Genomic DNA, 107,500 nt, shown 5'->3' with positions numbered 1-107,500 from the left:
CCCAGGTCATAAGGGGCATGATGATTTGACGTCATCCCCACCTTCCTCCGCATTGTCTGCGGCAGTCTCGCTAGAGTGCCCAACTGAATGATGGCAACTAACAATAAGGGTTGCGCTCGTTGCGGGACTTAACCCAACATCTCACGACACGAGCTGACGACAACCATGCACCACCTGTCACTTTGTCCCCGAAGGGAAAATCCTATCTCTAGGATGGTCAAAGGATGTCAAGACCTGGTAAGGTTCTTCGCGTTGCTTCGAATTAAACCACATGCTCCACCGCTTGTGCGGGTCCCCGTCAATTCCTTTGAGTTTCAACCTTGCGGTCGTACTCCCCAGGCGGAGTGCTTAATGCGTTTGCTGTAGCACTGAAGGGCGGAAACCCTCCAACACTTAGCACTCATCGTTTACGGCGTGGACTACCAGGGTATCTAATCCTGTTTGCTCCCCACGCTTTCGAGCCTCAGCGTCAGTTACAGACCAGAAAGCCGCCTTCGCCACTGGTGTTCCTCCATATATCTACGCATTTCACCGCTACACATGGAATTCCGCTTTCCTCTTCTGCACTCAAGTCTCCCAGTTTCCAATGACCCTCCCCAGTTAAGCCGGGGGCTTTCACATCAGACTTAAAAGACCGCCTGCGCTCGCTTTACGCCCAATAAATCCGGACAACGCTTGCCACCTACGTATTACCGCGGCTGCTGGCACGTAGTTAGCCGTGGCTTTCTGGTTAGATACCGTCAAGGGATGAACTTTCCACTCTCATCCTTGTTCTTCTCTAACAACAGAGTTTTACGATCCGAAAACCTTCTTCACTCACGCGGCGTTGCTCGGTCAGACTTGCGTCCATTGCCGAAGATTCCCTACTGCTGCCTCCCGTAGGAGTCTGGGCCGTGTCTCAGTCCCAGTGTGGCCGATCACCCTCTCAGGTCGGCTATGCATCGCAGCCTTGGTAGGCCGTTACCCCACCAACTAGCTAATGCACCGCGGGTCCATCCATCAGTGACGTAAAAGCGCCTTTCATCCATCTACCATGCGGTAAATGGAATTATGCGGTATTAGCACCTGTTTCCAAGTGTTATCCCCCGCTGATGGGCAGGTTACCCACGTGTTACTCACCCGTTCGCCACTCATTTTCTTTCGGTGTAGCAAGCTACGGTGAAAGAAAATGCGTTCGACTTGCATGTATTAGGCACGCCGCCAGCGTTCGTCCTGAGCCAGGATCAAACTCTCATAAAAAGTATTGATAAGTCATAAATGACTTTAAGCTCAAAATTGATTTTGCTAGCTATTGCTTGCATGTATTTTTCTTTAGTTCACAATAAACTAAAGACCCTACACATTGGTTGTTTGCATTTATTTGTTCAGTTTTCAAAGGTCTACTTTGTCGTTTAGCAACAACTCTTATATTATACTCAAGTCTCAACAGTTTGTCAAGAACTTTTTTGAAATATTTTTAAGTTGTCACTCGTTAAATCAGCGGCTTTCATATCATAACAAACGTTCAATTCATTGTCAAGCTTAATTTTCAAAAACTTTAAAACGTATTTTAAAACGTATTGAAAGTTTATTTTATTTAGCCATTTGATTTCAGCGACTTTGTTAGAATATCACGAATTAAATGAAGCGTCAAGCAATTTTTGCGAAAAAACTTTCAAAAAATTTTCAACAAAAAGATTGTATATTTTCATATCTATTAAAAAACCTTCCCACTAGTATAGTAGGAAGGCTCAGATTTATCATCTATTCATTTACTTATTTTTCTTCATAAACATTTAAGATGATTTGTTTCAATTCAGAAACTAATGGTTCTTTAGGGTTAGCAGTTGTACATTGGTCTTCGTAAGCTAATTCAGCCATACGGTCAATTGTTGAATCTAAAACTTCTTGCGTAACTCCTTGTGCTTTCAAGTTCATCTTGATACCTACACGACAGCCTAAATCATATACAGCAGTCGCTAAAGCTTCTACTAATTCTTCCGTTGTTTCACCAGGTAAACCTAAGAATTTTGCAATGTCTGCATAGTCTGTATCAGCGCGGAAGTAATCATATTTAGGGAACATCGCATGTTTTTGTGGATCTTTGGCATTGTAACGGATAATTTCTGGCAATAGAATCGCATTTGTACGTCCATGTGGAATACCATATTCTCCACCAATTTTATGAGCGATTGAGTGAGAAATACCTAGGAATGCATTTGCAAAGGCCATACCAGCCATTGTAGAAGCATTATGCATTTTTTCACGTGACTCTAAATCAGGGTTTTTCACTGATTTTTCTAAGTAATCAAAGACAATCTTAATTGCTTGTAAGCTTAATCCACGAGTATAATCAGATGCCATTACTGAAACATACGATTCGATCGCGTGAGTTAATACGTCCATACCAGTATCTGCTGTAACTGATGCAGGAACAGTCATGACAAATTGTGGGTCAACAATTGCAATATGTGGTGTTAATGCATAGTCAGCCAATGGATATTTAACGTGTGTATCACTGTCAGTAATAACGGCAAATGGTGTCACTTCAGAACCAGTACCTGATGTTGTTGGGATACATACAAATTTCACTTTTTCAGCCACCGGAATCTTGTAAGTACGTTTACGGATATCTAAGAATTTTTGTTTAGCGCCAAAGAATGAAGTATCTGGATGTTCAAAGAATAACCACATTGCTTTAGCCGCATCCATTGCAGAACCACCACCAAGCGCGATAATTGTATCAGGTTGGAAGTCTACAATCATTTCTAATCCTTTGTAAACAGTGTTTGTTGAAGGGTTTGGTTCAACATCTGAGAACACTTCTACTTTTACATCATTGCGACGACGGTTTAACACACCACGAACGATATCCGCATAGCCGAATTGAACCATACCAGGGTCACAGATTAACATTACGCGTTCAACATTAGGCATTTTTTCTAGATATAATAGAGCATTCTTTTCAAAGTAGATTTTTGGTGGTAATTTGAACCATTGCATGTTATTTCTCCGTTTCGCTATAGTTTTTACGTTAATCAAGTTAACGGCTGATACGTTTCTAGATACAGAGTTCTTACCGTATGAACCACAACCTAGAGTAAGTGAAGGAATCATTTCATTATAGATATCCCCAATACCACCGACTGCAGATGGGTTATTGACTAAGATACGGCAAGCTTTCATGCGTAAACCAAATTTCACTTGTAAATCTTCGTCTTCTGTATGGATCACAGCTGTATGTCCTAAACCACCTAGGTTCAACATTCCTTCACATAGTTCAAAACCATGTTCAGTGCTGTTGGCTTTAACCATTGCTAAAACTGGTGATAATTTTTCACGTGATAGTGGATAATCAGGACCTACACCGTCTAATTCAACAATTAACATTTTTGTATCGCTTGGCACTTCAATACCGGCCCATGCAGCAATTTCACGAGCATGATGACCAACAATTTTTGGATTAACCGCAGTTTTTGCTTCGTTCATCACCACAGCTTCTAATTTTGCCACTTCATTTGGTTTCACAAAGTAAACATTGTGAGCGGCAAATTCAGCTTTCACTTCATCGTAAACTTCTTTATCAACAATAACTGCTTGTTCAGAAGCACAAATCATACCATTATCAAATGTTTTAGATAAAATTAAGTCATTAACAGCACGTTTGATTTTAGCTGTTTTTTCAATGTATGAAGGTACATTACCAGGACCTACACCTAAAGCAGGTTTACCAGTTGAGTAGGCTGATTTAACCATGCCGGCACCACCTGTTGCTAATACAGTGGCAACTCCTGGATGATTCATTAATGTTTGTGTTGCTTCAATTGATGGGTGTTCAATCCATTGAATGCAATCTTCAGGTGCCCCAGCTTTAATGGCTGCATCACGAACAATACGTGCTGCTTCAGCTGAACATTTTTGAGCACTTGGGTGGAATGCAAAGATAATTGGGTTTCTAGTCTTCAAAGCAATTAATGATTTGAAGATTGTTGTTGAAGTTGGGTTAGTTGTTGGTGTTACCCCACAAATAACGCCGACTGGTTCAGCAACTTCAATTAAACCTTTTTGTTTATCTTCGTTAATGACACCAACTGTTTTATCATGTTTAATATTGTTCCAGATATATTCAGAAGCATACATATTTTTGATTGCTTTATCTTCATATACCCCGCGTCCTGTTTCTTCAATTGCCATTTTTGCTAATAGCATGTGTTTATCTAATGCAGCAATGGCACCTTGGTGTACAATGTAATCTACTTTTTCTTGATCAAAATCACTCATTTTTTCTAGCGCTACATTTGCCTTAGCTGCTAGTTCATCAATGACTGCTTGTACATCATTTGTTTTTACTTCTTCTACTACTGTTTCATTTTTCTTAGCCATATGGTTCCTCCTGCGCCTTCGCATAATTTTTTTGTTAACCATTTCACACGTTTAATATACAACAGCAGATAAGATTTGTAAATAGATTTCTGTGATTTTATTCACGGTTTTTATAAATATATCAAACTACAGATATATCTATCAACAAAAACACCTATATATAAACCCTTTTAGACAAAATAAAATATCATAATATTTAATTGATAATTGTTATCACTTTTATTTTACTTTTTACATCTGTATTTAAACAACTTCCGAACAATTGAAAATCTTTTCACATTTTCAGGTAATTTTCAATTTGTTTGGCAATCTCATCCACCATTTAGCCTCGTATCCAGTTTCTGTTCGTAGGCTTGTCGACTTTGCTACACCGCTTTTTCCCCCTAGGCATTACTGCTGTCGGCTGGCACTTCGCTACACTTGGCGGTAAATACCCGTGTCTGGACTTACACCAGAAAGAAATTGCACCATACTTGGTACACCAAAAAAAGGCTGACAAATTCGTTCTTGAATCTTTCAGCCTTTTCTACAGCTCTATTAAGCAAATTATTCTTTTTCTTCTGTTTCTTCTACCGTTTCAGTAGTTGTTTCTTCATTTTGAACAGTAGTTGGTGCCGTCACTGTACGAATCGCATTACGATCAAATTCTAAGATGACCCCTTCGCAATCGATGTCCACAGTATTTGCTGATTCATTAATCGCAGCAATCACTCCATGAAGACCTCCGATAGTTACTACTTTGCTACCTGGTTTCATATTATTTAGTAATTCTTCTCTTTGTTGTTGTTGTTTCTTTTGTGAACGAGACATGAAAAACATCATCCCACCAAAAAGAATCAACATAGGTAAAATTGATATTAAATTCAAATTCTAACATTTCCTTTCTTTTCACTGATACAAACTTATTCTATCATATCTAGAAATTTTTTGCATTAGCTTTATTAAATCCATATTCTTCAAAGAAATACTCTCTGAATTCCAATAAGTTATCATTCATAATCGCTTCTCGAACTTGTTTCATTAAGTTCAATAAAAAGTATAGATTATGATAAGAAGTTAAGCGTAACCCAAACGTTTCATCACATTTAATCAAGTGACGGACATAAGCACGGGTATAGTTGCGACAAGTATAGCAATCGCATTTTTCATCGATTGGGCGGAAATCTTCAGCATATTGCGCATTTTTTACCACCAATCGTCCCTTAGAAGTCATGCAAGTTCCATTACGGGCAATTCTAGTTGGTAAAACACAATCAAACATATCTACCCCACGAATCACGCCATCAATTAATGAATCTGGTGCACCAACTCCCATGAGATAGCGTGGTTTATTTTCAGGTACTAATGGTGTGGTAAATTCTAAGACGCGATTCATTTCTTCTTTACTTTCACCAACAGACAATCCACCAATAGAATAACCTGGGAAATCAAGACTAACCAAATCACGGGCGCTTTGACGGCGTAAATCTTCAAATCCGGCACCTTGAATAATTCCAAATAAACCTTGACGATCTGGATTCTTATGCGCTTTTAAGCCACGTTCTGCCCATCTTGAAGTACGTTCGATGGATTTTTTCACATAATCATAGCTTTCATTAAAAGGCGGACACTCATCAAAACTCATCATGATATCTGAGCCTAATTTATTTTGAATATTGATCGCTTTTTCCGGGGATAAGAAAAGCGGTGAACCATTTAAATGATTTTTAAAATGGACGCCCTCTTCTTCAATATTACGCATATCAGCTAATGAGAATACTTGGAAACCGCCTGAATCCGTTAAAATTGGTTGGTCCCAATTCATGAACTTATGCAATCCACCGGCTTTTTCGACTAAATCTTCTCCGGGACGTAACCAAAGATGATACGTATTACTCAAAATGACACCGGCACCCATTTCTTTCAATTCTTCTGGTGACATGGTTTTCACTGTAGCTAAAGTTCCCACTGGCATAAACATTGGGGTCGGGAAAATACCATGAGGCGTAATCAATTCACCTAAACGAGCCCCTGTATGTTTTTCTTTTTTAATCAAACGATATTTAATCGCTGGTTCTGACATCAAACATTTTCCTTTCTTTCTACTAATCATTCTGTATTACCCTATTCCAAATCGTCTTAATAGGTAAAAAAACTTGCACAACACCTTTAGGACCGATTGCAAAGTTAATGATATCGGTTCTCACAATGTTTTGCAAGTAATATTAAGTAACTTTAACCTTCCCAGCCAAAACACTCTAACTGAATTAACGCTGGAAACGGTGAGTCATCTTCGTGCTTGATCAAATCTTTTAACACCACTTTTTGTGTCACATGTTCCGTTAAATCAAACGCTTGAACCTCAGATGATTTCACCAACGACAAACTTTCGGAGCCATCATCAAAAACCAAAGTCGCTTGTGTCCAATAAGAATCATGTGGAAAATCAGCACGTAACACCAAATGGCAACGGTTAATTTTCACCTTACGTCCAAAGTCAATCGTTAATTGCGCATCCGATTGTTGGTTAATCCCCCATGATTGGAATGGATATTTGCCATGGCCCAGACTCGCATAACCACCATCAATTGTATTTTTTGCAAAAAAGACAGATTCACCACGCGTTTCAACATTTGCACTAGCATGTGGATAAGCACCAGACGCTTGTTCCTGGTCATGTGGATTATAGGTCAAATTCTTATATTGTTCTATTTCAAAATCATAAGCCTTACGCACATAAACGCTATGATTGTTAGCTAAAAATAGATTTTCCGGCGAGGCCAAACGCTTTTCTTCGGCAAACAAAATTGGAAAACTCCAAGTATCATTAGGAATATACATCAGCGTTGGTGGTAAACATTCATCCATCTTAACGATAAAGTACTTTCCTTCATCAACTAATTCGACTTCAAAATAATCACCTTCGTTATAGGCATATTCTTTCCAACCTAAGGAAGCCATTCCTTCTCCTACAGCAGTTAACGTAATCAAACGCTCTTGCTTATAATAATACTCCACAATTTCATTTTGTTTATTTTTTAAATGTATTTTAATCAAAACAATTCCTCCATTTTCTACATTTCATCCTACCATATTTTTCATGACAGAAAAAATGTATCCCAGCTTTGCACTAAGATACACTTTAGCTTAATTTTTAATATGCCGAACTTGATAATGAAACTGATCGGCTCTAGCAACACTTAGCGTATATTCGATAACTTCATTATCAATATTATAAGTTGTTCGTACCAAATTCAAAACAGCAGATCCTTCTTTGATTTCAAGATAAGCCATATCTTTATTGCGCACGATACTTGCATAAAATTCTTCATCGGCGATATGAACCACCTGCTGATAATCCTGCGAAAACAAGTCATATAAAGGCTTAGTTTCCAGTAAAGCTTGCGTTAGATTCCAAAATTTTTTGACAGGTAGATAAGTCCGTTCCAACATCATCGGCTCATCATCAGCTAGGCGCAATCGTTTCATCTTATATAAAGGCTCGCCTAATGAAACTTGCAATTTATTGGCAAAATATTTATTGGCTTCTATCGTTTCAAATTCTAAAATGACCGTTTTAGGCGTCTTACCTAATGCTTTGGTCTGTTCTGTGAAACTATAAGCACTCGTAATATTTTTAGCAGACTTAGATAAATCAGATACATAGGTTCCTTTACCATGCCGTCTGTAGATATAGCCCATTTTCTCTAATTCCTGCAATGCTAAACGTACTGTGGTGCGACTTAATCCATATCGATTGGATAATTCACGTTCAGATTCTAATTTTGTATTTGGTTCTAATTCCGTTTCAATCTTTTCTTTTAATAAATCAACCAATTGATCATACAACGGCTGCTTACTATTAAACATCGCCACCATCTCATTTGCTCCTTTCTCCTTTATTCAACAGTAGTATAACAGATTGCACGAAAAAAGTATAAGACTATATATAGCAAAAAAGCTAATTTTCCTTTACAAACTCGAAAATAAGAATGTAAACGAGAACTAGCTTTCAATCCTAATAAATTACAATTTCACCGGTGTCGCAGTTACCTTTAATACTTCATTTAATTCTTCAATATTTTTGCGTCCTTGTGTTTGTAACCAGTCTCTTACTTGTGCCTCGTCTCCTGTAACAAAAGGTTTCACACCATCTGCCCAAGTCGCACGTCCGCATAACACACCATTAAAGGTTGAACCTGCATCATGAGCAAAACGTAAAGTATCTTGGAATAAGCTAGCTGACACACCGGCACTTAAGAAGATAAATGGTAAATTGGTTGCTTCACTTTGTTCTTTAAAGTACTTCGCAGCTTCTTCTTTGGTATAAACGACTTCACCTTTTGCAAAGCCCTCGACATATTTCATATTGACTGGAACTTCCACTTTCAATACATCCACTTGATAACGTGGTTTTGAAAATTCTTTCATCATTTCAATTACCTTATGTGGTTTCACTTTAGCAAATTCTTTAGAGCCATTATCCGCATTGTTCGCATCATAAGAAAGCAATTCTAAATAAAATGGCATTTCTTCTGCGGCACATTCACTACCAATTCTTTCCACGAAGGCATGTTTTTGTTCATTAATTTCTTTATCTTCATCTACATCATAGTAAAGCAAGAATTTAACGGCATCGGCTCCTTGTTCTTTGATACGTTTCGCTGACCAAACAGATAATAAATCTGGTAAACGTCCAGGAACTGTTGCATCATACCCGGTTTTTTCATAAGCAATAAGTAATCCGCTATTTTCAGCACGTACTTTACTTGCTGGTAAACCATATTCTGGATCGAGCAAAATAGAGGAGGCATAAGGCGTCAATTCTTCACTGACTAACTCTTTAAAGCGTTCAATATCTCCTGCTTTAGGTTCAAAATCTAGGGCTTTCATCATTTTCTTCAAAGCCCCTCTTTGGTCAATAGCTAAAGCAGCGATAATTCCATCTTCGCTCATTAAATTTTTCATTGCTTTTGTTTTTCCTGCTGTTAAAGTCATTTTCTTTTCATTCCTCTTTTCAAAACTAATGTCTTATGCTTGATATTCATGAATGGTTACACCTTTTACCACCCGATTAACGGTACCTGTTGGCGAAGGTGTGTCTGGTAAGTTGCCAATCTTGACAGAAGTAAGTAAGGCAATAGTTTGTGCAAAAACAATATATGGTAACACTAAATAACCACTTGGTAAGACTACTTTTGAATCAAAGACAAACGATTGACCTTCATAATTCAAATCATTTTCTTGGGTCAACGCAGTCACTTGTTTAGCAATACCATCGCGATAAATTTCATTTAAGATATCCACATCGTATTGGCGCGTATAAGGTTGATTGTTTACAAACCCGAATACCAACGCTTTTTCATTGATAAACGATTTTGGCCCATGACGAAATCCCATGGAAGAATCAAAGACGGTCGCAATTTTTCCAGCAGTTAATTCAAGCACTTTTAATTGCGCTTCTCTTGTTAAGCCAGCTAAACAACCAGAGCCCAAGTAGATAATTCTTTCAAATGGTTGATCGACAATAGCTTGTAAAGTCGCTTCATTATCATAAACTTGATTAGCCATCACTTCTGCTTGACGAACATAGTCTTGCTTTTCTTCTAAAGCGGCTTGGTCAAATAATAGTAAAGTCGCTAAATACATACAACTGAAGCTTCCCGTCATCGCAAAACCAGCATCATTAGAACGTTCTGGCATCAAGAAAACATAGCTGTGTTCATCCTTTTGGCATAATTGCGCTAATTGTCCTTCTTTCGCACAAGTAATCGCCAAATGATAGCAATCTTTGACCAATTGATTCGCAAGTTTAACCGCTGCAATACTTTCAGGACTATTACCACTTCTAGCAAAAGAAACTAAAAGGGTAGGTTCATCAGGAAATAGATAATCCAACGGGCTAGCCACAATATCAGTTGTCGCATAACTATGGAAAATAAATCGATTCGTATCCGCTTTTTGATTTAAATAAGGCACCAAAGTATCTCCTACATATTGTGAAGTGCCCGCACCAGTGAAAATCACGCGCACACGACCATTGATTTGACTAATAAATTCTTTGATTGCTTTTTCTTGAGCTGTAAAACTTGCTAATAATTCTTCCCATAATTCAGGCTCTTGATGAATTTCGCGAGTCGTAATTTCAGCTCCTAATTTTTCTAATTCTTCTTTTGATAATTGGAACATAATAATCCTCCCACTCTTTAAAAATAAGAGTCGCAGTTTAGAAAAAGGATGACTTGAATGCACAACTTTCTAAACTGCGACCTTTTAAAATCCTTTATTCATCCTCATCGTCTGAATCTTGTAAGATGATTTCATTAATATGATGAATATTATCTTTACCATATCCAACTAAATCTACTTCTTGATCAAGTAGCACACCGTTTAAAAAGCCAATCACCATCGGCATATTCATTCCGGCATAACATTGGATATCTTGTCCTTCTAAAATCATTTTTGATATGACATTTGCTGGTGTTCCCCCGAGTAAATCAGCTAAAACAACATAGTCATCAAGATCTTTCACTGCATTTTCGAATTTTTCGCGAAACTCAGCTTGTCCTTCTTCTGGTAAGAAACAAACCGTATGGATACAATCTTGTGACCCCATAATCATTTCTGTTGATTTTTTCAATTCCTCAGCAAATTTGCCATGACTAATTAATACTAATTGCTTCATTATTTCATACCAAATAAGAAGTAACCGGCAGCAGAGCACCCTAATGCAAGCAAGATAATAATTAAAATTGCTTTAGTTGAAGTCATGCCTTTACGTCCTAAAATCCAGAAGATAAATCCTGTGAAGACTGCTGGCACTAAGCGAGGGAAAATCATATTAATTAAATCTTGAATATCAATGACTTTATCACCGATAGCAGGTTTCCATGAAATATCAAAGTTAATCATTGTTGCGATTAATGCTCCAACCATGAATACCCCCATCACTGAAGCGGCATCCACTAAAGCAGATAATTTATCACGCATGGTGGTTACTAATTTAACCCCTTCTTTATACGCGAATTCTAATTGTTTCCAACGGAAGACGTCAATTGCAACAGTCACAGCTACCCATAATAAGACACCCCATGGTTGACCTTGGATGGCTAAAGTCGCAGCGATTGAACCCATAATAGCTGGGACTAATGATCCAAAAATAGAGTCCCCGATTGGTGCGAATGGTCCCATCAAACCTGTCTTAATACCGTTGACAGCGTCTTTTGATTCCACGCCATCTGTTTCTTCTAACGCTAAATCAATACCAGTAATGATTGTATGGAAGAAGTTAGAAGTATTAAAGAATTGAGTATGCAATTTCATCATTTCTTTTAATTCTGGTGTACCATCGCCATACATTTTTCTTAATTGTGGCAAAATGATATATAGATAACTTGAACCTTGCATACGTTCATAGTTCCAACCTAATTGGAAAGTGAATAAACTACGCTTGTTAATTTGCGTAAAATCTTCTTTGGTTAATTTATAGTTAGATTTCGTCATCTTCAATTTCCCCACTTTCTGATGTATTTGAAGCAGTTGGTGCAGCTGGCGCATTATTCTTACGTTGTGTTTCATTGTAACGTAATACAGCTAAGAATAAACCAATGACAGCTATACCAATCATAGGTAATGTCTTGAATGCACCACCGTTGAAGTCTTTCACCACACCTGCTACAGCGCCACCTAAAGTTTGGATATTACTAAAGATGACTGTTAGCATGGCTGTTAAACCAAAACCTAAAGCTAAGTAGTGTAAGTTACGTTTAATTGGTAAGTAGTGAAGTAAGATAGCAAACCCTAGACCAGGTAACATTCTAGCAGCTAAAGTTAAACCATCTGCTAACCATTTCACATCATTGACAAAGTTAACCAATGTTTCTACTAAACCACTACCGAAAGCTAATGCAAGGAAGACTGGTAAGGCACGAGATAATGCCCAAGGAACCGCACCTAGCAAGTAATTCCGTTCAATTCCTTTATAGTCAAATCTTTCAACCGCAGCATCGATTCTATGTGCAAAGAATGTAGTTGAGAAACGTCCTAAGATATCTGTATAAACAAGTAAAGCAGCAACTGGTACGGCAATGGTTGAGATTGCGATTTCAGGATCAATTCCTTGTGCTACTGAAAAGGCTGTAGCTAAAACTGCCCCAGAAGTCGCATCGATTCTTGACGCACCCCCAAATGTACCAACACCTAAAACTACGAGTTGCAAGCCCCCACCGATGATTAAACCAGTTTTCATATCGCCCATAATTAAACCAGAAATAAGTCCTGCGAATACTGGAGAACCTGCTGATGACACAATCGTCAACTCATCACAGATTTGATAAGCTGAGTACAACGTTAATAATAGAATTTGCCACCAATGAATCATAAGAAAACTCCTCCTTTATCATTTTCACTATTTCACTTTGGCTAACAATGGCATGAAGTCTTTTGCTGTATCTCCAGGAACCATTTGTGCATATAAATGAACTCCTTTAGCATCAAGCGCTTCAAATGCCTCAATATCTTTGTCCACGACATTAATACTACGAGTAACTTGTCTGGTTTCTGGCGTTTGTGACATATTGCCGACATTTAATTCTTTCAATGGCACGCCATATTCCACAAGTCTTAAGAAGCGGTCTGGATATCGTGCAACAATCAATAATCGTTGAGAATCATATTTGCCCGCAAGAATATTATTTGCTGCCTTTTCCACTGGCAAGATACTTAATTTAACTCCAGCTGGACATGCAAGTTTCAAACCACTTTTTTCAATGTCATTTTGAGCAACTTCATCATCAATTACCATAATTCGACTAATATTTAATTTTGTTGTCCATAAATTTGCTACTTGACCATGAATCAATCGTCCATCAATTCGTGTACCAATAATTGCCATTACTATCGCCTCTCTTAATTAATAATCAATAATTGCTGTATTAGAAAAAACCAATTGCTCTTTGTATTTCCCTTCTGTCTCAAATAAGACAATTTCGTTTGCTCCCTCCTTTAGCCATTTTTGCGTCACATACAAAGATCGAAGTGGTCCTTTTTCCCAAAATCTACCAAGGTTATGCCCGTTGACAAAAGCAACTCCCTTACCAAAGCCACGCAAATCCAAGAATGTATCTTGCAGACGATCAACGTGGAAAGTATAGCGGTAAAAGCTAGGTAGCCCTTCTTTAAAAGCACCTTGGAAATCTACTTTAGAAACATCTTCTAAAGGTAGCGGATACATTTGCCAACGACCGACAAAATGTAAATCCACCATTACGCCTCGACCAATCCCTTTGCTTTGGGTCGGTGCAGTGAGTTTATATCCGTAATTCACGCGTCCCATATTTTCAACCAATAAACCAAGCGTGACTTTTTCACTTGGATAGGTGACCATAATCTCTTCGCCAATTTCTTCTTGATATTGCGTTGCCACTAATTCTTGGTTCATAAATAATTGCATACGGTCACGCGCATCTATCACGCGAATTTTTTCTTCATCCTGTTTATCGCGTAAAAGTTCGGTTTGATAATAGATATATCCTGTATTTTGTCCCAAGCTTTCCATATTACATGGATAAAAACTTTGGTGCACTTGACTCAGCGTGTCTAATGTCGCCGTCAAATTCACACATTCATTTAACTGAGCTGCTGGATAAGTACCCATTTGTTTGACTAGCGGCTGCGCATAAAAGTTATCTGGAAATTCAGCTTGCATCGCCTTTTGAAGCAAGTGATATTTTGCTGTTGGATTACCTGCCTCATCTAAAATTGCATCATAATCATAAGACGTCACTTGCGGCAAATCTCTTTGACCACGCGCTGAACAACCATTCATAAAACCATAATTGGTGCCGCCATGAAACATATATAAGTTGATACTACCTTGTTTGATAACTTCCATCACCGAATCAACCAATTCTTGTGGATCACGCTTGATAATGGAATCTCCCCAACGATTGAACCAACCATCCCAAAATTCCATACACATCAACGGCCACTTCTTATGATGTAAGTCAAAGAATGCTTGCATCATCTGAAAATTTTCTGTTCCTTTTGAGCCGAAATTTCCAGTAACCAATATATCCTCTTCTATCAAACTACCTGCTCTTAAGGTTGCTTGCCAGGGACCATCGGAGGTAAAATAAGGACTCGTAATCCCAAATTCATCCATCATCATCTTCAATACTTTCAAATAGGCCTTATCTTCCCCATAAGAACCATATTCATTTTCGATTTGAAACATTAAGATATTTCCGCCATGATTCAGTTGATGTCGGGCTAATTTAGGAATTAATTCTTTATAGTAATTACGAACCAGTCTTAAATAACCAACATCTGAACTTCTCACACGCACGTTTGCTTGTAGTAACCACGCAGGCAAGCCCCCAAACTCCCACTCTGCGCAAATGAACGGTGAAGGACGAACAATGGCATATAGGCCCAATTCTTGTGCTAAATCTAAGAAGCGTTCAATATCTAACTGGCCTTCCCAACAAAATTTGCCTGGCTGTGCTTCATGCAAATTCCATGGAATATAAGTTTCCACCGTATTAAATCCTAAAGCTTTCAAATTATATAAGGAGTGGTACCAATCATCGGGATGTACCCGGAAATAATGAATGGCGCCAGATAGAATCTTAAACGGTTGACCATCTAAATAAAATTGATCGGCTATCTTAAATTCTCTCACTTTAAATCCCCCTAACTGGTAGTAACCACAATACAAATATAAGCGTTTTCTAGTGTTTTTTCAAGGGTTTATCGGTGTTTTTTTTAAATACTGGTATTATTTTTCATTGTGGAACCCATCCCAATATTATTTAATACATTCTCAATTTTTGTTTATCGTTAATTTGGAGCGCATGATACATTGTGATGATTAAACAAAAGTATGAAAAAAATTATTCTAAAAAAATCAAAAAAATAGAGCAATTTTTGCTTGATTCACACAAAAATTGCTCTAAATAGTTAATATGTGGATTCTTTCCAATGAATTTCGCAATCTAGTATCCGTTGATTGGTGGTATTATCCGTCCCTTCTATTTGATCAATCAACATGTTCATCGCTTCTTGACCTTCACGATAAGCTGGCTGCACAATGGTTGTCACAGTAGGTGAAGAAAAACCACTCCATTCAATATTGTCAAAACCGATTAAACCAACTTGCGGCATCTTAAGTTGTAATTCTTTCATCGCGGAAAAAACAATCGGTAAGGCCCAACAATTCGGTATAAATACTAAGACTTTCGTTAAATCATTGGTATGCTTTAATAAAAATGCTTTTATTTTCTCAATATCTGGATCATTATCCTCAATAATTAACTGCTCATAAGGCACTTTTAAATCCTCTACCGAATTAACAAAACCTTGTGAACGTTCAATACGCGTACTCAAGCGGTTAGGATCAGCCGTAATCATCAAAAATTTTTGATATCCCTTTTCATGATAGCAGGCTTGCATCGTATCATACACGGCATCATAATTATTAGTCTTGACCCAACTATTGCGATATTCATACAACTGACTATCAAAAAAGACTAATTTCTTACCATTTTCTTCCATGATATTCGTATATTTTCTAAAATGACTAGTCGGCTGAATGATAAAGCCATCTACATCTAGCCGCATCATACTATCAATATACTTGGACTCATCATCTTGTGAATAATTGCTATTGCCCATAATCATTTGATAGCCACGTTTTTTAGCCACACTCTCGGCACCTTTCACCAATAAATTAGAGAATGTATTGGTAATATCTCCAATTAATACACCGATTAATTTTGTCTGTTTATCATTTAAACTGCGCGCCAAAATGCTAGGGACATAGTTGGTTTCACGAATTACTTTCTCAATTCTGCGACGCGTATCCAAACTCATCCGATCATATTTTTGATTCAGGTAAAAGGAGACAATGGTTTTTGAAGTATTGGCAAGTTTGGCAATATCATTTATCGTTACTTTTTTCATCAAATCATCCCCTCCCTAACAATCTTTCTAAATATATTTTACAAAGAAACCGTTATCATTTCAACCGGTTTACTAGATTTTTATGATGTTTTCTTTGCCTAATGTTCGGATATAGCTAATTGTTCAGAAAGCTTGATTTCTATATGTTCTAAGTGCTTTATACTACCACCAAACAAACCGATTAGGCAGTGTTTTCCTGCTGCAATCTTGTTTTTTAATCCGCACATTACCGTTCTTGGATACAACACATTCGTATTCGGTGCGTTGGCAATCAAAAACGCCTCCTGATACCCTTGGATATTCTCACAGCAAATATGACCCATTTGACTGTGATAAGAGACTTTATTTTCCTCATTCTTTTCCGTAAAATGAGGTTCTTGCTGTACAGAAAAGCCCCCGTCATATAAATATAAAGGATAATCGCTTTGAATCTGATGAATACGCAGATGATAGCTACCCAGAGGAATAATCGTTGACTGAATCCAAACACCGATAAACGGCTGCCAAACTTGAATGGTACGATCTTCTAGTAGATGAAACTCGGTCACTTCTTCTTTCGTGACAAAATGACGATTATCCAGACTCACCGCTAACGTACTATCAAAGCCACCCTCTGCATAACCGATTGCTGATTTTGTCACAGAGAAGCCAAACTGCGTCGAATATACAAATTTGGCATACTTACTGATTCCCTGACTCTGGGATAGACTCCATTGAGCAACAGGATAACCTAAAAGCTGCTGACCATTATCCGTTTGTTGCAACATCATTCTAGCTGGTTTAATGACAATTGGTTGAGTGGGGTTATTTGTATGGAAATTTTCTGGCATAGACGCTTGCCAAAAAGGATGATTTTTAGGAATAGCTAAGATTAAGAAACTCTTCAATGACCAATATGGCGAACCAGGACCGTTATAACTTTCAGCCATGACCAAATTATCATACCCATAGCCAATACTTAAATAATGATGGTCTGTAAATATTTTTTCTTGCCACCAAAACGTAAAATGAGTGCTAATGATTTGTTTAATTTTTTGCCAGGGTAAAGCTTGGACATCGGCATAGACCAACGCTGAAAAAAAGGCTACTTGCGCAAAACGATAAGTCAAGCTGCGGCCAAAGGGTAATCCTCGCCCTTTTTCATCAAAATAATACTGAAAAGTCTGAGCAAATTGACACGCACGCTGCTTGATTTTTGCACAACGCTGTGTATCTACCGCCTGCATTTCTTTATAATAGAGCAAACTATAATAATGAAAAGCAAAGGCAATATAGTAATCACGTTTTTCTTTACGACCATCAAAATACCAACCTTGTGCGTCATAAAATGATTCAATAGCTAAAAAGTCGGCATCAATTTGGGTTTGTGAAAAGGCTTGATGACATTTACGCATCGCAATATGAATCAATATCCTGAAAAAATGCCAATTATTATGTGGTATATCACACGTATCCGCTAAAAGTAACCAATCGTGAAGTTGCTTTTGTTCCTGTGGTGATAAGACGTCCCAAAATTTTTCTTTAGCAAGTAAGATAGAGGTCGCAATCGCCGCCATTTCTACAATTAATTGCCGATCTTCTTGTGGATGCCCCCAATACTCTGGCGCAAGTGGATTGACCCCTTTGATTAAACCACGTAAATAACCGTGATAGATTTCTTCTAGCTCTTCATCTTCTTGTTGAGATAAAAGTGGCGCTAATCCCCATAACGGTCGCAAAAAAGCCTCTACCTCACTTGTTTTTTGTGTATAAGTTGTCCCTGTATTGCCTAAATGAATACGACCATTTTGCTGACTCTGATATTTTGCTTTTAAAGGGATTAAGATCTCTTTTAATGCTAGGATATAATCTTGACGCGTTTGAAAGTCTTGCATCATCCATTTACCTCTTTTCTTGATTGCTTTCTTGTATTATTTGACTGGAGCTAAACGACTCGCTTCATGCTTGTATACAAACGGCATCTAAATACGCTTTAGATAGCTTCTATACAAACAGAGAACTACTTAAATAGTAGTTCTCTGGATTTGCCCATTATGCTCTCTTTTTCAACGTAAACAATTGTGTTTTGTGAGATTTTTAATTCCACTAATGTTCCCTTAATGGAGACAATTTTACCATGAATGCCGTCTAAGAGAATGACTTCATCGCCTTTTTTCAAATTAGCTAAATATTCTTCTCTTTTTTCCATTTGTTCTTGCATTTCTTTTTGGTTGCGTCTTGCCCCCATCGCTTGTAAAAGACTAGGGATGACAGAAGTGACTGCAATGACAATTAATACAATAATTGTTAGTGTTTGTGTATTCATTATGCTAGGATTCCTAACCAGCTACCGATAATACCGATAACAATTGTTAAGAGCACAATTTTGTAAGTTGTCCATTTTTTCTTCTTAATTAACCAGTATACAAAGATTGTGAATAATGCTGGTAATAACGCTGGAGCAATTTTATCTAACATTCCTTGAATAGATACGATTTTTTGATCAGCACCTTCTTGTACTTTACCAGCAGCATACGTAATCGGTACAGTAATTTTGACGAAGGTTACGGCTAAACCAGAGATAACGGTAACCCCAATGATGTTTGCTACATGAGAAATAGTAGCCATTTGGTCACTTAATTTATCAATAACTTTGGTACCGAATTTATAACCATACATCCCCGTACCTAACTTGATAGAAGTTAAAATCAAGTTCATTGCAACAAAGAATAAGATTGGTCCTAAAGCTAAACCTTGTTGTGCTAAAGAAGCAGCGATTGTAGAAAGTAATGGTGCTAAGACGAATTGAGATAATGAATCACCAATACCTGCCAAAGGTCCCATTAACGCCATTTTAATACTACGAATTTCTTCTTCTGGACGATCATTTTCAAGCATTACTAAATGTAAACTTGTAATAAATGGTAAGAAGTGTGGGTTCGTATTATAGAATTCACAGTTATCTTCTAACGCTTTACATAAGGCTTTTTGGTCATTACCATAATGTTTTTTCAAGGCTGGATAAATGACATTCGCATACCCAATCCCTTGATAGTTGCTATAGTTAAAGCCATTTTGCAAGAAGAATGCACGTAAAGAAGTTACTAAATAGTCTTTTTTCGTTAATTTATTAGATCCAGTCATCTTGTTCGCCTCCTTGGTTATCTGTTGCAGCTACTGTTTTAGGTTGACGATAGTATTCCATTAACGCAAAGATTGTACCGATAATTGCGATTCCGATAATTGGAATTTGTAAGTATGCAGCACAAATATAGCCAAGTAATACGAATGGAATCAATTCTTTCTTCGCCATTACTGATAAAATCATCGCAAAACCAATTGCAGGAAGCATTTTACCAGCTAAACTTAAACCACTTAATAATACCGGTGGAATTAAATCAACTAATTTTAATAAAGTTTCCATTGAGTATGCACCCAAGAAACCAATCGCAAATCCCATCACAGCAAATACCCAAATAGTACCATTTGCATTCATTTTGAATTTGCCTATATTACCACTTTGTAATCCTTTAATTGCAGATTCAGGAGCTCCTGCACGAACAGTATAAGCAAAAGTTTGTAAGAATTGTACACCTACAGCGATTGGAGTAGATAACGCCAAAGCTGCTTCTGGTGTCACTTTACCGGCACTTGTAATAGCCATTAAAGTACCGAAAATACCAGGTCCAATTGGGTTAGGTGGTACAGTTCCCCCAGCACCAACACCAAATCCCATGTAAGCTAATTCACTGATTGCCCCCATCGCTAAGGCAGTAGGAAGATCTCCTAAGATAATCCCTACACCAAATGAAAGGATAATACAACGGTTTGTGTAAATTCCCAATAGTAAACCACTAAAACAGAATGCGGTCCACAAACCAATTAATAATGCTTGAATGATATTAATTTCCATATTCTTTTTCTCCTATTCTTTAGATATAGTCTAAAAGATTTACTTCATGTGCTCCGTCGTTTCCAGAAGGAGTCGTTTTGGTATTAAATGTTACATGATAACTTTCACTAAGTTCTCGAATAATTTCTTTGTCTTTATCGTCTAAATAAATGGAACGAGTCACTTGTTCTTTACCAGGAGCATTATGAATATTGCCGATGTTCAATTCTTTAATTGGTACGCCTCCTTTCACTAATGTTAAGGCATCGGCTAAATCTTTAATTACAATAAAAATCGTTTGCGCCGGACTTGCTTTATGAATAATGTCAATCACTTTTTGCAATGGGAAAAAGCGCATTGCAACAGAACCTGGAATCACAGTTTTCATCAAAGTTTGTTGCATTTTATCGTTACTTACTGCATCATTTGCTACAATGACTGTATTACAACCTAATGATTTAACCCATAATTGTCCTTGTCCATGGATTAAACGTTCATCCACACGTGTCATCACAATATTTGGTGTTGCCATTTTCTATTCCTCCTAATTTTTACCAGTATAATTCCCAATCTTTGTAAAATCTAATTAATGCTTCTAGATAATAATAGTCGCCCCAGATATTTCCTTCATCCACACCTTTTCCTGAGTGCCATGAGTAAACACCATGTAAAAGAAGCGGTCTACCTGGTTTGATTTCGCGATTTGCATAGTTGTCAATTAATGAACGTAACATTGCATGCATCGCGTATTTATAAGTTAATTTATCACTATCAACTTCCGGTAAGTGTTTCAACATTTCATGCATCCCACATACCGCTGTTGCAGTTGCTGACGAATCTCGAGAGTGACCCGAACCATCACCAAAAATTAAATCCCAATAGGAAACATGATCTTTTGGTAAACGATTTAAGAAATAATTGGTCATCCCTTTGAATAATCCAAAACAATCTTCATCTTTAACAAAGCGATAAGTCAATGGAATACCATAAATCCCCCAAGCTTGACCACGGGCCCAAGCTGAATCATCGCTATAACCTTGACGTGTCACACCTTTTAGCGGTTCACCTGTTTTTGGATCAAAGTAAAAAGTATGGAAAGCTGAGGCATCATCACGAATGACATTGTTTGCCGAAGTATAAAAGTGCTGAGTTGCCATCTGAGCATATTTAGGATCTCCCGTTTGCTCACTTGCCCAGAATAATAATTGAATATTTAACAAGCAATCAATAATCAAACGATAATGCTCTGGTTTGCCTAACTCGCCCCAAGCTTGAATAAATCCACCGACTTCTTGATAACGTTCGATGAGTTTATCAGCTGCTAAAATAGAGGCTTCTTTCGCTTCTGGTGTGTGTAATAATTTATACTCTGCCATGCATGAAGGCGTATACAAAAATCCTAAATCATGATGATCCAATTCAATACGTTTTTTCACACGATCTAAAAATGAACGGTCATTTGCTTGCGCGAGTTTCTTCATCGCTTCTTCATTTGTATACTCATAGCCTAACCATAATTCACCAGTCCAAAAGCCATTTGTCCATTCAGTGTTGTCCATTTTTGGATAAATATTATCAAACGTAGCTGGTGTTGGAAATTCTTCCTTAAAGTATTCCATATTCACACGAAGTTGTTCCATCGCTAAATCAATCGCAGCTTTTACTTCTGCTTTAGTAAGTAGAGGTTGGTCTAAAAAGCGCTCAGGATTTTTGATTCCTTCGATTGCAACCGTTTTAATTTTATTCTTCACTTAAATTCCTCCCTCGAACGCATCATCTTCTTGATCTTCTACAGCAAATAAAGCCTGTGCATTCACAACACCCTCTTTGGCAGTATTTACTAATTTATCCACTAAATCATCAAAAGACAACATTTCTCGTGCAAAAACTGCTTCAATCAACATTGCTAAGTTCAGACCTGAAAGCACATTCATTTTTCCATTAAATGCAGTCATCAATTCTGTACTAACTTTAAAAGGCGTGCCACCTAATAAATCGCTCAATACTAATACCTCTGATTGATCTACTAGTTCAACCGCAATCTTTTCTTTGACTGTTTGCGCTGACATTCCTTCAGAAAAATCAATCACTGCCACATTCTCTTGTTTTCCTACAATCAATTCCAAAGCACTGGCCGCTCCAGTAGCAAAATGTCCATGAGCAACAACTACTAATTTAATCACTTTATCGCATCCTCTCTATTTATGTTTACCGGTTTATCTATTGACTAAACTATACCATTTACCATACCAATTGTAAAGGCTTTTTTAAAATAATTTTGATTTTTTATGAAAATAAATAATTGCTTAATTTTAAGTTATACCAACAAATTTTTGAAAACATAATATAAATTAACAGTTATTTTAAAATAGGTGAAGTGCCTGTATACAAAGGATTTTCATGCTTAAAAATACAAGCACTGATACCTATATGAAAAGCGGTTTACTTTTTGGGTAGATAAGACTATGGTTGTTTACCAATATAAGCTAAAATGCCACCATCAACATAAAGAATATGACCGTTGACAAAATCAGATGCTTCAGACGCTAAGAATACTGCAGGACCAGCTAAATCATCCGGCGTACCCCAACGTGCAGCAGGTGTACGACCTACAATAAATTGATCAAATGGATGACGTTCTCCATTTTCTTGTAATTCACGTAATGGGGCTGTTTGAGGTGTAGCAATATAGCCAGGGCCAATTCCATTACATTGGATATTGTATTGGCCGTATTCAGAAGCAATGTTTTTCGTTAACATCTTCAAGCCACCTTTAGCCGCAGCATAAGCACTGACTGTTTCACGACCTAATTCACTCATCATAGAGCAAATGTTGATGATTTTACCTGCACCTTTTTCAATCATATCTGGAAGGACTGCTTTAGACATTATAAATGGCGCGTTCAAGTCTACATCGATGACTTGACGGAAATCTTTAGCTTCCATTTCAATCATTGGAATACGTTTGATGATGCCAGCGTTGTTGACTAAGATATCAATGACACCAACTTCTTCTTTGATTTGTGCCACCATTTTTTTCACAGCTTCTTCATCAGTGACATCACATACATAACCATGGGCTTTAATCCCTTCTTTTTCATAGTTTGCTAATCCTTGATTCACTGATTCTTGATTCAAATTATTGAAAACAATAGTTGCTCCAGCTTTTGCTAATGATTTGGCGATTTCAAAACCAATACCATATACCGCACCTGTGACTAACGCTACTTTTCCATCTAAACGGAATTTATCCATTTCAAAACTCATTTCATCTCTTCCTTTCTGATTCATTCAATTATCTCAAATCGTCCATTGCGACCATATCCATATCTGTATAGGTAATGTTTTCGCCACACATTGCCCAAATGAATGAATAATTACTTGTTCCTACACCTGAATGAATAGACCAACTTGGTGAGATGGTCGCTTGTTCATTCCCCATTACTAAATGTTTGGTTTCATCCGGTTTACCCATCATATGGAACACTTTAGTATCCGCTTCCATATCAAAGTATACATAAGCTTCCATTCGACGTTCATGTGTATGACATGGCATCGTATTCCAAGAGCTACCTGGTTCTAAAATGGTATACCCCATTTGTAATTGACAGCTTTGACAAACATTTGGATGAACATATTGATAAATTTTTCGTTCATTTAAGGTTAATTTTTCACCGGTTTCTAGTGGTTTAATTTGATCAATGCTAATCTTCACATTTGGGTAGGTGTGATGCGCAGGCACTGAACTTACATAAAATTTTGCAGGATTACTTGCATCTTGAGACTCAAATTTGACTTCTTTAGTTCCCATACCGATATAGTAACCATCTTGTTTCTTCATTTCTTCTTTTTGACCATTAATCGTGATGAAACCAGGGCCACCAATATTAATAACACCCAATTCACGACGTTCAAGGAAGAAATCTACGCCCAACTCAGTTGATAATACAATTTCAAGTGGCTCTGTAGTAGGGGTCACTCCTCCAAAAATCATACGGTCATTATGCGTATAAGTTAAACGAATATCCCCAGGTACAAAGACTTCTTCTACTAAAAACTCCTTACGTAACTGTTCTGTTGAATAATGACGGATATCTTCTGGTGCGTGTGCGTAACGCGTTTCCATCTTTTGCATTTCTCTTTTCCTCCTTGTTTTTATTTCCTATAAAGAAAATATATTTTACATTTAAGAAATTTACAAATTCATTATACATAAGTAAACCGGTTTTGAAAAGGCTTTTTTATAAATATTATCGGTTCATTTTACTAGAATCATTTTTAAGGTAGGCTTGCACTTCTTCTAAAGTAAATTGATTACAGTCGCCATAGACCATATGTTTTAATGCCGAAGCCGCAGTTGCAAAATCTACTATCGCTTGAGGTTCACACTCACTAAGCAAACCATGGAGAATGCCTGCTGAGTAAGCATCCCCACCACCTACACGATCAACAATCTCAGGAATATCTATCACTTTAGATTCGTAATAAGCATTTTGATAATAAAGTGTTCCCTGTAACTGATTGTGTTTGGCAGAAAGTATGGTGCGATTAGTCGAATAAATCACTTGAATATTTGGATAAAGTCTTTGCATTTCTTGGTAACATTGATCTAGTGGTAGAAGTTCTGCATGCTTAATACCAAGTAAATATTTAGCATCTAGACGACCAGCAGATAAATAATCAACATAAGGCAAGATTTGTTTTAATGCTTCTGCTGCTTGGGCTTGACTCCAAAGCTTACCACGAAAATTAATATCAAAACTAATTTTTACACCTCTTGATTTTGCTTCTTGCATCAATTTAATTAACAATTCTAGCCAAGCAGGACTTAAAGCTGGCGTAATGCCTGATAAATGAAATAAATCAATTCCTGCAAACAAATCCATTCTTTCCCATTCATTTGCTGCCATCTGAGAAAAACTTGAAAATGCACGATCATAGATGACATTGGCTGCTTTGATGCCCACTCCTTGCTCTAAAAAGTAAATTCCTAAGCGCTGACCACCAAAAAGCAGAAAATCAGTATGCACACCAAAACGATTCAAATGACGCTTAACCGCTAACCCTAATGCATTATCGGGAACTTTACTGGCAAAGTAAGCTTGGTGCCCAAAATTTGCTAAACTGATCGCTACATTGGCTTCTCCACCACCGTAATGTGCGAGTAGCTCATCTGTACAGGCTAACCGGTTTTCTTTTGTCGAAAGCCTTAACATAATTTCTCCTAAAGTAAGTACTTCTGCCATAATCATCCCTCGCGTATTTCTTGTAATTTAGCCATATATTGCTCTGCTACTTTGGTAATTGCAGGATAGTCTTCATTTTTTAAAGGTGCCAATAGATTCCCACCAACTCCAACAGCAATAACGCCTGCTTTGAACCAATCAGCCATATTTTCCAAGCTCACACCACCAGTTGGCATAATGTTTAACTGTGGCAACGGTGCTTTGAATGCGCCAACAATTTTCGGGCCAAAAGCAGAACCTGGGAATAATTTAACGATATCTGAACCAGCTTTTAAGGCTTCCTTCATTTCATTAATAGTCATACAGCCCGGTAAGTAAGGAATTTGATACAGGTTGCAAATCTTCGCCGTCTCTATGTCAAAACAAGGACTCACAATAAATGCTGCACCTGCCATTATCGCTAAACGAGCAGTCGTAGCATCCAGAACCGTTCCAGCGCCGATCACTACTTCTTCGTCATCAGCATACTTTTCAGCTAAAGTACGGATGGCTTCTTGCGCATTTGGTACTGTAAAGGTTAATTCAATTCCCTTCATTCCCCCAGCAACAATTGCTTCACTTGCTTTGATTGCTTGCTGTGCTGAATCACCGCGAACCACTGCAATGACACCACAATTAGCCAGTTTTTTTAGAATATCCACACGTTTCATCTTTATCACTCTTTCTTATTTAGAAATTATAATTTATCTTTTAGAAATACAAGTAGAGTATAACGCAAAATCAAAATATTTGAAAGGGGTTTTATTAAATAATTTTCTGCATAAAAAAAGAAGACTTAGCACCAAAACTAAATCTTCAATATCTAATTATGTATATTATTTTAATTCTTTTTCAATATCGGCCTTTGCTTCTAAAATTGCTTGGATAACCTTCTCTTGATAGCTATTTGTTACACGGAATTTAGGTAAACTAATACTCATCGCACCAACGATCTGTCCCTTATTCATCAATGCAGTACCTACACAAAAAATATCCTTTTCCATTTCCTCGTTATCAAAAGCAATCCCACTCGCTCTAATTTCTGATAATTCTTGCTTTAATTTTAGTGGATTTGTAATTGTATTTACCGTAAATGGTTTTAATTCGTTTGTTTCTAAATAACTATCCACTTCAGATTTGCTCATCATCGCCAGAACTGCTTTACCCATTGCTGAGCTATATAGTGGGCGACTAACCCCCACTTTTGAAGACATACGGATCGACTGAAACTTTGGCTCTAATTTATTGACGTAATAAATTTCAGAATTACTTAATACCCCCAAATGAATTGTCTCATCAATTTTTTCTTGTAGTTTTTCCAAGTGAGGCAAACTTTGCTCAATCAAATCAATTTGTTCAATATTCTGATTGGCATAACGTACTAGTTTTGCCCCTAATTGATAGGTTTTTTCTTCGCTTTTTTTGACATAGCCTATTAAATTTAATGTATCTAAAATTTTTAAAGTTGTAGGCATGGTCATTTGGCATTGATGAGCTATTTCTTGTAAGCCGATATGGGGATTTTCAGCAATACAATCAATAATTTTTGCTGCCTTAATCAAAACAGTGCCATAAGGTTTCGCTTGTTCCATTCTCTCACCTTTTCTATTTAAGAAATCTTTTTTTCTTTATCATAAAACAAACTATTAAACGAATCAAGCGTAAAAAAGGACCCGGATAAACCGAGTCCTAATTAGAAGGCCAAGCTGAGATGATTGGTAGCAAAGTCCTTGCTTTTTACAAATCGTTGTTTCATTTACAATCTCTACACTAAAATTATTCGGGCACTAATAAACTTTCTCACTACGTACCTCTTACACTACATTGCAAGTTGACTTTGCATACACTTTAGGTGAATCTTGTAGATTTAACAAATTTTGTTGCTCTTGCTACTACTTTCTCTTTTACTTTTTTTGTTTCATGCGTGCTATATAGTCGACGCCTTTTCCATTATTAGTAGTAAGTCTTGGGTGTTTTATTGATTATTTACTTTTATCTCTCAGCTTCTTTCCTCCCTTACAATGATAGTATAGCACTATTTGTAACCGTTTGCAACTAAAAAGTATTAATAACTTTCAGTATTTTTTGAAAACTTTTTTTGCTATAATGTCCTTAAAGGAGTGATTTCATGTCTCGTGCTGAACTAAAACTACAAGCGAAATATTTACTCAAAGGGCGCTATACGCAAGCGATTTTAATCTGTCTCATTCCAACATTATTATCCATTGGTATTACCTATACTGGTTTTTTAGCTAGTACTGTTTACGCTATGATTCATTCTAGCTTATTGCAAAATCGTTCTTTTGATTCTGTATTATCTTATTCTTTGGATTTTTCTGATTTATCTTCAAGTTGCTTTGTTGATTTAATCAGTTTTTATCTTTTAACTGCTATTTTTTGGACTTTTATCAATCTGAGTCGTGGAAAGAAAACGCAAATCAGTCTTATCAACGATGGTTTTCAGACAATTTCTAGAGAGCATCTCATTCCTTTATTTTGCCTGTATATTTTAAGAGGAATTTTTCTTTTGGGATGGAGTTTGTTACTAATCATACCGGGCATTATCAAAGGTTATGCCTACTCTCAGGCTGAATTTGTCTATTAGGATCTTTATGAAAAAACCGGAGAACGTCCTAACTTACTTGAATGCTTGAAATGTAGCGAACAAATGATGAAAGGCCATAAGTTTGAATTTTTCGTCTTAGATTTAAGTTTCATCGGCTGGCAAATTTTGTGTTTTCTAACTTTAGGGCTTGGTTATTTATGGCTTAATCCTTACATGTATATGACTAAAGCAGTCTTTTATAATGAGTTGGCAAAGAAAGAACTTCTTATTGAGCCAGCTGATTTCCATTAAAAAAGCGGAGAGGCAAATAATATGGCTTCCCCGTTTTATATTGTCTTAAAATATAAACATTGCATCTTAAAAATGTATTGATATATCAATAAAAATCAGATTTAAAATTAAAACATCCCGACTTTATCACGACAAGTTTTATCGGACAGAATGCTAAAAAAGCCCTAGCTAAAAACTAGGGCTTAATTCGTTAAATGCCTACTTTTTTGGCGATTTTGTCAACCTTGTCAGCCAACTCTTGTAAATTAACAACAGGTTGTTGTAATCTAATCCACCATGGTGCTTTGTTATCCCAGGTATATTCTGGAATTTCTTTTCCATTATTTTTACGATAAACTTCCTTCAAAATATTAATTACATCAGGATGACTAATGTATTCATAAGTTACTCCATTGAAATAATATGCATCCTTTCCATTGCCTTTTTTATTTGGAATCCAATAAATTGCGTACATAGTTACTGTACCTCCTTGATTTGTATTTTGATTATTAATATTTTGAGCAACCCCTTGCTCGACATCCTTTTTAAATTGCTCCTTGCTAATACCCCACTTAGCTAAGTATGGATATGGGTCCGTATGATCAGACCCATTATTTGGCTGATTAGCAGTGCAGTATGCGTGTGTTTTAATGCCTTCAAGCGCGCCGCTGTCTAACGTGGTAGGAATACCACCTTCCGTCGCTAATCGACGCAGTAAATCAACATAGATAGGATAGTCAATCATAAATTCTTCTTTCGTCTTGTGCGACTCTATAAGTTCAACGGCGGCATACGTTTCTGCATTCCATCCGCCACCGACGTCCCAAGCGCCCCGGTTAGTTGGTGCTGTTTGGATAATGCGTCCATTACCGACAACGTGGGTGTAGTACCCACTGTTTAAATCCTTACGTTGCATGTAGTCAGCCTCGTTCTGCGCGGTACTATTAGGATTCGCCGTACTATGTGCGTGCACTTGTCGATAAGGTGGATACCCAACTCGTGGTGTATCTGTTCTCATTTTCCGTCATCTCCCTTGTCTGCTGCATTTTTTAATTTTTCCAAATGGTCAACTACAAATTTAGGCAACGGTAATCCTAATTGTCCTAAATTTTCTGTTACTGAGATTCCGTATACTGCGATGTAGAAGATTACAAACGCATTCGCCATCATGGTCAAATCCATAATACGTAAATATGGATAAGCAACCACTACCAATAACACGACTAGTAAGTGTTTGACGATACCGAGTAAGCCTTTAGTCGAGTTGCCTTGTTTTCCAAGTAACCCCTTAGAAATACCTGTAAATACATCAAACAATACTAGCCAAATAAATACCTGGATAAACACGTTGTCTGCTAAATGTCTAAATTCTGCCAATAATTTCAAATTGTCTATTATCATCATTTTTAACCACCATTCTTTCTAAATTAAAAGGATGTGGAAATATCCACACCCATAGCTATTATTCTTCGTTTTCCGATTCCACGTTATCCGCTTTTAGCTTTTCAATTTCCGCTTTCAGATTCTCAATCTCTCTATCCTTATCATCAATCGTAGCTACTAGCTGTAATCGTTCTAATTCGAGCTGTCCTAATCGTTCTTGTACTAGCTGATTCAACATTAGTTAATCCCTCCAGTTAATTCTTTGACAAACTCTTCTTTTGCTTTATCAAACCATTGGTTAGGCGTTAGCTCGTTTAAATTATAGCCACTTTCGTTATTCAAAGGCACGTTCGCCGCTAAACTGATAAAGCCGATATTCGCATTCATAAATACTGTAGCATTCGTGATTTGTCCTTCTTCCACTTGTAAATTGACATTCGTTACATTTGTTGTAATCATAATAAATTACTTCCTTTCGTGTTATATATTATATTTTCCAAAAGATTTACTTTATTTGATAATTTTTGCACTGCACCAATTAGGACTGGGATTAAGCCACTATCTTTAATCTGATAGTAACCTCCTACCTTGAATACCGCGTTGGGCAATATTTCTTCGACTTCTTGAGCAACTAAACCAAAATCCTCGTGTACATTATCTGATTTCCAGTCAAACTGACGTACTTTCAATTGATTAATTGTGGCTAATGCGTCTTGGGTAGGTGATTGGATGTTTGATTTTAGGCGTTGATCGGACAACCACATTGATATGCCCCATGCTTTTCCTGCTCTACTTCTGACTTCGATGTATGAACCAGAAGCATTTGGATTAGCTATAGTCATCTGTTTTATAGCCGAATCATTATTCATTGTGGTTTGTGGAATATAATTAGCATTGACTACTAGCTGCTCTTGATTCTTCGTATAAATTTCCAACCTACCTTGTGTACTTTCAACAACCGACTTTCCGTCTTCGTTGGCTATTATTCTTAGGTAGTAAGGAGTTTTATCAGTACGGCTAACGGTGTTAGCAACCAAATCAAGATACGCTTTCTTTCCGACAAGATGTATTCCAGAATTTAAATTCGTACCTACGTTTGTAGATTCTGGCTCTATCTTAAAACCTTCTGCATGAAATTCGATTTTTCGTTTGGCAAATACACCATCACTATTTTTCATCTCGTTCAAAAATCCACTATATGTTAGTTTGGTGGAACCGGCATATCCATTAGTATCAAATATTGTCATGTTAACAGATTGTGCTCCATAATACCCGATAGAATTGTTTTGCGTCGAAATGAACCAACCATCCATTAATTGAGTTGTGCCATTAGATCCAGTAGACTTGACAATTGTTCCGTCAATCGTTCCACCTTTGATATAATTTCCGCTGATCTCAGTCGACTTAATCTTGTTGGTAATAATGCTGTTAGCCACCAAATTATTAATAAACGCGTCGTCCATTTTAGTGGAGCCATTTAATCTGATTAATTTTGCGTTAATCTCGGCTGTAGATGTGTTTGCGTTTAGGTTAAGCGACGCTAATATATCGCCAGCGCTATTTAAAGCTGTTATGGCATATTTGTTAGCCAGTTGATTGACCTTAGTTGTGAGCCCTGTACTGCTATCGTACACGGTTGATGAAATGCGGTCAGCAAGCTGCTTGACTTCTGTGTATTGCGTTAGGGTTGCCATGTCTTCTGGCGCCGGGTACCAGTCTGTCATCATATTTCCAATCTCTAACTTTTCGTGTCTAGATTGAATATTTGTTTCCAGTTCTGTGATGTTTGTGTTCGTAGAATTTATTAAAAAATCAATTCTTTGATAACCTACTAATGTCGAATCAATACGCACGGTCAACTTTATTTTTTTTTCTTCACCGATATTACAAATTTCTCCATAATAATTTAGCCTGTCTGCATCGCTGTTAAAAAACTGGACTCTAATTCTTCCACCTTTGATAGCGTTTGACGGTACTTTTAAATCGCAAGATGCAGTAATATAATCTCCAACTTTTAAATTCAAATCAGATAAATTCCTAGAAAATAAAATAGCCACCCACTGACCCAAATCGAATTTTTTATAGTCTTTGTGCGTTCCTGTTAGATAATTCCTACCGCCGACTTGTAAATTATCCAACTTACTCTTTGTACTCTTCACATAACTAGCAATTCCTTGACCATCTATCGTCAATTTGCTATCAATTGTTGACTTGTCATAGTAATTGCCCAACTTAGTATTAATATCTTGCGTATACTGTGCTGTTATCCCACTGACTGCTGTGGATAATTTGCTGTCAACCGTCGTTTTTTGGTAGTAGTTGTTAGATAGGTTGTTGTTAATACCGTCGATTTGTGACTGTTGGTCTTCTGGCGCTGGGGACCAGGGTGTAGCTGTGTTTCCTTCTTCTAACATAAAACCGTATACGCAAATTTCTACTCCTGCCGTTACAAACCAAATATATGGTATAAAAAATGCATCTAGCGTTGTATCAAATTCGATTGTGACTTTTGTCCATTTGTTTGCTATTAGTCTACTCACACTATATTTAAGATTAGTTTCTGTATGGATGTTTGTACCATTGGCAACTTGATGATGACCAATACTATCAAAAGCAAATCTGTGATCTACGTTCGTTTTTATCCAATAGCTAAATATATAATGTTTACCTTTTGATAGATTATAGTATCCGTAATTATTTGTAATTCTAATCCCATGAGAATTACCGCTTACTCCATCATTTATTTTAATTTTGTAATATTTTAATGAGCCTTCCGTTATCACTTCGGCGGTCGATTCGCCATATTCAAAATATTTCATATTACTTTCGCTGACTTCTGAGTGTAGTAGTAAGTTTCGTCCACCGACTTGCAAATTATCCAACTTATTCCCAACTTCAGTAATCCCACTAGCCACCTGTTCAATACGGTTGCTTGTTTGGTCTATCCTAGTCGACTGAGTGGTTACCGTCTTAGTCAAGCTAGCTACATCAGCGATTGCCTTATCAGCGTTAGATTTCGCTGTGTTAGCTGTGCTGACTGCACTATTTGCACTCGCTACAGCATTAGTCGCATTTTGGCTAGCACTGTTTGCTACGTTTGTTGCATTTGAGGCTTTATCTAGTGCACTGTTTGCTGTGCTACTTGCGTTCGTAGCGCTAGTCACTGCACTGTTAGCTTTGCTGTAAGCGTCGTTGGCTAACTTCTGCGCTTCGGTCGTATTTGTTTGTATCGTTTCAATACTGGACACTTGCTGACTTATTTTCTTTGCGGTTTCTTCCTTAAATGAGTTGTATTCGCCTTGTAATGTCGTCAAGTCAGATTTAACTGCGTATTTTTCCGACATTTCCTGTTTCACGCTTGCCACTGAGTCGGATATTGTCTTATTTAACGTTAACTGTGTCTCAGACAAATTCGTCTTGGTGGCATAATTTTGAGTGAGCGTAGTCTTGACGGTCTCAATTTTACTAGCTAAATCAGTTTCAGCGCTTGCTAAATCAGACCTTACGTTATCCACATTCGTATTTAACTTACTGATTTCTGTGTTTGTCAATCCGATTAATCTATTTGCTTCGGCCGCATCTGCATTAGCTTTATCGGCTAACTCCTTAGCTGCATTTGCTAGTCCGTTAACTAAGGCGGTCTGTTTGCTTGCTTCGTCAGCTGTATCTTTAGCACTATTCGCTGTATCTATAGCGCTATCTGCTTTACTATCGGCCGCGTCTGCTTTATCCTTTGCTTCATCTGCCACTTTAGCAGCGTCGTCTGGGTTGCGTTCCCATTTGTATACTTTAGGGTTTGTGCTAGCGACCGTCGAATAATCGACGTAATAGCCACGGTATTTAGGTATCCAGTCGGTAGGTAACTCGGTTGTAAATTTAACCGTTCCGTCAGCTGAGTCTGCCCATGCTAGATGCACGACTGGCGTTTTACCTGGTGTTCCGTCTTTGACATTAAAAACTGTTAACTCGTTTCGTCCACGTTCACGTCCGTCTTTTCCAGCGATTATCAAATAGGTTGCTAAATCGTCAATGCTACCGGCACGAACGATAATACTTGCGTCGTGGGAATACTCGGTACTATTTTTAAACCAGGTTAAGCTAAATTCATTCGTGACGTCTTTGGCGCCATCCATGACGCGTGCAGTTAAGGTTGTGCTGCCTTTGCCGTTCTTAAATGAATAACCATTAGAGGTCATGATTTGAACATCATAGACCTTGTTTTCTTCGATTAAGGCATTCATTTTAGCTAATAGTTCATTAGCAATTTCAGACTCTTTGCGTTCGTAATTGGTAAACACTGTCTTATTTTTGGATTTATCCAACAACGATATAGTCTGCTCGCTGATTCGCGCTTCCACATAAAGAGGTGGATCATAATGCACACTATCAATCAGTAGCATTCTATCGCCAATTTGACCATCAACGTAACCTTCTGTCTCATAGTCGATTTTAGGCTCTGAATGTTTTTTGAGTTCACCCAACATGTATGCATACAGCGCTTCCTTGCTACTATGTTCCGTGTCTTCGCTTTCCAAACAGATAAACGAGTCGCTCGCCTTGTGTGCAATAGCTGGAAATCTATCCCTTGCTTGCGGTGCGTAAAGCGTATCTCCTTGAGTGTAATAGAGTAACTTTTTATCGCTATCGTACACTTTTTTATCAAGACCAGCGATTGTGAGACCATCTTTCCCATGCACCCTAATAGCTGTATACAATTCATCAATATTGGCAGTATAGTTGATAACTTTAAGCGACTTTCCTACTCTTATCGGCATTCCTGTTTTATCCTTGCCGATATTACCGATTTTATAAACATTTAGGACATGTCGTTTAAGCGAGTAGTCATCATTCAATTCAGTCACAAATTCCAACTCCGCGCCAAAGCTATTGGCTATGCTAAAAAGTCGAGCCAGAATCGTATCTGTGCCCGACCATTCTAATTGCATAGACTGTGATGATACTTCGTTAAGACCTAACGTTAAACTGTGCTCTGGGTCCACATAATCAAGATACTGCTTAAATGTCCACTTCGGCGCTTTAAAGGCTTTTCGTTTTTCTTTGTTCGTTTCAAGCGATAAAGAATAAGCGGTCAGACTGCATTCGTATCCATTTTTCTTAAAACTATTGATTGTAAGCCAGTAGTCATTACCGCCATACTTAAACGCTAATCGGCAACCTGGATAGATGGTGTCAATATCTTTCCCATAAAATTTTAGGGTTAAGAAATTACAAGTTCCTTTTAGAAATCTCTGTAAGGTTGTCTCGTGAAATTTGATGCCTGCTTTATTGTCTAAAAAGCAAATATTCATGCTATCGGTTGAGTCGCGTATTGCTATACGAATATGATCCATTAAATATAAGCCTCCTTAATTTCTGCTGTGGCCATTTCAATCTCACTAAATGACGAAACATACAATTGGATAGTTGTTTCTCCTGGTGGTGCGTAAAAATAATTCGTGCCGATTACTTCATCATCATGGCTGATTAGATTGTTAACATATAGGTTGCCCTTCTCACCGTCAACATACATATCAGCACCACTCGGAAATCTGTTTGGTACATCAACCCAATAAGGAACATTTAATTTAGTAAAGGACAGGTCACTCAAATAATGATGTGTCACTAACTGATTCGTGGTATTTCTTCCAGCCATCTGGCCAACGAAAAATTGTAATTTTGTTGCTTTTTTATTGGTTAATCTGCTATCAGCAAAAGTAAAATGACTACCATACCAATAATAAGTAACCTTATCTCCTGCTTTTTTCAAGTCAAACATGTTCCTATTTTGCTCACGTCCTTCCCCACCATAAGGATTTTGGCTAACCCAAACGCTTGGTGTGAAATTAATCGTCTTTTTGACTAATGAACCACCATTATCGCCAATTAAAAAGCTACACAAAGCCGTATTCCCAACTCTATCGTATTTTTCCAACACCATGCCAGCTATTAGATGATTATTTTCGTCAATCACCGTTAAAGCCCAAGCACCTGTTTGGCCCATTAAACCAGTTTCAAACCACGCACGCGCCCAAATGTACCAATCAGTTGCTTGTTCCGGTAAGGTTATTTCTTTAATATCGCCAAAATAACTAGCATTTGCTGTATTTGAATATCCACTAGGTAATTTGCCTAGCCAACCACCAAACGAACTCCAAACGCTCATGTCGGTTACTGTTTTCTTCGATTGGTTTTCGTAAAATACCGTGCCTTTGGTCCAGTTAGCAAAATCGCCGCCTTTATTGTTTAATAATTTGACACTCTTTTTCGCCTCAGTCATATCCTGCTCATTAGGATTGCCAAACTGAATAATGCCATGTTCGCTAACAATTCCAAGATAACCTGATTCTTTCTTAAGTTTTACACGGTAATTGATAGGTACTGACTCACTTCCATCATTGACAATAGTAGTTTCATAACAGCCCTTAGCAGAATTAAAATTAAACTGAAAAGCTTTGATATCTTTTGCATGAGCCAAGCCATCAGGTATCAACCATGTAATTGTACCTTTGCCGTTCATCTTATATTCTTCAAAATCTAGTGTTCCAGACGGTATAGCATAAAATACACGATTTGGTATATGGCTAAACTCCAATGGTTTTGGCTCGCTAACGTTTAATAGAGTCTGTAAATGATCATACTCAGCAGCACTCTCATATTTCACATAAAAAGGCATCTCAATTTTTTTACTACCTTTTCGTGTATAATTAAATTCTTCACCATTAAGCGTTTGATATTCCAATGTTGATACCTTGAAATCTGCACCATCAAAAGCGGTAAATCCTTTGAGTACCACTATATATTTAGTTAAATCAACACCGTTAAAAGTCACTCTCAGCACGCTACCACCCCAATCCATATACAGCATTTAATATTGCTTGTCGTTTATTTTGTTCATCGGTCACTGGTTCAGCAACCATCTGACCAATCTTTTTACCATCCATTTTATTTTCGATAATTACTGGACGATTAGCCATTTTAACCAATAAATCCATTAAATACGATTCTTTATTGACTTGTTGACTATTATCGTATAAGCCTTTTGACGATACAGCTAACTGTACATCGCCAACTGCACTCAATTCTGCATTCAAATCAGGATTAAATATATTAGCCAGTGTATCAGCCATGCCTAAAACATTTGATTGCACATTTTTAAATTGTGTGCTTAACCCTTCATTCAGACCTTTCATAATTGCGTTACCTGCAGGAATTAAGATTTTACGGTCATAACTAATAGGGCCCTTATGTTCCTTAATCCAACTTGCTATTCCACCGACAAATCCTTTTACTTTATTAAAACCTGCTTGCAATCCGCCTAAAAATCCATTCATGATTGCGCTACCTGCACCAACTAAGCTAATATTTTTTAAACTATTAAAAGTATTTTTTACACCGTTTATAACGCCTCTAATCGTACCTGATATAGCTGATACAACACTTCCAAAACTTCTAAAAGCATTACCAGCAGCAGACATCGCGCTACTAATGACTGACGATACTGTTCTGATAACATCGCCAATCGCCATCCAAACAATCGATATGATATTTTTGACTACCTGAGCAGCATTTCCAGCACCTGAGAATGCTAACTTAATATATTCGATAATAGTACTGATTACACTTGCTGCAGTCGAGATTGCTGTTTGAATATTGGTCCAAGCTGATTTGATAAAAGCGCTTAATCCTTGACTAGCAACGCCTAAATTACCAAATAATCCAATTACCGTACCTACCCATTGAGCAATCGTGTTCAAAATTGGCGATAATGCACTAAATGCATTTACGACAATTGTAATAATTGGTGTTAAAAATTCGATTGCAATTTTTACCGCATCAAAAGCCATCGATATACCCGTTAATGCGCCTTTAATCACTCCGCCTAAAAACGAACCTAAAATTTGAAAGGCAGGCATCAATGCTCCACTAATTACAGAAATAAGTGGTTGTGCTGCATTCCACATTGATACAAATGAATTGACCACACTATCAATTGCTGGACCGACAATAGACATCATTGTACTAAATCCAGTTTGAATAGCCGGAATAATTGAAGAAATCAATATCTGAATACCACTGAAATCTAATCGACTAAAGCCGTTGACTAGTGTATTAATGACCGGTGTAACAGAACTTACTACTGAATTAAATAGGCTTGGCAGCTGCCCAAAAGCTGTTTTAAGCCCATTAATTATTGGCTGAATAGCAGTTATAATTCCTGAAAATTTAGAAGTTAACCCCGAAAAATCAATATCTACACCTATATCAGAAAATACCGATTGTAATCCTGCGGTCATTTGAGGGATTGCTGCAGAAATGAACGTGGTGATTGCAGTTGGTAATCCTTTCAAAATGTTACCAATCATCGGAATGAAGTTGCCAAATAGGAAAGTAGCAGTCGTATCAGCCAAGGCGTTTAAAGACGGAACAATATCTTGACCTAACGATAATTTACCCAAAACATCGCTAAACGCTGCCTTCATTGATGCTAGCGAACCACTTAAAGTAGTTGCTGCTTCTTTGGCTGTCGTCCCGGTAATACCCAAGCTTTCTTGCACTGCATGGATGGCTTTGACCGTATCTGCAAAATCCCCAACCGTGTAATGTTCACCAGTCAGTTTTTCAGCATCAGCCATCAAACGTTCCATTTCAGATTTCGTTCCACCATAACCTAGCTTCAAATTATCAAGCATAGCGTAATTTCCACGCGCTAATGATTGGTATGTCTGCGTAATGGATTCCATATCGGTACCCATCTTATTCGCATTGTCGGACATATCGACCATAGCAGTATTAGCTAACTCAGCCGCTTTAGCTGTATCGCCACCAAGCGAAGAAATTAATGAAGCCGAAAAAGAAGTGACATTTTCCATGTACTTATTAGCCGATACTCCAGCAGTGCGATAAGCTTGATTGGCGTAGTTTTTAACTGTATCAGCGCTACTCTTAAATAGCGTCTCAATACCACCTAAGGATTGTTCCAGAGCAGCACCTTCAGAAATTGATTTAGCAAACATTGAACCAATACCAGCAGCCGCAATAGCAGCTGTAACTGCGGTAATCATTGATTTACCTAAACTAATTCCTGCACTAGCACCAGCCGATTTTGATTCAGGCTCTATTTGCTTCTGAATCATGCCACTAATACCTTTAGCTGATGGCATAATTTGGACATACGCTTGACCTAATTCAGTCGCCATTCACCACACCCCCTCTTAAAATTCTTGCTTTTTCTGTTTCAAAATCCTTGCCAGACTCAAATGATACTTCTTCGTGTTCGATTTGCGACTTAGTTAGTTGATCAACAATAGATACAGGTTGATTTTTTCCGCGTTGTCCATCTTTCGTATTTTGCCAAAGCATGATACTCAATCTGTCAGCTACTCCGGCCAATAACAACGTGTCTAAAGGTAATTTAGAATCACTAATTTTCATCATGATTCTTGAATCCGACCTTAAACCACAAACAAAAACAGCCACCTTTGATACAGGTAGCTGTCTATAATCGTAGATATTGTATGTTTCAGCTAAATCACAAATAATCGCATCTTCGTCTACTTTGAGCATTTTGGCAAGGAGTATTATTTTTTTAACTGAGCCTGACTTTGAAAAATTTCCGTAACTTCTGCAGTCATTTTTTCTGCATTGACACGACCATTTTCATCACGAACATGATTTTTTAACGCTGTAGTCTGTTCATCGCCTAAAATTCGTTTGACGACTTTAGGGAAGAGTAAAGGATTTTCTTCTACGTCGCCTAATAGTTCGATTGTTTCATAGTCATTTAATACTGCCTCATCAATTTCAAATTTGAATCCTGACTTTGTTTTTCCTTTAATCATCTAATTTAACCTCCAACCCTAGCACCTACTCAGGTTTCTTAATGTATTCATAGTGCGTATTGCCATCAGTATCAGGTAATGCTTGGATAGTAATCTCATATCCTACTGGGTCACCGTCTGTATAGCTGATTTCGCCAATTTCGGATACTTTAGCTACTGGTAATACTGTACGTTTCAACACACCACCTTTAAGGATTACCTCAACCACTAAACAATGTTCTGGTAATTCCTTAGAGTTAGCCTTGATAGTAATTCCAGTTTCAAGAGTACCGCTAACGTTATCAGCTCCGTATACTTCTTTTAAAACTTCAACATTTAACGACTCAATTAAAGTGTATCCGAACGTATCTTCTTTTTCTGTTTGGGTAGTTAATACCGTATCCCCACCCCAAGCTTTCACATTTTCAGAAGATGGACTATTTTTGTTCGTCAAACCATCTTCTGAAATATATCCTAAAGCTTTAAATGCTACGTTTAATGCTGTTGTTGCGTCTGTAGGTAGTGTAGTTCCAAGTGGAGCTGAATATACCGCCCCACCGACTTTAGGTTTAGCTGCAGTTACATTTTTAACATCTGCCATTTATATGTCCTCCTAATAATAATTAATGTCGAATACCGCTTGATATCGGTATTCTTTTGTTTCTGTATCTGTAAAGTTATAATCACTATTCAATTCAATACCACTAATTTCAGGTAGTTCAATCATCCGTTCAACAACTTCTTTTACTTTTTCGTTTAGCATTGCTGCATCGTACATTGACTTTGCATAACTTTGAAATGCAATAGTCGCTGATTTTAAATGATTGCTTTTGCCACTACTTGTTTTCTCAAACAACACAAATTTTGCCGGCATTGTACTTTTTCGCTCTAAAAAAGACGGTACATCTAAATGACTGTCTAAATACTGCTTAATAATCAGTTCAATCACTTAACGCACCGCCTTTAATAGCGTATTATTCTTTTTATTATCTCTTTTAGCTTTAGCTGTTGCAGCACTGACCATCGCGTTAGCTCGATTGCTACCAACATATATATCTTGTTCGTAACCATTACCACATCGATTTCTGATATTAGATGCGTAGTTAGTTAAAACAGATTGCATCTCAGTCGACTTCATCAGTTCGCGCACACCGCTTCGATTTAGTTTGAATTTAAAGCTACTCATAGCGTTCCACCATCACTTTCTTGTTCCAATCAAGCGGAATTAGATGCTCAATCCCTTGTGTCACAAAGCCAAAAGTTCGCCATGTTTGACCAAAAAATCTGACTTCCTTGTCTTCCCAGTCATGATCATCGCCCTTTGGAATAGCTAAGGTATAAACAGCTTTCTTACCTGTCAAATTGAGTTGATTGACCATATCATCAGATGTTGATGGACTAACTAACACATTATCTATTGGTATTTCGAAATCACGATAGATAGGTGTACCAAATGGATCTAAACCGTCACTAATCTTATCAACCAAAATGACCGTAATACCTTTAATCATAGTCATATAGTTCCATCACCCCATACCTTTGACGACGTAATCCCAGTCTAGCCAACTCACTATTTTTGATAAATAAGCCTCCACCAGGAACAAGAAAAGAACCTTGAACTGAGTATCCCAAAGCACTTTCCGTAACTTGAGTCATTGGTTCCTGGTCCGTAGAAGTCATTAATGTACGTGCTACTACATCGACGGTTACCGACTTAACTACATTAGCATAAGAAACACTGTCAGCAGTTAACGAATCTAAATCTTTGCCAACTTTTCGCGCTTCAATTCTTAGCGAATCAGACACGACTGTTAGCAATGATTCTGCCCGTCCTATTTCCCCTGGTTTCAATGGTCTCCATAACTTTGCTAAGTCATCAACGGTTGCAAAATCTTCCATCTTACCACCACCTAAAATTGAGATAAGATATCAATCAAATCTTGTTTTTTAGATTTTGTAGGATAAGTTACACCCATTTCATCTAGTCGCGCTTTTAATTCTGCTACAGTCAATTCATCAAGGTTTTCATCTGCATCAACTACTTCTTCTGCTACATCAGGTTCTTTTTCAATTTCTGATGGTTCTGTTTTAGTATTATCAACTACTCCATCATCTACTACCCAATCGCCACTCAAGACGCTATCAGTTACGATGATAGCGCCCGTTTTGATATCTTTATATCTCATAGTAAATCACCTCTAGTCAGTTGCTTTGACACGAGCAAATGCTTCGGTATCTAAAATGCCCCATCCGATAAATGCTTCAGCACGTAAACAGATTTCGTTATATGCTTTCAAGTCACGACCAGCATCGTCTGGATCACCGTATTCGATAATTTCCAACGGAATATTTTCGGCATAACCCCACTTAAACATATTTTGAAAATCACCAACAATTGCATGATCAGTCTCGGCAGTTCCACCAGTTACAGTTAAGTTCTTATTAATGTCAGAAGCCATTCCGTAGAAAGAATTTGGATTTTGTCCAAAACGAAACTCTGGATACAACGGATTTTTATTTGTATCTTTAATTTTAGCCAAAGCTTGACCACCAACAGGAGATAGCGCGATACCTGTAACCTCTCCACCTTTAGCAGTTACTTGTTGCACTGCTGCTTCAATATTATCGTCAAAAGTAGCTTCAGCATAAGTTACTACGTTAGCTGTAATTTGTCCGTCAAATGAGTTTGTTGCTCTAAAGCTTGCATCCGACATGGATTTAGGCTCTAAACCATGCAAAGCAGCAATATCAAACGCTTCAGCAATTTTCTTAGCAAAACCATCACTAAATGATTTTAAATATTGGATTTGCTTTTCTTCAGAAGCATACTTAAATTCATCAGTGATACGTGCTTGATAGACAAATTTAATAGGTTTAATCACTTTAGAAGTCAAAGTAGCTTTGCCTGCACCTTTTTGTGCGCCTTCACCGACAATTTGAGCATTGCCTTCTAAATTAAAAATAAACTGTTCTGTTCCGTTAAAAGGAATTGGTGTTTGCGCTGATAATTTCGCTAACACTGATTTCCCTTGCACTTTAGAAATTAATTCTTTTACTAATTCTGGTTTAAATAATGTTCCTGCTTTTAATGAGTTGTCTGCCATAATATTTTCTCTCCTTTAATCTTTGCTTAAATTTTGTAACATCGAACGATAAGCAGCATTTTCACCGACAATACCTGGTTCTTCTACACTTTTTAATGGTGCAGTCGGTTCTTTTGGTGTTAAAAATCCTGCTAAACGTTCTGCATCTGCCTTCAATTCATCTTCATTAGTTCCAGTCAAACGGTTCGCTAATTCAAATGGCAATCCTTGTTGTAAGGCAATTTTCGTTCTTAATTGAGCTTGTTCATAGCTCGTTACCTTTGATTGCAGATCTGCGATTGATTGCTCACTTGTACTTGCTTTCTGTGTAGCTTCTTCTAATGCTGACTTAAATCCAGCAGCTTCTTTTTGTAAATCCTCATATTGAGTCTTAAGTTGGTCATATCCTTGCAATTGTTCTTCATATTGCTGTTTTTGACGCGCCAAACGTCCTTCGATGATATTATCCAACTCTTCTTGTGTTTCGATTGCTTTAAATGACATTCCAAACATCCTTTCTCCTGCTTACCCGGCAGTTCGGTAATTTTTTGTATTAAAAAAGCACCTCAATTGAGATGCCTAATACCTGATTTTTTGTTTTTTCTTCGGCTTGGTTGTATAACAAGCCCAATATGCCAATAATGCACTATCCATTAAACTAATATCCATATCGTCAAACTGCGACCTGTAGCCGAATCCACCATTCGAGCCAATATTTCGTTTCTCACAGTTGGTAGCCACTTTAGTCAACGACGGCTGATTATTATGACACAATTCTTTTTGGTAAATCGCTTGACTCCATAATGAGTTGGCCACGATGATTTCTTTAACTGTTGGCATAATCGGTTTTTTAAGACCAAAATCCTTGAATTCATCAGCTAAAATCTTTTGACCGTTTGCTCCATCTACAACCACCTTAGCCACATCGGCATTTTTGATAAAATTAATCATCCATTGATTACCATTTCTAATCGATTGACAATCTAATGTCTCGATAAAAATGCGATTATCATCCGTTCGTACGGCTACACTCATCGCTACGTTGGTATTGTCATTTCCGTATTTGATACCAACAAATAACGGCCCATTAAATGTTGGTAATTCATTAACTTTTAAAGTATCCCATTCGCCTTTAGTGATAGCCGACTTCTGATTATACTTTGGCCAGTATCCCAAACGTTGAATATTGTGGTCCAGTTTATCATCGCCCAATTCGGCTTCAATCTTTCTCTCGGACAAATGGTAACCAAGTGAAGGATTGGAATTATACCAGGCATCCACATCATGAATATCCTTTTGACTGTCCACCGACCACTCAGCCCAACCAGAATATTTCGCTCCACCGGATAGCACTGTATCACGATAACTTGTAAATACCGTACCACTTGATACAGGAGTTGGTGGCGTTCCACACATAATAGTTTGTGGATTATCTGAGTCGGTAACTGTGTATTTAAGAGCTGATTCTTGTTCAGTGGTATATTCTTGTGCTTCGTCAATAATCAACAGGTCAAAGCCTTCACCAAGACCGCCACTAGAAGTACGTGTTCTGAACTGGATAACTCCACCAGATTCGTAAAGTTCAATACGTTCCTGCCCTTTAGCTTTGATGGAGTTAAAATGTGTACCGTCTACATAACCTGACTTTTCCAGGTATTTCTTGACTTTCTCAAACGATGAATGAGAAGTACTAATTCTGTGAGCGGTATGTAAGACATTTAATCCTTTTTCTAAAGCCCATATTTCCTTGATATAGATTACCTCTGTCTTACCGTTTCGACGCGGTATAGCGTAGCCAAATTTTTGATGTACCCACAAGCCATCTTCATCAATAGCCATAATTGCATCCAGCATATTTTTCTGCCAATCATAGCATTTTAAACCGGTACGCTCATAGTACTTAACAGCTTCGTCTTTTAAAGTTTTCTGATATGGTATTATTACCGATTGAGTAGGAGTTTGATTGCCAATACGTTTATTGGTCATTTCATCGCCCCTTTCAATCTAGTTTAGATGAGTCCTAAATCTTCCAATTCTTCCAACTCATCCCATTCATTTTCATCCATCTCGACCACCACCTTTATTTAACCCATATTTAACGCATTGCAAGAGAATAATGATTGATATCCCTATGACAAATGCTGTTATTGGTAGCATGATTAAAATAAATAAAAAAATCCATAACCACACATTCTAGTCCTCCTTATTTTAAGTATAAAAATAGCACTCAACCAACTTAACTTTGATTGAATGCTACTTTTTTTGCTGTTCTTCTGTAAGCAATTGTCTTTTATACTTTTCTATCTTCTTCCTTCGTTCTTTTTGAATTCTTATTTCTTCTTTAGTGTAAGGTCCATGCCACGATTCAGAATCTATTCGTTCTTGATATATTTTTTCGGTTTCTTCCATGGTTAACATATTATTCACCTCAATACATAAATATATAAATCATCTGTTTTCTTAAGTAATTCAAGTTTAGCTTTTGTATTTATCATATATTCTCTTTGTTTTTTAAAATCTTTATGAGCCACCATTTCAACATAGCCACCATTAGACCCCTTAGGAACAATAATTGCTACATTTGCTTTTTTTCCCAATGTGGCATTAGCAACTACTGAAGTACTTATAAATTTTTTTGACTCTCCCTCTAAATATTCTGGGGACTTATCATTTCTATATACGATTATATCATTATCTAGTTTGAATTTCATCAATCCACTTTCAATATTCGCTATATTTCTAATAAGTATTTCCTCTTCCACTGAATTTTTTGGTGTATACCTACCTTCTAAATATTCATTTATCTTAAAATATAATTTTTTCCCATCATCATCAGTCCCATTGTATGTGTATTTCTTAATAGAGCTCTCTTGTTCTTCGCTCACTTCAATTTCCCATTTTTTTGAAATATCACGCATTTTATTTACAACTTTATTTGTGGCAACTGGATTATACCCTAGTCTTTCAGCTTCTTCCCTAGCTAACATTTCAAGAAGTTTATTTCTATTGTTACTCTTTTTCTTCGCCTCGTTAGAAATACGCTTTAAATCTTCAGAACGTGCTTTTATTATTCTTTTTGAATGAATATTTTGCTTGTTCTTACTTTTTTCTCCATCAGGAAAAAACTCAACAGTACATCTACAATTATCATGTCTACTAAATACACTTTTGTCTTCCAAATTACGATACTCGTAGATTTTATCTAAATCTTTACACCATTTGCAAGCATTCTTTTCAGCTTTTCTTTTTAATTTTGGAGACATACCAGATTCTATATGAAAATCAGCATTTATTTCAATTGTATCATCTACAATACTCTGACTAAAGTTAACGATAGGCTCCTTTAAAACAAATTTAACTAGTTCAAAATCGTCCTTGCTAACCAATTTGTTAACCAAACTATCAATTCTATCTTGATTAATTGGCGGCTTTTTTACAGTTATGCCAATTTTTTTATTTTTATTCAATTGAGACAGTACTTCCATGGAATAATCAGTAATTAGCTTGTGATTATGCTGAAGTGTAGTATTTAAGACACGATCAGCGATATTAAAATACATCTTGCCATCAGGTAGTATTTCTGCAGTAATATTCTTGTTTAACACTTTCGCTAATAACTCTCCTGTCTCTACTGCATAAGCATTCACATTCCGATAATTTGCCTGACCTTCTTCTAAAATTTGCAATAATTGCTGAACTAACTCACTGTTTTCTTTTTCCTTATCGAAATCATTTTGAATGTTTCTTAGCAATTCGGGTACAATATCTTTATCCATTATCTTTACCACCTAATCCTGTGTAATCTCGAATCACTGCTTCGTCAATAAGACCAGGAATTGCTTGGTTTAGTTTAATTGCTGCATCGCCAATCAAACCTAAAGCAGATGCATCAGCTTCGAACAAAGGCTCCCATTTAGGAACGGCATCCATGAATCTTGTCCGAGTGTATGTGAACTCATCACGCAAACAAACTGCAACATAAGCTACGTTGAGCAGCCCTGAGCCTAAACTTCTTTGAGCTTTCTTACCAGCTAAACGCAACCCCTCATGGCTAGCTTTAATTGCTTCTACTGATGACGGATTGTCTGACACAAACCCCAAATCATCCAAGGTTAATCCCATTTCCCCAGCAAAACCAGCCGCAGCAGTTCTTAGCTGCTCAGTAAAAGGTGACATATTCGATGTACTAAATTGTCCTAAAGTTGGATTACCACCTTCATCATCTTTCGTGAATTGCAACATTGACGATACAGTAGCTTTCCATGTATCCATCGGTTCTGCGTCCTGGCTCAATCCAACTACATATTTTTGTGGAAATGAATAGAATTCCGCAGTAATATCTGCACGCTCCATTGTTCGTTTAGCGTATCTTTGATAATACATCGCAGACCTTGTGATTCGAGACCGACCAAACGGACGAACTGCATCGGGACGATGTATGATTGGCACTAGTAAAGGTATACCTGCTTTATTTTCGATGCTATAAGTCTTACCGTCTTTTGGATAAAACCAGGTACGTTCTTTTAGAAAATACGCTTCTAAAATTGGCATATCGTTATCGTCTCTTTGAAGGACAGCATATCCCTCTGTTAGTAATCCAGTAATTGGATCAATAACCCCAGTAGCGTTACTTGCCTCAATGATTTGTAACCTAGGCATACCGTCATCGCCAGCAGAAATATAAACAAAACAGCACGATGCAATCAAAGCCGATAACACCGCGCTGTCAAAAAAGATATCTGGATTGTTAGCATGGAAAATCTCATTCACTTCAAAATCGTCATTCGCAAATTCTCGGAACACCAAACGGTCAGCCAAAGCATCTACTCCTTTCGCACACCATCCCATAACTGCCTTGTATCTCTGTCTAATTTCAGGCGGAATAGTGATACCTACTTCATAATCACTATGCTTCATCGCATATTGTTTATAACGCAACTGAACCCTAGAACGCTTTGAAATCAGCTTTCTTTTTAAATAATCTATACCTTTATATGGCATTTTCCTTACTCCTTTCATCTCGCGCGAGAAAAAATGTGCAGTGACGGCGTGAAGCACTCGGAACCAGTAGGGGGGGAGGTATGGGGGGCGTGTCATAGAAAAAGCATTGAATTCAATAAAGATTCAACACTTTTTTTGAAAATTATTAAATTTTATCTCCCTTTAAAGTGTTACATTTCATGCAAGCTAACTTAACGTTATCCCATGAATGCATTCCGCCTTTCGATAAAGGAACTACATGTTCAATAGTTGGATACTTTTCTCCGACTATTGTATGTCCTTCATGCGTCACCACCTTATCATTCCAGTCGCATTGTTGTCCGCACAGATAGCACATACCATCATATTTCTTGTAAAGTTTAGTAAGATTAATATCCTTATCAATCAAATTTTTCTTGTTTATTCTACCTTTGTATATCATCCTTGATACCCTTCTGTTCCTCTTGCGACTACACTCGGCGGAGCATGTTAAAACATTAGGGGATGGATTATAAAACAGATTACCACACTCTACGCAATTCCTTGTTAACTTTTTTATTCTTTCTTCTTCTTTGATTTTAATAATAGTTTGTATCGAATTTTTAAACCTTTTGACTGTTCTTTCTTTTTCTAATCTCTTTTGCCTTATTTCCTTTTGTTTTCTTCTTTCTTCGTTGCGTTCCTCTATTGATTTATAACCATAAACAGTCCTGCTCCACCAAGTATCTCTACATTTATCACTGCAAAACTTTGCAATGTGTGCATTTCTTGTGGGAACGCTGAAATCTTTACCACACCACTCACAAATCTTATTTGCATCCTTGTTCCAATCAGGGTGGTCTTTTCTCCATCTATCTCTATTTCTTATTCTCCTAGCTTCATCAGAACAAGCTTGCGAACAATACTTTTTCTTTCTTCCAGAAAACAACTTGCCACATATTTTGCATTCATATACATCCATATTATCATCACCTTTACCATACTTATATTGTACTATATTGTATTTGATAATGCAATAGTAATATGGTATAGTAATGTACATAAAAGGCGGTGATTAAATGGCTAAAAAAAGAATTACATTTACGTTCGATGAAGAAACAATAGCGCTATTAAAAAAAATATCTGACGAAACAATGATTCCGCAGGCTAGGATAGTTGAACGAGCAATACTTGAATATATCGCTAAAATGAAGACGGATAAATAAGTCCGTCTTTTATTTTTGCCTGTATGACATCCAATCTATGCTTTGAGGCAAATTTCGATTGCCTATTATGTTAGTGCTCTTGATTTCTTTTTTTACTTCTTTAACGTTGAACAGTTTGTCAGACTTGGCTCGATTACACTGCCAATGTGCAAGCTGTAAGTTGTTAATGTCTGACGGATGCCCACCTTTATTAATTGGAATGATGTGATCAATAACCGGACTCAATGGATGTGGTGGCTTTATTTTTTTATCCACGGGTTGTCCACATATCCCACAAGTATTCTCTGTCATTAATATTCGTTTACGATTCTTTTCGAATGCTGTTCTATGTTTTCCTACTCTATCCGCTCTCGTGCTTACCACCCCGGTATATTATTACAGTTGTAGTAGGATTCGAACCTACCACCGTTCGCTTAGAAGGCGAATGCTCTATCCAACTGAGCTATACAACTAAATGGGCCACGGTATATACTGTGGCCACAATAAGGAAAAGTTTAAATGACACTACTACCCGTGCATAGTAGGCAATATATACACGATACACGGTCGCTTGCCAACCCTGTTTCCGCAGAGCTGGACTTTAGCGTATTTCAAAAACTAGACTAGATAAGGAACCTTCCTTCAATCTGTTTTCGAATGTTTGTCTAAATCAGAAGCTGCTCACGTGAAAGATTAACGAAGGAAGATTTCCTCCCTTCAAGTTTTATTTGTGTGAATAGCAAGCCTGCCTCTCATTTTTGACAATACCAATTTAACACGTTTTGATTTGTGTTAACTTTGGCATTTTATATTAAAACATTAGCAAAATGCCTGATTTTATTAGCAAATCACCAATATTTCAACCGGTACTAAATACAATTAATTCAAGAGCATATGCAAAATATGCGATAGCTTCATTACTTTCAGTACTCACAAGATATTCGCTGATATGATTTCTTTCAGCGACCATAAAAATCGAATATCCATAAACAAAACGATCCATAAATATCTTTTTCCTACGCATTGCAATGTCAGGCTTAAAAGGGTGTTGTATGGCTGAGTAGCCTTTAATAAACAATTTATGAAGATGTAAAAATTCTTCCATTGCTTCTTCTTTGCCTATTAATATGTTCTCTGCTTCAAAACTATTATTAGCTGTAGATGGAGGAACAAGCGAATAAGAAGCTGTCAATTTTGGCTCTCTTGGTTGACCAACACGCTCTCTAGCTGACAGATATGCTGTTAGAAAAACTCCGACATTTGCTTTTGTTTTTACTAAGTCAACATCATTAAGATCAGGTGTACTATATTTTTTAACGTCAAATAACATTGGCTAAATTCCTCCACTATGCTAAAATTGTATTGGTAATTATTTAACTAGTCGGAGGAATCCGGCTTTTGTTTTATAATTCGTAATCCTGCACTATTTTATCTCCACTAGATATGCTCTGATATAGATATAACCGTGTTCTGTTTCTAAACTGCCAATCGCTGAATCTAATGTATAATATTTTTTTAACATCTTAATTTCTTCTTTAATTATTTCATCTTCGTCCTCGCTTGCAAAAAGCATTATTTTCACTTTAGATTTATCAAAATTTAATTCATGCTTCTCCGTGCGTTCTATCGTAAACATCACGATATTTGCAATCAGTAACACAGCAGTCAATACGATTAAAATGATTGTTAGTGTGTTCATGGTCAAAACTCCTTTACCATTTCGTATGTTTTTTCAAAAATATCAGGCTTACACGGATAGCATTCGCCTGCCACGCCACAAATGATATAATCATCCATGCTAACAGTCATACAACCTTCTAACGTATCAATCATAAATTCTGTTTTTCCATTATTACCCGTGCACTCTACTGAATATCTAGCTCCGTTATTTTCTAAAAATTGCACACATTCGCCTAGCGTATAAGGTGTATATTGAACAACTTCCACTTCTACTGGTATTTTTCGATAAGTTTTTACACTCATAATCAAATCTCTGTGGAATGATTTCAATCGCCTGTTTGGCCGGTGGTGTTTCCTTACTAACTGCGAAAATATACGGCGTGAACTCCTTGCCAAACTTCATTTCAAGCAACCTTTTATAAACAGCCATCTGCAACACATAGCCGTATTCTTCGACAAAAGATACATAGCAACGGTACTTATTTGACCAAAAGCGACTGTTGATTGCCTTAGTCGTTTTTAGATCCACAAAATACCCCTTTTCAATGTTCAAACAATCAATTCGGCCTTTAAATTCTGCACCGAACAAATTACCAGTAACCACATGCTCTTTCTCGCCTTGATAGACGAAGTTGAAAAAGTCGTCATTTTCAAGCGTGGCAATCATTTCTTCAGCTATTTTAAATGCACTTAAAAGTCCGTATGGTTTACGGCTAGAAAATAAATATTCGTTATTTTCTTCTTTAAATTTTCCGTGCGCTTCTGGGCTTTCAAAATAACTATGAACGTAATTTCCGACTAATAAAGCTGTGTTATCTCCGCTAGGAACATATTCACCTTTTAACTTGGCTAAGGCAGCCGCTTCACATCTATCAAAATCTTTAAATTGGCTAACTGACAAATACTGCCAGTCAGCCTCGTTGCTATAATAGTTCTGTTTGTTCAACTTCATGCGCTTCATCTTCCTTCAACGCTTCATTCACAACATCATCTATAGTTGGCTCTGTAGATTTAGACTCTTTCTTGGCAGCAAACTCTTTTTCAAGCTCATTTTTATCTTCTTTTTCTGCTTTTTCGTGATTTGGTCGTTCAAACCAATCTTCTACCTTGCTCATGCCATCTTTTAATGAGCGATAGATGCCACCTAAATCAATTAGATTGCGTTCGGTAAATGCACTTGTCTTATAACCAAATCTTGCTTCAATCATGTCTTGAGTCACATCATAATTTTCCTTGAACAGCTTAAATGCTTCTTTTAATCTATCCGCCAAAGGTCTATCGTTTTGATTAGTAAGCGTCTTTTCGCATTCCAAAACAGCGTTGTCTATGATGTCGCCTGGTATGATGGCCAAGATACATGATCTAAGCCGTCTTGCACCATTGTTAGCGACTAATTCATAAATGTCTCTGGAATCAGTCAGATAGTTAACACCTTTCTTCGTGTGGCGCTCATGCTTAACAGTGAAGATTTTTTCTTGCCTTACGTTCGTCTCTAAATCCCACGCATAAGCCATTACTTCGGACTCACCGTTTTCTTGTTTTAATTCTTTGATACCGAAGCTAATATTTCCCCAGTTCTGTGCCACAACTTCAGCTAATCTAATGGATGGGCCGCTTACCATCTGTTTACCTCTTGGATATCTATAGATAGCTGACTCTGCCAGTGATTTGCGTTTACATGCATCCAAAATGCGCGCTTCAGCTTGCATTGTGTTTCTCGGAAATTGCTTAGCCATAAAGATTTGACCTTTCACTTCCTCCATTTCTCGGCTAGCTTGTGCCATCATACCTCCGCTAAAATTACCTGCCTGCATTTGATTGTTTTGAAATTGTGTTGTTAAATCGTTCATTTCCATGCTCTCCCTTCTTCAAATTGAAGTATTTCCATTATTTCTTTATCTCGACCTTGCTTTTTGAAAATATTGATATAGTCCATGATTTTAGCTTTTAAATAAATCTTTATGCCATCCCCTGAAAATGCCTCTAACACATCAATCAGTTCATCCTTTTTGTATTCGTCTAATTGAAAGTCAATCAATTCATCTAACTCACTAGGAAACGCCATATAGCCGTAATCTGTGACAATTACTTTATTACCGTTGTATATTGGCGCTTCAGAAATAACTGAAACGTCTACTGGTTCATTTTTAGGCTCGGTAGCTGTTGATGTAGGTTCTTTTGTATACCAGGCATCAAACACTTGTCCTTCTTCGTAACTAAACATTCCAAAATTGCCCCTTTCGTGCTATACTTAACTTGTTTAATATTTATTTTTGTCACTGATTGCCGTCAGTGGCTTTTTCTTTTTCAATGCAGCGTTTGATACATTCAATGTACTGACTAGCTTTGATTGCATCCCAGTTTGCCAATAGCCATTCATTCGCTGCTTCTATATCAAACTGTCTCATCATTCTCAATCCTCCTGATCCAACCATCTTTTTCAGACATCTCAAAGTTTTCTCTGATGTACCACTCAGCATATTTATCCATTAATCCCTTTGAAACACATACGACATTCAAATCGTCGTAGCGTATCATTACCTCGTTTATTTTTTCGTTAATCACCATAGCTTGACTACAATATGCGATTAGTTCCATATCATTTACCCTCTTTTCTAATTAGTTTGAAATAAATAGGTCTACTCTTTAGATAGCGGTCAAAATATGCGTCATACGCTAATAAAACAACCACTGAAACAACAGTAAATCCTATAGCAATTTTCCCATTAAAATTTCCACTTGCTAGTAAACCCAGTCCAAACATCATCCAACCGAATAGGATGATTCTAAACATACCAATATTTTTTTGTATTTTTTTCATTTTATTGTTCATTTATTTCTCCTCTTTTTCTTTAGTAAAGTTCACTCTGTCCGGGAGTCTCACTTCGTTAGTTTGTTATTGTGTAGATACTCAAATACTTCTTTTTTATTCCAGGCTTCCTGGCTGCCTTTCATATGATATGGAAAGCCCGGTCTGTAACGATAATTCTCGTCAAATACATTGACATCACAGCCAATCGCTTCAGATATTTCTTTTCGATTCAGTAAAAACTTCTCTTCATCATTAATTTCTTCAATAATTTCTTTTACCGCTTTTTTCAGGAGTTTCTTGATTGTTTCCATCAATGCATCTATAAAATCTTTTCCAAAGATATTCATGTGAATCAACTCCTAAGCTGTTTCTCTTTCAATTACTGGTAAATAGCCTCTTCTCTTTAACAATTCATACAATCCTAAGCGCCCTTTTTGAGTCCATTTAGTATTCAGAACAGCTTTTTCATTACCATCTTTATCGGTAATCATAACCGTTTCCGAATGAGTCCAACCGTTCTTTTGATATCGTGCATATAGTAACCACGTTGTACCTTGCTTATACTGAACACCTAGCTCATGCAGCAATGCGTTCATAGCTTTACCGCTCATTCCATAATCTTTAGCAATCACAGTAATTGTCACTAGCGCCTTGTTAGAAAGAACCTTATCGTAATAACTAGCTTTTGGTGTTAGTTCGTTCACTCGTTGTTCAGCAATCAAGCGACCTTCACGTTCCTGTTTTAATTGTGTAGCTAGATTAATCAGTGTATCTGGGTTCAAAAGTGCTTCTTCAAGTTTTTGTTCTGTTAAATATCCACCGTGTTTTCTAATTGCTGGAAGGACTTCTGTCGCTAACCAATCTTGAAACTGTTCAGCTAATGCGTTGTTTGCTTTAAACGCCAACTTATATACCATTGGTTCACTGATATAATCGCCTTTCCCCACTTGTGGGGAATATTTTTTCAAATAACCATTTACTCTTTCCCACCGAACAAATTCTTTGCCATCTTTTGTTTGAACAAATCCTAAACTTCTTGCTACTGTTTCAACATCAAATAGTGCTTCGCCATTTTCTGTTTTAACTGTTAAATCAAATAAGTTGTTGCTAAATGTCTGAATTTCCATCTTCATCATCCTTTCTAAAGACATCCATAGACACATTCAATGCATCTGCTATTTTTTCCATGAGTTCAAAACTGGGTTTTTTATTTCTTCCGTTTTTTAAATCAGTTAATACGCTAGGACTAACTCCTATCATTTTTGAAAGCTTGTATTGTGTTAAGCCTTGCTTTTTTATTTCCTGTTCAATTTTCTTCCACATGCCCACACCCCCAATATATAGTGTTTAATCCATTGACTTTTACTATATATAGTATTAGAATTGTTTCATAGATAAGACCCAACTACCAACTGAGCTTATCTAAATAATAAAGAAAGGACTTGATTATATGAGTAAGTTATATAAACCAGGTCAAGATAATAGGCCTTCTGGAACATATAAGGAAGTCGGTCCACGAGGTGGAAGTGTAAACAAACCTCGACATGTCCACATTGATAAAGGTGACCGATTACCGCCTACCCAAAAACCTGGTAACAAATGGGAAAAACAATAATAACCTTTGCTAGTTGTCTTCACAGATGACTAGCTTTCTTTTTGAAAAGCACCAGTTCCACTTTAGAAAATTAATCTGCAACCACGATTCAACAATTAATCGGTCGTTTTCACGATATTTTGTAATGTAGTGTTTCATCTGCTCATCTCCTATCTGATTTTGTAATCTGAAATAATTCGAATAATCAGTTGGTTTGCTTTGGGTGTTTTCAAATTACCATTAAGATAATTATGCATGTCTTGTTTTTTGATACCGTAAGCAACAGCCAAATCATTAATTGATAAATCATGTTGTTTGATAAACTCTAAAACTTTTAATCTTCCAGCATCAATACTAGGCATATTAGAATCAACTCCGTTTCTATATTTTTCTATAAGATAAAAAGTCAGATTTTTTATAACTAACTATTGACAATCTCTATAGAAAACTATAGAATGAAAGCGTAGTTAAATAAGCAATCTAAAGCCTTGAACATTCAAACTCTCCGCCAACAGTTTAATATTTTAGGTTCTTTTAATATTGCATTTATCTGACTATTTATCTTACGAGAATTATATTATAGCAAACTATAGAAATTGTCAACACTTTTCTATAGAAAACTATAATTTTTCTCAAACGAAAGGAAAATGTCGTTATGAACGTATTCGACAGAATAAAGTCTTTAGCTGACAAGCAAGGAATTAGCGTATCTAAAGTAGCTTTAGATTTAGGATTTAGCGAAAACTTGTTTTATCAATGGAAAAAATCTTCTCCTAAGTCTGACCGATTAGAAAAGGTAGCTGATTATTTCAATGTTAGTGTTGACTATTTACTAGGCAGATCTGAAAATATGAATAATACAGATATGGACACTAAACTTGAAAGAATGATGGATAATGCGATGTCATACGATGGTAAGCCTATATCTGATGAAGATAGACCAATTATCAAAGGAATTTTAAAAGCATACTTTGATAATAAGAAGTAAGTAGGTGCTTTTTGTTGAATAGTCACATTAGATATTTAATAGAAAAACTGGAAGTAACAATAATTTATGGTGATGGCTTTAATTCTGCTGGAATGTATTTTGAAGAAGAGAATATTATTTTAATCAATAGTAATCAAAATGAGTTTTATCAGACCAAAGCCATTCTTCATGAGCTTGGCCATGCAGCAAAGCACAAAGGCGAAATGGAATTGTATAATTTAGCATTTAGTTTGCATTCAAAAATGGAAAACGAAGCTGAAGAATTTATGATCGAGAATTTAATTAAACATTATGCTGAATACACTGATCAAGATAATGCTAACTGGTTAAAATTTATGGAAGATTACGAAATCGAACCAAAATATGAGTTTGTAGTCAAGGAAATGATGGCTAGTGAGTATCTTGGTAGTGAGCAGTTTAATAGTTTTATTGAATAAAAAATTTTTATTAGGAGTTGTTTTAATGAAAAAGTTTAAATTATCCATTATATTAATTATTTCTATTTCATTGTTTACAGCTTGTTCAAAACCAAATCCTTCTGCAAAAGCAACAAAAGTAGATATGGGCGGCGTTTATTCTTATATTTTTGGTACTTATGAAAACGCTGATAGCATAATAGCAACAACAGAAGACGGAGACCAAAGTAAGGCAGAATTAGTAAATGGAGAATTTATGGTATCTGTTAGACCAGTTGAAAATGCACAGTCTGTTGAATTAGAGGTAACAAAAGATGGCAGCAAAACAACTACAAGTGTTGATTTGCCAGGTCTTCAACCGTTAAAAGAGTATAACTCTTTTAAAAATGGATTTAATATGCGAGTCAGCGAATACAACGAAGATGCCAAAACAACGTTTCCGCAAGAACCAGAGGGCGGCATTAGCATTGTATCGCAAGAAAACGGTGTGGAGTCTTCTGTTAATATTGCTGGCGAAAATTTAATAGGTCTTCAATTCAGAAGTAAAGGAGATGCCAACAAAGAACTAGCCACATGTATTGTTGCTACTGCCTATACTTTAGATGCATTTGATGACAAAATCTCGGATGCCTTTAACAATATGCTTTCATCAAAGAAAAGTACTAAGTTAACGGTAAATGGAATTACCTATAAATTTGACTATAATGATGAAACTTACTATGCAGAAATTTACAAAGAATAACTTAAACAAAGGGGATAATAAGCATTTATGATGGATAAAGACAGTAGAAAAATTGCAACATATTTTAGAAGGTTGAATATGTAGAATTTGATGAAAATGAAGTACCTGATCGTTCTGATTTTTGTTTAACGGTCAACGGCGACTCTATGTTACCTCTATTTGAAGATAAGCAATATATATTTATCAAAGGAACTACTGACGTTAGAAATGGACAAGTTATTGTGTGTACGTTAAATGGGGAAGCCTTTGTCAAGAAGATAACTGGAAACAGGTTAGTGTCACTAAATCCAAAGTATGATGATATTACGATTAGCGAAAATGATAACTTTAAAATTTGCGGCGTCGTTCTTATTTAAATTAAAAAATACACATTGCCTATTAAAAGCAACGTGCATAGGAGTTGTTTAAATGAAATTAGAAATTAGATGTCCGAAATGTGGACAACCTTATAAAATTAATGTGGATGAAGATTTTTTTAAAGGTAAACCAACTACCTGCCCTAACAATCACGAATACTATTTTTATACAGAAACGCCTAAATATGCAATTCTGTTTAACTTATCTATTGAAGCGTTTAAAAATGAATATTACTTCGAAGCGTTTCAAACATTGTATACTGGTTTTGAGGTGTTTAAACAAGATTTTGTGGCGAATTACTACTACAATAAATGCAATGACTGGAAAAAAGTAGAAAACTTAATTGCTAAATTGAAACGCTCAGATCAAATAGATGGTGCATATTCTTTAGCTTACTCTGAAGAATTCGGAGAGTTGCCTGCATCTATTTCGAATAGATTAGTTACGAAAAGGAATAGTATCATACACAATGGCGAAATACCGAGCAAATCAGAAATAATAAAACTTGGAAATACTGTATTTAAATTTGTTTGCGAAACGCTAATAAACACTTCTTTTTCTAACGATTATTATAATCAGTTGATAAAAAGAACGATTAACAACGTAACAGAAAAATCATTTACCCTTTCATCTTTTGTTGGATTGCCGATAATCGATGTATACAGTCAATTTAAAGATAATAACGATACTGATAATTTGTTCGAATATTATGTGTACAACACATAGACGTCTTCGGTTTCGTCTTTTTCTATTTCAGGTTCTTTTTCCCTAGATAAGAAATATTGATTTGAAAATTCGATTTTTTTATCTTGTTCTAGATTTTCTAACATCTCAATGAATTCTTTTACAGTCATAGCATAGCCCCCTTTTTGCTTTTAGTATAGCATGAATAATACAAAAAACACACCCTCTCCCCGACCAAAGTTTGAAGGTGTGCTGTCCAAAATATCACCACAATTGTGGGCTATTTGCTATACATTTTATCATATTTAAGGAGTTGATGCCACATTATTCTCTATGCATTCTGTCCGGGAGCGAAAGGAGAATAAACCATGAGTAAATATGAAAAGACTAAATATCCAAATATCTTTTGTTATGAGACAAAAAAAGGCAAAAGATTTCGTATTAGACGAGCATTTTACAAAGATGGCAAAAAGACAGAATTAGATGAATCTGGCTTTCGAACACTAGCTGAAGCAAAAGTGCGTTTGGCTGAAATCGAACGTGTACTTGCTATGAATGAATCAGATTACCTAACTCAAAAACAATTAACTTGTGATGAATATTATCAAAAATATTCGTTGAGGAAATTACAAGTGAAACAATGGAGCAAAGCTACCAAAATAAAACATGATGCAGATTGGAAAAATCACATATCTCCTGCATTTGGTAATCTCCCCCTATCAAAATTAAAGTTAGAAACCTACACTTTATGGATTGCGGAAAAACTGAAAACACATCGCAAATCAAGTGTTATTTCCTATCATCAAACTTTTATGAGTATGTTAAATGATGCAGTTGACATGGGAATTATCGAAAGAAACAGACTAAGAAGAGTGATTATAGGTGATTCAGATTTAGAGCCGAAAAGCAAGAGATTCTCTTTTGAGGATTATCAAATATGGATGGCGACTGCCGAGAAACATCTTTCTCCTTACGATTTTACTTTTGTTTATCTTTGTTCATTTGGTTTAAGAAGAGGCGAAATATTAGGATTAAAACCATCATCTATTTTGTATAAAGAAGGCTTTAATGCAAAATTGGACATCAGTGATAGTAGAACAAGTTCAGAACCCAATGGAAAAGGTACTACTAAGACTGGTGTTTCTAGATGGATTGCTTTAAATCAAAAAGGAACCGAACTTCTACAGATTGCCTTAAATGAAGCTAAAGAAATAAAAAAAGATTTTGGAGAAATTTTGCATCAAGATGATTACTTATATATTAATCCTATTACTGGAAAACCATACGATGTTGGACAAATTAATCGACTTTTTTCCAGAATAAATGAAATCACAGAGTTACATGCTTTTCCTCATTTGTTAAGACACTACTTTACAACGCAAGCCATTATTGCTGGCGCGCCAAAAGAGCATGTTGCAAATTATTTAGGCCATTCGACTGTTTACATGACAGAAAAATATGAACATATCCAAGACGAGGTAGCTGATAATGTCATTAATATTGTCGATAAGCGATTAAAATTTGGCCAATCTTAACCAAAAAAATGTGTCGGGATATTTTTCGTATTTCAGAAATTTATCCCGACATTATTCCGACTAAACATAATTTTATATCATTTTTTATCAATATTCATTTTTAAAAGTTTCTTTAAATGCTTTATTTTCTAATGTTTTTGATGTTTATGTGTTTATGGAATAACTAAGATAGACTTAAAATATAAACATTGCATCGCCGAATGAAAAGAATCGATACTTTTCTTCAATGGCGTGTTGATAAGCTGCAAGCACTTGTTCACGACCCGCAAAAGCACTTACTAACATCACTAAGGTTGACTTAGGTAAATGGAAATTAGTAGAAAAAGCATCCACTACTTTGAATTCATAACCTGGTGTAATAAAGATATTAGTCCAACCACTATCCGCTTGAATTTTTCCATCAAATTTGCTACCAATCGTTTCTAAAGTACGAATAGAAGTCGTCCCTACCGCAACAATTCGACCACCATTTGCTTTAACATCATTTAGCGTCTGTGCAGCTTCAGGGCTTAGCGAATAAAACTCACTATGCATTTCATGTTCTGCAATATTATCCACACTCACTGGTCTAAAGGTCCCTAAACCAACATGAAGTGTCAAATAAACCAATTTCACACCTTTAGCTTCGATTTTGGCTAATAAATCTTTAGTAAAGTGTAGCCCCGCAGTTGGTGCCGCTGCTGAGCCATTTTCCTTGGCATAAACTGTTTGATAACGATCAGGATCTTCTAAGCGTTCTTTGATATATGGAGGTAAAGGCATTTCTCCTAATGACTCCAATATTTCAAGAAAAATCCCATCATATTTGAAATCAATAATTCTACCGCCATGATCTAATTCTTCTTTAACCACAGCCTTCAATCGACCATCACCAAAAGAAATTTCTGTTCCGACTTTGGCACGTTTTGCTGGTTTAATTAAGACTTCCCACTCATCATTGACTGTATTGTTCAAAAGCAAAATTTCTAAATGTGCGCCAGTTTCGACCTTTTCGCCATGTAAGCGAGCTGGTAACACTCGACTGTTATTCATTACCAAAGCATCACCTGGATTCAGATAATCAATAATATCGTAAAAATGTTTATCGGTTAATTCTCCTGTTTGACGATTCATCACTAATAATCTAGAACTTGTTCGCTCCTTTAACGGGGTTTGCGCAATCAGTTCTTCAGGTAGATCAAAATCAAAATCTTCTGTTGTTAACATATTTTTCCTACTTTCTCATTCATTTAATCGCCCCATTATTGTACCACAAAATATCACGAATACCAAAAAACGACGAAATACACTTTTATAATGCATTTCGTCGTTACTTAAAAACATAGATGCTTGGAGCTGACCGACCCGCCTCACATCCTTAGTGAAAGAAGTGGCTGTTTTTGGTGCGGTGGTTGAATTTTTTCACCATGGCGTCGTTTGTTGGGAAGAAGATGGTGCCAAAAATGACAAATAATAATCCAGCGCAAATCAAGAAGATGATATCTACCCACATATTTCTTGCATAAATGCCACCTGTTGCTTCTCTAAGTAGGTTGACCGCATACGTAAATGGCAACCATGGATTAATCCATCTAAAGAATGCACCGGAAACTTGAATTGGATAGTTTCCGCCTCCACCTGAAATCGAAAGCACCAGCAAGATAATTCCCAGACCTTTACCGACATTGCCAAAAAGACTAACAAGCACATAAATAATCGACATAAAGGTAAGCCCAATAAAGACAGTAAAAGCAATATACCAACCTGGATTTGTGACACTGACATTCAATAAATACAGATTACCCAGTACAACAATTAAGCTTTGGCCGAGTCCTATCGTTAAGAACGAGAGCATACGAGCAAAGAATTGTTCACGTAAAGTATATTTGCCTTTTTGACGTTCGTTCAGATACACACTCGTACTTGCTAAACTTGAAAGTAATAATGAGCCCACCCATAGACAAAGTGCCGTATAAAACGGTGCACTAGCCGAACCGTTATTCTTAATTGGATAAAAGGCCGTAGTTTTTAATTTCACAGGTTCTTTAAAGAAATCGGCTTCTTTTTGAGCATTCACTTTCAACAATTCGATTAGTTCATCCAATGGCAATTTGGTTTCGCCTACTTGCAAGGCTTGCGCTGATTTTTGGATGGCTGTACGTACCACTGGCCAATCTTGATTGATAAACGTATTCACCTGCTGAATGGTTTGATCTAATTCAGGCATTTTCGCATCAATTTGTTTGAGTGCTTGTCGATAATCTCTTTCAATCACTGGCAAATCTTGTTGTGCAAATTGACTTGCTTGGGCCAATTTTTGTTTGGTTTGTGGCCAATCATTTTGATAGAATTGCACTGCTTGATTCACACCATTCGTAAATTCGCCCATATGACTTTTCGCAAGTTGGTTAGCTGCTTGAAGTTTTTGTTGATAACTAGGTAAATCCGTAGAAACTGTTTCTAAAATTTGAATACCTTGATTTAACACGCGATTTGTCTTATCTAATAGATCTTTTAAGTCAATTTTGCTAACCTCACCTAATACTTTTTGGCTGTCTTTAAGGATTGGCAATAATTGATTGCTTAAAGTATCATTGATTTTGCTACTTAATCCAGTTAAATCTATTCCTTGCAAGAAACGGTTAAAATCATTGTTTATCCCTTGAAGTTGACTCACTAACTTCTGTGCAGTTGTTAATTGATTTGGTAAATTAGCAAGCACGCCATTGATTTGTCTAGCCTTTTCTTGCATTTGGGTGATTTTAGCTAACAATTGATTTAATTGACTGATAGACTTGCTAAAATCTTTACCCGTAATTTTCCCTAGTACTTCTAAATATTGAATTTGTTTTTCAATCGTTTGTTTCGTTTGATTCACTCGTTCATCTATTTTTGTGACTAGCATTTGTAGTTGTTGGCGTTGCTCAGGGGTAAGTTGCGCTTGATCAACTACTTGCAAATCTTGACTAAGTTGGTCTAAAAAGACGCTCATGGTTTGTGAAAAGAGTAAAAGTGTTTGTAATTGCAAATTCAAACTATTTTCAATACTTGGCAAAGCTTCCTGGAATTTTTGTGCACCATCGATGGAATCTGTCAGTAATTGATTCGATTTGTCATTAAAATCTTGAATCGTTGGTACTAACCCTTGCACTTGGCTTACTAAACTAATCGCACCCTTTGCTTCTTCTATACTCTTAGTTAAAATTGGCTGCACTTTCGAGAAGTCTTGATTTAATTGATCTAAACGGTTAGGTACCTGTTGAATCGTCGGCAGTTGTTTTTGCACCTTTAAAAGCGTCTTTCCTACCTGATCTAGCTGATTGGTATGTTGGTTGACCGCAATTAATTTATCTGCCAGACGATTGATTTCTGGATAATAATCCGGAACTTTTTGCGCTAAAGCATATTTTTCCTTAATTTCAGGTAATTTTTGTTGTAAATCTTTTAACTGATTCACATACGCATCCATTTGCGCTAAATTGTCGTTAGTCTTCATCAATAATTGGCTTAAATGTTCAATTTCGCCATAGTTGGTCTCTAAGGAAACACCGGCTTTGTTCATCGTTTCAGCTAAAATTTGACTAGAAGTTGCGATAAAATTATCCGTAATCTCACTTTGTAATGTTGAGGCGCCTTTATCAGTTATTTTAGGGGCGATGGCATTGATTTTAGCATTGTAAAAATACTTTATTTCAGGCTTTTCAATCGTTCCTCCTATAAAACTGACTAAATCTTTTGAAAAATTCTTTGGTAAATAAATGCCAGCATAATATTTTCCTGAACGAACCCCATCTTCTAATACGTCTTTGGATTTCACAAAAGTCCAGCCTAATTGATGATTTTGATGGAGCTGTTCGCTGACCATTTGTCCAATATCAATTTTCTTTCCTTCTAAATTCACTCCAGCATCGGCATTATACACCGCAATTGGCAAATCTCCGGTATTACCATAAGGGTCCCACAAAGCTTTGATATTAAACCAAGCATACAGTGAAGGTAAAATCAACATCGCTATCACCAAGAATACTGCTGTAGGAACGGCAAAAATTCGACGCCAATCCATAAGGTAAAGTTCTTTAATCGCTCTGATTGTTTTCATCGTCATCACATCCTCACTTATTCTTTATCTATTCATTATAATTACTATCTAAAAAAAGCACATCTTACTTTTTTCTATCAGATTTTTCTATTAATTCTGACAACCTTAGCTGCTTGGAGCTGACCGATCCGCCTCACATCCTTAGTTTTATTTTACCAAATTTTGTATGGTTTGGCTTGTTTTAACTTAATTTATAATAATTATAATTGAAAAAGATTATCAATTGCATATATCAACGATTATCGTTCTCAATTAGTTTCTTTCATTATCAATTAAGTCATTTGAGTGCTATACTCAAGATGAAAGAGGGGAGCAAAAATGTCTGATCAAAAAAAATTATATATAACTATTCTAATTGGCGTGACTGCACTTATTTTGCAATTTGTTTTTCATCAAGAGTTAGCAGCACAAGTCATCGTAACGGTAATCAGTAGTATTATTGCATTTTCGATGTTAATTGAAATGATTCAAACCTTAAGTCAAGGAAATTTCGGTGTTGATATCTTGGCCATCACCGCTATTGTCTCAACACTAATCGTTGGCGAATACTGGGCAAGCTTAGTCGTTCTTATTATGCTTACTGGTGGCGAATCATTGGAAAATTATGCTGGAAAAAAAGCAAACCAAGAATTACAAAGCTTACTCGACCAAACCCCCGAAATTGCTCACGTGATTGAAGAGGAAGAATTAGTCGATTATCCACTAGAAAAAATCAAAATAGGGCAAACAATTGTCGTCAAACCAAATGAAATGATTCCAATCGATGGTGAATTATTAGATGAAGTAGCGACCATTAATGAAGCTTCCCTAACCGGTGAATCCATTCCTGTTGAAAAGAAACAGGGAGAAAACTTGATGTCAGGGGCAATCAATGGTGATGTCAGTTTACATTTAAAAGTAACGCATTTAGCCGTAGATAGTCATTACCAACGCTTGGTGCAACTGGTACAACAATCCAGCGAAACACCAGCAAGCTTTGTCCGGATGGCGGATAGATATGCCATTCCATTTACCTTACTTGCTTATCTACTAGGTGGCATTGCGTGGTATTTAAGTAAAGACCCCATTCGTTTTGCCCAAGTCATGGTCGTTGCTTCTCCATGTCCATTAATTTTAGCAGCTCCAATTGCTTTCGTTGCTGGGATGAGTCGTGAAAGTCGCTATGGCATCGTCGTGAAAAATGGTACCGCCATTGAAAAACTTGCCTCTTTAAAAAATATTGCCTTTGATAAAACAGGGACCATCACTTCAGGAATATTGAAAGTTGAAAATATTGCACATACCGATGCTATTTCAACGATTGATTTCTTACAAATTGTAGCAAGTCTAGAACAAAACTCTACTCATATTCTGGCTAGAAGTATCGTCCAAGAAGCCAAAAATCAACAAATCGAATTTTTACCAATTGATGCCATTAGTGAAATCAAAGGGCAAGGAATTAAAGGTAGCGTTAAGAACCATACTTACATGATAGGTAAGAGCAGTCTGATTCAAAGGGGGCTTCCTCGAGATTTGACCAATAAAACCAGTGTCTTTGTCGCACAAAATGGCCAATATCTCGGTCACTTTACCTTTACTGATACTTTACGTCCAGAAGCTAAACAGACGATTCAACAACTGCGCAATCTAGGCATAAAACACTTAATTATGGTAACAGGCGATAAAAAATTAGCTGCCCAAAAAGTGGCTAAAGCAGTCGGCATTGATACTGAAGATGTCTTTGCTGAATGTCTACCCGAAGAAAAAATTAGCCATATCCAAGAAACCATTGCAAATCATGGACTAACGGCGATGGTTGGCGATGGAATTAATGATGCTCCTGCGCTTGCCACTGCGAGTGTCGGAATTGCGATGGGCGCTCACGGGGCAACGGCTGCCAGTGAAACTGCAGATGTCGTCATTTTAAAAGATGATTTTAGCAAAGTCGCGCAAAGTATTACGATTGCTAAAGATACCGTAAAAATAGCCCAACAATCAGTACTCATCGGGATTGCTGTCTGTGTGGTCTTGATGTTTATCGCTTCATTTGGATTGATTCCAACCTTTATCGGTGCTGTGTTCCAAGAAGTGGTAGATGTCGTTGCTATTGTCAGTGCTTTACGTGCCCATAATGACTAAAAAGAACCATCACTCTCCCAAAAAGGGGAGGATGGTTCTTTTGTTTCAATTAAGATAGTATTTGTTCAATTTGCTGAATCAAATAATCGATGCATCCTTCTTGATAGCAAACCTGATTTTGCTGAATCAATGGAATCAGTTGCTTTAATCCTTCATTTTCAATTTGATTCATCTTTTTTAGACGATTCATCTCGTATATCTTTCTCTCTTTTCCCTGTTCAAAGGCTTCCTTATCCATCGCCAAAAAAGAGATTCGTTTTAAAAATGCTTTCGATAACTTATCTGCCATTAACAAACCTTCTGGATCCATATCTCCTGCATAATACAGCTGAACCTTTTGCTGTTGCGTCAATTTTCGCAATGCAACCCAAACGGCAAATTTCATCTGTCCACTGGTACATAAAAGCGGTAAATCAGGGAAACGCTCAAGTAATAGAGAATACACGCCTGAATTCTCAACTAGAATCACAAAAGGATAATTTACTGGTCTTAATTCATCAACTTTCAACAATTCTCTAACTGATGCATTCCAAGACATATCTGAGTTCGCAATTGACCGCCAAACAGGCACTTCTTGATGATTAACATATCCTGAAATCCGATGTAGCGCAACAAAGTTTAAAATATCATCTTTCAACAAATACACTTGTTGGTAAAGTAATTGTTCAATCTCTGCTTGGGCTAAAAAATCAGAATCTTGACGGATATTTTCTAAATATTTAGTGCTTAAAATTTGTAAGAATAACTCTCCCACTGGTTGTGATTTATCAAAAGCATGTGGATTGCCAGTAATTTGATAAGCAAAAAAAGGCAGTCTCGTAAAATCTTGTGGTAATTGACTAAAAGCAATATCCACTTGTTGAAATGCTGATAAATTTTCTTTTTCAAACCATTCTTGTAACTGCTTTTTACTTAAAAGATGTTCAAAATCCAACGAAAATGGTTTTAGTTTTTGTAAGAATTCCTGAAAGCTTGCTTCATAATTTTGTTTTTCAGTTTCCTTATCTATTAATTCAGTGTCATCAAAAAGATACACATATTCAGATAAGGAAAGCTCAAATTTACTTTGTTGTAATGCAGCTTCAAATTGCTTAATAGAAAGCTGCTGATAACTACGACTTTGAACACTGCCTAGTCCTAAAAAACGATATAGCGGTAATAAATCCACATCATTCGGTAGTTTAACTCGCGAACCAAATGCCTTTTTATGATAATAATTTTTTCGTAATCGTTGAGCAAGCCACACAAAGATAGGTTCTTGAAAATATTTTTTAGCTTGCAATTTACTCAATTGGACTCACCTGCTTTTGATGCCCATTCCATAAATATTTAATGGTTGATACGACAGGCGCATTTTGCGGACGAATTAATTCATAAGTCGCTAAAGCACTAACACTTGCATATTCTCCATATAAAGCTTGAGAGTTAAAGATATAATTGAAGCCTAACTCCTCGCAAGTAGCAAATAAATCTTCAATATTTAGCTCATCCACACCAGCAAATGCTTCATCCAACGTAATAATATACGGAGCGTAATCACTAGCCTCTTCGTACCGAGCATATACGGCCGCAAACAGTGGTAAATACATGGAAATAGCCTTCTCTCCACCACTAAAAATATTAAATTGGTTATCGGATAATGGACGCCAAGGATAATTTTCATTTGCACGTCTAAATTGCAATTCAAAAGTAAACCATTTTCGATAATCCAATACTTCAGCGATAGCACTCGATAAATTACCCTCTGTGCTCTCATCTGCAATCAATTCTTTAGCATCTTGAATTTTTGATTGAAAGTGTTCAACTAAAAGTCTACTATCTGATTCATTTAATGTAATTGGATCTTTTCTTAATAAAGCAATTAAATCTTTAGTACCCAATTCGTGTTCGTTTTGAGCACCTATATTTTTCAAACGTAAAGAAAGCTTTAGTCCTTGAGAATTTTTACGGCTCTTTAGCAATTGATCAATCTCTTCAACCCAAATAAATGCCCGCTCAATTAATGCGCGGAGGACTTTACCAACAGAGTCAAATATAATTTGTTTAAATAGTTTTTCATCATCAGCCTTTAAAGTATTTTTGACAATAGCTATCTGATTTTCCAAAAACGATAAAAGCTCGTTTGGTCCTAGACTTTGTTGGTCCAATCTGAAAGTGGCGATTAATCTCTGAGAATAGTTTTTAAAAGTTTGTATCGAATCATCTTCTTGTGTTAAATCAGTAGAAACATCCACTTCACGACTCATTTTTGGCTGATATTCGCGCACATTATCAGCTAAGTATCTAAATTCATCTTCTAACTTTCTTTCATTTTTAAAAAGTAAATCAAAATCTTTTGGACGAGCTATTTTTTGCGCCTCACGTTGCAATCTTTCTGTATCTTCAATTTGTAAATGTGTTTGAATTAACTTTTTCCATAGAATATTTACTGGTGCATTTTTTTCATAATTTTCTTGCTGTAATAAATACTGAGATTTTTCTAAAGCCAATTGCATATTTAATTGTTCTTTTTGATTTCGTGTTTCTTCAATTTTATCTTTTACTTCAGTTAATTCCTCTTCTTTTTCATTAATTCGTTGTTTTATTTCTGAAATGTTTTGTAATTCTTGTTGGGCTGTATTTTCAGTTATCTGTTGCTGTAAGGTATTTTCTTCCTGTAGATACTGTTGATTACTTTGCTCGATAATAGCGATATCTTGATGAATATCCGCTAATTGCTGAGATAGTTCCTTTTCATGCTTCTTTTGGACATATAGTTGATCATATTGTCTAAAGCTTGCTTGCATATCTGCCTGATAGTTTTTCAAAAATACCAAGGCTTCTTCGTAACTTTCTAGCTTTGGCGTGATTCTTTCTTTTTGCGTCTGTAGCATGATTTCTCGATTGACATCAGCTATTTTCTGTTTTAATGCAAGATAAATCTGATTTTTCCGTTGAATTTCTTCTATACGTACGTTGATTTTTTCGCTAACTGATCGATATTGTTTCATTGCTTCTCTAATTTGTTCTGTATCGGGAATCAGGGATAAATATTCTCTTTGACGTGATTGCTCAAGACGATATGTCTCTAATTGCTGTTGAAGAAGCGATATTTCTTTTGCTAATTGATTAACCTCTTCTGTTAATTCTGCAATTTTTTGTTGTCGATATCTTTCGCGACTCAATTTTCCAATAAAACTCGCTTGATAATTAGGAACCATCTTCCCATAAATACCTGCTAACTCAAAATGACCATCTAAATATATCGACGGACATCCCTCTTTACCCTCGTCAACTAAAATGGTTTGTAAAAATTCTGCTACAAGTTCAACTAATTCTCCAGGTGTATCTGCGGCAACTTCACAATAATCCGCTAATGTCGAACACAGTAACTGCGGATTTGCCACAATCTGAATATCATCTGCTAAATCTAATTTTTCTTTTGCAACCAGTGCATCTAACAGCCCTGAACTATACAACGTGCCCTCTAAGATATTTTTTTGCTCATCAGTAATGTCTGATTTAAAGTCGATTAATTCAAAGAAGGCATATTGCTTTTGACTTTCATTTAGATGATTTCTATTCTCTTGGCGGATCAATGAACGAGCAGGAATTGGATCACGTTCATTTTTCCAAGTTTCGATTTCTACTTGTAGTCCTCGTAACTTACTCTCCTTTTGCTCGATTATTACATTGGTTGATTGAATATGATGCAATATTTGTTCATTAGCTTGTTCAAATACAGTTTTTAGAGGCAAGAGAAATACTTCAGAAACGAATTCATCCGTTACTTGAATTTGATCTAATTGATAATACACTTGTTGGATAACTTCATCTGCAATCATAACTGGACTTTTAGCACGCCACGCATTTATTTGTTCTTTCCACTTCTGTACTTCATCAACAAATCCTTGCTGCCATTGACTTTGATCACGTTTTAATTCATCCAATATTTTTTGTAGTTCAGCTAATTCGTTACTTTTTTCCTTTTCTTCAATCGCTAACTTACTTAAATTTCTCATTTGTTGAATGATTTTTTGAATGAATTGTTCTTTTTTAGTAACTTCTTTCATTAAGTATTGTTCATCTTCTCGAGTTAATTTTTCAAAGAGTTTAGCACAAATATTTTGATGGATATACTCTAATGATAGATCTTCAATATATTGACTGGCGCTTTCTAGATAATCATTTAACTCTTTTTCTGTTTGATACATAGTTGTCTGCAATTCATCAATTTTTTTGCTAGTTTCTTGCTTCTTTTCAAGCTTTTGATGTAATTGATTTTCTATTTCTTCTAATCTTTTACGAACCTTATTAAAGCTATCTTGTAAATCTTTAGCGCGTTGAATCAATTGGAAACCTTCATGATTTTTTAGCTCACTTACTGTATTTTCGAGAACCGGTTGTCTTATTTTTAATTCTTTAAGCTGATTTTCTTTTTGGCTGAGTTCTTGATTGAGACTATCTATACTTTGCTTTAATTGTGTTAATTTAGCAGATATGTCTTGAACAATAGCATCTTTTTCTAACCAATTTTCAGCAATTTGAGCAGTTAATTCTTCTTGATACTGCTGATAATAACGTAAAAAACGCGATAATTGTTTTGTTTCATCTAGCAAAGTATCTAATTGATCGTGATTATCATCGATGTTTTGAATCGTTTGGGTCAACGGTAATAAGGTATCACTATCTAAAACCGGTAATGATGACTGTAAAATCTCATAAATAACAGACGGTTTAAAATCTCGAGAAAGTTTGGGTGCTCTTAGTCGAATAAGTAATTGTATCAAATCATTATACTGTTCCATCGATTGAAAGCCAAAGATACGGTCATTGATATAACGTTGATAACTTTTTGCATCATCAAACAATTTACCGTGTTTACCATCCACGATTAAATTCTTTAGTTGCAGTCGTGATAAGTAGATCCGTCCATCAACTGAAGATTGATATAAATTGAAATCCATACCTATGCGGCTATGATCATCTATGGCGAAGAACCATTTTCGCAATTGCCCTCCACGTTTAAAATTGAGGCCCATGCCACTAGTAAAATATTCTTCGCTATTTGTTTTTTTGTATTCAATAAACAAATATCCAGTAGCTTCGTCTTTTCCTGAAACTTCTTCTTCCCCTAATAGATAGTCTTCAATTTTTCTAGAGGTACTGCCAAATGAATCTAAGCGGTTTGCTCTGGTTATTCCGTCTAATAATGGTGGCAACAAACTTTGAGTAGTCACTGATTTTCCAGAACCATTTGAACCTCTCAATAAAAGCTTTCCTTGAGCGAACTCAAAAACTTGATCTTGGTAATACCAAAAATTTTGTAATCCTACACGATTAATCTGCCATTTATTTTTCATCTCTTTTATCCTCCATTTTTGCTACCATTCTAGTTAAAACTGGCTGTAAATAAATGACCTCATCTATTACTTTGACCATTTGAAACTCTTGCGCTCTTTCTAACAAGCGATTAGCTAATTCCGAAATCTTTAATTCCTTATATTCCTTAGACCAAAATGATTGGAAATCCTGTTTTAACTTTTCCACAGCAAGTTGCCATTGACTCATTGTAAATAAACCTACCCCATAAGTATCCACTTGCTGTTCTTGATCAAATAATACAGTTTGTAGCTGGACTAAAATTTCATCTAGCACTTTACGGCTTGGAAAAATATCTCGACTGCTATCTCTTTTATCCAAAGTAAACATCGCTACATCTTTCGTTAATTCGAATTGATAATCCGTTTTTTCTTCTACAAAACGCGCAAACACCGACTGATAATTGCGCAATCTGATAAAATCTTGCTCATTTTCTGCATTACGATACAAAACAGGTTCGCACATTAGCTGAGTAAATAGTGCCTGATTTGAATCTTCTAACTGATTATTTTGAATCTCTTGCCAAAAATCATCAAAGCCCTCATACTTAACAAATGCATTTGGTGTTTTTCCAAGTAAATAGCGACTCTGAGTAGTAATTGTATACAAAATGTTACGGTCTTCGTTTTGTTCAAATAATTCTATTTCGCCTTGAATCACTTCTAATATCGCCAAATCAATTAATTTTTTTAGCACGCGAACCAAACTTTTTCGATGAAGATAATTAGTCCATTCTAAATGATAATCTTCTGGCAAATCTCTTTCTATGGATTCAATCAACTCATTAAGTAAAAAATAGGTATTCGTTTCTTGCTCTTCAATATAAGCCATCGCATGCATCAGCAAAACATAATCCATTACATCTTTAAAATCTTCTATGCCCATCCATTCTTGTAGATGAAAAGGACGTCTAAACAATTGAATAAACTGAGGCCTCACTAGCAAGCTCAACCCAAATCTTTTTCTTAATTCAATATCTAACTCTTTACGATAACGTTTAATGAGACGATATTCCTCAGGTTGAGTAGTCTTTATAATCCAAAAATTTTCAAAGAGTAAATTTAAGCAAGTACTAAAAGTTTCCTGATTCATTTCTTTCCATCCTTTCAATGACAATATGAGGCATCTGTAAATCACCATCTTCGCCTTTTAATACAATTGAATCCTCTTTTTGAATATGCAAACGAACCATAAAACCATACTCTGTTTGTAATAAATGATTTGAACTGTAATAACCACGACTAATCCATTTTAAAATAATTCCTCGGGTCTTTTTATCCATAACTTTTACCGCTTTTAAATCTAGTTTATTTCCATCAAAATATTGTAGAACTTGTTGTTTTTGCGCTTCTTGTTTTTCAAGGTATTCTTTTTGCTGTTGTTTTTGTAGCTCTAAATCAAATTTTACTGGTTTAGATTTTCTTTCTGAGCGAGCACCGCGTCCTCTTGTCCCTAAAGATAAAACTGCAGGTGCTAAATCGCGCAAATCATCGCGGTTACTCGTTGACTGTAAACTTTCAGGAACGTAAAAATGGCGGGTATGTTGCAATCCAAAAATTCCAGCAAACATTTTATGCGCTTGATTTAAATCACTTTCTTGCATGAACCATTGAGCGATTTTTAAATAATCTTTTTTACGTGAACGATATTGCTTTAACTCCGAACCATAATATCGTGCAAAATCAGTAATCTTACCAATCATAATCTGGGTTTGTTCCATCATATTTTGATAAGTACTCGCTTTTTCCTCCGTATCTTTAAACCAGTAAAGCAATGCCTGATATTGTCCTTTAATTCGTTGTAGCATTTCTTCTTCTGTTTCTTCATTTTGACCAAAGGAACGTAGCTGATTCTTTTCATAGGACGCTTTGGCAACTGATACAAATTTTTCTTGAGATATCCTTTCAATTTCATGAAGCAATTTATAATATAGGTTTTGAACAATAATGATAAAATCTTGTAAATATCTTACAAATTGATCTTTGTAGATGATAAAACTTTCTAGCCGCAAATGAGTATTTATCGCATTATTATTGATATAAGAAATGTAATTTGTTGTATTGCTACTTATTTTTTCAAAAGATTCAATGACTTTTTGCCATGATGGAAGTAGTTGACTTTCATCACTCAGCGCATTGAATTCTTGAATCTTATGATATAATTCCATGAAATCATTTTGATTCAATTCACCTCGAACTTCATTTTGGATATTGATAAGTTTTTCAGCTAATTCCTCAAATAACTGTCCCTCTGGAGAAATGTGATATTGGAAATTGCTATTTAGATATTCTTCAATACTTTTCGGTTGAACCATAATTTGTTGTTTCGTTAAATTCCCCCAAGATACTAATTGCTCAATATCTTGTTCTAATTCCTTCATCGAATAATCTGGCTGATAGTATTGTTGCATCAGCTCTAAGACGTCTGGACGAAAAAGAATCCCACGTAACTCTTTTTGGCGCACATAAAAAATTCGCATCATCGCTCGGTAGCGTTCGACGTTCTCTGCTGTTAAATAGCTTGCTTGTAATATTTTATTTTCCAATATCAACACCTCCATTTTTGTTATCATTATACCATATAGCAAAGACTATTAGTCCGTATTTTTATAAATAAAAAACTAAATATCTATTATATTTTTCGTTATCTTAAAATTCAAGCTTTTATCCACTTTTTACTATACGTAATTTTGGTCTTTTGCGTCAAAAAAAAGACGAAATTCTAAAATGAACATTCGTCTTCTTTCTTTTCCTTCAATCTCTCAAAGCTACTTGATTAACACTATAAGCTAGCAACAAATAAATGAAATGTAGCCCTATAACAAAGGCACTAATTGAAATTACGCTATTTAATTGTAAAGTGAAGTACATGGATTTCAAAAAATCATTCAAAAAGAGTAAGGCAATTCCAGTTTCTAATATTGCACCAATTAATGGCAAATAGAAATATAGTGCTAACTGGTGGAACAAAGAACGCCGAATCATCGCCTCATTAGCCCCTAATCTTCGTAACAAGCGAAAATTCTGTTGATAGGACTCAAAATCCAATAAACTCTTTAATGCCAAAACACTAATCGCTGCAATGAATAAAAAGATACTTAAATTTAACCCAATTACCATAATGCCAATCGCTTCAGCATCTGCCCTTGAAATAACTTGATTTTTTGAAACATTAATCAGATTGAACGCCTTCTTATATTTCTTTACCAGCATCTTATAATTTTTATCTAATAATTTTGCTTGATTTTCCCCTTTTTGATTGTATGTAAAATTACACACTTGCATATACGGACGAAAAGCAATCTCATCAAAAACTTTATCATTTAACACAATATATGAATAAAAACTAAAGAGACCTTCAGCTTGTAATAACATTCCATCTATCACTCTTGGTGGGTTTGCATGAAAGGTTCTAGCAAATAAATGAATATCAGGTATTTTTTTTGCTAAAATAGCTTCAGTTTCAGAATATAATGCATAATTTTTGTCCATAGAGAGGAACGTATATTCTTGGGGAGATAGCTTTATTTTCGGCAGATCAAAATCTCCCGCAATTTGATTATATTGAGAATTTTTTATAAAAACTGGGCGAGAAATATACTGCAGAGGTAGTCCAAAATGTTGAGCTTTTTGAGAATAATCACTAATATCATCCAATGCATATAGTTCGAAATGCTTTTCCTGCTTGGTAAAAGGTGCAAAATAATTGTCTAACTCCTCGCTAATTTGTTGTACCTTTTCATTATCAAACTGGGGAATTTTTTGACCAATCGTCTCATATGGTAAAATTTGGATTTGTTGATCATAGGCTAGATATCGTGTACTATTATACTCAATACTAGTTTTAATGTTGTAACTTCCTAGCAAAATAACTAGCCCCATAAATTGTAATAAACAAATCGTCGCTATCGAAAAAATACTGCTACTAATTTGTTGCGTAAACTGGCGCATTCCAAAACTATGAATCCCACGATAATAATAATTTTTAAACTGAGGCAAAAGAATAGGGATAATCGAAGCAATGCCTAAATAGAGACTGTATGTGCCAACAATAATAGCCAAACAAGCAATAGAAAAATCATCCAAACGATTGAAATCATCTAGACTTCGGCCAATCTGTATCAGTCGCCAAAAACCAAAATACAGACATCCTATACCTACGAAATCAAGCATTCCGCCAATCCAGGGGTTTTGCCACCAATTTTTTTCATTTTTTGACTTTGCTTGAAACAAATCAATTAATTTTGTTTTGCGTAAACTAAACATTCCCAAAATAAATGCCAGTACATATAGAAATACAAAAGTCTGTAAAGTCTTTACCATAGCTGAAACTGAAAATTGAGCAACCATCCATTTAGCAGATTCTACATAGAACTTACCAATCAAAATATTGATCAATTGCGAACAACCTAACCCGAGAATCAAGCCAAAGCCAAGCGAAAGAATACCTATCAAAAAAGTTTCAATCAATAATATGTTCAATACTTTTTTCTTACCCATCCCTAGTAACATATATAAGCCAAATTCTTGTCTTCGTTGTTTAAAAAGATAGGCATTGGCATAAATAATCAAGATTGCAAAAACAAAAGCGATAAAATAATTCAGACGATTTAAAGAATCAAATAACGAATCAAAACTATGCGCAAACTGTCTGGTGAAATGTAGGAATAATGGTTGGTCTTGCAAAGCATTAAAAGCATAGAACATAGAAATACCAATAGACAAAGAAATAAAATAAATAATGAAACTGCGCATACTTTTCACAACATTTCTCAAAGCAATAGATAGCGTATTCATTTTCCCACCTTACTTTCTCTCTTTCTATAATCCTATTCTAACATCTTCCATGATTGAAATCTTTCGCCCAATCTAACCAAACCTTACAATTTTGTAACCTAAAAAGCACGTAACGCCTATAAAAACCGCTACGTGCCAAACTTTAAGCAATGGCTATAAATTCTTCCATCAACTGCACAAAGGCTTGATTAATCTGTTCTTCATCATTTTCGCGTTTTAGATTCAAAATCGGAGTAACTTCATAATCAATTAAGCTATGCGCCACTGGTCGACCATCAATTTCTTCAATCATAATCCGTGGATGATAATTCTTTTCCCCACATGGACCAATGATAATTTTACTCAACTCATACTGATTAAAAGACTTACTCACCAAGCGATAGGTAATCCCTTGATGCACTTTTTCGCCTAAACGCCATTTACTCAATAAGGTTTGCCACAATTCCATCATACAACCACCCTTTCATTATCTTTATTATAGCGTAATTTAAATCGTTTTCAATCTATATCCATAAGTTTTACTACCGTTGCAATTTCTTTTTGTTGCGCTATAATTTAACGTAATTCAGTCAGAAGTCGCCCATCCTCTATAGGTGGGTGATGAATGCCATTCGGTAAGAGGGTTACTGTTGGTAACTCGAAGACCGACAATACAGTACATTGTCTTCTTATTTCGTTCTATGTTATAATCAGTCTATATTAGAAGTGTTCCTTCTTTATTACCATCTTATTTTAGTAACTAAATATCGCAGACAAGTGATAGATGATGACATATCTGATTATGCTAAAGCTACTTTTGAAAGAATTTCAGAATCGTATCACATTACTTTAGTGGAGTGGAATCACGATAAAGACCATATTCATGTCATGTTCAAAGCTCATCCTAAAACAGAATTGACAAAATTCATCAATACCTATAAAAGCGCTAGTTCAAGATTGATAAAACGTGATTTTCCAAGAGTCAAACAGTTTCTTTGGAAAGAAATGTTTTGGTCTAAAAGTTTTTGTCTGTTGACGACTGGTGGAGCACCAATTGATGTGATAAAGAAATACATCCAAAATCAAGGAAACAATCATAAATAGAAAGCAGGTGAACTTTATGGAACGACTAAAAGCGTACAAATTCAGAATCTATCCAACAGAGGAACAAAAAATCTTCTTTGCCAAAACTTTCGGCTGCGTTCGTAAGGTCTACAATCTAATGCTTAATGACCGAAAAAAAGCGTATGAAGAAATTAAAAATGATCCTTCTAAAAAAATGACTTTTCCAACACCGGCTAAATATAAGGAAGAATTTCCATTTCTGAAAGAAGTCGATAGCCTTGCTTTGGCCAATGCCCAACTTCATTTAGATAAAGCATACAAGAATTTTTTTCGGAATAAATCCGTTGGATTTCCACGTTTCAAAAGTAAGAAAAATTCTGTTCAGAGTTATACAACGAATAATCAAAATGGTACAGTTGCTTTGATTGATAATAAATTCATAAAAGTTCCTAAATTGAAATCATTAATAAGAATTAAGCTTCATAGACAACCAAAAGGGATGATTAAATCTGCAATAGTATCACGTCATGCTAGCGGTAAATACTATATTTCTTTGCTATGTAAAGAAGAAATTAACGAGTTACCTAAAACCAATTCTGCAATTGGCATTGACTTAGGTATTACAGACTTTGCAATTCTTTCAGATGGGCAAAAAATTGATAATAATAGATTAACGTCCAAAATGGAAAAGAAATTAAAACGTGAACAACGTAAGTTATCTAAGCGTGCCTTATTAGCTAAGAACAAAGGTATCCCTTTATCTGAAGCTAAAAATTACCAAAAACAAAAACGCAAAGTAGCTAGATTGCATGAAAAAGTAATGAATCAACGTACTGATTTTCTGAATAAGTTAAGTACAGAAATTATCAAAAATCACGATATTATCTGTATTGAAGACTTAAACGTAAAAGGTATGTTGCGTAATCATAAATTAGCAAGAAGTATTTCTGATGTATCTTGGTCTAGCTTTGTGGCTAAGTTGCAATACAAAGCGGACTGGTATGGATGTGAAATCATCAAAGTGGATACGTGGTTTCCGTCTAGTCAGATTTGTTCAGAGTGCGGACATAAAGATGGCAAGAAATCACTCGATATTCGAGAATGGACTTGCCCTATTTGTCATACTCATCATGACCGAGATACCAACGCTAGTATCAATATACTGACCGAAGGTCTAAGAATACAAACATTAGCTTAGGTACAATCAAAAACCGTAGGAACTACGGGGATAGCTTGGTAAATAAGAGAAACCGCTGTTAGTGAAGAAATAAGCTATCAAGTATGCTCTATTCCCAAGAAGCTCTCTCTTTAAGCGTTAAGAACCGTTAGGTTTAGCTAAGTGGTGAGTAGTTCACGAATACAAAAGGAAGAAAAATAGAAAGGTGTGTGGTCACATGATTTTATCTTTTGAAGATGTTTCTTTAATCCGAAATCAACTGACTTTACTCCAAGATATCAATTGGCAAATCAAAAAAGGAGAACATTGGGGGATTTTAGGGCTAAATGGTGCCGGAAAATCACTACTCTTACAATTAATTACTGGAAATCTTTGGCCGACAACTGGTAAATTAACCGTGCTTGGTCAAACATTCGGTCATACCTCTATTCCTGAATTAAACAAGAGAATTGGGTGGATTGCCAATCACATGCAAACACGCATCCCTCAATATGAAAGTGCTGAAATAATTGTCTTGTCTGGAAAGTTTGCAAGCTTTGGCATTTATCAAGAATATAAGAAAAGTGAATTGGAACAGGCAAAAGAAATTTTAGTTCAATTGCATGCCCAACATTTAATCGGCAAACCATTTCAAGTACTTTCTCAAGGTGAAAAGCAAATTGTTTTAATCGCCCGTGCCTTAATCAGTAAACCTGAACTTTTGATTTTAGACGAACCGTGCAATGGCTTGGATTTATTTGCGAAAGAACAATTTTTAGGTTTTATCAATCAATTAATGGAAACACCAGAGGCACCTACTTTGCTTTTTGTTACCCATCATATTGATGAATTACCTGCTAGTTTAAATCAATTATTGATGCTCAAACAAGGTCGAATTTTTGCCCAAGGTCCACTTGATTTATTGATGCAACCTGATAACTTACAAAACTTTTATGAGCAAGCAATTCAAATTATTCCCATTCAGGAAAATCGTGTAGCTATTTATCCAAAATTTGATTAATCAAAAAAGCATCCGTATCGCGCTATCCACAACGTGATACAGATGCTTTTTACATATTCTTTATTATGGATGTGGATTGACCCGCCTCACATCCTTTTTTCTATACGGCGTAAATCGACTAGCCACTTTGCGTATAAGCCAGCTCGTCTAGGAAAGTCTTTTCTTTTCGGACTTTCCCGACGTTCTGGACAAACTTATCTGCTAGTGGCTGATCGAGCCGATTTACGACCTTTATTCTTATCCACGGCGTTCAGCAGCTAGACATTGTGAAATTCGCCCTCCCGCTTGTGAAAATCTCCTTTCATCCGATTTTCCCAGCGGGAGGTAAGCACACGAATTTCTTCATGTCTGAGCAAGCTGCTTCACGACCTTAATCTGTGTTCGGCGGGTAGCTCCTGTGCATCTAAGCCGGCCTGTCTTGGAAAATCTTAAAACATAATGGATTTTCCTGACATTCCGGACAATCTTAGCTGCTTGGAGCTGTTCGACCCGCCTCACATCCTTTATTCTACTAGCCTGTTATTGTGTTTCTTTGGTTTTGCATGTGTGGCAAGGGATGAGTCCTAAGCTGATTTTTAGGGCGTGATCGACTTGCTGCATTTGTTCGACATCTAAGGAACCAATTTTTTCTTTCAGGCGACATTTATCTATGGTGCGAATTTGCTCTGTTAAGACAACTGAATCACGGTCTAGGTTATCCGCATGAGAAGTGATTTCTACATGTGTCGGTAATTTGCATTTCGAAGTTTTCGCGGTAATAGCTGCCACAATTACCGTTGGACTATGAAAATTACCCGTATCATTTTGCAAAATCACGACTGGGCGCACCCCACCTTGTTCAGAGCCCGTAACAGGGGATAAATCCGCAAAAAATAAGTCTCCTCTGCAAATCATGGTCTACCTCTTTTCTTCTATATAGACTCTTGGAATACGCGGCGATAAAAGACACGCCACTTCATAATGAATCGTATCCACGTAATCTGCCATATCTTGTAAGGTTCGTTCTTGTTGGCCATCGCGTCCGACAATCGTTACTTTACTGCCAAGCGCGACTTGTTCTGGTAAACGAATCATCATCTGATCCATACATACTCTTCCAACAATTTCGCATAATTGGCCATTTACTAGTACCTGATAACCCTGGTATTTTCGAATAAAGCCATCTGCATAACCAATTGGCACTGTTCCAATCCATTCGTCTTGCTGAGCCACATAAGTTTTCCCGTAGCCAATTCCTGTTCCTTTTTCAACAAACTTGACTTGGGTTAACGCTGAAGTCAAAGATAAAGCTGGACATAAAGTGATTGGTGATTCAAGCGCTTTACCTGATGGATTTAACCCATACATCGAAATCCCTAAGCGTACGATATTTCCTAAAGTCTCGTGCCAAAGTGTCGTGGCGCTATTTTCCACATGGACATATTTAGGCTGTTGAGATAATGAACCGAGTAAGGCTTTAAACATTGAAATCTGCTGTTTAAAATAACTATCATCCTCTTGGTCAGCTGTTGAAAAATGAGTGAAAATTCCTTCAAAAAGTAAATCTGAATGAGCGGATATTTTTGCTTCTGCTTGATGTAATTCTTCTTTGGTACGAATACCGATCCGACTCATCCCACTATCAATTGCCAAGTGTAATAATAATGGTTTCGATAATGATAAAGTTTGTACCTTAGCAATTAATCCATCTAAATAATCCAAATCCACTACTGGAATACTGATTTCATATTCACTTGCTAATTTCAGTCCTTCATAATCAATCGGTCCTAAAACAATAATCGGTTCTAAAAATCCATTTGTACGTAATTCTAGGGCTTCATCTAAGGTAGCCACACAAAAGCCTACAGCACCAGCCTCGATTGCCGCCTTTGCAACTGGCAGCACGCCATGTCCATAGGCATCAGCTTTCACCACGGCAAAAATCGACTGACCCAAAGCTAGTTTTTGCTTATGTAATTCAATATTTTCTTTAATCGCAGACAAATCGACGGTAATTCTCGTCGGGCGATAATAAGAAGCCTGCATTGTTATTCCTTCTTTCTTGATTGTAAGAGAATTTGCGCAAAGGCTGTATCACGGGTATGGGTAATACTCACTAATACTTCTCCATCAAAAGGCGATTTTGTCACAATAGGCGCACCTTTATCATCGCGTAAAATTTCGATATCTTGGAAACCAACTGCCCCAATACCAGTGTGCCAAGCTTTAGAGAAGGCTTCTTTACATGCAAAACGACCACCTAAAAATTCCACCTGGCGTTTCAATGATAAACCTTCAAAAATCGCTAATTCATTGGGAGTCAATACCCGTTGGATGAAGCTTGATTTCTTTTCAATTATTTCTTGGATACGATCTAACTCCACCGCATCGATGCCAATCCCTTGAATCATATTTCTCTCACTTTCTTCAAAACTACACCCATTCTACCAAAATTTTCTTAAAAAAACAAAAAACATTCTGAAAATTTAAGAGTAATTTATGAACTAAATCCCTATAACTCCCACTACTTCTCAATAAAACATCAAAATATTACCTAAAAATGAGAAAAACCAACCCAGCTAACCTTTTTATACCAGGTAAACTGAATTGGTTAAATGTCTTATTGATTAATGATTACTACGGATAACAAAGCCACGTTTCTTTTCACTTTTATTGTTTTTGCGATTTTCACGGCGTTTGTCTTTACCATAGTCTTTTTTATTGCGACCATATTTACCATCGCGGTTATAGTCACGACGATTACGTGAATTGCCACCACGACGATTATTTTTATTAAAGCCTTTTTTGCTAGGTGGTAATGGACGTTCTGGAGTAATCTTAACTGGAACCATATCAGCTGGGTCTTTCGCAATCGTTTTGACTAATAAAGCTGCTAGATCTTGAGCAGAATATTCTTCTAACAATTCTTCAGCCGCTTGCATGTAACGTTCCAAGCCATTTTCATCCATTTTCGCTTCAATTTCTTCCATTGCTTGGCCTAATTGACCTTTGAACGCTTCTTTTTCGGTTGGTGGACGTAATGGTGTCATGCGTTTTTTGGTTAAGTTTTCGATGACGTGTAAGTAACTCATTTCGTTTGGTGTGACAAAAGTGACGGACACACCCATCTTACCGGCACGACCTGTACGACCAATACGGTGGACATAGCTTTCAGGATCTTGTGGAATATCATAGTTATAAACGTGGGTTACACCAGAAATATCCAATCCACGAGCAGCCACATCTGTTGCGACTAGGATATCTAAATCACCATTTTTAAAGCTACGTAAGACACTCATTCGTTTTTGTTGGGATAAGTCCCCGTGAATGCCCTCTGCTTTATAGCCGCGTGCTTCTAAACCTTTCGCTAATTCATCCACACGGCGTTTCGTACGACCAAATACAATCGTTAATTCAGGGATTTGCACATCTAATAAACGGGTCATGATATCAAATTTTTCATATTCTTTTGCACGTACAAAGAATTGCTCGATTAAATCAGCAGTCATTTCTTTGGTTTTAATCCGTACATGTTCTGGATTTTGCATGAATTGCACACCGATATTTTTGATTTCTGGTGGCATCGTTGCTGAGAATAATAGCGTTTGACGTTGTTCAGGTACTTTAGAGATAATTGCTTCGATATCTTCTAAAAATCCCATGTTTAACATTTCATCTGCTTCATCCAATACCAGAGTTTGCACAGTTGAAAGTTTTAATGTGTGACGGTTGATATGATCAAGCATTCGACCAGGTGTCCCAACAACGATATGGGGACGATTCTTTAACTGACGGATTTGGCGGTTAATATCCGCACCACCATAGACAGCTTGCACACGAATCTTCTTATCACGACCTAAGCGATATAATTCCTCTTGGGTTTGAATAGCCAATTCACGAGTGGGAGCAATCACTAATCCTTGTAGTTGCGCATTGTTTGGATCAATCTTTTCCAACATCGGCAAACCAAAGGCAGCTGTTTTCCCGGTACCTGTTTGGGCCTGACCAATGACATCGCGGCCTTCTAAAGCTAAAGGAATAGTCGCTTCTTGAATTGGGGTTGCCTCTTCAAATCCGCTACGTTCGATTGAAGATAATAATTCTTCTGATAAATTAAGTTCTGTAAATTTCAAATAAATCCTCCTAAATTGAGTAAACACTCGCTTAAATAGACGTTCATTTAGCATCTCGCTAGTCTATTTAAATTTTAGGCGATAAAACGATTGACAAATACTGCCAAATCATGGGTCTATACGTAAAGAAAAGGGCTAGGATAAAGATCTTAGCCCAATTATCTATCTATTAGAAAGCTTTACTTCCTATAATAAATTCTTTGCCAATTGTTTCATTGCACTTTTCCACCAAGTAGCATACCACACTTCGAAACTTTCAGCAAGTTTTCAAGATTTTTCATCTAATTTCTTAGTAGATTCTCATTTCAATTCTGATTAATCCTTCACCGTAGCCAAAACTTCGCGTAATTGTGCGACTGATTTAGCAAATTGAATTTTTTCTTTTGGATCTAGGCGAAGTTCGATAATTTCACGTACACCTTCTTGATTCACCACTGCTGGCACCCCAGTAAAGATGTCTTCTTCGCCAAATTCACCATTTAAATAAGCAGAAACCGGTAAAATCGCATTTTCATTATTCAAAATGGCCTTTACAATCCGCGCAGTACTCATACCGATACCATAATAAGTCGCTTTTTTACGGTCAATGATTTCATAAGCGGCATTTTTTACTTTATCCGCAATGCCTTCTAAATCATCGACATTCAAATATTCATTATTGACAATATATTCTAAAATTGGTTTGGCACCCACTGTGGTATGCGACCAAACAGCCACTTCACTATCACCGTGTTCACCAATGATATAGCCATGCACACTTCTTGGATCAAGATGTAAACGCAAAGCCAATTCTTTTCTAAAACGAGTAGTATCTAGTGTCGTACCAGTACCGATGACACGATTTTTAGGAAGTCCTGAAGTTTGCCAAGCGATATAAGTCAATACATCTACTGGATTAGAGGCAATGACTAGTGAACCGTCAAAACCGCTCGCCATAATTTCCGTAACGATGGATTTCATGATTTTGGCGTTAATATCGACTAATTCTAAACGTGTTTGCCCTGGTTTTTGATTCGCACCGGCCGTAATTACAACAATATCTGCCTCCTTACAATCACTATAATCCCCAGACCAAACATTGACATTTTGGCTCCCCCATGCAACGCCATCTAAAAGGTCAAGTGCTTCTCCTTGAGCTTTTTCCTTATTTACATCAATCAGTACTAATTCATTGGTAATGCCTTGATTAATCATAGAATAAGCAATACTTGTACCGACAAAACCTGTACCTACTACGACGACACGACGACTTGTTTTTTTCATGATTCATTCCTTCTTTTCTATATATTATTTCTCTCAATTTTTCTTACAGGTCTATTTTATCACAAAGTTTCATTTATATAATTATATTTGCTTATAACAGCTATTCGAAAAAATAATGAAAGCTTATTCATGAAATGTCCAATCAAATTCTTCATGATAAACACAAAATGGTAACCCAGCTACCTCTTTTCGATTATTTTGCACATTGAAACCATGAAAATACGCCGTAACCATTATAGCTAGAGTGTTTCTTGATTATTCAGTTAAAAGAGCGACTAATTCAGATAACTGCATCCCATTACTTCCTTTCAGAATGACACTATCTGTTGATTGAATCTCTTTTTGCACTTGTTCTAAAAAGGCTTGTCGTTGCGCTGGAATAAAGTAAGCATGCGGTACGTTTAACTCAGTTAGACGATTGGCTAGTGCTTGCATTTGTTCCCCATAAAGATAGACAAAATCGTAAAGTCCAACAATTGCTTCAGCCATACTTGCATGCATCGCTGAACTATCTGGTCCTAATTCCAACATATCTGCTAAAACAGCTATTCGACGTCCCGGCAAAGTGAGTCGACCAAAACTTTCAAGTACAAGACGCATGGCAGTTGGATTCGCATTATAAACATCACTTAATAATTTAGCCCCATTTTTGGCCTGTAACCATTGTGTACGATTTTTGGTCAATTCTACTTGAGCTAAACCATTTTTGATTTGTTCCATAGAAAGCCCGAAATAGCAACCAATCCCATACGCAATCAAAGCATTTTTGACGTTATATCCTCCTAATACAGGAATAATGAAACTTGCGTCATTTATCTCAAACTCTGTGCTTTCACTCGTTTCATTTACAATTTCAGCTTGCAAATCCCCTTGTCCTAATCCAAATGTTTGCACTTCTTGACTGATTGGTGCAATCAAGTCTGTCAGTAAAGGCTCATCTGCTGGCACAAAAAGGGCGCCATCTTGCGCTAGACCGTCCACAATTTCCATTTTCGCTTTAGCAATGTTTTTCCGTGAACCTAAATTTTCTAAATGTGCTTCTCCAATTAAAGTGATAGCCGCCACATCTGGTTGCCCTAATTGACTTAGAAAATGAATTTCACCTGCATGATCCATTCCCATCTCCAAGATTAACACTTCTGTATCATCTGGCATATGAAGCATCGTATAGGGTACACCTAAATCATTATTGTAGTTGCCTTGGGTTTTATAGGTACGATATTTTTGCGCTAATACACTAGCCGTCATATCTTTGGTGGTCGTTTTACCATTGGAACCAGTAATCGCCACCGTTTTAGGCGCAATTTTTTGTTTATAGTACTGAGCAATTATTTGAAATGCTTGGGTTACATCTTCTACAGGTAACACCACCAAATCACTTGGTACATTGGCTTTCTCTTTTTGCCATAATGTAGCAATCGCACCATTTTCTTTTGCAGCACTGACAAAATCATGACCGTCACGTGTTCCAGGAAGCGGCACAAACAGACCATTCTTTGCAATTTTACGGCTATCAAACTCCACGCTAGAAATTTCTCGCTCATCTACTATGCCAGAAATCCCCAAGACTTGTGCTATTTCTTTAATTGTTAATTTCATTTTTCTTTGTCTCCAATCTGTTAAGGTTACTAAATAGTCACCTGCTAACTTTCAATGAAAAACACCTCTGCAAGATGGCTGCAAAGGTGTTTGGGATATTGATTTTACAATTTATCGCCATCGGGAGCTTCTGTAATTAAGGTTTGACGTTGGTTAAAGCGGTTCAAGCCTAATTGAATCAACTCTTCAATTAAATCACCATAAGGTAAGCCCATTTTTTCCCAAAGGCTAGGATACATACTAAATTGGGTAAATCCAGGCATTGTGTTTAATTCATTTAAGAATAATTCGTTCTTATTGGTTAAGAAGAAATCACAACGACTTAATCCTGAGCCACCAAGCATGGTATAAGCTTTTTTGGCATATTCTTGTGCTTTTTGTTGCACTTCATCAGGTACTTGTGCCGGGATTTGCATCACAATTTTGTTGTCGATATATTTTGAATTATAATCGTAAAAAGCGACATCTTTAACAATTTCACCCGCCATAGTCGTACGAACATCTTCATTTCCTAAAACAGCAACTTCAATTTCACGGGCTTCAATTCCTTGCTCGATAATCACGCGTGTATCATATAAGAATGCTTCATTTAAAGCTGCTTCTAATTCATCACGGTTTTCAGCCTTAGAAATTCCCACGCTTGAACCCATATTCGCCGGTTTGACAAACATTGGGTATAATAAGGAACCTTCGCAATGTTCAAAGATTAATTGTGGATTTTGTTTCCAATGCATGGCTAATACCGGAACATAAGGCACTTGTGGGATGCCACCTGCTTGTAAGACATATTTGGTCATAATTTTATCCATGCCACACGCACTTGCTAAAACCCCTGTACCGACATAAGGCATCTTCAAAGTTTCTAAAAATCCTTGAATCGTCCCATCTTCACCATTTGGTCCATGTAAAAGTGGAAAAACAATTGTCCCTTCCTCTTTAATTGCACCTGGATTAATCACTTGGCCAGTTTTATCTTCACCTTCCCAAATTAAGTGCAGTACTTCTTGGCTTTCAGGTTTTTGGGTTAATAATGGACCTTTTACCCACTGACCATTTTTAGTAATATACACTAATTGAACTTGATAATAATCATAGTATATTGCGTTTAAGACGGAAAACGCTGATAAAATAGAAACCTCATGTTCAGCACTTTGTCCACCATATAATAATGTGATTTTCACAAATATTTCCTCCTATGAATCTGGTGTATTGCTAGAAACCTTTTGCTACTTTGGTATTTTATCACAAAACCTTGTAAAAATATAGAAAAGTCGTAAAATTTATCTCAAATTAAACTTGTCATTAAAAATTCACGAAAAATCACTTGAAATTTAGCTCGATCAGCGCGCGTAAATGGTTTTGGCCCTTTCGTTTTTTGCTTGGCCTTGCGCATTTTGGCTGAGAAATAGCGTTGTTCTAGTAATAATTGGATAGTTTCTGGCAAATAACGCTTGCCTGAATGATGAAAGACTGCCTGCGCACGACCTAAAGCTAACGAGGCAAGTCCATAATCTTGCGTAATCACTACATCTGAGTTGGCTAATTGATTCATAATTGCATAGTCTGCACTATCTGCTCCCTTATCCACATAGACGAATTGTACAAAATCGGGATAATCTTTATTCGAAAAGTGATCAACACTTGTCACAATCATTACCGGCAAATGAAATTCATCGCCTAGTTCAATCACTTCTTCTTTTACTGGACAGCCATCCCCATCAATGACGATACGCATGCTTTCACACCTTTCCTCCGATTTTCTAAGCGTTAGGTAAGCACATGAATTTCTTCGAGGCTTTCCGAGCTGCTTTACGAACATTATATAAAAAGGCCTACCCGATTAACTCAGGTAGACCGTCCAGTACTATTCAATTCATAGCAGAGATTCCCTTTTCCACAATGTAATCTCCAACACCTGCAATCCGGCAGTATATGTGTTGCTGGCTGCGTTTGCGAAATCATTTATCGCATTCGGCTCATCGCATGGCTCTACTTTACCACATGTTGCTCCCAATAGCTAGAAAAAAAGACAAATTGGAGTCGTTTTCTTTAAGTTTCATCTGTTTTTTCTTGTTTTTAACTAGCTTTTTATAGAAATTTTCATTATAATTAAAAACAGTGTAAAAAGCGTGAAAGAGGTAAATAAAATGTCAAAGAAAAAGCCGATAATTATTGGAGTAAGTGGTGGTTCAGGTAGCGGAAAAACAAGTGTTAGTCGCGCAATTTTCAATAACTTTCCCAATCACTCAATCATGATGTTGGAACACGATTCTTATTATAAAGATCAAAGTCATTTATCTTTTGAAGAGCGATTGAAAACTAACTATGACCATCCTTTTGCATTTGATACGGACCTTTTAATCGAACATTTGGAAAAACTTTTAAATTACGAAACGATTGAAAAACCAGTATACGACTATGTTGCCCATACAAGAAGTACTGAGACAGTTATTCAAGAACCTAAAGAAGTCATCATTCTTGAAGGAATTTTGATTTTAGAAGATAAACGTCTGCGTGATTTAATGGACATTAAAATTTATGTCGACACTGATGATGATATCCGCATTATTCGCCGGATTAAACGTGATATGGTGGAACGCGGTCGAACATTAGATTCCATTATCGACCAATACCTAAGCGTTGTTAAACCAATGTATCATCAATTTATCGAACCAACAAAACGCTATGCTGATGTGATTGTGCCAGAAGGTGGCGAAAATCATGTAGCGATTGATTTAATTAATACTAAGGTTGCAACCTACTTTAAAAAAGCTTGATTTATTCAAGCTTTTTTATTTTATCTGCTAACTAGACTGAAACATCGAGCAGCTAAAATTGCTATATCACTGTCAACTAAGAAATAGTAAAACTAACTCCATCCTATGCTTAACATGAAATTTATTCTTATTTGCCTTACAAAATCTGATAAAGGTCATCTAAATTTTGAATAGTATAAGTCGGCTTGATTGTAGGCGTTTCTTGTTGGTTGGCATTTAACCAAATCGTATCAATTCCAGCATTTTGTCCACCTTTAATATCTGAAGAAAGCGAATCGCCAATAATCACTGTTTTTTCTAAATCCACTGGTGCAATTTTGTTAAAAACATGCTGAAAAAACTCAATTCGTGGCTTTTGATAGCCGATTGTTTCAGAGACAAAAATATCTTTAAAATAGGGTAATAATTTTGCTGCTTCCAAGCGCTGATATTGCGTTTTGGCCACCCCATTCGTAACTACATATAAATCTGCTTTATCCGCTAAGTCTGCAACAATGTCTAAACTATTTCCCAATCGTTGTGAGCCTTGATTTAAATACTGTCGATACTCTTTTTCAACTGCCACACTATCCACTTTTTTACCTAACTGTTCAAAAAAAAGGCCAAAGCGTGTATTCAATACCTCTTCACGAGTACATTCGTTCTCTTCAAAAGCTTTCCAAAGGCCTTGGTTGACTATTTGATAACGTTTTAATAGTGAATCGTTTAAATGATAGCCATAATGCTCAAACAATTTAGATAATCCTTGCAATTCTGCAGCCTTAAAATCTAAAATTGTGTCATCTACATCAAACAATAGTGTTGTATATTTCATCTATCTAAAATACTCCTTTAAACTAATTATTTCTTCTCTCGTTAATTTACGATAATCCCCTATTGGTAAATCTGAAGGCAATTGTAAGGGACCAAAGGAAATTCGTTTTAACTTTTCAACTTTCTTGCCCACCGCTAAAAACATTTTCTTTACTTGATGAAATTTACCTTCGTGAATCTCGACTAAAACATGGTGTGGACTATCCGATAAAATAGTTAATTTTGCTGGTAAACATACCGTATCATCTAAGAAGCGAATGCCTTGTTTAAAGCTTTCGATATCCTTCATTTCAGCAGGTTCTTTTAAATAAGCCTCATATACTTTACTAACCTTTTTGCTAGGTTGCAATAAATCATAAGCTAATTGACCGTTAGATGTCAACAATATCAGCCCCTGTGTATAACGATCGAGTCTCCCTACAAAGCATAAATCTTCACGGCGATCTTTTGGTTTTAAACAATCAAAAACAGTTTGATAGGTCGCATCTTTATTAGCAGTCACGACACCACTTGGTTTATGAAGCAAATAATAGACTTCTGTAGTATGCAACGTCTGTCCTGCTACTTCAATATGGTGTATTTGACTATCCACATTGCGTGCTTCATCATATTCTACTTGGCCATCCACTTTGACAACCCCTCTTAAAAAAGTGCGTTTCATCATCTTTCGTGAGAGTTGTAATTGTTCCATAATCAAGGTTCCTAATCTCATCACTACTTGCTACTCAAAACAAGGTCAAATCCATCCACAATTCGAACTTCTATATGCTTTTCTTGGCATTTATTGATTCATTTTATTCTAAACTCAAAAAAACTTTGACTGACAATTGCTTTAGATAGATGTTGAGTTTACATCATTCCACTAACATTTAAATTTTCAATCGCTCTATAGCTTGGTTTTTGCTTGAAGATTGAAGTTTTGACTTGGTTAATATAATCAGTTCTTATGTTTGGTATCTTAAATGAATTTTTGGGATTTTTAACACTTGTTTTTGGATATTTTGACGAGTAGCTTCTCCTTTCGAATTTTGATTTCTTAATTTCAAGCTTTCATATTCTCTTGTATACGCCATTATTTGTCTTTATTTTAACTAACTATTCATTTACTCTTATTTTTTCAGTATAACAAATGTAAACTAAAAAGCAACGACCACACTACTAAATATTTGCCAGTATAAAACGATAGATAGTCACGCATATCAAAGAATTACAATAGGTTAATCGATAGGAATATATTAGCCTCCATCATTAAAAAATTGTAGGCAAAAAAATAGATGACCCCTGGAGTTAATCCAAGGAATCATCTATTCATTTTAAATCAAAAAGTATTTTCCAAGACATCAATAGCTAAAAATTGTCATCTCTTTAATTTACTAATTTGGCTTTAATTTCAGCTAATTCTTGATGGATAGCCACCACTTCACCAGCTAAATCTTTGAAAGTAATTGCATTCATTAAGTGATCTTGTGAATGGACTGTTAATAAATGCACTTCTACTGGATGACCAGCTGCTTCTTGTGCTAGCATTTCTGTTTGTGAATTATGTGCTTCTACTAAAGCTTCATCAGCTTCTTTTAGCTTTTCTTGTGCTTCGTCAAATTTGCCTTCTTTGGCTGCATAAATCGCTTCAAATGCTAAACTCTTGGCATTCCCACCATTGATAATTAGCCCCATGGTTGCCATTAATTGTTCTTGGTCGCGTTGTTCTTTTGTTTTTTCCTCTGCCATTTTATCCCTCTTTACCTAATTATTTACCCATTAATTCATAGGCTTGAGTAACGACTACGGCACCATCCATCATACCATATGCACGCATATCGATAACTGCTAAAGGAATATCTGCGCCATTGTTACGGCCAGCTAATTTTTTCTTGAAGTCGTTTTGCATGTAGCGAACTTGCGGGCCTAATAATACCACGTCAATTTTCTTTGAATCTAATTCATGATCCGCTTCACTCGCTGAAACGGCAAAAATTTCTGCGTCTTTTCCTTGTTTTTCGGCAGCTTCTTTCATTTTTGTCACTAATAAACTTGTAGACATCCCTGCTGCACAACATAACATAATTGTTTCTTTTGCCATAATAATTCCTCGCTTTGACTACTAACGATTAACCGAACGTGCCATTCTTGATACAGTATGACGCATCCCACGCAAGACCTTACTTAATTCATAAATATTCTCGACAGGCGCCACACCCCCATAACCAGCATCACCAATATGTTGTATATCGACACCAGCTATTTTATTTTGTAAAGCAATTGATTGGATAGTTGTCACTGCCGAACTTTCCTGACTAGTCCCAATAGTAGACATGACTAGTGCACCATTACGATGCGATAAGTTTACAATTTCTTTTAATTCTGGCAAATCAAAACCAGGAACAGTCCCAACAGCTGGCACTAAAATGACATCTGCACCTGCTTCGATAAACTTAGCGACACTCTCTAAATCAACTACTGCTTCATCTGCTCCTGCTCCATGCATCTTACCGGCAATAATCAAACCAGAAAAATGCACCTTGGCCATCTGGATAGCTTTGATAATTGCTTGATTTGAAACACCAGTACCCGGATTTCCTGTTAAACAAACAAAATCAAAGCCTAATTGTGCAATTTGCTTAAATGTTTCCTCGTTAGCTTGTCTTCCTTTAACTATCGTCAGTCGTTCTTCCAACATATCCATTTGTAGATCAACTGGTTCTAAATTGACACCGATAGGGCACCCTACCAGTTGGTGCAAGCGATGAACGACATTTTCTTTACTAGACGCTAAACCAAAAATTTCTGGTTCAAAGACATCAAGGCCATTTAACAAAATTAAATCGGCACCAAAAGCTTTTGCAATTTCGGCATTTGTAATATCACCAATAAACGACTCTCGTGGTGCAACATTTTCTGATAATACAACACGTCCTTCGCTAGCTTTAATACTTTGCTTTAACTCAGTTGCTGACATATTGAATATCTCAGATGTATTGGCACTAATCAATCGTTTAACCATAGTATTTCCCACTTTCTTACAATTGTTCTTCTTTTTGGAAGTTCTTTTCAATCATTGAAATGAATGGTAAATAGATTAAAATATCTATAATCACACAAATCAGCTGCAAAATAGAAGCTTTAATATCTCCAGTTGCTAAAACCCCACTAATAATAGGTGGCACAGTCCATCCAGGAGAAGTATAAGTTAATGAAACTAAACCTGAGGCCATGGCAAAATAAGAAATCAATAAATTAATCATAGGTGCCAAGATAAATGGCACAAGTAATAAAATATTTAACACAATTGGAATACCAAACATGGCTGGCTCATTAATATTAAACAAACCTGGCGTCAAAGTAATCGGTGTTAAGGCTTTTGCTTGTTGACTTGCTTTTTTCTTACGAGCTAAATAAGCTAAAGCGATAACCAACCCAATAGTTGCTCCACCACCACCTAAATAGACGAAATTATCCATAAATACGGTAGTGAAGATGTGTTGTAATTGTTCACCAGATTGATGAGCAACACGATTGGCATCTAAGTTAGCCAACCACAACGGTTCCATAATCTTATTTACTAAATTTCCTCCATGAATGCCCACAAACCAGAACAAACTATTTAAACCAACTAAAAGCATTACTCCGAAAGTGTTATTACCTAGTACCCCTAAAGGTTTTCCTAGTACCACCGCAGCAATTTCATGCATATTAGGTAAATGAAGGGCATCTAATAAACCAAAGACAATTAACCAAAAAGATATAATGACAAACCCTGGAATGATTGCGCTGAAACTTTTAGAAACAGCTGGTGGTACAGTATCAGGCATTTTAATTTGAACATTATGATTAATAAACCATTGATAAACATAGCCATTAATTAATCCTAAAATAAGAGCAACAAATAATCCTTTAGATGCCATAAAAGCTGTAGGCATCCCCGCACCGGCTTCACCAGTTACAAATGGCGTTACTGTAATAAATGCAGATAAAGAAACAATTCCACCTGGTACACCGTCTACACCATATTGTTTGACTAAACTATATGCAATACCAAAGCTAGCAACTAAACCAATTAAACCAAAACTGCTATCTACACCTTTCCAAAGGTAATTAGCTACCCCAATATCACCCATGAATTTTTCCCAGCCAGGAATTGGGAAACTAGCTAAAATCATAAATACCGAGCCGATAATAATCAATGGCATCGCAAAAGTAATCCCATCACGAATAGCAACTAAAAAGCGATTTGCACCTAGTTTAGCAGCAATTGGCATCATTTTTTCCTGCAAAAAAACATTTACCTTTTCCATCAAAATATCCTCCTATTAATTATAAAATGATAATAATTATTTCTGTAACAAAAAAGATATCGCGATAATTAATTATTTTTTATTACCAATTACATCATAGCATATGTCGTTCACTTTTGCAAACGATTTCTTGATATAAATCACCGATATTATCTATTATGTTCCGCATATTATGTTCCGCAATAATATAAATAGAATTATCTCTTGTATCATATTGAATCTTCCGAATATTAGGATTATAATAATTATAAAATATAATCAAAAGAGGGCGTAAGATGACTTTATCTAAAAAGCAAGCTCAAAATCGAGCACAAATCCTAGATGCTATTTATTCTCATAATCGTATTTCTCGCATTGATATCGCTAAACTAACAGCCATTACCCCTGCCACAACTAGCGCTATCACTAATGAGCTACTTCAAGAAGAGTTTATTCAAGAAGTTGGAGAAGAACAATCCAATAAAGTTGGACGAAAAAAAATCCATTTACAAATTAAAGAAGGGGCTGCTTATTTTTTAGGAAGTGAATTATCAGAAAAATATTTTTCATTTGTAATAGCCGATAACTTAGGACATATCAAAGAACATACTATTTATAAACTTTCTACTGAACAAATTGCCTCTCAAGGGTTCGAAATATTTAAAGAAAAACTAATCGAATTATTGAATCGTTATAAGGATTATCAAATAAAAGCCATAGCCATCGCACTACCAGGACATTACGATCAAAATAAAGATATCGTCACAAACAATTCTTTATGGCAATGTTTTAATCTATCAGAAATCAAAAAATTAGTGAGTCTACCAGTCTATTTTGCCAATAATGTAGAAGGGATGGCCTTAAAAAAACGACTTTTTGATGTGGAAAAGAAAAATGATAATTATCTTTATTTCCATATTGGTAGAGGAATTAAATGCTCGTATATGTATGAAAGTCAAGTATTTAGCAAACAAAATATGCTTATCGGTGAGGTAGGACATGTGGTCGTTGATAAAGATGGTAGCCTCTGTGAATGTGGAAAAAAGGGCTGCCTACAAACTTTTATCAGTGAAAATTGGCTGATTAATCGTGCACAAATCCTTTACAATAATGATCAGGAAAGCTATTTAAAACGATTGCTTTCTACCAATCAAGACATCCAAGTTCAAACACTATTAACTGCTTTTGAACTTGGTGATAAGAGCATTCAAATTTTACTTGAACAAGCAATCCAAGCATTAAGTCAAGTTATACTTAACTTAAACTTAATCATTGATTTCCAATCGCTTTACATTCATAGCGAGCTATTCAATCATCCTGCAATGCAGCAAATATTACTTTCAAAATTAGCTATTGAACCAAATTTATTATTGAATCTCCCAAAATCACCAACTGTTATTTTCGAACCATATACACCACTTGATGGCGCAGTTGGAGCTGTAGCAACAGCTGTTCAAAAATGCTATTTATTATAAATCAAGTTTTAATGATAAAATTTCAGCTACTTCATACATTCCTTCTGCATATATGAAGTATCGTAGTTTAATATCTTCGTTAATAAAAAAACTACTAGCATAAAATACTAGTAGTTTTTTTATTATTATACCAATCATTCAGATTATAATGAATCAAATGCCACTGCATCGACGTCTTTTAAGCTAAATAACCAAGCTTTCATTTCATCATCTGCATTTAAATCATCTATATTTTCATTGATAGAAGAAATCACACCTGTTAAAGGACTTGCAAACTCACAAACAGCTTTTTCTGCCTCTACTTCAACAACAGGCGAACCCGCTTGTACTTTAGTTGCTACTTTAGGGAGTGAAGCAAAAGTTACAGCTCCTAAATCATCTTGTGCTTTTTTCGTAAGTCCCACACAGTATTCCTTACCATTATACAAAATCCATAAATCATCTTTATGTTTCAAGCATTGTTTTTCCATTATGCATCCAACCTTTCATAGACAGCCTCTTTATAACCGATGCTTACAAATACTCCGTCCTTTAGTAAAATAGGTCGCTTGATTAACATGCCATCTGTTGCTAATAACTCACAAGCTTCCTTCATACTTAGTGTATCGACTTTATCTTTTAAATGCAACTCTTTATACTTCATACCGCTAGTATTGAAGAAGCGGCGCATAGGCAATTCACTTTGTTCCATCCAATCTTGTAATTGGTTGGCTTTCGGTGGATTTTCCTTAATATCAATTAATTCAGGCATAATTCCCTTGTTTTCCAAATGCTTAACTGCTTTTTTACAAGTCGAGCACTTTGGATACCAATACAGTGTATACATCATTTATTCCTCCAAATGTGAATATAGATTTGTCGATTGATATCTCATAGATAAAATCAAACCAATCCCGATTAGATTGCTTAACAGCGCTGAACCCCCTTGACTAATAAAAGGTAAGGGAATCCCGGTTAAAGGCAAAAGTCCAATATTCGCACCAATATTTTCAAATACATGGAATAAAATCATCATGATAATTCCAGTAGAAATATAAGTATAAAACTCATTATTCGTATCAAAACAAACACGAATCATTTGATAAATCAACATAAAATAAAGCACAATCACTAGTGTACTACCGATAAAGCCAAAATTTTCACCAATCACTGAAAAAATCATGTCCGATTCACGAACCGCCACATAAACATCGCTCACATTAAACCCTTTACCAAACATGCCCCCTGAAGAAATCGCTGCAATAGATGAAGCTACTTGCCGCGAAGATCCTTGCAAGTCATGAAACGGATCGAGCCACGAATCAATACGGGCAAATTGATACGGTTTAAATCCAATGTGATATAAAACTTGGCGTCCAGTCTCAGATAGCACTAAAAAAATCAAGATACTACCTAAAATAAACATAAAAACAAAAACGGGGACAATAATCTTCCATGAAATCCCTGACATTAAAAATACGCCACTAAAAATCGCAAGGAATACTAACATGGTCCCAAAATCTTTTTGTAATAGTATTAAAATCAAAACAGGTAAAGTGACGGCTAGCATTTTTGCAATTAATTGTCCATCTGTGCGCAGGGTTCGCGTTCGATGCTGACCATTGTGTTTGGTAACGACTAATGCCAACATCAAGATATAGGCAATTTTCATTAATTCCGCCGGTTGCAAAGTAAAGTTACCAATAGAGAACCAGTTTTTCGAACCTGTCACCTCAGCAATGGAACGGTCATAAAACTGAAGCAAAAGTGCCATAACCAAAAGTCCCCCACCATATATTAACGGTGTTAACTTCCATAGTAACTTTACTTTGATATGCATGATAATAGCAATTGCCCCGATACCTAAGATATACCACAAAGTTTGAAGGCCAACTCCGCGGACAACATTTGGTTTGGCAGGGTCTTGTGACAAAGCAACATATAGTGACGTTAAGCCAATAATACATAAGATAAAGACCGGCAAAATAACAGCATAATCAATACGACCAGTTTGCTCAGATGTCCTTTTTCGAGTATTTTCCATTCACACGCTCTTTTCTAAATATATTTCTATTTTACTATTATAGTAATCTTCCTTTAGAATTGCAAAGTACAAATGATGAACTTTCAGAAAAATTTAACGTAAATTAGTATGGGAGTGGGAGTATTGGTTGGCGTGGACATTTAGAACACTTTTTGAAACCGATAAGCAAAAAAAAAAAAGCCCAGATTTCATTGCAACAACACTAATTGACAAAGAGCCAAAAATACTAGCAAAGCGATTCTCATCTGAAAACTTTGCTAGTATTTTTTTATACCATATATTCTTTAAACATTGCTTCGATTTTTTGCGCTTCTGCTTCCGAACGTGAAATGATGACTACTGTATCAAATCCTGCCAAAGAAGCGACTTTTTCTGGGATATCCATATCGTCCACTAAAGCACTAACCATTTGTGCACTATCCGGTTGCGTATGGATAATTGTCATAAACTGAACTCGATCCACTTTAGTAACCATCTCTTCAACCAACTGATGAAGATGCAAATTGTCTTCTTGTGTTTTCATCTCATCAACGGTAAAGAGTTTCAACTGCTTTTCGCCATTTTCCATAGTTGCCTTGATTACTTTTAAGTCATTTAAGTCTCGAGAAATCGTCGCCTGAGTAGCTGTAACGCCATGTTCTTTCAAATACTGTAACAACTCTTCTTGCGTACGAATGACATGGTTAGTCAAAATATCTACAATTAATTGATGACGCTGTTCTTTTTTCATGTTGACCTCCTCATTACATTTGATTTGGTGCATGTAAACCTAACAAGCGTAAATCTTCTTTTAACAAGACACTTACCGCATAAACAAGTGCTAATCTAGCCTGTTTTTGCTCATCTTCGGCTAATACTTTACTATGTGCATAATATTTATTGAAAGCTTGCGATAACTTAATCGCATGTTTGGCAATGACAGATGGTTCATAAGTATTCGCAGCTTGTAATACGACTTCTGGATAGCTTTGGATTAATTTGATTACTTCCCATGATTCTTCGTCGTTTAAGCTCAAATCACCGACATTTTCAACATCAAAGGCAGCTTTAGCTAACAAGCTTTGGCAACGTGCGTGGGTATATTGCACATAAGGACCCGTTTCCCCTTCAAAACGTACGACTTCTTCCAAAGCAAAGTCAAAATTATTCAAACGATCATTTTTCAAATCATGGAAAACAACAGCTCCCACACCGACTTGACGAGCGACTTCCTCTTTATTTTCTAATGTCGGATTCTTTTCGACAATTTGCGCTTTGGCTAATTCAATCGCTTCATTCAAGACTTCAGCTAGTAAGATTATTTTTCCTTTACGGGTAGACAATTTTTTACCATCTTTTGTAATCAAACCAAATGGCACATGATGCATATCCTCTGCCCAGTCAAAGCCCATTTCCTTCAATACAGCTTTTAATTGTTTAAAGTGGTTGCTTTGTTCATTACCCACAACGTAAAGTGATTGACCGAAATCATAAGTACGTTTGCGATATAAGGCCGCTGCTAAGTCACGCGTAATATATAAAGTCGCACCATCAGATTTGCGGATTAATGCTGGATTTAAATCATAAGCAGATAAATCGACAATTTCTGCCCCTTTATCTTCTTTTAATAGATGTTTTTCTTCTAACATGGTTACAACTTCAGCCATCTTATCATTGTAGAAAGCTTCTCCATTGAAAGAATCAAACTTCACTTCTAATAGGTCATAGATGTCGGTAAATTCTTTTAACGATTCATCGCGGAACCACTGCCATAATGCTAAAGCTTCTTCATCGCCATCTTCTAGTTTTTTAAACCAGGCACGTGCTTCATCTTCTAGTTCTGGTTGGGTTTCTGCTTTTTCGTGGAAGTCTACGTATAAGCGTAATAATTCAGCAATTGGATCTTTTTCCACGGCTTCTTGACTTCCCCAAAGTTTGTAAGCCACGATTAATTTACCGAATTGCGTTCCCCAGTCTCCTAAGTGGTTAATACGAACGGGTTGATAACCAATTTTTTCTAATAAGAAACCAATTGAATTGCCAATCACCGTTGAGCGTAAATGACCCATTGACATTGGTTTAGCAATATTTGGCGAAGACATATCAATAGGCACTTGTTTGTTTTGACCGATGTTTTGTGAACCGAAATTCGCTTTTTGCGTTAAAACTTCTTGTAAGACCTGACTAGATACTTGTGCTTTATCCATAAAGAAGTTTAGATAAGCACCCACTACTTCGACTTTTTCATAGCCTGTTGTATCTAATTGAGCCACTAAGTCTGTAGCGATTTGTTGCGGTGCTTTACGGAAAATTTTAGCTAATGAGAATACCGGAAACGCTACATCTCCATGTTCGGCATATTTCGGTTTTTCTAATAAATTTTCGATTTGTTCATAAGTTAAATGTTCACTCAATGCTTGATGCAAAGTTTTTGCGACAATTGCTTGGTTGTTCATCTCTTTTCCTCCTAATGTTTATCTGATATTTTTAGAACTCTGTAATAAAAAAGCCCTAGTGTCACGATTATACTAAACCATTAACACTAGAGACGAATTTCATTCCGCGGTACCACTCTACTTGTCCTCTTTATTAGGACCCACTTTTGCTGTAACGGTAGCTGCCGTATCTTTGTATCAAAGCGCGTTTCAATCTGTCTTACTTATCTGGCTTCCACCTTCCCAGACTCGCTAAAAGCAGAGTTAGATTTACTTTCTCTTTAAAGATATCCATATCGATTTGATTATAGCAAACCTCTATCTAAATTTCCACACCAAAAATGAAAATTCATGAAAATATCTGATGTGGTTTAGAAATGACTGGTACACTTACTTCAAAAATAAACTCACTATAAATGCAATAATTGCTAGTCCACCTTGTTTTAACAAAATCGATTTATCGCTTGAATAAGCCCCATAAGCTGCTACTAAAATAATGTAAACTAATAAAAAGCGCACCAATAATAGACCGTTTTGCACAAAAAATAAGCCACAAAGCAATCCTAAAGCAATCAAGCCATTATAGATTCCTTGGTTTTTAAATAGGGTTTGCACATTTTTATTTTGCAATTCTTGTACCGTCATCTTAAACGTTTGTGCTGTTTTGTCTGAAGTTGTTGAAAAAGTTTCCAAATACATAATATACAAAAATTCCAATGCCACTAAGACCACTAATACTTTAAACAAGATAAGCATTTTTAACATCCTTTCACACATTTTATTACCAAATTATCATAGCGAAACACGTAATCATTCGCAATTTTTCTGCCTACATTTTTGATACAATCATCAAAAAGGCATAGCTAGACATTATGACATCCGAGACTTTACAAGATACTTTCCGACCTTATGAAAAAAAGACACCCTAAAACTTTAGAGTGCCTTTCGTATGATTAAATAAAATTATTTAGCTAAGGCTTTTTTTGCTTCTTCCGCTAGTGCAGTAAATGCAGCAGCGTCAGTTACAGCAAGGTCAGCTAACATTTTGCGGTTGATTTCGATACCAGCCACTTTTAAGCCATGCATTAATTTAGAATAGCTTAATCCATTCATACGAGCTGCAGCGTTGATACGTGCAATCCATAATTTACGGAAATCGCGTTTTTTCTGACGACGATCGCGATATGCGTAGTTGTATGAATTCATTACTTGTTCTTTAGCTGTTTTGAATAATGTATGTTTTGAACCGTAATATCCTTTAGCTAATTTTAGCATTCTTTTACGGCGTTTACGAGTGACTGTTCCACCTTTAACACGTGCCATGTTTAATTCCTCCTAATATATATCCTTGAAATTTATTTACGAGTTGATTAACGCATTTGTGATAATTGTTGACGAATACGTTTGTAATCGCTTTTATGCACCATGCTAGCCTTACGTAATTGACGGCGTTGTTTTTTAGTTTTACCGTGGAAACGGTGGCTTGTGAATGCACGGAATCTCTTTAATCCGCCTTTACCAGTGCGTTTTACACGTTTTGCTAATCCGCGGTGTGTTTTTTGTTTAGGCATAACTAATTTCCTCCTCAAAAATCTTTCCAATCTGACTATCTACATTTTGTAGACCAAAGATGAATTATTTTTCGTTTTTAGGTGCAAGCACTAAGAACATGCTACGACCATCCATTTTCGCTTGTTGTTCCACACTAGCAATATCTTTTGTTTCTTCAGCCAAGCGATCCAAAACCTTCTGACCAATTTCTTTGTGAGTAATGGCACGGCCTTTAAAACGAATTGACGCTTTAACCTTGTCCCCTTTTTCTAGGAACTTACGTGCATTACGCAATTTTGTATTGAAGTCATTTAAATCAATCGTTGGACTTAAACGAACCTCTTTCACATTGATCACTTTTTGTTTCTTACGGGCTTCGCGTTCTTTCTTTTGTTGTTCAAAACGGAATTTCCCGTAATCCATAATGCGAGCAACAGGTGGTTTTGCATTTGGTGCCACTAGTACTACGTCAAGATTGGTTTGTTCAGCAATCTTCAGTGCTTCTGCTTTACTCTTAACCCCTAATTGTTCTCCGTCTTGATCAATTAAACGTAATTCACGTGCACGAATGCCGTCGTTTACCATCATATCCTTTGCTATGGTCATTCACCTCCAGGTTTATTTGCCAGAATGAAAGTAGACACAAAAAAACGAGTCCATACTGAACCCGCGCTAAAAGTAAAAAGTCCTTCTAAAAAACTTTTCAACCTATCAGCCCGGCAAGAATATCACCAAGGCGAGAAGCGCGTGCCTCTACTTTCTTTTCTTAACTATTGAATCATATCGCATTTTGAAAATGAAGTCAAGGATTTTCAGCAAAAAACTCAAAAAATTTTATCTAACCTTGCTTCTTTGCTTACTGTTCTTCCATTTCATTAATCAAGTAGGCATTTCTCGTTGTGTGACGTAAAAATGCCTACTGTTAGACTGAATACTATTATTATTGACCAAACTCTGTCTCATATTATCAACAATCGCATCATAAGTAATTTCAAATTTTGGATTTTGATAAATTTCTTCAATCTGTTTGGCAACCTTTGCTACATCATCCATATTGTTAAAATCATAATCCAGTGCATTAATGCGTAACTTTTCAGAATAATGATAATTCTCAAACCATTCTCGATAGCGTAAATGAGCTTCTTGATAATATTCATATAAAAATGGATGAGTCATAATATATTCTTTGACTTTTGGTACTTGATAAATGCGATCGATCATATCATGAAACGGTAAATCAAGGAAAAGGAAAATTTGTGAAGCCTCATTTGAACGATCGAGTGGAATTTCACTTAATCGTTTATTGATCCGTGCAAAATAATCTTCTGCTTCTTCCTGGTCTAAAAATCCTAAATCAGCGCTAATTTTCATCCGCAAAACATCTTCATATACAGAACGATCAAATACGGTATATGGCTCGGTTATCGCCTCACCTATTTGTTTCATCCGTTCCATTAAGAAGTCTTCATCGTAGCTGCAAGAAATAGTCCCCTTTGCTTTGTCATAAAGTGGGTTATCCGTTTGACGCGACTCTACAATATGCGCTTTACTATGAAAATACTTGGCTAAATTTTTGGCTAATGTTGTCTTACCTGATGAGTAGACCCCTGATACAATAATCACTATTTCCCCTCGCTTTTTTAAAAATTTTTATTTCCTCTCCCCACATTCTCTAGTTAGACAATCATTAAGAAAATACTAAAGAATGACTTTTACACAAAAAATCTAACAAATTAGTTTAAACTTTGCAACTTTTTTCTTATAATATGCAAGGAACCTTTTTTTGTAAATAGAAGTTTTGTCAGATTGCGAGGATTCAATGAAAAAAATAGGAAATGGTCATGCCACAGGAAAAATTATCTTAATTGGTGAACACTCAGTTGTTTACGGAAAAAAAGCCATCGCCTTCCCGTTTGCTGGCGTTGGTATTCATACCTTGGTTCAAGCAAATCCCACTGTACATATCCAATCAAAATATTTTAATGGAACGCTAGATGAGATGAAGCAAGTCACAAGTATGCATAATCTCGTCTCGTTAATAGAAGTGCTAAAAAAAGATTTAGAACTGCCTAATTTTTGTTTGAACATCAAGAGCACCATCCCAGCAGAACGTGGCATGGGATCTTCAGCAGCGGTGGCCGTCAGTATCATTCGTGCAATTTTCGATTGGCAAGCTTTACCACTAGATGAAAAAAAATTGCTAAAATATGTCGATTACTCAGAACAAATTGCCCACGATAATCCAAGTGGCATTGACGCAGTGGCAACAAGTGGCACACAGCCTATCCTATTTGAGAAAAGCCAACCATTTGAGACCTTCCAACTCAATGTTGATGCCTATCTTTTAGTTGCAGATACTGGAATTAAAGGACAAACAAGACAAGCTGTGAAGGATGTCGCAAATTTAGTGCAGCAAAAAGGTGCTAGTATTCGTCATATTATCGATCAACTCGGTGATTTAACCCTAGAAGCCAAAACTGCTATTGTCGAAAATCAAGCGGAAAAACTCGGACAAATCATGACCGCTAGCCATCGCCTCTTACAAAAACTCACTGTCAGCAATCACACCCTAGACCAAGCAGTTGAATTAGCTTTAAATCATCATGCTTTAGGGGCTAAATTAACAGGTGGCGGTCGCGGGGGTTGTTTGATTGTTTTAGCCAAAGATTTACAAAATGCAAGATTTATTCAAGAGAAATTAATCAGTTATGGTATGAAGCGTACCTGGTTACAAGGATTAGGAGTTTATCAAAATGTATAAAGGAAAAGCAAGAGCTCACACGAATATTGCCCTCATCAAATATTGGGGAAAAGCAGATGAAACAATCATTCTTCCTAAAAATAATAGTCTCTCACTTACTTTAGATGCTTTTTACACAGAGACGTCCGTTTGCTTTGACAAATCTTTAACAGCAGATCGTTTTACCCTTGATGGCGTATTACAAGATGAAAAAGCTACTCAAAAAGTCAGCAAATTTTTAGATTTATTTAGACAAAAAGCCAACTGTACCTCTTTTGCCAAAGTCGAAAGCATCAATCATGTGCCTACTGCTGCGGGACTGGCTTCTTCAGCAAGTGGCTTATGCGCTTTAGCCGGCGCCTGCAATCAAGCATTAGGTCTTGGCTTATCGCAAAAAGAGCTATCAAAAATAGCACGCAAAGGCTCAGGTTCGGCGTGTCGCAGTGTTTACGGCGGCTTTGTGGAATGGGAAAAAGGCTATGACGATGATAGTTCCTATGCCGCACCTATTGACTCAGCCGGATTTGAAGATGAATTAGCTATGATTTTTATCGTAGTGAATCAAAAACAAAAGAAAGTTTCTAGTCGTGATGGGATGAAATCAACCGTTGAAACTTCAGGCTTTTATCCTGTATGGTTACAAGAAGCTCCTAAAGATTTACAAGCTATCAAACAAGCTATTTACGCAAAAGATTTTACCAAGCTTGGCCAAATCACTGAAGCCAATGCCTTAAAGATGCATGCCTGTACACTAGCTGCAGTGCCACCATTTACCTATTGGAATGCTGAAAGTATGCTAGCCATGGATGCTGTACGGGATCTTAGAGAATCTGGACTTGAGTGCTATTTTACAATGGATGCAGGTCCTAATGTGAAAGTCCTTTGCCAAAAAAAAGATGAAGCGGCTATTTTTGCTGAATTAAGCAAACAATTCCGTAACGAACAATTAATTATTGCCCACGCCGGAGTAGGGATTGAATATTTAGAAATGGAAGTGTCGAAATGATAGAAGTATCCGCGCCAGGGAAGCTATATATTGCTGGAGAGTATGCCGTTGTGGAAGTCGGTCATCCTGCCATTATCGTTGCTGTAGACCAATTTATTACCGTAACCATCAATCAAGCAGTCGGAACCAAAGGAAGTATCCAATCAGAACAATATAGTGACTTGCCGATTCGCTGGTTTAGAAGAAAAGGTGAACTAGTCCTTGATCATCGCGAAAATCCCTTCCACTATATTTTAGCTGCCATTCGCTTAACAGAAAAATATGCGAAAGAAAAAGGTCATCACCTAAGTTTTTATGATATGAAAGTAACCAGTGAGTTGGATAATTCAAATGGTCGCAAATACGGCTTAGGTTCAAGTGGCGCAGTGACTGTTGCTACTGTGAAAGCTTTAAATGAATATTACCAACTTGGCTTAGATTTAATGACCCAATTCAAATTAGCTGCCTTAGCTCATTTAGATGTTCAAGGAAATGGTTCCTGTGGGGATATTGCCGCAAGTTGCTTTGGTGGTTGGATTGCTTTTTCTACCTTTGACCATCCATGGGTGATTGAAAACTTTGGTCGCTTATCGATAGCTCAATTAGTCGAACAAGATTGGCCTGGGCTGAGCATTCGTCCACTTAAAGCGCCAAAAGCATTACGCCTATTAATCGGTTGGACAGGAAGCCCTGCGTCTACCTCAGATTTAGTAGACCAAGTACATCAGTCAAAAAAAGCAAAAGAACAAGTCTATCAACAATTCTTAGTCGCAAGTAAAGCCTGTGTTGAGCAAATGATTTTGGGCTTTGAAACACAAAATGTTACTTTGATTAAAGAAATGATTTCAAAAAACCGCCAATTATTAAATGAACTATCTGCAATGACCGGTGTATTAATTGAAACACCTGCCCTAAAGTTACTTTGTGATTTAGCTGAAAACTATGGAGGCGCTAGTAAATCCTCTGGTGCCGGTGGTGGTGATTGCGGGATTGTCATTGTGGACCAAAAGACAGGAATTTTACCTTTGATGAGCGCATGGGAAAAAGCTGAAATCACTCCATTGCCACTACATGTATATACCAAGGAGGAAAAAAATGAATCGTAAAGACGAACACATTTCACTTGCTAAAGCCTTTCACGATGAACGTAAAAATGATTTTGATGCCATACGAATTATCCACCATTCTTTTCCTGAATGTCGTGTGGCAGACGTCTCCATTCGTTCTGAACTCATGGGTAAAAAACTTGCTACCCCATTTTTTATCAATGCAATGACTGGTGGTAGCGAAAAAACCAAAGAGATCAATCAAAAATTAGCCATTATTGCACGTGAAACAGATTTAATGCTTGCCACTGGTTCGGTCACAGCAGCCTTAAAAGATCCTTCATTAATAGATTCTTTTAGTATCGTACGTAAAGAAAACCCCAACGGCCTGATTTTAGCCAATATTGGGGCTGGAAATAATGTAGAAGATGCCAAAAGAGCCGTAGATATGCTCGAAGCGGATGGGCTACAAATCCACGTCAACGCGCCGCAAGAACTCGTGATGCCAGAAGGAGACCGCGATTTTACTAGTTGGTTAACCAATATTGAACAAATTGTCAAAGAAGTGGATGTCCCTGTCATTGTTAAAGAAGTAGGATTTGGTATGACACGAGAAACGATGCATCAAATTTTGGACCTTGGTGTAAAAATTATTGATGTCGGTGGTAATGGTGGGACAAGCTTTACAAAAATCGAAAACGCGCGTCGAAAAAAACGCGAACTTTCTTATCTTGATCACTACGGTCAGTCTACGGTTATTTCCTTACTTGAAGCATATGAAATGAAACGTATTTTTGAAATTGTAGCCTCAGGTGGGATTCGCAATGCTTATGATATCTTTAAGTGCTTATGTTTAGGCGCTAAAGCAGTCGGCATCTCTGGTACGATATTAAATTCGCTGTTAACGGATGGACTGGATGAAACCATTGAACTGATTTATCAATGGAAGCGTGAATTAGTCATGCTTTATACCATGACCGGCAAGACTTCTACAAAAGAATTAAAAAAAGTACCGATTTTCTTGACCGGTATCCCTAAAAACTGGTGTGAAGCACGACAAATAGACCTTTCACATTATAGTATTCATTAATGAGGTTACTGTATAAGCAACATCCCATAGTTCTATTCAATTAAGATTCCAGCTGAATAGAGCTATGGTCTTTTTTTGCCCATCTAAGGCTGTTTTACAACCATTTAGCGTGAACTACTCACCACTTAGCTAAACCTAACGGTTCTTAACGCTTGAAGTGGGAGCTTCTTGGGAATAGAGCATACTTGATAGCTTATTTCTTCACTAACAGCGGTTTCTCTTATTTACCAAGCTATCCCCGTAGTTCCTACGGTTTTTTGATTGTGCCTAAGCTGAA

113 protein-coding genes, 1 tRNA gene, 1 rRNA gene and 1 pseudogene (1 of these 116 cut by a window edge) are annotated in these 107,500 nt (G+C 36.4%); 20 read left to right on the top strand and 96 right to left on the bottom strand.

Translation table 11 applies throughout. From position 1 onward, the window contains the following. From I567_RS06440 to I567_RS06315, 26 genes are all read right to left on the bottom strand, one after another. Positions 1-1,239 (bottom strand): 16S ribosomal RNA (locus tag I567_RS06440) (it extends 320 nt beyond the left edge of the window). Positions 1,240-1,755: 516 nt separating this feature from the next. Next, positions 1,756-4,362, bottom strand: a complete 2,607-nt coding sequence (adhE, locus tag I567_RS06435; RefSeq protein WP_016251441.1) for a bifunctional acetaldehyde-CoA/alcohol dehydrogenase — start codon at positions 4,360-4,362, stop codon at positions 1,756-1,758. Positions 4,363-4,908: 546 nt separating this feature from the next. After that, positions 4,909-5,220: a preprotein translocase subunit YajC gene (yajC, locus tag I567_RS06430; RefSeq protein ID WP_111736156.1), complete on the bottom strand. Its 312-nt coding sequence runs from the start codon at positions 5,218-5,220 to the stop codon at positions 4,909-4,911. A 58-nt stretch (positions 5,221-5,278) separates the two neighbouring features. Then, positions 5,279-6,424 carry a tRNA guanosine(34) transglycosylase Tgt gene (gene tgt / locus I567_RS06425; RefSeq protein ID WP_016251439.1) on the bottom strand — a complete coding sequence of 382 codons (1,146 nt, stop codon included), beginning with the start codon at positions 6,422-6,424 and terminating at the stop codon, positions 5,279-5,281. 152 nt (positions 6,425-6,576) lie between these two features. Continuing rightward, positions 6,577-7,398 carry a hypothetical protein gene (locus tag I567_RS06420; RefSeq protein ID WP_016251438.1) on the bottom strand — a complete coding sequence of 274 codons (822 nt, stop codon included), beginning with the start codon at positions 7,396-7,398 and terminating at the stop codon, positions 6,577-6,579. Positions 7,399-7,488: 90 nt separating this feature from the next. Next, a complete protein-coding gene (locus I567_RS06415) occupies positions 7,489-8,220 on the bottom strand; it encodes a GntR family transcriptional regulator (protein WP_016251437.1) in 732 nt (243 codons plus the stop codon). 147 nt (positions 8,221-8,367) lie between these two features. Further along, positions 8,368-9,339, bottom strand: a complete 972-nt coding sequence (gene lacD / locus I567_RS06410) for a tagatose-bisphosphate aldolase (RefSeq protein WP_016251436.1) — start codon at positions 9,337-9,339, stop codon at positions 8,368-8,370. A 33-nt stretch (positions 9,340-9,372) separates the two neighbouring features. Then, complete coding sequence (locus tag I567_RS06405) at positions 9,373-10,530, bottom strand: SIS domain-containing protein (protein ID WP_016251435.1); 1,158 nt, start codon at positions 10,528-10,530, stop codon at positions 9,373-9,375. A 94-nt stretch (positions 10,531-10,624) separates the two neighbouring features. After that, positions 10,625-11,029 carry a PTS sugar transporter subunit IIA gene (locus I567_RS06400; protein ID WP_026209950.1) on the bottom strand — a complete coding sequence of 135 codons (405 nt, stop codon included), beginning with the start codon at positions 11,027-11,029 and terminating at the stop codon, positions 10,625-10,627. Next, a complete protein-coding gene (locus I567_RS06395; protein ID WP_016251433.1) occupies positions 11,026-11,844 on the bottom strand; it encodes a PTS system mannose/fructose/sorbose family transporter subunit IID in 819 nt (272 codons plus the stop codon). Before I567_RS06395 ends, I567_RS06400 begins: the two co-directional genes overlap by 4 nt. Continuing rightward, entirely contained in the window at positions 11,831-12,721 is an 891-nt protein-coding gene (locus I567_RS06390; RefSeq protein WP_016251432.1) for a PTS mannose/fructose/sorbose/N-acetylgalactosamine transporter subunit IIC, read from the bottom strand. Before I567_RS06390 ends, I567_RS06395 begins: the two co-directional genes overlap by 14 nt. 27 nt (positions 12,722-12,748) lie before the next feature. Next, positions 12,749-13,234, bottom strand: coding sequence for a PTS system mannose/fructose/N-acetylgalactosamine-transporter subunit IIB (locus I567_RS06385; RefSeq protein WP_016251431.1), 486 nt, complete (start codon positions 13,232-13,234; stop codon positions 12,749-12,751). Positions 13,235-13,252: 18 nt separating this feature from the next. Continuing rightward, positions 13,253-15,022 (bottom strand): glycoside hydrolase family 35 protein, encoded by a 1,770-nt coding sequence (locus I567_RS06380; RefSeq protein WP_016251430.1) that lies wholly within the window; start codon positions 15,020-15,022, stop codon positions 13,253-13,255. A gap of 278 nt (positions 15,023-15,300) precedes the next feature. Next, positions 15,301-16,305 carry a LacI family DNA-binding transcriptional regulator gene (locus tag I567_RS06375; protein ID WP_026209949.1) on the bottom strand — a complete coding sequence of 335 codons (1,005 nt, stop codon included), beginning with the start codon at positions 16,303-16,305 and terminating at the stop codon, positions 15,301-15,303. A gap of 95 nt (positions 16,306-16,400) precedes the next feature. Beyond that, positions 16,401-18,179: a DUF2264 domain-containing protein gene (locus I567_RS06370; protein ID WP_018345326.1), complete on the bottom strand. Its 1,779-nt coding sequence runs from the start codon at positions 18,177-18,179 to the stop codon at positions 16,401-16,403. Positions 18,180-18,301: 122 nt separating this feature from the next. Continuing rightward, a complete protein-coding gene (locus I567_RS06365) occupies positions 18,302-18,607 on the bottom strand; it encodes a preprotein translocase subunit YajC (RefSeq protein WP_016251427.1) in 306 nt (101 codons plus the stop codon). Continuing rightward, positions 18,607-19,425: a PTS system mannose/fructose/sorbose family transporter subunit IID gene (locus I567_RS06360; RefSeq protein ID WP_016251426.1), complete on the bottom strand. Its 819-nt coding sequence runs from the start codon at positions 19,423-19,425 to the stop codon at positions 18,607-18,609. The genes I567_RS06365 and I567_RS06360 overlap by 1 nt, the downstream gene beginning before the upstream one ends. After that, entirely contained in the window at positions 19,412-20,194 is a 783-nt protein-coding gene (locus I567_RS06355) for a PTS mannose/fructose/sorbose/N-acetylgalactosamine transporter subunit IIC (protein ID WP_016251425.1), read from the bottom strand. Before I567_RS06355 ends, I567_RS06360 begins: the two co-directional genes overlap by 14 nt. A gap of 19 nt (positions 20,195-20,213) precedes the next feature. Next, positions 20,214-20,705: a PTS sugar transporter subunit IIB gene (locus I567_RS06350; RefSeq protein ID WP_016251424.1), complete on the bottom strand. Its 492-nt coding sequence runs from the start codon at positions 20,703-20,705 to the stop codon at positions 20,214-20,216. A 19-nt stretch (positions 20,706-20,724) separates the two neighbouring features. Next, positions 20,725-21,924, bottom strand: a complete 1,200-nt coding sequence (locus tag I567_RS06345; RefSeq protein ID WP_016251423.1) for a glycoside hydrolase family 88 protein — start codon at positions 21,922-21,924, stop codon at positions 20,725-20,727. Next, positions 21,925-22,353 (bottom strand): PTS sugar transporter subunit IIA, encoded by a 429-nt coding sequence (locus tag I567_RS06340; protein ID WP_026209948.1) that lies wholly within the window; start codon positions 22,351-22,353, stop codon positions 21,925-21,927. Between the two features lie 283 nt (positions 22,354-22,636). After that, positions 22,637-23,440, bottom strand: coding sequence for a gluconate 5-dehydrogenase (locus I567_RS06335; RefSeq protein ID WP_016251421.1), 804 nt, complete (start codon positions 23,438-23,440; stop codon positions 22,637-22,639). Positions 23,441-23,468: 28 nt separating this feature from the next. Beyond that, a complete protein-coding gene (gene kduI, locus I567_RS06330; protein ID WP_016251420.1) occupies positions 23,469-24,308 on the bottom strand; it encodes a 5-dehydro-4-deoxy-D-glucuronate isomerase in 840 nt (279 codons plus the stop codon). A 115-nt stretch (positions 24,309-24,423) separates the two neighbouring features. Next, the gene (locus I567_RS06325; protein ID WP_016251419.1) at positions 24,424-25,419 is read right to left on the bottom strand and encodes a sugar kinase; all 996 of its coding nucleotides are present in this window, start codon (positions 25,417-25,419) and stop codon (positions 24,424-24,426) included. A 2-nt stretch (positions 25,420-25,421) separates the two neighbouring features. After that, a complete protein-coding gene (locus tag I567_RS06320) occupies positions 25,422-26,069 on the bottom strand; it encodes a bifunctional 4-hydroxy-2-oxoglutarate aldolase/2-dehydro-3-deoxy-phosphogluconate aldolase (protein ID WP_016251418.1) in 648 nt (215 codons plus the stop codon). A gap of 165 nt (positions 26,070-26,234) precedes the next feature. After that, positions 26,235-26,990 carry an IclR family transcriptional regulator gene (locus I567_RS06315; protein ID WP_016251417.1) on the bottom strand — a complete coding sequence of 252 codons (756 nt, stop codon included), beginning with the start codon at positions 26,988-26,990 and terminating at the stop codon, positions 26,235-26,237. 536 nt (positions 26,991-27,526) lie between these two features. Between I567_RS06315 and I567_RS06310 the strand changes: the two genes are divergently transcribed. Continuing rightward, entirely contained in the window at positions 27,527-28,003 is a 477-nt protein-coding gene (locus I567_RS06310) for a DUF975 family protein (RefSeq protein ID WP_016251416.1), read from the top strand. Positions 28,004-28,048: 45 nt separating this feature from the next. Further along, complete coding sequence (locus tag I567_RS06305) at positions 28,049-28,255, top strand: DUF975 family protein (protein ID WP_111736130.1); 207 nt, start codon at positions 28,049-28,051, stop codon at positions 28,253-28,255. A 190-nt stretch (positions 28,256-28,445) separates the two neighbouring features. Here I567_RS06305 and I567_RS12415 read toward each other — a convergent pair whose 3' ends face one another. The 22 genes from I567_RS12415 to I567_RS06205 form a co-directional block, all read right to left on the bottom strand. Beyond that, positions 28,446-29,252, bottom strand: a complete 807-nt coding sequence (locus tag I567_RS12415) for a peptidoglycan recognition protein family protein (RefSeq protein WP_016251415.1) — start codon at positions 29,250-29,252, stop codon at positions 28,446-28,448. Next, positions 29,249-29,638, bottom strand: coding sequence for a phage holin family protein (locus I567_RS06295; protein WP_016250931.1), 390 nt, complete (start codon positions 29,636-29,638; stop codon positions 29,249-29,251). The genes I567_RS12415 and I567_RS06295 overlap by 4 nt, the downstream gene beginning before the upstream one ends. Positions 29,639-29,696: 58 nt before the next feature. Continuing rightward, positions 29,697-29,855, bottom strand: a complete 159-nt coding sequence (locus tag I567_RS12770) for a hypothetical protein (protein WP_016250930.1) — start codon at positions 29,853-29,855, stop codon at positions 29,697-29,699. Next, positions 29,855-30,076 carry a hypothetical protein gene (locus I567_RS06290; protein ID WP_016250929.1) on the bottom strand — a complete coding sequence of 74 codons (222 nt, stop codon included), beginning with the start codon at positions 30,074-30,076 and terminating at the stop codon, positions 29,855-29,857. Before I567_RS06290 ends, I567_RS12770 begins: the two co-directional genes overlap by 1 nt. Continuing rightward, positions 30,073-34,392, bottom strand: a complete 4,320-nt coding sequence (locus I567_RS12215; protein ID WP_174362047.1) for a tail fiber domain-containing protein — start codon at positions 34,390-34,392, stop codon at positions 30,073-30,075. The genes I567_RS06290 and I567_RS12215 overlap by 4 nt, the downstream gene beginning before the upstream one ends. A gap of 575 nt (positions 34,393-34,967) precedes the next feature. Then, positions 34,968-36,455: a distal tail protein Dit gene (locus I567_RS06280; RefSeq protein ID WP_018345269.1), complete on the bottom strand. Its 1,488-nt coding sequence runs from the start codon at positions 36,453-36,455 to the stop codon at positions 34,968-34,970. Between the two features lies 1 nt (position 36,456). Then, the gene (locus tag I567_RS06275) at positions 36,457-38,814 is read right to left on the bottom strand and encodes a phage tail protein (protein WP_016251412.1); all 2,358 of its coding nucleotides are present in this window, start codon (positions 38,812-38,814) and stop codon (positions 36,457-36,459) included. Next, entirely contained in the window at positions 38,804-39,181 is a 378-nt protein-coding gene (locus tag I567_RS06270; RefSeq protein WP_016251411.1) for a DUF5361 domain-containing protein, read from the bottom strand. Before I567_RS06270 ends, I567_RS06275 begins: the two co-directional genes overlap by 11 nt. A gap of 14 nt (positions 39,182-39,195) precedes the next feature. Next, positions 39,196-39,456 (bottom strand): hypothetical protein, encoded by a 261-nt coding sequence (locus I567_RS06265; RefSeq protein ID WP_016251410.1) that lies wholly within the window; start codon positions 39,454-39,456, stop codon positions 39,196-39,198. Positions 39,457-39,481: 25 nt separating this feature from the next. Further along, complete coding sequence (locus I567_RS06260) at positions 39,482-40,036, bottom strand: phage tail tube protein (protein WP_016251409.1); 555 nt, start codon at positions 40,034-40,036, stop codon at positions 39,482-39,484. A 12-nt stretch (positions 40,037-40,048) separates the two neighbouring features. Then, complete coding sequence (locus I567_RS06255; protein ID WP_016251408.1) at positions 40,049-40,384, bottom strand: hypothetical protein; 336 nt, start codon at positions 40,382-40,384, stop codon at positions 40,049-40,051. After that, positions 40,385-40,621, bottom strand: a complete 237-nt coding sequence (locus I567_RS06250; protein ID WP_016251407.1) for a hypothetical protein — start codon at positions 40,619-40,621, stop codon at positions 40,385-40,387. It lies immediately after the preceding gene. After that, positions 40,614-40,952, bottom strand: a complete 339-nt coding sequence (locus I567_RS06245) for a hypothetical protein (RefSeq protein ID WP_016251406.1) — start codon at positions 40,950-40,952, stop codon at positions 40,614-40,616. Before I567_RS06245 ends, I567_RS06250 begins: the two co-directional genes overlap by 8 nt. After that, complete coding sequence (locus I567_RS06240) at positions 40,939-41,334, bottom strand: phage Gp19/Gp15/Gp42 family protein (RefSeq protein WP_016251405.1); 396 nt, start codon at positions 41,332-41,334, stop codon at positions 40,939-40,941. The genes I567_RS06245 and I567_RS06240 overlap by 14 nt, the downstream gene beginning before the upstream one ends. 11 nt (positions 41,335-41,345) lie before the next feature. Continuing rightward, on the bottom strand, positions 41,346-41,621 hold the full coding sequence (locus I567_RS06235; protein WP_016251404.1) for a HeH/LEM domain-containing protein: 276 nt from the start codon (positions 41,619-41,621) through the stop codon (positions 41,346-41,348). Positions 41,622-41,633: 12 nt separating this feature from the next. After that, the gene (locus I567_RS06230; RefSeq protein ID WP_016251403.1) at positions 41,634-42,539 is read right to left on the bottom strand and encodes a phage major capsid protein; all 906 of its coding nucleotides are present in this window, start codon (positions 42,537-42,539) and stop codon (positions 41,634-41,636) included. A gap of 15 nt (positions 42,540-42,554) precedes the next feature. Next, positions 42,555-43,031 carry a capsid assembly scaffolding protein Gp46 family protein gene (locus tag I567_RS06225; RefSeq protein WP_016251402.1) on the bottom strand — a complete coding sequence of 159 codons (477 nt, stop codon included), beginning with the start codon at positions 43,029-43,031 and terminating at the stop codon, positions 42,555-42,557. A gap of 66 nt (positions 43,032-43,097) precedes the next feature. Beyond that, positions 43,098-44,504: a DEAD/DEAH box helicase family protein gene (locus tag I567_RS06220; protein WP_016251401.1), complete on the bottom strand. Its 1,407-nt coding sequence runs from the start codon at positions 44,502-44,504 to the stop codon at positions 43,098-43,100. Between the two features lie 267 nt (positions 44,505-44,771). Then, a complete protein-coding gene (locus I567_RS12765; protein WP_016251400.1) occupies positions 44,772-44,936 on the bottom strand; it encodes a hypothetical protein in 165 nt (54 codons plus the stop codon). Positions 44,937-44,941: 5 nt separating this feature from the next. Beyond that, a complete protein-coding gene (locus I567_RS06215) occupies positions 44,942-46,294 on the bottom strand; it encodes an ADP-ribosyltransferase (RefSeq protein ID WP_016251399.1) in 1,353 nt (450 codons plus the stop codon). Then, complete coding sequence (locus I567_RS06210) at positions 46,287-47,519, bottom strand: phage portal protein (RefSeq protein ID WP_016251398.1); 1,233 nt, start codon at positions 47,517-47,519, stop codon at positions 46,287-46,289. Before I567_RS06210 ends, I567_RS06215 begins: the two co-directional genes overlap by 8 nt. Before the next feature lie 145 nt (positions 47,520-47,664). Then, positions 47,665-48,459 (bottom strand): HNH endonuclease, encoded by a 795-nt coding sequence (locus I567_RS06205; protein WP_016251397.1) that lies wholly within the window; start codon positions 48,457-48,459, stop codon positions 47,665-47,667. Positions 48,460-48,556: 97 nt separating this feature from the next. Here I567_RS06205 and I567_RS12410 point away from each other — a divergent pair, with 97 nt between their 5' ends. Then, positions 48,557-48,703, top strand: coding sequence for a ribbon-helix-helix domain-containing protein (locus I567_RS12410; protein WP_016251396.1), 147 nt, complete (start codon positions 48,557-48,559; stop codon positions 48,701-48,703). Positions 48,704-48,712: 9 nt separating this feature from the next. On the opposite strand, the gene I567_RS06200 is transcribed toward I567_RS12410, so the two are convergent. From I567_RS06200 to I567_RS06140, 14 genes are all read right to left on the bottom strand, one after another. Next, a complete protein-coding gene (locus tag I567_RS06200) occupies positions 48,713-49,066 on the bottom strand; it encodes an HNH endonuclease (protein WP_018345272.1) in 354 nt (117 codons plus the stop codon). 15 nt (positions 49,067-49,081) lie between these two features. After that, positions 49,082-49,155 (bottom strand) — tRNA-Arg (locus I567_RS06195). Between the two features lie 386 nt (positions 49,156-49,541). Further along, positions 49,542-50,012 carry an ArpU family phage packaging/lysis transcriptional regulator gene (locus I567_RS06190; protein ID WP_016251395.1) on the bottom strand — a complete coding sequence of 157 codons (471 nt, stop codon included), beginning with the start codon at positions 50,010-50,012 and terminating at the stop codon, positions 49,542-49,544. 93 nt (positions 50,013-50,105) lie between these two features. Beyond that, positions 50,106-50,381, bottom strand: coding sequence for a hypothetical protein (locus I567_RS06185; RefSeq protein WP_016251394.1), 276 nt, complete (start codon positions 50,379-50,381; stop codon positions 50,106-50,108). Positions 50,382-50,383: 2 nt separating this feature from the next. Further along, positions 50,384-50,515 carry a hypothetical protein gene (locus tag I567_RS13035; protein WP_256998671.1) on the bottom strand — a complete coding sequence of 44 codons (132 nt, stop codon included), beginning with the start codon at positions 50,513-50,515 and terminating at the stop codon, positions 50,384-50,386. Between the two features lie 52 nt (positions 50,516-50,567). After that, complete coding sequence (locus I567_RS06175; RefSeq protein WP_016251392.1) at positions 50,568-51,314, bottom strand: PD-(D/E)XK nuclease-like domain-containing protein; 747 nt, start codon at positions 51,312-51,314, stop codon at positions 50,568-50,570. Next, positions 51,286-52,212 carry a hypothetical protein gene (locus I567_RS06170; protein ID WP_016251391.1) on the bottom strand — a complete coding sequence of 309 codons (927 nt, stop codon included), beginning with the start codon at positions 52,210-52,212 and terminating at the stop codon, positions 51,286-51,288. Before I567_RS06170 ends, I567_RS06175 begins: the two co-directional genes overlap by 29 nt. Then, entirely contained in the window at positions 52,209-52,586 is a 378-nt protein-coding gene (locus I567_RS06165) for a hypothetical protein (protein ID WP_016251390.1), read from the bottom strand. The genes I567_RS06170 and I567_RS06165 overlap by 4 nt, the downstream gene beginning before the upstream one ends. Before the next feature lie 52 nt (positions 52,587-52,638). Then, positions 52,639-52,773, bottom strand: coding sequence for a hypothetical protein (locus I567_RS13030; protein WP_016251389.1), 135 nt, complete (start codon positions 52,771-52,773; stop codon positions 52,639-52,641). Beyond that, positions 52,757-52,960 carry a hypothetical protein gene (locus I567_RS06160; RefSeq protein ID WP_016251388.1) on the bottom strand — a complete coding sequence of 68 codons (204 nt, stop codon included), beginning with the start codon at positions 52,958-52,960 and terminating at the stop codon, positions 52,757-52,759. Before I567_RS06160 ends, I567_RS13030 begins: the two co-directional genes overlap by 17 nt. A 1-nt stretch (position 52,961) precedes the next feature. After that, the gene (locus I567_RS06155) at positions 52,962-53,195 is read right to left on the bottom strand and encodes a hypothetical protein (protein ID WP_016251387.1); all 234 of its coding nucleotides are present in this window, start codon (positions 53,193-53,195) and stop codon (positions 52,962-52,964) included. 47 nt (positions 53,196-53,242) lie between these two features. Next, entirely contained in the window at positions 53,243-53,521 is a 279-nt protein-coding gene (locus I567_RS06150) for a hypothetical protein (RefSeq protein WP_016251386.1), read from the bottom strand. Between the two features lie 12 nt (positions 53,522-53,533). Continuing rightward, the gene (locus tag I567_RS06145) at positions 53,534-54,301 is read right to left on the bottom strand and encodes a phage antirepressor KilAC domain-containing protein (protein ID WP_016251385.1); all 768 of its coding nucleotides are present in this window, start codon (positions 54,299-54,301) and stop codon (positions 53,534-53,536) included. Next, positions 54,282-54,497: a helix-turn-helix domain-containing protein gene (locus I567_RS06140; protein ID WP_016251384.1), complete on the bottom strand. Its 216-nt coding sequence runs from the start codon at positions 54,495-54,497 to the stop codon at positions 54,282-54,284. Before I567_RS06140 ends, I567_RS06145 begins: the two co-directional genes overlap by 20 nt. 127 nt (positions 54,498-54,624) lie before the next feature. On the opposite strand from I567_RS06140, the gene I567_RS12405 reads away from it, so the two are divergent. Beyond that, a complete protein-coding gene (locus tag I567_RS12405) occupies positions 54,625-54,789 on the top strand; it encodes a YjzC family protein (RefSeq protein WP_016251383.1) in 165 nt (54 codons plus the stop codon). Positions 54,790-54,938: 149 nt separating this feature from the next. On the opposite strand, the gene I567_RS06135 is transcribed toward I567_RS12405, so the two are convergent. Beyond that, positions 54,939-55,130, bottom strand: a complete 192-nt coding sequence (locus I567_RS06135; protein ID WP_016251382.1) for a hypothetical protein — start codon at positions 55,128-55,130, stop codon at positions 54,939-54,941. Between the two features lie 293 nt (positions 55,131-55,423). Between I567_RS06135 and I567_RS06130 the strand changes: the two genes are divergently transcribed. From I567_RS06130 to I567_RS06110, 5 genes and pseudogenes are all read left to right on the top strand, one after another. Beyond that, positions 55,424-55,756, top strand: a complete 333-nt coding sequence (locus I567_RS06130; RefSeq protein ID WP_016251381.1) for a helix-turn-helix domain-containing protein — start codon at positions 55,424-55,426, stop codon at positions 55,754-55,756. Between the two features lie 11 nt (positions 55,757-55,767). Beyond that, the gene (locus I567_RS06125; protein WP_016251380.1) at positions 55,768-56,193 is read left to right on the top strand and encodes an ImmA/IrrE family metallo-endopeptidase; all 426 of its coding nucleotides are present in this window, start codon (positions 55,768-55,770) and stop codon (positions 56,191-56,193) included. Positions 56,194-56,218: 25 nt separating this feature from the next. After that, positions 56,219-56,914: a hypothetical protein gene (locus I567_RS06120; RefSeq protein ID WP_016251379.1), complete on the top strand. Its 696-nt coding sequence runs from the start codon at positions 56,219-56,221 to the stop codon at positions 56,912-56,914. 86 nt (positions 56,915-57,000) lie between these two features. Further along, positions 57,001-57,270 (top strand): annotated as a pseudogene (locus I567_RS06115) (S24 family peptidase); the annotation flags it as partial. Between the two features lie 52 nt (positions 57,271-57,322). After that, positions 57,323-57,997, top strand: coding sequence for a hypothetical protein (locus I567_RS06110; protein WP_016251378.1), 675 nt, complete (start codon positions 57,323-57,325; stop codon positions 57,995-57,997). Here the strand turns inward: I567_RS06110 and I567_RS12760 are convergent. Then, on the bottom strand, positions 57,979-58,125 hold the full coding sequence (locus tag I567_RS12760; RefSeq protein WP_016251377.1) for a hypothetical protein: 147 nt from the start codon (positions 58,123-58,125) through the stop codon (positions 57,979-57,981). The two genes, I567_RS06110 and I567_RS12760, sit on opposite strands and share 19 nt — an antisense overlap. 198 nt (positions 58,126-58,323) lie before the next feature. Here I567_RS12760 and I567_RS06105 point away from each other — a divergent pair, with 198 nt between their 5' ends. After that, complete coding sequence (locus tag I567_RS06105) at positions 58,324-59,490, top strand: tyrosine-type recombinase/integrase (RefSeq protein WP_016251376.1); 1,167 nt, start codon at positions 58,324-58,326, stop codon at positions 59,488-59,490. A 174-nt stretch (positions 59,491-59,664) separates the two neighbouring features. On the opposite strand, the gene queA is transcribed toward I567_RS06105, so the two are convergent. After that, a complete protein-coding gene (gene queA / locus I567_RS06100; protein ID WP_016251375.1) occupies positions 59,665-60,696 on the bottom strand; it encodes a tRNA preQ1(34) S-adenosylmethionine ribosyltransferase-isomerase QueA in 1,032 nt (343 codons plus the stop codon). A 151-nt stretch (positions 60,697-60,847) separates the two neighbouring features. After that, on the bottom strand, positions 60,848-63,568 hold the full coding sequence (locus I567_RS06095) for a YhgE/Pip domain-containing protein (protein WP_018345278.1): 2,721 nt from the start codon (positions 63,566-63,568) through the stop codon (positions 60,848-60,850). 318 nt (positions 63,569-63,886) lie between these two features. On the opposite strand from I567_RS06095, the gene I567_RS06090 reads away from it, so the two are divergent. After that, positions 63,887-65,686 (top strand): heavy metal translocating P-type ATPase, encoded by a 1,800-nt coding sequence (locus I567_RS06090; protein WP_016251373.1) that lies wholly within the window; start codon positions 63,887-63,889, stop codon positions 65,684-65,686. Positions 65,687-65,735: 49 nt separating this feature from the next. On the opposite strand, the gene I567_RS06085 is transcribed toward I567_RS06090, so the two are convergent. The 6 genes from I567_RS06085 to I567_RS06060 form a co-directional block, all read right to left on the bottom strand. Beyond that, positions 65,736-66,977 carry a TIGR02679 domain-containing protein gene (locus I567_RS06085; RefSeq protein ID WP_016251372.1) on the bottom strand — a complete coding sequence of 414 codons (1,242 nt, stop codon included), beginning with the start codon at positions 66,975-66,977 and terminating at the stop codon, positions 65,736-65,738. Beyond that, positions 66,970-71,028, bottom strand: coding sequence for a TIGR02680 family protein (locus I567_RS06080; RefSeq protein ID WP_016251371.1), 4,059 nt, complete (start codon positions 71,026-71,028; stop codon positions 66,970-66,972). Before I567_RS06080 ends, I567_RS06085 begins: the two co-directional genes overlap by 8 nt. After that, positions 71,018-72,139, bottom strand: coding sequence for a TIGR02678 family protein (locus I567_RS06075; protein WP_016251370.1), 1,122 nt, complete (start codon positions 72,137-72,139; stop codon positions 71,018-71,020). Before I567_RS06075 ends, I567_RS06080 begins: the two co-directional genes overlap by 11 nt. Then, complete coding sequence (locus I567_RS06070; RefSeq protein ID WP_231940236.1) at positions 72,120-73,601, bottom strand: TIGR02677 family protein; 1,482 nt, start codon at positions 73,599-73,601, stop codon at positions 72,120-72,122. Before I567_RS06070 ends, I567_RS06075 begins: the two co-directional genes overlap by 20 nt. 199 nt (positions 73,602-73,800) lie before the next feature. Further along, positions 73,801-75,843 (bottom strand): FtsX-like permease family protein, encoded by a 2,043-nt coding sequence (locus tag I567_RS06065; RefSeq protein WP_016251368.1) that lies wholly within the window; start codon positions 75,841-75,843, stop codon positions 73,801-73,803. Between the two features lie 142 nt (positions 75,844-75,985). Next, complete coding sequence (locus tag I567_RS06060) at positions 75,986-76,291, bottom strand: hypothetical protein (RefSeq protein ID WP_016251367.1); 306 nt, start codon at positions 76,289-76,291, stop codon at positions 75,986-75,988. Positions 76,292-76,539: 248 nt separating this feature from the next. Here I567_RS06060 and tnpA point away from each other — a divergent pair, with 248 nt between their 5' ends. From tnpA to I567_RS06045, 3 genes are all read left to right on the top strand, one after another. After that, positions 76,540-76,926: an IS200/IS605 family transposase gene (tnpA, locus tag I567_RS06055; RefSeq protein WP_034864050.1), complete on the top strand. Its 387-nt coding sequence runs from the start codon at positions 76,540-76,542 to the stop codon at positions 76,924-76,926. Positions 76,927-76,942: 16 nt separating this feature from the next. Then, complete coding sequence (gene tnpB / locus I567_RS06050) at positions 76,943-78,085, top strand: IS200/IS605 family element RNA-guided endonuclease TnpB (RefSeq protein ID WP_016251366.1); 1,143 nt, start codon at positions 76,943-76,945, stop codon at positions 78,083-78,085. Between the two features lie 196 nt (positions 78,086-78,281). Then, positions 78,282-79,064, top strand: a complete 783-nt coding sequence (locus I567_RS06045; RefSeq protein WP_016251365.1) for an ABC transporter ATP-binding protein — start codon at positions 78,282-78,284, stop codon at positions 79,062-79,064. Positions 79,065-79,583: 519 nt separating this feature from the next. On the opposite strand, the gene I567_RS06040 is transcribed toward I567_RS06045, so the two are convergent. The 8 genes from I567_RS06040 to I567_RS06005 all read right to left on the bottom strand — a co-directional run bounded on the left by I567_RS06040 (position 79,584) and on the right by I567_RS06005 (position 87,773). Next, a complete protein-coding gene (locus I567_RS06040) occupies positions 79,584-79,958 on the bottom strand; it encodes a type II toxin-antitoxin system PemK/MazF family toxin (protein WP_016251364.1) in 375 nt (124 codons plus the stop codon). 3 nt (positions 79,959-79,961) lie between these two features. Then, on the bottom strand, positions 79,962-81,089 hold the full coding sequence (alr, locus tag I567_RS06035) for an alanine racemase (protein ID WP_016251363.1): 1,128 nt from the start codon (positions 81,087-81,089) through the stop codon (positions 79,962-79,964). Positions 81,090-81,091: 2 nt separating this feature from the next. Further along, positions 81,092-81,454 (bottom strand): holo-ACP synthase, encoded by a 363-nt coding sequence (acpS, locus tag I567_RS06030; protein WP_016251362.1) that lies wholly within the window; start codon positions 81,452-81,454, stop codon positions 81,092-81,094. Between the two features lie 216 nt (positions 81,455-81,670). Then, complete coding sequence (cshA, locus tag I567_RS06025; protein ID WP_016251361.1) at positions 81,671-83,176, bottom strand: degradosome RNA helicase CshA; 1,506 nt, start codon at positions 83,174-83,176, stop codon at positions 81,671-81,673. A 315-nt stretch (positions 83,177-83,491) separates the two neighbouring features. Beyond that, entirely contained in the window at positions 83,492-84,439 is a 948-nt protein-coding gene (locus tag I567_RS06020; RefSeq protein WP_016251360.1) for an L-lactate dehydrogenase, read from the bottom strand. A 255-nt stretch (positions 84,440-84,694) separates the two neighbouring features. Then, entirely contained in the window at positions 84,695-86,038 is a 1,344-nt protein-coding gene (locus I567_RS06015; RefSeq protein ID WP_016251359.1) for a UDP-N-acetylmuramoyl-tripeptide--D-alanyl-D-alanine ligase, read from the bottom strand. A 104-nt stretch (positions 86,039-86,142) separates the two neighbouring features. Further along, the gene (locus tag I567_RS06010; RefSeq protein WP_016251358.1) at positions 86,143-87,219 is read right to left on the bottom strand and encodes a D-alanine--D-alanine ligase; all 1,077 of its coding nucleotides are present in this window, start codon (positions 87,217-87,219) and stop codon (positions 86,143-86,145) included. Between the two features lie 104 nt (positions 87,220-87,323). Next, positions 87,324-87,773 (bottom strand): YaiI/YqxD family protein, encoded by a 450-nt coding sequence (locus tag I567_RS06005; RefSeq protein ID WP_016251357.1) that lies wholly within the window; start codon positions 87,771-87,773, stop codon positions 87,324-87,326. A 412-nt stretch (positions 87,774-88,185) separates the two neighbouring features. On the opposite strand from I567_RS06005, the gene udk reads away from it, so the two are divergent. Next, positions 88,186-88,815 (top strand): uridine kinase, encoded by a 630-nt coding sequence (udk, locus tag I567_RS06000; RefSeq protein WP_016251356.1) that lies wholly within the window; start codon positions 88,186-88,188, stop codon positions 88,813-88,815. Between the two features lie 136 nt (positions 88,816-88,951). Here udk and I567_RS05995 read toward each other — a convergent pair whose 3' ends face one another. The 6 genes from I567_RS05995 to I567_RS05970 form a co-directional block, all read right to left on the bottom strand. Further along, positions 88,952-89,629, bottom strand: a complete 678-nt coding sequence (locus tag I567_RS05995; protein ID WP_016251355.1) for a YjjG family noncanonical pyrimidine nucleotidase — start codon at positions 89,627-89,629, stop codon at positions 88,952-88,954. Continuing rightward, positions 89,630-90,340 carry a 16S rRNA pseudouridine(516) synthase gene (locus I567_RS05990; protein ID WP_026209946.1) on the bottom strand — a complete coding sequence of 237 codons (711 nt, stop codon included), beginning with the start codon at positions 90,338-90,340 and terminating at the stop codon, positions 89,630-89,632. 653 nt (positions 90,341-90,993) lie between these two features. Then, on the bottom strand, positions 90,994-91,356 hold the full coding sequence (locus I567_RS05985) for a PTS lactose/cellobiose transporter subunit IIA (RefSeq protein ID WP_016251353.1): 363 nt from the start codon (positions 91,354-91,356) through the stop codon (positions 90,994-90,996). Positions 91,357-91,375: 19 nt separating this feature from the next. Further along, positions 91,376-91,708: a PTS sugar transporter subunit IIB gene (locus I567_RS05980; RefSeq protein WP_016251352.1), complete on the bottom strand. Its 333-nt coding sequence runs from the start codon at positions 91,706-91,708 to the stop codon at positions 91,376-91,378. Between the two features lie 21 nt (positions 91,709-91,729). Next, a complete protein-coding gene (locus I567_RS05975) occupies positions 91,730-92,629 on the bottom strand; it encodes a DUF7916 family protein (protein WP_016251351.1) in 900 nt (299 codons plus the stop codon). A gap of 16 nt (positions 92,630-92,645) precedes the next feature. After that, complete coding sequence (locus I567_RS05970) at positions 92,646-93,920, bottom strand: PTS sugar transporter subunit IIC (protein WP_016251350.1); 1,275 nt, start codon at positions 93,918-93,920, stop codon at positions 92,646-92,648. A 275-nt stretch (positions 93,921-94,195) separates the two neighbouring features. Between I567_RS05970 and I567_RS05965 the strand changes: the two genes are divergently transcribed. Further along, the gene (locus tag I567_RS05965; protein ID WP_016251349.1) at positions 94,196-95,374 is read left to right on the top strand and encodes an ROK family transcriptional regulator; all 1,179 of its coding nucleotides are present in this window, start codon (positions 94,196-94,198) and stop codon (positions 95,372-95,374) included. A gap of 143 nt (positions 95,375-95,517) precedes the next feature. Here the strand turns inward: I567_RS05965 and I567_RS05960 are convergent, their stop codons facing one another. The 10 genes from I567_RS05960 to I567_RS05915 form a co-directional block, all read right to left on the bottom strand. Then, positions 95,518-95,844 (bottom strand): glycine cleavage system protein H, encoded by a 327-nt coding sequence (locus tag I567_RS05960; protein ID WP_016251348.1) that lies wholly within the window; start codon positions 95,842-95,844, stop codon positions 95,518-95,520. Then, complete coding sequence (locus tag I567_RS05955) at positions 95,844-96,200, bottom strand: arsenate reductase family protein (protein ID WP_018345340.1); 357 nt, start codon at positions 96,198-96,200, stop codon at positions 95,844-95,846. Before I567_RS05955 ends, I567_RS05960 begins: the two co-directional genes overlap by 1 nt. Before the next feature lie 3 nt (positions 96,201-96,203). Further along, positions 96,204-97,397: an FtsW/RodA/SpoVE family cell cycle protein gene (locus I567_RS05950; RefSeq protein WP_016251346.1), complete on the bottom strand. Its 1,194-nt coding sequence runs from the start codon at positions 97,395-97,397 to the stop codon at positions 96,204-96,206. A 268-nt stretch (positions 97,398-97,665) separates the two neighbouring features. Beyond that, positions 97,666-98,127 carry an arginine repressor gene (locus tag I567_RS05945; RefSeq protein ID WP_016251345.1) on the bottom strand — a complete coding sequence of 154 codons (462 nt, stop codon included), beginning with the start codon at positions 98,125-98,127 and terminating at the stop codon, positions 97,666-97,668. A gap of 13 nt (positions 98,128-98,140) precedes the next feature. Beyond that, on the bottom strand, positions 98,141-99,832 hold the full coding sequence (argS, locus tag I567_RS05940; protein WP_016251344.1) for an arginine--tRNA ligase: 1,692 nt from the start codon (positions 99,830-99,832) through the stop codon (positions 98,141-98,143). Between the two features lie 369 nt (positions 99,833-100,201). Next, a complete protein-coding gene (locus tag I567_RS05935) occupies positions 100,202-100,567 on the bottom strand; it encodes a DUF1304 domain-containing protein (RefSeq protein ID WP_016251343.1) in 366 nt (121 codons plus the stop codon). A gap of 207 nt (positions 100,568-100,774) precedes the next feature. Next, positions 100,775-101,134 carry a 50S ribosomal protein L20 gene (gene rplT / locus I567_RS05930; RefSeq protein ID WP_016251342.1) on the bottom strand — a complete coding sequence of 120 codons (360 nt, stop codon included), beginning with the start codon at positions 101,132-101,134 and terminating at the stop codon, positions 100,775-100,777. 47 nt (positions 101,135-101,181) lie between these two features. Further along, a complete protein-coding gene (gene rpmI / locus I567_RS05925; RefSeq protein WP_016251341.1) occupies positions 101,182-101,382 on the bottom strand; it encodes a 50S ribosomal protein L35 in 201 nt (66 codons plus the stop codon). Positions 101,383-101,446: 64 nt separating this feature from the next. Next, the gene (infC, locus tag I567_RS05920) at positions 101,447-101,968 is read right to left on the bottom strand and encodes a translation initiation factor IF-3 (protein ID WP_016251340.1); all 522 of its coding nucleotides are present in this window, start codon (positions 101,966-101,968) and stop codon (positions 101,447-101,449) included. 273 nt (positions 101,969-102,241) lie between these two features. After that, entirely contained in the window at positions 102,242-102,985 is a 744-nt protein-coding gene (locus I567_RS05915; protein WP_016251339.1) for a deoxynucleoside kinase, read from the bottom strand. Positions 102,986-103,181: 196 nt separating this feature from the next. On the opposite strand from I567_RS05915, the gene mvk reads away from it, so the two are divergent. Genes mvk through fni form a run of 4 tightly spaced genes read left to right on the top strand, consistent with a single transcriptional unit; the run spans position 103,182 to position 107,223 of the window. Continuing rightward, the gene (gene mvk / locus I567_RS05910) at positions 103,182-104,123 is read left to right on the top strand and encodes a mevalonate kinase (RefSeq protein WP_016251338.1); all 942 of its coding nucleotides are present in this window, start codon (positions 103,182-103,184) and stop codon (positions 104,121-104,123) included. After that, positions 104,116-105,108, top strand: a complete 993-nt coding sequence (mvaD, locus tag I567_RS05905) for a diphosphomevalonate decarboxylase (protein WP_016251337.1) — start codon at positions 104,116-104,118, stop codon at positions 105,106-105,108. The genes mvk and mvaD overlap by 8 nt, the downstream gene beginning before the upstream one ends. Beyond that, positions 105,105-106,193 carry a phosphomevalonate kinase gene (locus I567_RS05900; RefSeq protein WP_016251336.1) on the top strand — a complete coding sequence of 363 codons (1,089 nt, stop codon included), beginning with the start codon at positions 105,105-105,107 and terminating at the stop codon, positions 106,191-106,193. The genes mvaD and I567_RS05900 overlap by 4 nt, the downstream gene beginning before the upstream one ends. Beyond that, entirely contained in the window at positions 106,183-107,223 is a 1,041-nt protein-coding gene (gene fni / locus I567_RS05895) for a type 2 isopentenyl-diphosphate Delta-isomerase (protein ID WP_016251335.1), read from the top strand. Before I567_RS05900 ends, fni begins: the two co-directional genes overlap by 11 nt. The last annotated feature ends 277 nt before the right edge of the window (positions 107,224-107,500 follow it).

Source organism: Enterococcus cecorum DSM 20682 = ATCC 43198, from assembly GCF_000407565.1.
In the GTDB taxonomy this organism is placed as follows: Bacteria; Bacillota; Bacilli; order Lactobacillales; family Enterococcaceae; genus Enterococcus_E; species Enterococcus_E cecorum.
Note: the sequence above shows the minus strand (reverse complement) of the source record. Positions and strands in the feature narration are given on the sequence as shown.

What these genes read in the sequence shown, in the direction of transcription:
- I567_RS06130 (WP_016251381.1), top strand. Translation starts at nt 55,424, where the DNA reads ATGAACGTATTCGACAGAATAAAGTCTTTAGCTGACAAGCAAGGAATT.
- I567_RS13030 (WP_016251389.1), bottom strand. Translation starts at nt 52,773, where the DNA reads ATGATGAGACAGTTTGATATAGAAGCAGCGAATGAATGGCTATTGGCA.
- acpS (WP_016251362.1), bottom strand. Translation starts at nt 81,454, where the DNA reads ATGATTCAAGGGATTGGCATCGATGCGGTGGAGTTAGATCGTATCCAA.
- mvk (WP_016251338.1), top strand. Translation starts at nt 103,182, where the DNA reads ATGAAAAAAATAGGAAATGGTCATGCCACAGGAAAAATTATCTTAATT.
- argS (WP_016251344.1), bottom strand. Translation starts at nt 99,832, where the DNA reads ATGAACAACCAAGCAATTGTCGCAAAAACTTTGCATCAAGCATTGAGT.
- I567_RS06240 (WP_016251405.1), bottom strand. Translation starts at nt 41,334, where the DNA reads ATGGAAGATTTTGCAACCGTTGATGACTTAGCAAAGTTATGGAGACCA.
- I567_RS12410 (WP_016251396.1), top strand. Translation starts at nt 48,557, where the DNA reads ATGGCTAAAAAAAGAATTACATTTACGTTCGATGAAGAAACAATAGCG.
- I567_RS06320 (WP_016251418.1), bottom strand. Translation starts at nt 26,069, where the DNA reads ATGAAACGTGTGGATATTCTAAAAAAACTGGCTAATTGTGGTGTCATT.
- I567_RS05990 (WP_026209946.1), bottom strand. Translation starts at nt 90,340, where the DNA reads ATGAGATTAGGAACCTTGATTATGGAACAATTACAACTCTCACGAAAG.
- I567_RS06190 (WP_016251395.1), bottom strand. Translation starts at nt 50,012, where the DNA reads ATGTTATTTGACGTTAAAAAATATAGTACACCTGATCTTAATGATGTT.
- I567_RS06275 (WP_016251412.1), bottom strand. Translation starts at nt 38,814, where the DNA reads ATGGCGACTGAATTAGGTCAAGCGTATGTCCAAATTATGCCATCAGCT.
- infC (WP_016251340.1), bottom strand. Translation starts at nt 101,968, where the DNA reads ATGACCATAGCAAAGGATATGATGGTAAACGACGGCATTCGTGCACGT.
- I567_RS06105 (WP_016251376.1), top strand. Translation starts at nt 58,324, where the DNA reads ATGAGTAAATATGAAAAGACTAAATATCCAAATATCTTTTGTTATGAG.
- I567_RS06260 (WP_016251409.1), bottom strand. Translation starts at nt 40,036, where the DNA reads ATGGCAGATGTTAAAAATGTAACTGCAGCTAAACCTAAAGTCGGTGGG.
- mvaD (WP_016251337.1), top strand. Translation starts at nt 104,116, where the DNA reads ATGTATAAAGGAAAAGCAAGAGCTCACACGAATATTGCCCTCATCAAA.
- I567_RS06145 (WP_016251385.1), bottom strand. Translation starts at nt 54,301, where the DNA reads ATGGAAATTCAGACATTTAGCAACAACTTATTTGATTTAACAGTTAAA.
- fni (WP_016251335.1), top strand. Translation starts at nt 106,183, where the DNA reads ATGAATCGTAAAGACGAACACATTTCACTTGCTAAAGCCTTTCACGAT.
- I567_RS12405 (WP_016251383.1), top strand. Translation starts at nt 54,625, where the DNA reads ATGAGTAAGTTATATAAACCAGGTCAAGATAATAGGCCTTCTGGAACA.
- kduI (WP_016251420.1), bottom strand. Translation starts at nt 24,308, where the DNA reads ATGCAAAAGATGGAAACGCGTTACGCACACGCACCAGAAGATATCCGT.
- I567_RS06020 (WP_016251360.1), bottom strand. Translation starts at nt 84,439, where the DNA reads ATGAAAAAAACAAGTCGTCGTGTCGTCGTAGTAGGTACAGGTTTTGTC.
- I567_RS06045 (WP_016251365.1), top strand. Translation starts at nt 78,282, where the DNA reads ATGATTTTATCTTTTGAAGATGTTTCTTTAATCCGAAATCAACTGACT.
- I567_RS06355 (WP_016251425.1), bottom strand. Translation starts at nt 20,194, where the DNA reads ATGGAAATTAATATCATTCAAGCATTATTAATTGGTTTGTGGACCGCA.
- rpmI (WP_016251341.1), bottom strand. Translation starts at nt 101,382, where the DNA reads ATGCCTAAACAAAAAACACACCGCGGATTAGCAAAACGTGTAAAACGC.
- I567_RS06005 (WP_016251357.1), bottom strand. Translation starts at nt 87,773, where the DNA reads ATGCGTATCGTCATTGATGGGGATGGCTGTCCAGTAAAAGAAGAAGTG.
- I567_RS05970 (WP_016251350.1), bottom strand. Translation starts at nt 93,920, where the DNA reads ATGGAAAAGGTAAATGTTTTTTTGCAGGAAAAAATGATGCCAATTGCT.
- I567_RS12770 (WP_016250930.1), bottom strand. Translation starts at nt 29,855, where the DNA reads ATGTTGAATCAGCTAGTACAAGAACGATTAGGACAGCTCGAATTAGAA.
- I567_RS06230 (WP_016251403.1), bottom strand. Translation starts at nt 42,539, where the DNA reads ATGGCAGACAACTCATTAAAAGCAGGAACATTATTTAAACCAGAATTA.
- I567_RS12760 (WP_016251377.1), bottom strand. Translation starts at nt 58,125, where the DNA reads ATGACTGTAAAAGAATTCATTGAGATGTTAGAAAATCTAGAACAAGAT.
- I567_RS06310 (WP_016251416.1), top strand. Translation starts at nt 27,527, where the DNA reads ATGTCTCGTGCTGAACTAAAACTACAAGCGAAATATTTACTCAAAGGG.
- I567_RS06365 (WP_016251427.1), bottom strand. Translation starts at nt 18,607, where the DNA reads ATGAATACACAAACACTAACAATTATTGTATTAATTGTCATTGCAGTC.
- adhE (WP_016251441.1), bottom strand. Translation starts at nt 4,362, where the DNA reads ATGGCTAAGAAAAATGAAACAGTAGTAGAAGAAGTAAAAACAAATGAT.
- I567_RS13035 (WP_256998671.1), bottom strand. Translation starts at nt 50,515, where the DNA reads ATGATTGATACGTTAGAAGGTTGTATGACTGTTAGCATGGATGATTAT.
- I567_RS06015 (WP_016251359.1), bottom strand. Translation starts at nt 86,038, where the DNA reads ATGAAATTAACAATTAAAGAAATAGCACAAGTCTTGGGGATTTCTGGC.
- I567_RS06315 (WP_016251417.1), bottom strand. Translation starts at nt 26,990, where the DNA reads ATGGAACAAGCGAAACCTTATGGCACTGTTTTGATTAAGGCAGCAAAA.
- I567_RS05985 (WP_016251353.1), bottom strand. Translation starts at nt 91,356, where the DNA reads ATGGCAGAGGAAAAAACAAAAGAACAACGCGACCAAGAACAATTAATG.
- I567_RS06325 (WP_016251419.1), bottom strand. Translation starts at nt 25,419, where the DNA reads ATGGCAGAAGTACTTACTTTAGGAGAAATTATGTTAAGGCTTTCGACA.
- udk (WP_016251356.1), top strand. Translation starts at nt 88,186, where the DNA reads ATGTCAAAGAAAAAGCCGATAATTATTGGAGTAAGTGGTGGTTCAGGT.
- I567_RS12765 (WP_016251400.1), bottom strand. Translation starts at nt 44,936, where the DNA reads ATGTTAACCATGGAAGAAACCGAAAAAATATATCAAGAACGAATAGAT.
- I567_RS06290 (WP_016250929.1), bottom strand. Translation starts at nt 30,076, where the DNA reads ATGATTACAACAAATGTAACGAATGTCAATTTACAAGTGGAAGAAGGA.
- I567_RS06225 (WP_016251402.1), bottom strand. Translation starts at nt 43,031, where the DNA reads ATGTTTGGAATGTCATTTAAAGCAATCGAAACACAAGAAGAGTTGGAT.
- I567_RS05960 (WP_016251348.1), bottom strand. Translation starts at nt 95,844, where the DNA reads ATGGAAAAACAATGCTTGAAACATAAAGATGATTTATGGATTTTGTAT.
- I567_RS06205 (WP_016251397.1), bottom strand. Translation starts at nt 48,459, where the DNA reads ATGGATGTATATGAATGCAAAATATGTGGCAAGTTGTTTTCTGGAAGA.
- I567_RS06370 (WP_018345326.1), bottom strand. Translation starts at nt 18,179, where the DNA reads ATGATGCAAGACTTTCAAACGCGTCAAGATTATATCCTAGCATTAAAA.
- I567_RS05935 (WP_016251343.1), bottom strand. Translation starts at nt 100,567, where the DNA reads ATGCTTATCTTGTTTAAAGTATTAGTGGTCTTAGTGGCATTGGAATTT.
- I567_RS06065 (WP_016251368.1), bottom strand. Translation starts at nt 75,843, where the DNA reads ATGAATACGCTATCTATTGCTTTGAGAAATGTTGTGAAAAGTATGCGC.
- I567_RS06405 (WP_016251435.1), bottom strand. Translation starts at nt 10,530, where the DNA reads ATGTTCCAATTATCAAAAGAAGAATTAGAAAAATTAGGAGCTGAAATT.
- I567_RS06150 (WP_016251386.1), bottom strand. Translation starts at nt 53,521, where the DNA reads ATGAATATCTTTGGAAAAGATTTTATAGATGCATTGATGGAAACAATC.
- I567_RS06185 (WP_016251394.1), bottom strand. Translation starts at nt 50,381, where the DNA reads ATGAACACACTAACAATCATTTTAATCGTATTGACTGCTGTGTTACTG.
- I567_RS06360 (WP_016251426.1), bottom strand. Translation starts at nt 19,425, where the DNA reads ATGACTGGATCTAATAAATTAACGAAAAAAGACTATTTAGTAACTTCT.
- I567_RS05900 (WP_016251336.1), top strand. Translation starts at nt 105,105, where the DNA reads ATGATAGAAGTATCCGCGCCAGGGAAGCTATATATTGCTGGAGAGTAT.
- I567_RS06390 (WP_016251432.1), bottom strand. Translation starts at nt 12,721, where the DNA reads ATGATTCATTGGTGGCAAATTCTATTATTAACGTTGTACTCAGCTTAT.
- I567_RS06175 (WP_016251392.1), bottom strand. Translation starts at nt 51,314, where the DNA reads ATGAAGTTGAACAAACAGAACTATTATAGCAACGAGGCTGACTGGCAG.
- I567_RS05980 (WP_016251352.1), bottom strand. Translation starts at nt 91,708, where the DNA reads ATGGCAAAAGAAACAATTATGTTATGTTGTGCAGCAGGGATGTCTACA.
- I567_RS06395 (WP_016251433.1), bottom strand. Translation starts at nt 11,844, where the DNA reads ATGACGAAATCTAACTATAAATTAACCAAAGAAGATTTTACGCAAATT.
- I567_RS06095 (WP_018345278.1), bottom strand. Translation starts at nt 63,568, where the DNA reads ATGAAAACAATCAGAGCGATTAAAGAACTTTACCTTATGGATTGGCGT.
- I567_RS06235 (WP_016251404.1), bottom strand. Translation starts at nt 41,621, where the DNA reads ATGAGATATAAAGATATCAAAACGGGCGCTATCATCGTAACTGATAGC.
- I567_RS05965 (WP_016251349.1), top strand. Translation starts at nt 94,196, where the DNA reads ATGACTTTATCTAAAAAGCAAGCTCAAAATCGAGCACAAATCCTAGAT.
- rplT (WP_016251342.1), bottom strand. Translation starts at nt 101,134, where the DNA reads ATGGCACGTGTTAAAGGTGGAACAGTCACTCGTAAACGCCGTAAAAGA.
- queA (WP_016251375.1), bottom strand. Translation starts at nt 60,696, where the DNA reads ATGTTAACAACAGAAGATTTTGATTTTGATCTACCTGAAGAACTGATT.
- I567_RS06140 (WP_016251384.1), bottom strand. Translation starts at nt 54,497, where the DNA reads ATGTGGAAGAAAATTGAACAGGAAATAAAAAAGCAAGGCTTAACACAA.
- I567_RS06040 (WP_016251364.1), bottom strand. Translation starts at nt 79,958, where the DNA reads ATGATTTGCAGAGGAGACTTATTTTTTGCGGATTTATCCCCTGTTACG.
- I567_RS05995 (WP_016251355.1), bottom strand. Translation starts at nt 89,629, where the DNA reads ATGAAATATACAACACTATTGTTTGATGTAGATGACACAATTTTAGAT.
- alr (WP_016251363.1), bottom strand. Translation starts at nt 81,089, where the DNA reads ATGCAGGCTTCTTATTATCGCCCGACGAGAATTACCGTCGATTTGTCT.
- I567_RS06415 (WP_016251437.1), bottom strand. Translation starts at nt 8,220, where the DNA reads ATGGTGGCGATGTTTAATAGTAAGCAGCCGTTGTATGATCAATTGGTT.
- I567_RS06270 (WP_016251411.1), bottom strand. Translation starts at nt 39,181, where the DNA reads ATGCTCAAAGTAGACGAAGATGCGATTATTTGTGATTTAGCTGAAACA.
- I567_RS06165 (WP_016251390.1), bottom strand. Translation starts at nt 52,586, where the DNA reads ATGTTTAGTTACGAAGAAGGACAAGTGTTTGATGCCTGGTATACAAAA.
- I567_RS06250 (WP_016251407.1), bottom strand. Translation starts at nt 40,621, where the DNA reads ATGAGTAGCTTTAAATTCAAACTAAATCGAAGCGGTGTGCGCGAACTG.
- I567_RS06350 (WP_016251424.1), bottom strand. Translation starts at nt 20,705, where the DNA reads ATGGCAACACCAAATATTGTGATGACACGTGTGGATGAACGTTTAATC.
- I567_RS06075 (WP_016251370.1), bottom strand. Translation starts at nt 72,139, where the DNA reads ATGAATCAGGAAACTTTTAGTACTTGCTTAAATTTACTCTTTGAAAAT.
- I567_RS06335 (WP_016251421.1), bottom strand. Translation starts at nt 23,440, where the DNA reads ATGAGTTTTGAAATGGATAAATTCCGTTTAGATGGAAAAGTAGCGTTA.
- tnpB (WP_016251366.1), top strand. Translation starts at nt 76,943, where the DNA reads ATGGAACGACTAAAAGCGTACAAATTCAGAATCTATCCAACAGAGGAA.
- I567_RS06120 (WP_016251379.1), top strand. Translation starts at nt 56,219, where the DNA reads ATGAAAAAGTTTAAATTATCCATTATATTAATTATTTCTATTTCATTG.
- I567_RS06215 (WP_016251399.1), bottom strand. Translation starts at nt 46,294, where the DNA reads ATGGATAAAGATATTGTACCCGAATTGCTAAGAAACATTCAAAATGAT.
- I567_RS06160 (WP_016251388.1), bottom strand. Translation starts at nt 52,960, where the DNA reads ATGGAACTAATCGCATATTGTAGTCAAGCTATGGTGATTAACGAAAAA.
- I567_RS06210 (WP_016251398.1), bottom strand. Translation starts at nt 47,519, where the DNA reads ATGCCATATAAAGGTATAGATTATTTAAAAAGAAAGCTGATTTCAAAG.
- I567_RS12415 (WP_016251415.1), bottom strand. Translation starts at nt 29,252, where the DNA reads ATGAGAACAGATACACCACGAGTTGGGTATCCACCTTATCGACAAGTG.
- I567_RS06090 (WP_016251373.1), top strand. Translation starts at nt 63,887, where the DNA reads ATGTCTGATCAAAAAAAATTATATATAACTATTCTAATTGGCGTGACT.
- I567_RS05950 (WP_016251346.1), bottom strand. Translation starts at nt 97,397, where the DNA reads ATGGAAAATACTCGAAAAAGGACATCTGAGCAAACTGGTCGTATTGAT.
- I567_RS05955 (WP_018345340.1), bottom strand. Translation starts at nt 96,200, where the DNA reads ATGTATACACTGTATTGGTATCCAAAGTGCTCGACTTGTAAAAAAGCA.
- I567_RS05975 (WP_016251351.1), bottom strand. Translation starts at nt 92,629, where the DNA reads ATGGTTAAACGATTGATTAGTGCCAATACATCTGAGATATTCAATATG.
- I567_RS06265 (WP_016251410.1), bottom strand. Translation starts at nt 39,456, where the DNA reads ATGATTAAAGGAAAAACAAAGTCAGGATTCAAATTTGAAATTGATGAG.
- I567_RS06080 (WP_016251371.1), bottom strand. Translation starts at nt 71,028, where the DNA reads ATGAAAAATAAATGGCAGATTAATCGTGTAGGATTACAAAATTTTTGG.
- I567_RS06220 (WP_016251401.1), bottom strand. Translation starts at nt 44,504, where the DNA reads ATGACCAATAAACGTATTGGCAATCAAACTCCTACTCAATCGGTAATA.
- I567_RS06295 (WP_016250931.1), bottom strand. Translation starts at nt 29,638, where the DNA reads ATGATGATAATAGACAATTTGAAATTATTGGCAGAATTTAGACATTTA.
- I567_RS12215 (WP_174362047.1), bottom strand. Translation starts at nt 34,392, where the DNA reads ATGCCGATAAGAGTAGGAAAGTCGCTTAAAGTTATCAACTATACTGCC.
- I567_RS06110 (WP_016251378.1), top strand. Translation starts at nt 57,323, where the DNA reads ATGAAATTAGAAATTAGATGTCCGAAATGTGGACAACCTTATAAAATT.
- I567_RS06170 (WP_016251391.1), bottom strand. Translation starts at nt 52,212, where the DNA reads ATGAACGATTTAACAACACAATTTCAAAACAATCAAATGCAGGCAGGT.
- I567_RS06155 (WP_016251387.1), bottom strand. Translation starts at nt 53,195, where the DNA reads ATGAACAATAAAATGAAAAAAATACAAAAAAATATTGGTATGTTTAGA.
- I567_RS06060 (WP_016251367.1), bottom strand. Translation starts at nt 76,291, where the DNA reads ATGGAATTGTGGCAAACCTTATTGAGTAAATGGCGTTTAGGCGAAAAA.
- tgt (WP_016251439.1), bottom strand. Translation starts at nt 6,424, where the DNA reads ATGTCAGAACCAGCGATTAAATATCGTTTGATTAAAAAAGAAAAACAT.
- I567_RS06135 (WP_016251382.1), bottom strand. Translation starts at nt 55,130, where the DNA reads ATGCCTAGTATTGATGCTGGAAGATTAAAAGTTTTAGAGTTTATCAAA.
- I567_RS06385 (WP_016251431.1), bottom strand. Translation starts at nt 13,234, where the DNA reads ATGGCAATTATTGGTACACGAATTGATGGACGATTGATTCATGGTCAA.
- lacD (WP_016251436.1), bottom strand. Translation starts at nt 9,339, where the DNA reads ATGACTTTAACAGCAGGAAAAACAAAAGCAATGAAAAATTTAATGAGC.
- I567_RS06245 (WP_016251406.1), bottom strand. Translation starts at nt 40,952, where the DNA reads ATGACTATGATTAAAGGTATTACGGTCATTTTGGTTGATAAGATTAGT.
- I567_RS05945 (WP_016251345.1), bottom strand. Translation starts at nt 98,127, where the DNA reads ATGAAAAAAGAACAGCGTCATCAATTAATTGTAGATATTTTGACTAAC.